General features: G+C 62.9%; 103 protein-coding genes (2 of these 103 cut by a window edge). 71 read left to right on the plus strand and 32 right to left on the minus strand.

Features of this window, described 5'->3' with window-relative positions:
- Together Q8L25_RS01255 and Q8L25_RS01260 are read left to right on the plus strand one after the other, a co-directional pair.
- Positions 1–627, plus strand: partial view of an MFS transporter gene (locus Q8L25_RS01255; RefSeq protein ID WP_308923188.1) — the 3' portion only. The gene continues 597 nt to the left of window position 1, outside the view; the window shows 627 of its 1224 coding nt (coding positions 598–1224); its start codon lies beyond the left edge, outside the window; it ends in the stop codon at positions 625–627.
- 122 nt (positions 628–749) lie between these two features.
- A complete protein-coding gene (locus Q8L25_RS01260) occupies positions 750–1493 on the plus strand; it encodes an SDR family oxidoreductase (protein WP_308923189.1) in 744 nt (247 codons plus the stop codon).
- On the opposite strand, the gene Q8L25_RS01265 is transcribed toward Q8L25_RS01260, so the two are convergent.
- Entirely contained in the window at positions 1490–2392 is a 903-nt protein-coding gene (locus Q8L25_RS01265) for a LysR substrate-binding domain-containing protein (RefSeq protein ID WP_308923190.1), read from the minus strand. The genes Q8L25_RS01260 and Q8L25_RS01265 overlap by 4 nt on opposite strands.
- Positions 2393–2492: 100 nt before the next feature.
- Here Q8L25_RS01265 and Q8L25_RS01270 point away from each other — a divergent pair, with 100 nt between their 5' ends.
- A complete protein-coding gene (locus Q8L25_RS01270) occupies positions 2493–3746 on the plus strand; it encodes an MFS transporter (RefSeq protein WP_308923191.1) in 1254 nt (417 codons plus the stop codon).
- Here the strand turns inward: Q8L25_RS01270 and Q8L25_RS01275 are convergent.
- Positions 3743–4411: a transcriptional regulator gene (locus Q8L25_RS01275; protein ID WP_308923192.1), complete on the minus strand. Its 669-nt coding sequence runs from the start codon at positions 4409–4411 to the stop codon at positions 3743–3745. The two genes, Q8L25_RS01270 and Q8L25_RS01275, sit on opposite strands and share 4 nt — an antisense overlap.
- Before the next feature lie 109 nt (positions 4412–4520).
- On the opposite strand from Q8L25_RS01275, the gene Q8L25_RS01280 reads away from it, so the two are divergent.
- From Q8L25_RS01280 to Q8L25_RS01300, 5 genes are read left to right on the plus strand one after another with little or no spacing between them, the layout of a single operon-like run.
- Positions 4521–5000: a DUF2165 family protein gene (locus tag Q8L25_RS01280; protein WP_308923193.1), complete on the plus strand. Its 480-nt coding sequence runs from the start codon at positions 4521–4523 to the stop codon at positions 4998–5000.
- A gap of 25 nt (positions 5001–5025) precedes the next feature.
- A complete protein-coding gene (locus Q8L25_RS01285) occupies positions 5026–6102 on the plus strand; it encodes an efflux RND transporter periplasmic adaptor subunit (RefSeq protein ID WP_308923194.1) in 1077 nt (358 codons plus the stop codon).
- The gene (locus Q8L25_RS01290) at positions 6099–9182 is read left to right on the plus strand and encodes a MexW/MexI family multidrug efflux RND transporter permease subunit (RefSeq protein WP_308923195.1); all 3084 of its coding nucleotides are present in this window, start codon (positions 6099–6101) and stop codon (positions 9180–9182) included. Before Q8L25_RS01285 ends, Q8L25_RS01290 begins: the two co-directional genes overlap by 4 nt.
- Entirely contained in the window at positions 9179–10579 is a 1401-nt protein-coding gene (locus tag Q8L25_RS01295) for an efflux transporter outer membrane subunit (protein ID WP_308923196.1), read from the plus strand. Before Q8L25_RS01290 ends, Q8L25_RS01295 begins: the two co-directional genes overlap by 4 nt.
- Positions 10580–10596: 17 nt before the next feature.
- On the plus strand, positions 10597–11172 hold the full coding sequence (locus Q8L25_RS01300; protein ID WP_308923197.1) for a DUF1349 domain-containing protein: 576 nt from the start codon (positions 10597–10599) through the stop codon (positions 11170–11172).
- Positions 11173–11253: 81 nt separating this feature from the next.
- Here Q8L25_RS01300 and Q8L25_RS01305 read toward each other — a convergent pair whose 3' ends face one another.
- From Q8L25_RS01305 to Q8L25_RS01315, 3 genes are all read right to left on the minus strand, one after another.
- Positions 11254–11598 carry a hypothetical protein gene (locus Q8L25_RS01305; RefSeq protein WP_308923198.1) on the minus strand — a complete coding sequence of 115 codons (345 nt, stop codon included), beginning with the start codon at positions 11596–11598 and terminating at the stop codon, positions 11254–11256.
- A gap of 113 nt (positions 11599–11711) precedes the next feature.
- Entirely contained in the window at positions 11712–12110 is a 399-nt protein-coding gene (locus Q8L25_RS01310) for a DUF4440 domain-containing protein (RefSeq protein ID WP_308923199.1), read from the minus strand.
- Positions 12107–13342, minus strand: coding sequence for an MFS transporter (locus tag Q8L25_RS01315; protein WP_308923200.1), 1236 nt, complete (start codon positions 13340–13342; stop codon positions 12107–12109). The genes Q8L25_RS01310 and Q8L25_RS01315 overlap by 4 nt, the downstream gene beginning before the upstream one ends.
- Positions 13343–13470: 128 nt before the next feature.
- Here Q8L25_RS01315 and Q8L25_RS01320 point away from each other — a divergent pair, with 128 nt between their 5' ends.
- Together Q8L25_RS01320 and Q8L25_RS01325 are read left to right on the plus strand one after the other, a co-directional pair.
- Complete coding sequence (locus Q8L25_RS01320; protein WP_308923201.1) at positions 13471–14382, plus strand: LysR family transcriptional regulator; 912 nt, start codon at positions 13471–13473, stop codon at positions 14380–14382.
- 149 nt (positions 14383–14531) lie between these two features.
- On the plus strand, positions 14532–15491 hold the full coding sequence (locus tag Q8L25_RS01325) for a hypothetical protein (protein ID WP_308923202.1): 960 nt from the start codon (positions 14532–14534) through the stop codon (positions 15489–15491).
- Between the two features lie 34 nt (positions 15492–15525).
- On the opposite strand, the gene Q8L25_RS01330 is transcribed toward Q8L25_RS01325, so the two are convergent.
- From Q8L25_RS01330 to Q8L25_RS01340, 3 genes are all read right to left on the minus strand, one after another.
- Positions 15526–16587 (minus strand): bifunctional nicotinamide-nucleotide adenylyltransferase/Nudix hydroxylase, encoded by a 1062-nt coding sequence (locus tag Q8L25_RS01330; RefSeq protein ID WP_308923203.1) that lies wholly within the window; start codon positions 16585–16587, stop codon positions 15526–15528.
- Positions 16584–18299, minus strand: coding sequence for an NAD+ synthase (locus tag Q8L25_RS01335; protein WP_308923204.1), 1716 nt, complete (start codon positions 18297–18299; stop codon positions 16584–16586). The genes Q8L25_RS01330 and Q8L25_RS01335 overlap by 4 nt, the downstream gene beginning before the upstream one ends.
- A gap of 138 nt (positions 18300–18437) precedes the next feature.
- Positions 18438–20894 (minus strand): DUF3772 domain-containing protein, encoded by a 2457-nt coding sequence (locus tag Q8L25_RS01340; protein ID WP_308923205.1) that lies wholly within the window; start codon positions 20892–20894, stop codon positions 18438–18440.
- Positions 20895–21154: 260 nt separating this feature from the next.
- Here Q8L25_RS01340 and tssF point away from each other — a divergent pair, with 260 nt between their 5' ends.
- From tssF to Q8L25_RS01375, 7 genes are all read left to right on the plus strand, one after another.
- Positions 21155–22981 (plus strand): type VI secretion system baseplate subunit TssF, encoded by a 1827-nt coding sequence (tssF, locus tag Q8L25_RS01345; protein WP_308923206.1) that lies wholly within the window; start codon positions 21155–21157, stop codon positions 22979–22981.
- Positions 22945–23964, plus strand: a complete 1020-nt coding sequence (tssG, locus tag Q8L25_RS01350) for a type VI secretion system baseplate subunit TssG (RefSeq protein ID WP_308923207.1) — start codon at positions 22945–22947, stop codon at positions 23962–23964. The genes tssF and tssG overlap by 37 nt, the downstream gene beginning before the upstream one ends.
- 78 nt (positions 23965–24042) lie before the next feature.
- Positions 24043–25362, plus strand: a complete 1320-nt coding sequence (locus Q8L25_RS01355; RefSeq protein WP_308923208.1) for a T6SS immunity protein Tli4 family protein — start codon at positions 24043–24045, stop codon at positions 25360–25362.
- Between the two features lie 35 nt (positions 25363–25397).
- The gene (locus Q8L25_RS01360; protein WP_308923209.1) at positions 25398–27050 is read left to right on the plus strand and encodes an alpha/beta fold hydrolase; all 1653 of its coding nucleotides are present in this window, start codon (positions 25398–25400) and stop codon (positions 27048–27050) included.
- A complete protein-coding gene (locus Q8L25_RS01365) occupies positions 27047–28330 on the plus strand; it encodes a T6SS immunity protein Tli4 family protein (protein ID WP_308923210.1) in 1284 nt (427 codons plus the stop codon). Before Q8L25_RS01360 ends, Q8L25_RS01365 begins: the two co-directional genes overlap by 4 nt.
- An 82-nt stretch (positions 28331–28412) precedes the next feature.
- Positions 28413–31214 carry a type VI secretion system Vgr family protein gene (locus Q8L25_RS01370; RefSeq protein ID WP_308923211.1) on the plus strand — a complete coding sequence of 934 codons (2802 nt, stop codon included), beginning with the start codon at positions 28413–28415 and terminating at the stop codon, positions 31212–31214.
- 173 nt (positions 31215–31387) lie between these two features.
- The gene (locus Q8L25_RS01375) at positions 31388–33079 is read left to right on the plus strand and encodes a methyl-accepting chemotaxis protein (protein ID WP_308923212.1); all 1692 of its coding nucleotides are present in this window, start codon (positions 31388–31390) and stop codon (positions 33077–33079) included.
- 6 nt (positions 33080–33085) lie between these two features.
- Here Q8L25_RS01375 and Q8L25_RS01380 read toward each other — a convergent pair whose 3' ends face one another.
- Entirely contained in the window at positions 33086–33907 is an 822-nt protein-coding gene (locus Q8L25_RS01380; RefSeq protein WP_308923213.1) for a helix-turn-helix transcriptional regulator, read from the minus strand.
- 92 nt (positions 33908–33999) lie between these two features.
- Here Q8L25_RS01380 and Q8L25_RS01385 point away from each other — a divergent pair, with 92 nt between their 5' ends.
- The 3 genes from Q8L25_RS01385 to Q8L25_RS01395 are packed head-to-tail and all read left to right on the plus strand — an operon-like array spanning position 34000 to position 36694.
- Entirely contained in the window at positions 34000–34611 is a 612-nt protein-coding gene (locus tag Q8L25_RS01385; RefSeq protein ID WP_308923214.1) for an MSMEG_1061 family FMN-dependent PPOX-type flavoprotein, read from the plus strand.
- 59 nt (positions 34612–34670) lie between these two features.
- A complete protein-coding gene (locus Q8L25_RS01390; protein ID WP_308923215.1) occupies positions 34671–35336 on the plus strand; it encodes a response regulator transcription factor in 666 nt (221 codons plus the stop codon).
- Entirely contained in the window at positions 35333–36694 is a 1362-nt protein-coding gene (locus Q8L25_RS01395; protein ID WP_308923216.1) for an ATP-binding protein, read from the plus strand. Before Q8L25_RS01390 ends, Q8L25_RS01395 begins: the two co-directional genes overlap by 4 nt.
- A 69-nt stretch (positions 36695–36763) precedes the next feature.
- On the opposite strand, the gene Q8L25_RS01400 is transcribed toward Q8L25_RS01395, so the two are convergent.
- The 3 genes from Q8L25_RS01400 to Q8L25_RS01410 form a co-directional block, all read right to left on the minus strand.
- Positions 36764–37552, minus strand: a complete 789-nt coding sequence (locus tag Q8L25_RS01400; protein ID WP_308923217.1) for a MipA/OmpV family protein — start codon at positions 37550–37552, stop codon at positions 36764–36766.
- Between the two features lie 101 nt (positions 37553–37653).
- On the minus strand, positions 37654–37953 hold the full coding sequence (locus tag Q8L25_RS01405) for an AzlD family protein (protein ID WP_308923218.1): 300 nt from the start codon (positions 37951–37953) through the stop codon (positions 37654–37656).
- The gene (locus Q8L25_RS01410; RefSeq protein ID WP_308923219.1) at positions 37946–38686 is read right to left on the minus strand and encodes an AzlC family ABC transporter permease; all 741 of its coding nucleotides are present in this window, start codon (positions 38684–38686) and stop codon (positions 37946–37948) included. Before Q8L25_RS01410 ends, Q8L25_RS01405 begins: the two co-directional genes overlap by 8 nt.
- Before the next feature lie 122 nt (positions 38687–38808).
- On the opposite strand from Q8L25_RS01410, the gene Q8L25_RS01415 reads away from it, so the two are divergent.
- On the plus strand, positions 38809–39267 hold the full coding sequence (locus Q8L25_RS01415) for an Lrp/AsnC family transcriptional regulator (protein ID WP_308923220.1): 459 nt from the start codon (positions 38809–38811) through the stop codon (positions 39265–39267).
- Positions 39268–39270: 3 nt separating this feature from the next.
- On the opposite strand, the gene Q8L25_RS01420 is transcribed toward Q8L25_RS01415, so the two are convergent.
- Positions 39271–40119, minus strand: a complete 849-nt coding sequence (locus Q8L25_RS01420; protein WP_308923221.1) for a helix-turn-helix domain-containing protein — start codon at positions 40117–40119, stop codon at positions 39271–39273.
- 97 nt (positions 40120–40216) lie between these two features.
- Between Q8L25_RS01420 and Q8L25_RS01425 the strand changes: the two genes are divergently transcribed.
- The 4 genes from Q8L25_RS01425 to Q8L25_RS01440 all read left to right on the plus strand — a co-directional run bounded on the left by Q8L25_RS01425 (position 40217) and on the right by Q8L25_RS01440 (position 44952).
- Positions 40217–41614: a cytochrome P450 gene (locus Q8L25_RS01425; protein ID WP_308923222.1), complete on the plus strand. Its 1398-nt coding sequence runs from the start codon at positions 40217–40219 to the stop codon at positions 41612–41614.
- Between the two features lie 118 nt (positions 41615–41732).
- Complete coding sequence (locus tag Q8L25_RS01430; RefSeq protein ID WP_308923223.1) at positions 41733–43613, plus strand: hypothetical protein; 1881 nt, start codon at positions 41733–41735, stop codon at positions 43611–43613.
- Positions 43614–43666: 53 nt separating this feature from the next.
- Positions 43667–43888 carry a hypothetical protein gene (locus Q8L25_RS01435; protein ID WP_308923224.1) on the plus strand — a complete coding sequence of 74 codons (222 nt, stop codon included), beginning with the start codon at positions 43667–43669 and terminating at the stop codon, positions 43886–43888.
- A gap of 125 nt (positions 43889–44013) precedes the next feature.
- On the plus strand, positions 44014–44952 hold the full coding sequence (locus Q8L25_RS01440) for a bifunctional helix-turn-helix transcriptional regulator/GNAT family N-acetyltransferase (RefSeq protein WP_308923225.1): 939 nt from the start codon (positions 44014–44016) through the stop codon (positions 44950–44952).
- A 58-nt stretch (positions 44953–45010) separates the two neighbouring features.
- Here the strand turns inward: Q8L25_RS01440 and Q8L25_RS01445 are convergent, their stop codons facing one another.
- A complete protein-coding gene (locus tag Q8L25_RS01445) occupies positions 45011–45562 on the minus strand; it encodes a hypothetical protein (RefSeq protein WP_308923226.1) in 552 nt (183 codons plus the stop codon).
- Between the two features lie 44 nt (positions 45563–45606).
- Positions 45607–47436, minus strand: a complete 1830-nt coding sequence (glmS, locus tag Q8L25_RS01450; protein WP_308925630.1) for a glutamine--fructose-6-phosphate transaminase (isomerizing) — start codon at positions 47434–47436, stop codon at positions 45607–45609.
- A gap of 160 nt (positions 47437–47596) precedes the next feature.
- On the opposite strand from glmS, the gene Q8L25_RS01455 reads away from it, so the two are divergent.
- Positions 47597–48070, plus strand: a complete 474-nt coding sequence (locus Q8L25_RS01455) for an Lrp/AsnC family transcriptional regulator (protein ID WP_308923227.1) — start codon at positions 47597–47599, stop codon at positions 48068–48070.
- A 328-nt stretch (positions 48071–48398) separates the two neighbouring features.
- On the plus strand, positions 48399–48677 hold the full coding sequence (locus Q8L25_RS01460; protein WP_308923228.1) for a hypothetical protein: 279 nt from the start codon (positions 48399–48401) through the stop codon (positions 48675–48677).
- Positions 48678–48687: 10 nt separating this feature from the next.
- On the opposite strand, the gene glmU is transcribed toward Q8L25_RS01460, so the two are convergent.
- Positions 48688–50064, minus strand: coding sequence for a bifunctional UDP-N-acetylglucosamine diphosphorylase/glucosamine-1-phosphate N-acetyltransferase GlmU (gene glmU / locus Q8L25_RS01465; protein ID WP_308923229.1), 1377 nt, complete (start codon positions 50062–50064; stop codon positions 48688–48690).
- Between the two features lie 29 nt (positions 50065–50093).
- Here glmU and Q8L25_RS01470 point away from each other — a divergent pair, with 29 nt between their 5' ends.
- The 5 genes from Q8L25_RS01470 to Q8L25_RS01490 all read left to right on the plus strand — a co-directional run bounded on the left by Q8L25_RS01470 (position 50094) and on the right by Q8L25_RS01490 (position 53271).
- Positions 50094–50990: a DUF6279 family lipoprotein gene (locus Q8L25_RS01470; RefSeq protein WP_308923230.1), complete on the plus strand. Its 897-nt coding sequence runs from the start codon at positions 50094–50096 to the stop codon at positions 50988–50990.
- A 68-nt stretch (positions 50991–51058) separates the two neighbouring features.
- On the plus strand, positions 51059–51718 hold the full coding sequence (gene rsmD / locus Q8L25_RS01475) for a 16S rRNA (guanine(966)-N(2))-methyltransferase RsmD (protein WP_308923231.1): 660 nt from the start codon (positions 51059–51061) through the stop codon (positions 51716–51718).
- 100 nt (positions 51719–51818) lie between these two features.
- Positions 51819–52316, plus strand: a complete 498-nt coding sequence (gene coaD / locus Q8L25_RS01480) for a pantetheine-phosphate adenylyltransferase (protein WP_308923232.1) — start codon at positions 51819–51821, stop codon at positions 52314–52316.
- Between the two features lie 15 nt (positions 52317–52331).
- Positions 52332–52595, plus strand: a complete 264-nt coding sequence (locus tag Q8L25_RS01485; RefSeq protein WP_308923233.1) for a YfhL family 4Fe-4S dicluster ferredoxin — start codon at positions 52332–52334, stop codon at positions 52593–52595.
- An 82-nt stretch (positions 52596–52677) separates the two neighbouring features.
- The gene (locus tag Q8L25_RS01490; RefSeq protein WP_308923234.1) at positions 52678–53271 is read left to right on the plus strand and encodes a chalcone isomerase family protein; all 594 of its coding nucleotides are present in this window, start codon (positions 52678–52680) and stop codon (positions 53269–53271) included.
- A 55-nt stretch (positions 53272–53326) separates the two neighbouring features.
- On the opposite strand, the gene Q8L25_RS01495 is transcribed toward Q8L25_RS01490, so the two are convergent.
- On the minus strand, positions 53327–53548 hold the full coding sequence (locus tag Q8L25_RS01495) for a hypothetical protein (protein WP_308923235.1): 222 nt from the start codon (positions 53546–53548) through the stop codon (positions 53327–53329).
- 196 nt (positions 53549–53744) lie between these two features.
- Between Q8L25_RS01495 and Q8L25_RS01500 the strand changes: the two genes are divergently transcribed.
- Positions 53745–54725 (plus strand): LysR family transcriptional regulator, encoded by a 981-nt coding sequence (locus Q8L25_RS01500; RefSeq protein WP_308923236.1) that lies wholly within the window; start codon positions 53745–53747, stop codon positions 54723–54725.
- Here the strand turns inward: Q8L25_RS01500 and Q8L25_RS01505 are convergent, their stop codons facing one another.
- Both Q8L25_RS01505 and Q8L25_RS01510 read right to left on the minus strand, forming a co-directional pair.
- Complete coding sequence (locus Q8L25_RS01505) at positions 54726–56285, minus strand: methyl-accepting chemotaxis protein (protein WP_308923237.1); 1560 nt, start codon at positions 56283–56285, stop codon at positions 54726–54728.
- A 203-nt stretch (positions 56286–56488) separates the two neighbouring features.
- Positions 56489–56944, minus strand: a complete 456-nt coding sequence (locus Q8L25_RS01510; RefSeq protein WP_010393827.1) for an Lrp/AsnC ligand binding domain-containing protein — start codon at positions 56942–56944, stop codon at positions 56489–56491.
- A gap of 208 nt (positions 56945–57152) precedes the next feature.
- On the opposite strand from Q8L25_RS01510, the gene putA reads away from it, so the two are divergent.
- Positions 57153–60806: a trifunctional transcriptional regulator/proline dehydrogenase/L-glutamate gamma-semialdehyde dehydrogenase gene (gene putA, locus Q8L25_RS01515; protein WP_308923238.1), complete on the plus strand. Its 3654-nt coding sequence runs from the start codon at positions 57153–57155 to the stop codon at positions 60804–60806.
- 68 nt (positions 60807–60874) lie between these two features.
- On the opposite strand, the gene Q8L25_RS01520 is transcribed toward putA, so the two are convergent.
- Positions 60875–61651 (minus strand): 5'-methylthioadenosine/adenosylhomocysteine nucleosidase, encoded by a 777-nt coding sequence (locus tag Q8L25_RS01520; RefSeq protein ID WP_308923239.1) that lies wholly within the window; start codon positions 61649–61651, stop codon positions 60875–60877.
- Positions 61652–62995: 1344 nt separating this feature from the next.
- Here Q8L25_RS01520 and Q8L25_RS01525 point away from each other — a divergent pair.
- The 7 genes from Q8L25_RS01525 to Q8L25_RS01555 all read left to right on the plus strand — a co-directional run bounded on the left by Q8L25_RS01525 (position 62996) and on the right by Q8L25_RS01555 (position 71716).
- Entirely contained in the window at positions 62996–64633 is a 1638-nt protein-coding gene (locus Q8L25_RS01525) for a GMC family oxidoreductase N-terminal domain-containing protein (RefSeq protein WP_308923240.1), read from the plus strand.
- A gap of 121 nt (positions 64634–64754) precedes the next feature.
- Positions 64755–65525 (plus strand): ABC transporter ATP-binding protein, encoded by a 771-nt coding sequence (locus Q8L25_RS01530; protein ID WP_308923241.1) that lies wholly within the window; start codon positions 64755–64757, stop codon positions 65523–65525.
- Positions 65525–66247, plus strand: coding sequence for an ABC transporter ATP-binding protein (locus tag Q8L25_RS01535; RefSeq protein WP_308923242.1), 723 nt, complete (start codon positions 65525–65527; stop codon positions 66245–66247). Before Q8L25_RS01530 ends, Q8L25_RS01535 begins: the two co-directional genes overlap by 1 nt.
- Before the next feature lie 49 nt (positions 66248–66296).
- Positions 66297–67505: an ABC transporter substrate-binding protein gene (locus tag Q8L25_RS01540; protein WP_308923243.1), complete on the plus strand. Its 1209-nt coding sequence runs from the start codon at positions 66297–66299 to the stop codon at positions 67503–67505.
- Positions 67506–67665: 160 nt separating this feature from the next.
- Entirely contained in the window at positions 67666–68550 is an 885-nt protein-coding gene (locus Q8L25_RS01545) for a branched-chain amino acid ABC transporter permease (RefSeq protein WP_308923244.1), read from the plus strand.
- Between the two features lie 31 nt (positions 68551–68581).
- Positions 68582–69562, plus strand: coding sequence for a branched-chain amino acid ABC transporter permease (locus Q8L25_RS01550; RefSeq protein WP_308923245.1), 981 nt, complete (start codon positions 68582–68584; stop codon positions 69560–69562).
- A 93-nt stretch (positions 69563–69655) separates the two neighbouring features.
- Positions 69656–71716, plus strand: a complete 2061-nt coding sequence (locus Q8L25_RS01555; protein ID WP_308923246.1) for a 3-hydroxybutyrate oligomer hydrolase family protein — start codon at positions 69656–69658, stop codon at positions 71714–71716.
- A 45-nt stretch (positions 71717–71761) separates the two neighbouring features.
- Here Q8L25_RS01555 and Q8L25_RS01560 read toward each other — a convergent pair whose 3' ends face one another.
- Both Q8L25_RS01560 and Q8L25_RS01565 read right to left on the minus strand, forming a co-directional pair.
- Entirely contained in the window at positions 71762–72553 is a 792-nt protein-coding gene (locus Q8L25_RS01560; RefSeq protein WP_308923247.1) for an EAL domain-containing protein, read from the minus strand.
- A gap of 43 nt (positions 72554–72596) precedes the next feature.
- Positions 72597–73754: an iron-containing alcohol dehydrogenase gene (locus Q8L25_RS01565; RefSeq protein ID WP_308923248.1), complete on the minus strand. Its 1158-nt coding sequence runs from the start codon at positions 73752–73754 to the stop codon at positions 72597–72599.
- 227 nt (positions 73755–73981) lie between these two features.
- On the opposite strand from Q8L25_RS01565, the gene mnmG reads away from it, so the two are divergent.
- The 13 genes from mnmG (at position 73982) to Q8L25_RS01630 (ending at position 85821) form a co-directional block, all read left to right on the plus strand.
- Positions 73982–75931 carry a tRNA uridine-5-carboxymethylaminomethyl(34) synthesis enzyme MnmG gene (gene mnmG / locus Q8L25_RS01570; RefSeq protein WP_308923249.1) on the plus strand — a complete coding sequence of 650 codons (1950 nt, stop codon included), beginning with the start codon at positions 73982–73984 and terminating at the stop codon, positions 75929–75931.
- Positions 75928–76572, plus strand: coding sequence for a 16S rRNA (guanine(527)-N(7))-methyltransferase RsmG (gene rsmG, locus Q8L25_RS01575; RefSeq protein ID WP_308923250.1), 645 nt, complete (start codon positions 75928–75930; stop codon positions 76570–76572). Before mnmG ends, rsmG begins: the two co-directional genes overlap by 4 nt.
- 231 nt (positions 76573–76803) lie before the next feature.
- A complete protein-coding gene (locus Q8L25_RS01580) occupies positions 76804–77574 on the plus strand; it encodes a ParA family protein (protein ID WP_308923251.1) in 771 nt (256 codons plus the stop codon).
- A 59-nt stretch (positions 77575–77633) separates the two neighbouring features.
- Positions 77634–78515 carry a ParB/RepB/Spo0J family partition protein gene (locus Q8L25_RS01585; RefSeq protein WP_308923252.1) on the plus strand — a complete coding sequence of 294 codons (882 nt, stop codon included), beginning with the start codon at positions 77634–77636 and terminating at the stop codon, positions 78513–78515.
- A gap of 214 nt (positions 78516–78729) precedes the next feature.
- Positions 78730–79086 (plus strand): ATP synthase subunit I, encoded by a 357-nt coding sequence (locus tag Q8L25_RS01590; protein ID WP_308923253.1) that lies wholly within the window; start codon positions 78730–78732, stop codon positions 79084–79086.
- Between the two features lie 51 nt (positions 79087–79137).
- Positions 79138–79947, plus strand: coding sequence for a F0F1 ATP synthase subunit A (gene atpB, locus Q8L25_RS01595; RefSeq protein ID WP_308923254.1), 810 nt, complete (start codon positions 79138–79140; stop codon positions 79945–79947).
- 62 nt (positions 79948–80009) lie between these two features.
- A complete protein-coding gene (atpE, locus tag Q8L25_RS01600; protein WP_071080009.1) occupies positions 80010–80288 on the plus strand; it encodes a F0F1 ATP synthase subunit C in 279 nt (92 codons plus the stop codon).
- A 43-nt stretch (positions 80289–80331) separates the two neighbouring features.
- Positions 80332–80802 carry a F0F1 ATP synthase subunit B gene (locus Q8L25_RS01605; RefSeq protein WP_094442676.1) on the plus strand — a complete coding sequence of 157 codons (471 nt, stop codon included), beginning with the start codon at positions 80332–80334 and terminating at the stop codon, positions 80800–80802.
- A 2-nt stretch (positions 80803–80804) separates the two neighbouring features.
- On the plus strand, positions 80805–81350 hold the full coding sequence (locus Q8L25_RS01610) for a F0F1 ATP synthase subunit delta (protein ID WP_308923255.1): 546 nt from the start codon (positions 80805–80807) through the stop codon (positions 81348–81350).
- Positions 81351–81428: 78 nt separating this feature from the next.
- Entirely contained in the window at positions 81429–82970 is a 1542-nt protein-coding gene (gene atpA, locus Q8L25_RS01615; protein ID WP_034752701.1) for a F0F1 ATP synthase subunit alpha, read from the plus strand.
- Between the two features lie 62 nt (positions 82971–83032).
- On the plus strand, positions 83033–83908 hold the full coding sequence (gene atpG, locus Q8L25_RS01620; protein WP_308923256.1) for a F0F1 ATP synthase subunit gamma: 876 nt from the start codon (positions 83033–83035) through the stop codon (positions 83906–83908).
- A 30-nt stretch (positions 83909–83938) separates the two neighbouring features.
- Positions 83939–85339, plus strand: a complete 1401-nt coding sequence (gene atpD / locus Q8L25_RS01625; RefSeq protein ID WP_065307861.1) for a F0F1 ATP synthase subunit beta — start codon at positions 83939–83941, stop codon at positions 85337–85339.
- Positions 85340–85401: 62 nt separating this feature from the next.
- Positions 85402–85821 carry a F0F1 ATP synthase subunit epsilon gene (locus Q8L25_RS01630; protein ID WP_065307860.1) on the plus strand — a complete coding sequence of 140 codons (420 nt, stop codon included), beginning with the start codon at positions 85402–85404 and terminating at the stop codon, positions 85819–85821.
- Between the two features lie 175 nt (positions 85822–85996).
- Here the strand turns inward: Q8L25_RS01630 and Q8L25_RS01635 are convergent, their stop codons facing one another.
- From Q8L25_RS01635 to Q8L25_RS01660, 6 genes are read right to left on the minus strand one after another with little or no spacing between them, the layout of a single operon-like run.
- Complete coding sequence (locus Q8L25_RS01635; RefSeq protein ID WP_308923257.1) at positions 85997–86551, minus strand: hypothetical protein; 555 nt, start codon at positions 86549–86551, stop codon at positions 85997–85999.
- 50 nt (positions 86552–86601) lie between these two features.
- A complete protein-coding gene (gene speD, locus Q8L25_RS01640) occupies positions 86602–86982 on the minus strand; it encodes an adenosylmethionine decarboxylase (RefSeq protein WP_308923258.1) in 381 nt (126 codons plus the stop codon).
- Entirely contained in the window at positions 86979–87152 is a 174-nt protein-coding gene (locus Q8L25_RS01645; RefSeq protein WP_170840580.1) for a hypothetical protein, read from the minus strand. Before Q8L25_RS01645 ends, speD begins: the two co-directional genes overlap by 4 nt.
- Complete coding sequence (locus tag Q8L25_RS01650; RefSeq protein ID WP_308923259.1) at positions 87149–88612, minus strand: DUF4178 domain-containing protein; 1464 nt, start codon at positions 88610–88612, stop codon at positions 87149–87151. Before Q8L25_RS01650 ends, Q8L25_RS01645 begins: the two co-directional genes overlap by 4 nt.
- Positions 88613–88622: 10 nt before the next feature.
- Complete coding sequence (locus Q8L25_RS01655) at positions 88623–89672, minus strand: SPFH domain-containing protein (RefSeq protein WP_308923260.1); 1050 nt, start codon at positions 89670–89672, stop codon at positions 88623–88625.
- A 30-nt stretch (positions 89673–89702) separates the two neighbouring features.
- Complete coding sequence (locus tag Q8L25_RS01660) at positions 89703–90089, minus strand: DUF350 domain-containing protein (protein ID WP_308923261.1); 387 nt, start codon at positions 90087–90089, stop codon at positions 89703–89705.
- 58 nt (positions 90090–90147) lie between these two features.
- Between Q8L25_RS01660 and Q8L25_RS01665 the strand changes: the two genes are divergently transcribed.
- The 3 genes from Q8L25_RS01665 to Q8L25_RS01675 are packed head-to-tail and all read left to right on the plus strand — an operon-like array spanning position 90148 to position 93863.
- A complete protein-coding gene (locus Q8L25_RS01665; protein ID WP_308923262.1) occupies positions 90148–91659 on the plus strand; it encodes a polyamine aminopropyltransferase in 1512 nt (503 codons plus the stop codon).
- Positions 91659–93278, plus strand: a complete 1620-nt coding sequence (locus Q8L25_RS01670; RefSeq protein ID WP_308923263.1) for an FAD-dependent oxidoreductase — start codon at positions 91659–91661, stop codon at positions 93276–93278. Before Q8L25_RS01665 ends, Q8L25_RS01670 begins: the two co-directional genes overlap by 1 nt.
- A gap of 54 nt (positions 93279–93332) precedes the next feature.
- Complete coding sequence (locus Q8L25_RS01675) at positions 93333–93863, plus strand: cysteine hydrolase family protein (protein WP_308923264.1); 531 nt, start codon at positions 93333–93335, stop codon at positions 93861–93863.
- A 22-nt stretch (positions 93864–93885) separates the two neighbouring features.
- On the opposite strand, the gene Q8L25_RS01680 is transcribed toward Q8L25_RS01675, so the two are convergent.
- Positions 93886–94821, minus strand: a complete 936-nt coding sequence (locus tag Q8L25_RS01680) for an AraC family transcriptional regulator (protein ID WP_308923265.1) — start codon at positions 94819–94821, stop codon at positions 93886–93888.
- A gap of 97 nt (positions 94822–94918) precedes the next feature.
- On the opposite strand from Q8L25_RS01680, the gene Q8L25_RS01685 reads away from it, so the two are divergent.
- The gene (locus tag Q8L25_RS01685) at positions 94919–95671 is read left to right on the plus strand and encodes an SDR family oxidoreductase (RefSeq protein WP_308923266.1); all 753 of its coding nucleotides are present in this window, start codon (positions 94919–94921) and stop codon (positions 95669–95671) included.
- Positions 95672–95735: 64 nt separating this feature from the next.
- Here Q8L25_RS01685 and mmsB read toward each other — a convergent pair whose 3' ends face one another.
- The 3 genes from mmsB to chvE form a co-directional block, all read right to left on the minus strand.
- Complete coding sequence (gene mmsB, locus Q8L25_RS01690) at positions 95736–96947, minus strand: multiple monosaccharide ABC transporter permease (protein ID WP_308923267.1); 1212 nt, start codon at positions 96945–96947, stop codon at positions 95736–95738.
- Positions 96937–98478: a multiple monosaccharide ABC transporter ATP-binding protein gene (gene mmsA / locus Q8L25_RS01695; protein WP_308923268.1), complete on the minus strand. Its 1542-nt coding sequence runs from the start codon at positions 98476–98478 to the stop codon at positions 96937–96939. The genes mmsB and mmsA overlap by 11 nt, the downstream gene beginning before the upstream one ends.
- 126 nt (positions 98479–98604) lie before the next feature.
- Positions 98605–99663 carry a multiple monosaccharide ABC transporter substrate-binding protein gene (gene chvE / locus Q8L25_RS01700; RefSeq protein WP_374694283.1) on the minus strand — a complete coding sequence of 353 codons (1059 nt, stop codon included), beginning with the start codon at positions 99661–99663 and terminating at the stop codon, positions 98605–98607.
- A 379-nt stretch (positions 99664–100042) separates the two neighbouring features.
- Here chvE and Q8L25_RS01705 point away from each other — a divergent pair, with 379 nt between their 5' ends.
- The 13 genes from Q8L25_RS01705 to Q8L25_RS01765 form a co-directional block, all read left to right on the plus strand.
- Positions 100043–101203 carry a fumarylacetoacetate hydrolase family protein gene (locus Q8L25_RS01705; RefSeq protein ID WP_308923270.1) on the plus strand — a complete coding sequence of 387 codons (1161 nt, stop codon included), beginning with the start codon at positions 100043–100045 and terminating at the stop codon, positions 101201–101203.
- 36 nt (positions 101204–101239) lie between these two features.
- Positions 101240–102007, plus strand: a complete 768-nt coding sequence (locus Q8L25_RS01710) for an SDR family oxidoreductase (protein ID WP_308923271.1) — start codon at positions 101240–101242, stop codon at positions 102005–102007.
- Entirely contained in the window at positions 102004–103800 is a 1797-nt protein-coding gene (locus Q8L25_RS01715) for an IlvD/Edd family dehydratase (protein WP_308923272.1), read from the plus strand. Before Q8L25_RS01710 ends, Q8L25_RS01715 begins: the two co-directional genes overlap by 4 nt.
- A 170-nt stretch (positions 103801–103970) precedes the next feature.
- Positions 103971–104945: a D-xylose ABC transporter substrate-binding protein gene (gene xylF / locus Q8L25_RS01720; protein WP_374694284.1), complete on the plus strand. Its 975-nt coding sequence runs from the start codon at positions 103971–103973 to the stop codon at positions 104943–104945.
- A 131-nt stretch (positions 104946–105076) separates the two neighbouring features.
- Positions 105077–106648 carry a D-xylose ABC transporter ATP-binding protein gene (gene xylG, locus Q8L25_RS01725; RefSeq protein ID WP_308923274.1) on the plus strand — a complete coding sequence of 524 codons (1572 nt, stop codon included), beginning with the start codon at positions 105077–105079 and terminating at the stop codon, positions 106646–106648.
- Complete coding sequence (locus Q8L25_RS01730; RefSeq protein ID WP_308923275.1) at positions 106645–107787, plus strand: sugar ABC transporter permease; 1143 nt, start codon at positions 106645–106647, stop codon at positions 107785–107787. The genes xylG and Q8L25_RS01730 overlap by 4 nt, the downstream gene beginning before the upstream one ends.
- 67 nt (positions 107788–107854) lie before the next feature.
- Positions 107855–109048: a DNA-binding transcriptional regulator gene (locus Q8L25_RS01735; protein ID WP_308923276.1), complete on the plus strand. Its 1194-nt coding sequence runs from the start codon at positions 107855–107857 to the stop codon at positions 109046–109048.
- Positions 109045–109833, plus strand: a complete 789-nt coding sequence (locus Q8L25_RS01740; protein WP_308923277.1) for a hypothetical protein — start codon at positions 109045–109047, stop codon at positions 109831–109833. The genes Q8L25_RS01735 and Q8L25_RS01740 overlap by 4 nt, the downstream gene beginning before the upstream one ends.
- 77 nt (positions 109834–109910) lie before the next feature.
- A complete protein-coding gene (locus tag Q8L25_RS01745; RefSeq protein ID WP_308923278.1) occupies positions 109911–110924 on the plus strand; it encodes a 2-dehydro-3-deoxygalactonokinase in 1014 nt (337 codons plus the stop codon).
- Positions 110921–112651 carry an L-arabinonate dehydratase gene (gene araD, locus Q8L25_RS01750; protein ID WP_308923279.1) on the plus strand — a complete coding sequence of 577 codons (1731 nt, stop codon included), beginning with the start codon at positions 110921–110923 and terminating at the stop codon, positions 112649–112651. Before Q8L25_RS01745 ends, araD begins: the two co-directional genes overlap by 4 nt.
- A 119-nt stretch (positions 112652–112770) precedes the next feature.
- A complete protein-coding gene (locus tag Q8L25_RS01755) occupies positions 112771–113664 on the plus strand; it encodes an SMP-30/gluconolactonase/LRE family protein (RefSeq protein WP_308923280.1) in 894 nt (297 codons plus the stop codon).
- A gap of 22 nt (positions 113665–113686) precedes the next feature.
- A complete protein-coding gene (locus Q8L25_RS01760; RefSeq protein WP_308923281.1) occupies positions 113687–114325 on the plus strand; it encodes a bifunctional 2-keto-4-hydroxyglutarate aldolase/2-keto-3-deoxy-6-phosphogluconate aldolase in 639 nt (212 codons plus the stop codon).
- A gap of 87 nt (positions 114326–114412) precedes the next feature.
- Positions 114413–114607, plus strand: the 5' portion of a protein-coding gene (locus Q8L25_RS01765; protein ID WP_308923282.1) for a CoA-binding protein. 228 nt of this gene lie beyond the right edge of the window; the window shows 195 of its 423 coding nt (coding positions 1–195); it begins with the start codon at positions 114413–114415; its stop codon lies off the right edge, out of view.

Raw genomic sequence — 114607 nt, forward strand, 5'->3', positions numbered from 1 at the left:
GTGGCGCCTGACGCATCCGGCAACTGGCGCGGCTATTTTGCGCAGCGTGCCGCGCCGCGCTGGAACGTCTTGCTGCTGCTGTGCTTTCCATTCATCGGCAGCGCCTGGTTTTATTTGAAACCGCTGCTGCTCGACCATGGTTTTGCGGCCGGGCAAGTAGCGCTGATCGCCGGCGTGGGCGGCGGCGTGGTGGCCGCGCTGGCCAGCCTGGCCACGGTGCGTCTCGTGCGCCGCATCGGCGTGGTCGGCGCGCTGCCCGGCGTAACCATGCTGAGCCTGCTGGCATTGCTGGCCCTGGCGCTGGCCGTGTGGCTGCGCTCGCCCGCCGGCCTGATCGCTGCGGCCCTGCTGGTGGCCCTGGCGATGGGCGCGGCGGCCAGCCTGGCGTTTGGCCTGATGATGTATTTCGCGCGGCCCGGCCACAGCGCCGCCGATTACGGCGTGCAGGCCAGCCTGTTCGCGGCCGGCCGCATGGCCGTGCCGCTGGCGGCCGGCGTGCTGCTCGACCAGGCAGGCTATGGTGGCATGCTGCTGGGGCTGGCCGTGGCGATGGCCGCCGTGACCGTGCTGGCCTATGACAGCCGGGCGCTGATCGCATCACGGACAAGCGATCAGTCCAGGTCATGAGCCAGCGCCGCCGTCATTGTCATTCATGCATTGAAATTGCCAATTTCATAGCACTGCGCTAAGCTTGGCCTGTGTGCCGCATGGTGCGGCGCAACGCCGAACCCACACGAGGAATCATCATCATGAGTCAGAATATCGCGGGAAAAGTCGTCATCATCACCGGCGCCAGCAGCGGCCTGGGCGCCGCCACCGCGCGCCACCTGGCGGCGCTGGGCGCGTCTGTCGTGCTCGGTGCGCGGCGCATGGACCTGCTCAATGCGCTGGCCGAGGACATCACGGCGGCCGGCGGCAAGGCCGCCATCGCCCGTACCGACGTCACGCAGGCGGCCGACCTGACGCGCCTTGTGGAAACGGCCCTGGCCGTGTTCGGCAAGGTCGACGTGCTGATCAACAATGCGGGCCTGATGGCCATCGCCCCTCTCGACGCGCTGAAAGTCGATGAATGGGAGCGCATGATCGACATCAATATCAAGGGCGTACTGTACGGTATCGCGGCGGTCTTGCCCTACTTCAAGGCGCAGGGCAGCGGCCACTTCATCACGATTTCGTCGGTGGCCGGCGCGAAAGTGTTCAGTCCGGGCGGCACTGTCTACAGCGGCACCAAGTTTGCCGTGCGCGCCATCTCGGAAGGCTTGCGCCATGAAGTGGGCGGCGCCATCCGCACCACCACCATCCTGCCGGGCGCGGTCGATACGGAATTGACGAATGGCAGCAGCCACGCCGACAGCGCGACCGCCCTGAAAGAATTCTACAAGCAGGCCATTCCCGCCGATTCGGTGGCGCGCGCCGTGGCCTACGCCATCGAGCAGCCGGACGGCGTGGACATCAACGAAATCGTGCTGCGCCCCACCGTGCAGGAATTTTAATTGTCCGCCGAGTCCTGCAAGGATTCAATGATCAGGGCCGCCAGCCGCTCGACGGGCGGGTGCGGCGTGTGCGCGGCGCGCAGCAGTTCCAGCGACAGCGAGGGCAGCGCGGGCAGGCCTGCCGCCACCGCATCGAGCGCGCAGACCGAGGCCGGCAAGCCATAGCCGGTGCGCACCGTCACGCCCAGGCCGGCAGCGGCCGCCGCCCACAAGCCGGCCAGGCTGGGGCTGGTAAACGCGATGCGCCAGGCGATGCCGGCACGGTCCAGCGCATCGGTGGCGCAGCGCTGGAACAGGCAGGGGCGGTCAAACGCGATCAGCGGCAGCGGCTCGCCCGACTGCGGCTGCCAGGGCAGGGTGGGCGAGGCGATCCAGCGCATGTCGGGCGTGGCGATCAGGGTGCGCCGCTGCGCCGGCCAGGCGGCCAGGTCCTGCAAACCGCTGCAGCCCCACAACAGCGCCAGGTCGAGCTGGTCCAGCTCCAGGCGTTCCATCAGCTCCGTATTGCGCGCCACATGCGCTTCGATGCGCACCTTGGGATGGGCGCGCGCAAACCGCCCCAGCACGGCCGGCAGCAGCGCTTCCCCAAAATCCTCCTGCAGGCCCAGCCGGACCCAGCCTTCCAGTTCCACCCCGCGCAGGGCGACGGCCGCCTCGTCGTTCAGCTCGACCATGCGGCGCGCATAGCCGAGCAGGATTTCGCCGGCATCGGTCAGCGCCAGGCCCCGGCCCGCCTTGCGAAACAGCGGCATGCCGGCCTGCTCTTCCAGTTTCTTCAGCTGCGCACTGACGGCCGACGTGGAGCGGCCCACTTTACCGGCCGCGCGCGCAAAGCTGCCCAGCTCGATGCCGGCCACATAGCTGCGCAAAAAAGCGATATCGAAATTGAGTACGTTCATGACCATCCGGTTTTATCGAACGATCAGATAAAAATTATCTGATATTCAGAATCATCGTACTGCGCAACACTGACATGGTCAATCACAGCCTTTCAACACCATGAACGCTTCCTGCCCTGCCATCGTTTCCGCCGCCCCGACATTCAACGCTGCCCACCGCTGGAAAGTGCTGGGCGTCGGCGTGGCCGCCAACGCCAGTTTTTCCGCCTGCGCCAACGGCATGCCGACCACCGCCATCTGGCTGAGGAGCGGCTATCACCTGAGCAATACCGAACTGGGAGTGGCGCTGGGCGCCATGGGCCTGGGCGTGGCGCTGTCCGAACTGCCGTGGGGCATGGCCACCGACCGCTGGGGCGACCGGCCCGTGCTGCTGACCGGCTTGCTCGGCACCCTGCTGGCCCTGCTCACCTTGATGCTGTGGATCACGCCGCAGGGCGCGGCGGTGCCGTCATTGTTTTCGCTGGCGGCCGGCCTGGCGCTGGTGGGGGTCCTGGGCGGCAGCGTCAACGGCGCCAGCGGCCGCGCGGTGATGCGCTGGTTCGGCGCCGGCGAACGCGGTTTTGCGATGAGCATCCGCCAGACAGCCGTGCCATTGGGCGGCGGCCTGGGTGCGCTGCTGTTGCCGACCCTGGCCGCCCGCTACGGCTTCGTGCCCGTATTTGGCGTACTGGGCCTTTTCTGCGCCGTGACGGCGCTGCTGACGTGGCGCTGGATGCATGAACCCGCTTTCACTGCCGAGGCCGCCAAGGGGCCGCAAAACGCGTCCACGGGCATGTTTGACGGCAAGCCTGCATCGCCGCTGCGCAATCGCCAGGTGTGGCGCATGGTGGCCGGCATCGGCGTGCTGTGCGTGCCGCAGTTTGCGATACTCAGCTATGCCACCGTGTTCCTGCACGACCATGGCCGCCTGGGCCTGGCGCAGATCACCGCCGTGATGGTGATCCTGCAGCTGGGCGCGATGGTGATGCGCATCTGGAGCGGGCGCCATACGGACCGCCATGCGAATCGGCCCGCCTATCTGCGCGGCTCGGTGCTGGTGGCGCTGCTGTCATTCCTGCTGCTGGCCGGCGTAACGGGGCTGTCCGCGCCGGGCTGGCTGCTGATGGCGGCCGTGACCGCGGCCGGTGTCTGCGTATCGGCCTGGCATGGCGTGGCCTATACGGAGCTGGCGACCCTGGCCGGTGCCGCCAGTGCCGGCACCGCCCTCGGCATGGCCAATACGGCCGTCTATGTGGGGCTGTTCGCCACGCCGGTGGTACTGCCGCACTTGCTGGCGGCCAGCAGCTGGGCCTGGGTGTGGCTGGCGGCGGGACTGGTGGCGCTGGCCGCCTGGCCGCTGTTTCCCCGGCCTTAAGGCAACAGGGAAATCCGGTACACGCAGCGCATGGCATCGGCCAGCACATGCTGCTCGCGCACGATGCTGGCGAGTGGGCCCACCACTTCCTGGAACAGCTGCAGTTCGGAGCGGCAAAAGCCCTGGCAGGTGCGCGCGGCGGCGCAGATCGGGCAATGGTCTTCGATCAGCAGCCAGTCATCGCCATCGGGCTCCACCCTGGCCATATACCCCTCTTCATCGCGGATCGCCGCCAGCTGCGCCAGGCGCGTGGGCAGGTCCGGCGCCGAACACGCCAGCGCATAGGCGCCGCGGCTTTCCTCTTCGCGCTGCGTGATCAGCCTGTTCAAGCCTTCCTCGCCAAACAGCTGGCGCACCGAGCCGATCAGCTTGATGGTCAGCTGCGCATGCGTGTCGGGAAAACGCGCATGGCCCGCTGCTGTCAGCACCCAGTTCTGGCGTGGCCGCCCGGCGCCGCTTTGCGCTTCCATCCGCCCTTCGATCAAACCCGCCGTCACCAGTTTTTGCACCTGCTGGCGCGCCGCCTCGCCCGTCATGGCCAGGGTCTTGGCCAGCGAGGCCGTGGAGACGGGACCCTTGGTCTTGATGAAATACAGGATGCGCTCCGTCGTCTGCGGGGCCGCAGCGCTGTCACCATTATCCAAACGTTTACTTGTGTAATTCATTTTACTCAACTATGATGGGGCCAGTTATCCAACCAATTGCTTGCATAATAGGCCGATAGCGCTGGGCTGTCGAGTGTCCCATGCCGGCAAGCTTCTTTACGGGACGACCATGCCGCCACACGATACCATTTTGCTGTTTCAAGCCGTGCTCGCTTCAGGCCTGGCCTGCTGGCTCAGCATTGCCGCCATCAACAACCTGCACGCCTTTCATGGTGCCGTCTGGGCCATCGGCAATACCATGCGCATGGACCCGCTGCGCCAGGACCCGACCATGGACACGCCGCTGCTGCGCCGCGCGCTGGCCTCGCTGACCGTGCACCGGCTGGCGCTGGCCGTGGTGCTGGCGCTGCAGCTGGCTGGCGCGATGGCCGCCTGGAGCGGCGTGGCGCTGTTCCTGGGGGGCGGGCTGGCAGCCGCGCTGCCCTGGCTCAATCTCGCCTTGTGCGCGATGGCGGCCTTCCTGCTGCTGATGCACCTCGGTGGCCTGTGGTTCGGCTACTGGGTCGCCCAGGAAGGCCTGCAGACCACGCACCTGGTGCTGCTGCTGTGGACCCTCGCCCTGTTCTTCCTGTTTAACGCGCGGTTCTGACGCGCCCTTCCCGAAAGACTTCATCATGAAAATCCAACTTGCCGGCGCCGGTGCGCTGGCCATCACGCTCGCGGTGGCGGGCATTATCACGTTCTCACGGCCGGATTCCCACGCCGCCGAAGCGGCGCCCTATCCACCGACCAAGGTGGCGCTGGCGCCCGTGCTGGCCGGCACCCAGCAACGCTTTTTCACCGGCGTCGGCGAGCTGGAAGCGGCGCGCCAGGTGCAGGTGGCGGCCGAGACGGGCGGGCGCATCACGCAGATCCGCTTTGCCTCGGGCCAGCAGGTGAAAGCTGGCGACGTGCTGGTGCAGCTCAATGACGCGCCGGAGCAGGCCACGCTGCTGCGCCTGCGCGCGCAACTCAATCATGCCGAGACCGGCTACCAGCGCACCCTGCGTCTGCTGCGGGACAAGGCATCCACACAGGAACAGCTCGATTCCGCGCTGGCCATGCGCGATGGGGCCCTGGGCGAAGTGCGCCAGACCGAGGCGCTGATCGCGCAAAAGACCATCCGTGCGCCATTTGCGGGCCAGATGGGCATCCGCCGCGTGCATGCGGGCCAGTACCTGAACCCTGCCGATACGGTGGCCAGCCTGGTCGACACCACATCCCTGCTGGTGAATTTTTCTCTCGATGAACAGGGCAGCGCCAGACTGGCGCCAGGCCAGGCGGTGCGGCTGACGGTCGACGCGTATCCCGACCAGGTATTTGCGGCGAAGATCAGCGCCATCGATCCCCTGATTTCACGCGCGCGCATGGTGCAGGTGCAGGCGGCGCTGACCGAGGAAAACAGCGCGCTGAAGGCCGGCATGTACGCCAATGTGAAGGTGGCGCGCGACACCCAGGCACAACTGACGGTGCCGGAAACGGCCGTCACCTACAGCGCGTATGGCGACACGGTGTTTGTCGCGCAGCAGGGCAAAACGCTGACCGTGAAACGGGTGGCGGTCACCCTGGGCGAACGTGCGGAAGGGCGCGTGGAAATCGTCAAGGGTCTTGCGGCCGGCCAGCAGGTGGTCGCCTCGGGCCAGCTGAAACTGGCCGATGGCATGGCGGTGCAGCCGGTCGCCAATACCCTGGAAAAGGACACCGTGCGATGAACTTTACCGACCTGTTCGTGCGCCGCCCCGTGCTGGCGCTGGTGATCAGCAGCCTGATCGTCATGCTCGGCATGCTCGCCATCAAGCAGCTGCCGGTGCGCCAATACCCGATGCTCGAAACATCCACCATCACCATCGCCACCAGCTATCCGGGTGCCTCGGCCGACCTGATGCAGGGCTTTGTCACGCAGCCGATCGCGCAGGCCGTGTCGTCGGTGGAAGGCATCGACTACCTGACGTCGTCGTCGGTGCAGGGCGGCAGCCTGGTCACCGTGCGCATGGAACTGAACCGCGATTCGACCCAGGCGCTGACCGAGGTGATGGCCAAGGTCAACCAGGTACGCTACAAGCTGCCCGCAGGCGCGTTCGACCCCGTGATCGAACGCTCGGCCGGCGACTCCACGGCCGTCGCCTATGTCGGCTTTGCCAGCGATACGGTATCGGCGGCGCAGCTGACCGACTACCTGGCGCGCGTGGTGCAGCCGATGTTTTCCAGCATCGATGGCGTCGCGAAAGTGGAGACCTTCGGCGGCCAGCAACTGGCGATGCGCTTGTGGATCGACCCCGCCAGACTGGCGGCGCGCGGATTGACGGCGTCCGATGTGGCGACCGCCGTGCGGCGCAATAACTACCAGGCCGCGCCCGGCAAAATAAAAGGGCAATTCGTCGTCTCGACTATCAGCGTCAATACGGACTTGACCAGCGTGGCGCAGTTTCGCGAGATGGTGGTTGCCAATGGCAAGGACGATGGCGGCGCGCTGATACGGCTCAAGGATATCGGCACGGTGGAACTGGGCGCGGCCGCCAGCGAAACCAGCGCCAGCATGGACGGCGTGCCGGCCGTGCACCTGGGCCTGTTCCCCACGCCGGGCGGCAATCCTTTGGTGATCGTCGACGGCATCAAGCGACTGCTGCCCGAGATCCAGAAAACCCTGCCGCCCGGCGTCAAGGTGGAACTGGCGTTCGAGACGGCGCGCTTTAACCAGGCCTCGATCGACGAAGTGGCGCACACGCTGCTCGAAGCGCTGGCGATCGTGGTGCTGGTGATCTGGTTGTGCATGGGTTCCCTGCGCTCGGTCCTGATCCCGGTGGTGACGATCCCGCTGTCGATGCTGGGCGCGGCCGCGCTGATGCTGGCCTTTGGTTTCAGCATCAATCTGCTGACCTTGCTGGCGATGGTGCTGGCGGTGGGCCTGGTGGTCGACGACGCCATCGTGGTGGTGGAAAACGTGCACCGCCATATCGAGGAAGGCAAGACGCCGGTGGCGGCGGCCCTGGCGGGCGCGCGCGAAGTGGCCGGCCCCGTGATCGCCATGACGATCACCCTGGCGGCCGTGTATGCGCCGATCGGCCTGATGGGCGGCCTGACGGGCGCGCTGTTCAAGGAGTTCGCGCTGACCCTGGCCGGCGCGGTGGTGGTGTCGGGCGTGGTGGCGCTGACCCTGTCGCCGGTGATGAGTTCCTTCCTGCTGCAGTCAAAAACGTCGGAAGGACGCATGGCGCGCGCCGCCGAACACTTTTTTGGTGGCCTCACCAGCCGCTATGCGCGCCTGCTGGCCTGGTCGCTGGGGCGCCGCTGGCTCAGTGGCGGCTTTGCCCTGGCCGTGATGGCCAGCCTGCCGTTCCTGTACCTGCTGCCGCAGCGCGAACTGGCGCCGTCGGAAGACCAGGCCAGCGTGCTGACGGCCATCAAGGCGCCGCAGCATGCCAACCTCGATTATGTCGAGCGCTTTTCAAGCAAACTCGAAGCGATCTACCGGCGCACGCCGGAGACGGCATCGACCTGGATCATCAACGGCAGCGACGGTACGGCGTCGAGCATCGGCGGCATCAACCTGACGCCGTGGGGCGAGCGCGCGCGCAGTGCGGCCGTGATCCAGGCCCAGCTGCAGCAGGCCGTGGGCGACGTCGAAGGCACCAGCATTTTCGCCTTCCAGATGGCGCCCCTGCCGGGGTCCAGCGGCGGCTTGCCGGTACAATTGGTGCTGCGCAGCGCGCAGGATTACGCCACCGTGTTTCGCACCATGGAAGACATCAAGCAGCGCGCCCGCGACAGCGGCCTGTTCGCCGTGGTCGACAGCGATCTCGATTACAACAACCCGGTGCTGAAAGTGAAGATCGACCGTTCAAAAGCCAATAGCCTGGGCGTGCGGATGCAGGACATCGGCGAGTCGCTGGCGGTGCTGGTGGGCGAGAACTACCTGAACCGTTTCAGCATGGATGGCCGCGCCTATGACGTGATCGCGCAAAGCCCGCGCGCCCGGCGCCTCACCGCGCAGGCGCTGACACAGCAATACGTGCGCGCCGACGACGGCAGCCTGGTGCCGCTGTCCGGCCTGGTAACGCTCACGCAGGAGGTCGAGCCGAACCAGCTGACCCAGTTCAACCAGCAAAATGCCGCCACCTTCCAGGGCGTGCCGGCGCCCGGCGTCACCCTGGGCGACGCGGTGGCCTTCCTCGACGGCGTGGCGAAAAACCTGCCGCCCGGTTTCAGCTACGACTGGCAGTCCGACGCGCGCCAGTTCGCCACCGAAGGCAATGCGCTGCTGCTGGCGTTTCTTGCGGCCGTCATCGTGATCTACCTGGTGCTGGCGGCGCAATATGAAAGCCTGATGGACCCCCTGATCATCCTGATCACGGTGCCGCTGTCGATTTGCGGCGCCCTGATGCCACTGGCCCTGGGCTGGGCCACCATCAATATCTACACGCAGATCGGCCTGGTGACCCTGATCGGCCTGATCAGCAAACACGGCATTTTGATGGTCGAGTTTGCCAACGAATTGCAGGCGCATCAGCGGCTTGACCGTGCCAGCGCGATTGCCCGCGCGGCGCAGATCCGCCTGCGCCCCATTTTGATGACGACGGCCGCCATGGTGGTGGGCCTGGTGCCGCTGCTGTTCGCTTCCGGCGCGGGCGCCAACAGCCGCTTCGGCCTGGGCGTGGTGATCGTCTCGGGCATGCTGGTCGGCACCTTGTTTACCCTGTTCGTGCTGCCGACCATGTATACCTTTTTGGCCCGCAATCACGCCGCCGGCGATGCCAGCGAACGGGCGCAAGCCACCGCACCACAAGGATCATGATGAATCAGAAAACCCTTGCCTTTCCCCTCGTGACGCTGCTGCTGGCCGGCTGCGCCGTCAGCCCGGCCTACGTCACGCCGGAGACGCCAACGATCACGCTGGCAAGCCCGCAACAAGCGCAGTTCAAGCCCGCTGGCGATGTCGCCGGCAGCACGCCATGGTGGACTTTTTTTGATGATGCGCTGCTCACGCAACTGATCGCCGGCGCGCTGGCGCACAACCGCGATATCGCGCAGGCGCAAGCCAGTCTGCTGGCCGCGCGCGCCGTGTTCGACGCGCGGGAACTCGACCGGCTGCCCGCCGTTACCGGCCAGGCCGGCTGGCAGCGCAAGGTGGAACAAACCGCGCCCGGGACACGCAGTGCCATGGCCAGCACGCGGCTCGGTCTCGATGCGCGCTGGGAGCTCGACCTGTTTGGCCGCCTGGGCCATGTCAGCCGCTCGGCGCAGGCGCGCGCCGACGCCGCGCAAGCCGATCTGCGCCAGGCGCAACTGGTGATCGCGGCCGAGGTGACGCGCAATTACTATGAGGCGCTGGGCGACCGGCAAGGCCTGGTGCTGGCACAAGCGCAGGTGGACAGCTGGCGCGAAACGGTGGCCCTGATCGATGCACGCCTGGCGGCCGGCAGCGGCCTGCCGGAAGAGCGGCAAAACGCGCTGGCCAACCTGGCGCGCAGCGAGGCGGCGCTGCCGCCCTTGCAGGCGCATTTACGCCAGGCGGGGTACCGGCTCGATGTGCTTGGCGGCCAGGCGCCGGGAACCACCACGCTGCTCTTGAACGCCCCTGCGGCGGCGCCGCTGGCGGGCCAGCTGCCGCTGGGCGACGTCAACCGGTTGATCAGGCAGCGGCCCGACGTAGTACGCGCAGAGCGTCTGCTGGCCGCCTCCAGCGAGGACGTGGGTGCGGCCACGGCCGACCTGTATCCGAGGCTCAGCCTGGGCGGCTTTCTCGGCTTTTTTGCGCTGCGCGGCAGCAGTGTATTGGACGGCGGCGCGCGCGCATTCGACGTGGCGCCGACCATCAGCCATCCGGCTTTTCAACTGGGTAGCGCCAGGGCCCGCGTGCGCGGCACGCAGGCGGTGGCGCAAGGCGCGCTGGCCGGCTATGAACAGGCGCTGTTGCTGGCCCAGGAAGAGGTGGAAAACGCCGTCACGCAGCTGGCGGAAAATCAAACCCGGCTGGCGTCCTTGCTACAATCGGCACGCCACGCCAGCGCCGCGCTGCGGATCGCCGGCACGCGTTATCAGGCGGGCGCCGGCAGCTACCAGGCGGTGCTGGAAAACCAGCGCGCGCTGTACGAGATCCGGCGCGAGGCGCTGCAGTCGGAAACCGCGTCCTACACCACTGCGGTCGCGTTGTACCAGGCGCTGGGATGGGGGCTATCGCATAATTTCTGAACCACGGAGGAGACACGATGTTTGAACAGGCGAGCTGGTTGAACCAGCCGGAAAAATGGTCGCTTGAAAACGGCACCTTGCGCGTCACCAGCGACGACAAGACCGACTTCTGGCGCAAGACCAGCTATGGTTTTATCCGCGACAGCGGCCACTTTTTCGGCGTGGCCACCGATGGTGATTTCACGGCCCAGGTGCATGTGGCCGGGCACTACGCCACCCTGTACGACCAGGCCGGGCTGATGGCGCGCATCGACGCGGAAAACTGGATCAAGTGCGGCGTCGAATTCTCCGACGATCAGCTGTGGCTCAGCACCGTGCTGACGGTCGATACATCCGACTGGGCCGTGAGCGCCGCGCCGGCCATGCCGGACGGTTTCTGGCTGCGCGTGACCGTCAGCGAGGGCGTGATACGGGTGCAGTATTCGGTCGACGGAAAAGTGTGGCCGCTGCTGCGCCTGGCGCCGTTTCCGGTCGCCGCGCGCTACCTGGTGGGCCCCATGTGCTGCACGCCGGAACGCGGTGGGCTGGCAGTGGAGTTTTCACAGTGGACGGTGGGTCCGGCGGTGGCCAGGGATTTGCATGATCTGAGCTGAATCTGCGCCAACAATATTGTCGGATTACGCGCGGCTGCGCCGCGCTAATCCGACCTACTGATCTGCGCCCTGCGATTGCTTTTATTCGTGCACATTCAACGAGCGGTGGATATCTTTCGACTCGTTGCGCCCTGGCCGGTCGTCCAGCAGCTTGCCCGCTTCGCTTTGCGGCTGCTGGCCCGAGCCCTTGACGTTGGCGTGGCTGTCGGGCTGGCCCAGGGTGGGCATGTTTTCCTGCTCGATCGCGGTCGGTCCGCTCTCGCGCGTGATCACGTCGTTGGCCCAGTGGCCGCTATTGGCGGTGCCGCTGGCGATCTTGCCGCCGCCCTGGTTGGCATACGGGTCGCCGGCGGCCTTGTCGGCGTCGGTCTTGTCCATGCGGCTGTTGCGGGCCTGGTCCGATTCGGGTTTGATGGTCTCGCTCATGGCTGATCTCCTGTCAAGGGACGCTAAAAGAGGTGATCTTAGGCCGAAGAGCGCTCCAGCGTACCCGGCGCACGTCTTGCGCTGCTGTAGGAAAACACCGCGTGTGCAGCGCTTCACACCATCCAGGTTTCGTGCAGATGGCGCCACAACAGCCGTCCATCGGGCATGTTCTCATACACGACTGTCGACCATCGTTCGGTACTGTCCAGGCCCGGCTGCGACTGAATTTCGCGATAACTGACCACGGCGCCAGCGCTGCTTTGCTGCAGCAGCGCCAGCTCGCTGATCTGCATCTGCAATCCCGGCCGGCTGCCTGCGGCAGCGGTAAAAAAAGCCGTCAGGCCGGCGATATCCAGTTGTTTTCCGGACGGCGCGATCATGGAAAAACCGGGCGAAAAACGCGCCAGCAAACCGGCGCATTTTTCTGCTTCCTTTTCTGCGCCGGCGAGCCAGTCGCGTATCAGCATGTGGGTGTATAAAACGTCGTCAAAATAGCGGTTCGATGCAGTCATTTCGTCTTCTCCAGTAAATCTAGAACAGCGCGGTTATCGATGCGCAAACACAGCGCCAGCGGCAGCACCACCGAGGCCGCCGCCAGCGCAAAACACAGCTGAAAAACCGGCATGGCGCGCGCGTCTTCGGCGGTCACGCCATGCGCGGCCAGCAGCATCTCGAGCAGCGCGCTGGCCAGCACGGCGCCGAGGCAAAACCCGAGCTGGCGGTTGATGTTCCAGATGGCGCTGGCCTGGCTCAAATCGCTGTCCGGCGTGCGCAGGAAGGCCGTGCTTTGCGCCGTGCTGCTGCACAAGCCACCGCCAAAACCCATCAGGGCATAGGCTGCCGCCAGCAGGAAAAGCTGGCGGCCGGTATCGACCCACGCCAGCGTCAGGATGCCGGCCGCCTGCAGCAGCGCGCCGGCGAAAAACAGCGGCCGCGGCCCCACGCGGCGGTAGCTTTTTCCCGTCAGGGCAATCGCGCAAAATGACGCCAGCGCCCAAGGCAGCATCAGCGCGCCGGCGCCGGCGGCCGACATGCCCAGGATCCCTTGCAAATACAAGGTGGCCAGCAGGCTGACGCCCATGAACACGCCCGGCACCAGCAGATACACCAGCATCGACACGCGCAACAGCGGTTCGCCGATCAGGCGCAGATTGAGCATCGAGGCGAACGGGCGCAGCGCTGCACGCGGCGAATCAGGCTGCAGCCAGCGGACGGCCAGCAGCAGCGCCAGCGCCGCCAGCGGGGCGTTCAGGTAAAAAATCCAGCGCCACGACAGGCCATCGACGATCATGCCACCGATGGCCGGCGACAGCGCCGGCGCCAGCAAGCCCACCAGCATGATCACGGACGACAGTCCAGGGCGCTCGGCAGGGCGGTACAGCCGGTAGGTCATGCTTTGCCCCAGCGGGATCAACAGGCCGCCCCCCAGGCCCTGCAGCGCGCGCCAGGCGATCAGCGCGCCGATCGAATCGGCCTGTCCGGCAGCAATACTTGCAAAGAAAAAAGTTAGCAAAGACGCTATAAAGACGGTTTTGCTGCCATAATAAGCAGCAAGTCGCGCACTGAAGGGCATCACGACAGTCAGGCCGGCGATATATGCGGTGCTGATCCAGCCCAGCTGCGCCACCGAGGCATGCAGCGCGCGGCCGATGTCGGGATAGGCCACGCTGGTGATGAACATGTTGACCAGGTCGATGAAAAAGCCCAGCAGGTAAATGGCGGCGACCTGTTTGCGGTAGTCCATGGTGCTTCCGAATGGCAAAGCGCAATCTTGCGGCCTGGCCGCGATTTGCATAAGGCCATGCTTGCGATTACACTGTCAAAAATATTTTGACATTCCTTTGAAACCCGCATGTTTCCACACTTTTATCCATGATCAGTCTTGACCGCCTCGGGATTTTTATCGCCATTGTCGATGCCGGATCGCTGACCGCCGCGGCCGCCGTGCTGGGGCAAAGCAAGGCCGTCGTCAGCTTCAACCTGAAGCAGCTGGAGGCGGAACTGGGGGTATCGCTGCTCACGCGCAGCACCCGCAGCCTGGCGCTGACCGATGTGGGCCGGCGTTTTTACGAGGACTGCCAGCGCGTGCTGGGCGAAGCGCATGGCGCGATCGAAACGGCGCGCCAGGGCCACCAGGGACTGCGCGGCACGCTGCGCATCACCACCACGGTCGAATACGGCCAGCGCACCGTCGTGCCCGCGCTGATCGCGTTCGCGGGCGTGCATCCGCAACTGCAGATCCAGCATTCGTCATCGTCCTCGCACGAAGACCTGATCTCGGGCCGCTATGACCTGGCGATCCGCATGGGGCAGCTGAACGATTCGAGCTACCGCGCGGCGCTGGTGGAAAACTACGCGATCTGGCCCGTCGCCTCGCCCGCCTACCTGGCCAGCCTGCCCGCAAAAGGCATCGCCACGCTGCAGGACCTGCAGCGCGCACGCTGGCTGGCGCATGGCAGGCTGGCCACGCCCTTGCGCTGGCAGGTGCGGACGCCGGAGGGAGAGGTCGCGTTTGCAGCCGAACAGGACACCATGATCGAATCGGACTCCGCCTCGGCGCTGCTCGCTTTTGCGCTGGGCGGCTGCGGCGTGGCGCTGCTGCCGCGGTGGCAGGTGGCAGCGGACGTGCGGGCAGGGCGTTTGCGCCACCTGTTGCCCGAGGTGATATTTCCGCAGCAGGGTGTGTATGCCGTGTATCCGGACAGCCGGCATATTGCCGAGAAGGTGCGCGCCTTTATCGACTTCCTGCGCGAGTTCGTGGGGGCTCCCCTCTCTTCCACGTGAAACAATTCCCGCACGGCAAAGGAACGACGTCCCGCTGTTTTTCGTCCTAGACTAGTGCCATGACTGCAGACGCTGCCTTTTACCAAAAGGCAGGCTGCGGCTACGGCGAATGATGCACTTACCTTATCCCTTACCGATCGGAGACCATCATGGCACAGACTTTGGCAGCAGTATTCGACAACCGCGCATCGGCCGAAAGCGCACGGCAAAAATTGATCGCCTCGGGCTTCGGCAGCGAGCGCATCCGTCTCAACGACGCGGCCAGCGACTATAGCGGCGCGCCCTCGGCCACCTCGACCGTCGCCAATACCACCGGACGCGACGACGACGGCTTTGTCGCCAGCATCAAGCATTTCTTTGCGGACCTGTTCGGCAGCCATGAAGACCGCTATGTGTATGCGGAAGCCGTCTCGCGCGGCCACGTGGTGCTGACCCTGGAAAGCGCCAGCGACGCGGAGATCGACCGCGCCAGCGATATCGTGGAAGACTTCGGTCCGCTCAATATCGAAGAGCACAGCGAGCAGTGGCGCGCCGGCGGCTGGAGCCGCGACGACAGCACCACCGGCGCGGGCTATGCCGGCGGCAGCACGGGCAACCTCAGCGGCAGTAGCGCCGCCAACCTGCAATCGCAGTCGCAGGCGGGCAGCCTGTCGCAGCAGGCCACGCCGCTGGGCGCGGGCGCCGAACTGGGCATCAATCCTGCCGTTCCTGTCGGTAACCTCAGCCAGTCATCGGCGGCCTCGCAGCAGTTCGCCCGCGACGACACGCCGGACTTCATTCAACCGGGTGGCGCGACCAGCCTGGGCGGCACGCGCAATGTGCGCAGCTACCCGCGCGTCGATACCCTGTCGAACGATATCGTCGACGACGAGCAGTACTACCGCAGCCACTGGGATTCGACCTACCTGAGCACCGGCGCGCGTTTCGAGGACTACGATCCGGCCTACCGCTATGGCCGCTCGATGGCGGGCAGCGACAGCTATCGCGGCCGTCCATGGGACGAAGTGGAACCCGACCTGCGCAGCAACTGGGAGCATACCTACCCGCAGTCGGCCTGGGAAAACTTCAAGGATGCCGTGCGCCATGGCTGGAACCGGTTGACGTCGTAAGCCGGTTCCCAAAGAGCGCTGACGCTGTGCAGTGTCAGCGCTCTTCGTGCGTCAGCTTCAAGAAGTGATTCAGGATATGAAAATGATCCTCGAAAAACTCTTCCTCCATCGACGGCAGTGAGGCCAGCGGCAGCCACCGGGCCAGCGCCGCGTCGTCGGCTGCGGAAACCTCGGGCAGCTGGCTGGTCTGCAGGTTGAAATGGTGGGCGTGCGTGATGGTGCGCCCGCGCTGGCTGCGGTCGGGGTGGTCGAACACGGCCACGCCGACCAGCGCTTCTTCCAGGGTCGGCGCCAGCACGCCCAGCTGCGTTTCTTCCGCCAACTCCCTGATCGCACCCTGCAGCAGGCGTTCGCGCGGCTCCAGGAAGCCGCCCGGCAGCGCCCACAAATCCTTGCCCGGATAACCGCCGCGTTTCACCAGCAGCACATGGCCGCCGGTCTGCACCAGCGCGTCGACGGTGCTGAAGATCGGCGCATACGGCGCCGTGCGCCAGCGCGTCTTGTAGGCTTCGATGGCGCGGTGCTCCTGCACCAGCGGCGCATACCACGGCAGCATGGTCCAGGCTTTCAGGTACTGGGCGATCGCCTTCGGCAGCAGCTGCGCCAGCGCGCCCAGCGACACGTCGACATCTTCCGCTTCGAACAGCACCTTGCGGATCGCCGTGGCGCCGATCGGGGCGCCGGCGTCGATCTCCTGGTTCAGCATCTGCCACTGCGGAAAATGGTGCAGATAATAGCTGGTGGCGTCCTTGAAGCAGGCCACCAGGGCCACGCGCGAGGCTGGCACGGCAGCGGCCACCTTGCGGCGCACGCTGTCGGCCCACAGGCCATCGTCGTAGTAATCACGCACGGCCACGTAGTGCACGCGCTCGCGCTGCGCCTCGGGCAGGCTGGCGGCGATCATGGCGGCCCGTTCCTGCCACGTAAACGGGTTCTTCGGGCTGCGCGCATGGAAAGCCGAGCCGAGCACGACCACTACCTGCGCGGCGCTGGCCAGCGCCGCCTGCAGCAGGCCAGCGTGGCCGCTGTGGAATGGCTGGAAACGGCCGATCAATACCGCACAGTCAAAGGCAGGGGGGGAATGTACTGGGCTCATGCGGTGTCTCCGGTGGGGTAGTGGGCGGCGATCGGCAACTGGCGGCCGCTGCCAAAGGCGCGCGATCGCACGCGGATGATGGGCGCCGCCTGGCGCCGCTTGTATTCATTGCGCGCCACCATGCCGAGGATGCGCGTGACCAGGCGGCGGCCTTCCTCGCTCTCGCGCAGCTGGCCGACAAAGGCCAGCGCCTGCGCGCTTTCCGGCGCCGGCAGGCGGTTGCCCTCGATATGCCATTTTAAAATTTCATCGAGCACGGGGTAGGGCGGCAGGCTGTCGGTGTCGCGCTGGCCCGGCGCCAGTTCCGCCGACGGCGGCTTGTCGAGCACGGCGACGGGGATCAGCTCGCGCCCCGCGCTGGCGTTCACATGGCGCGACAGGGCAAATACTTCCGTCTTGTACAGGTCGCCGATCAGACCCAGGCCGCCGTTGGTATCGCCATACAGGGTGCAGTAGCCGACCGAGATTTCGCTCTTGTTGCCAGTGGTCAGCAGCAGCGCGCCAAACGCGTTCGAGTATTCCATCAATATCGTGCCGCGCACGCGGGCCTGCAGGTTTTCCAGTGGCAGGCCGGCCAGTTTGCCGTCGAACGCGGCCGCATAACCGCTTTCATAGTGCGCCACGATGTCGCGGATCGGGTGCGTCAGCAGGGTGATGCCCAGGTTGGCGCACAGGGCCACCGAATCGGTGACGGAGCCGGCGCTGGAAAACACCGACGGCATGGTGATGCCAATGACATTCTCGGCCCCCAATGCTTCGACGGCCAGCGCCAGGGTCAGCGCCGAATCGATGCCGCCCGAGCAGCCGACGACGACCTTTGTAAACTTGCAGCGGCGCGCATAGTCGCGCAAACCCAGCACGATCTGGCGGCGCGCGAATTCCACCGCGGGGATGCCGTCCACATCAGGCACGGGAAACGGCTGGCCATCGGGCTGGCGGAACTGGCCGCCCTCGAAGCGCAGCAATTGAAAATCTTCCACGAAGCGGGCCGCCTCGAACTGCACCCCGGCCTGCGGCGAGATGGCGAACGAGGCGCCGTCGAACACCAGCTGGTCGTGGCCGCCGACCTGGTTGACGAACAGCAGCGGCAGCTCCAGGCGGCGGCAGGCGGCGCCGAACACGGCGTGGCGCAGCGCGCGCTTGCCGATATCGGACGGGCTGGCGTTGATGCTGACCACCAAGTCGGGCCGCGCCGCCTGCAGCGAGGCGAACGGATTGACGGCGTAGGCCTTGCCTTCGTCGTTCCAGCCGTCTTCGCAGATCATGAAGCCCACCTTGTGGCCGGCCACCTCCAGGGTGCAGGCCACCGGTGGCCCCGCCTCGAAATGGCGGCCCTCGTCGAAGATGCCGTAGGTGGGCAACAACTGCTTGTAGTATTCGGCGACGATCTGGCCGTTCCGGATCGCCAGCAGCGCGTTGTGCAAGGGCTTGCCAGGGCCGGGGTTGGGCCGCGCCGTCCCGAGCACGGTGACCAGCGCCGGCCAGCGTTTTGATGCCTGCAGCACCGTCTGCAGCGCCGCGTCCATGCTGCGCAAGAAGGCGGCATCCTCGAACAGGTCGCCCGGGTAATAGGCGCTCAAGGTCAGCTCGGAAAATACCACCATCTGCGCGCCACCGTCGCTGGCGCGGCGCATCTGGTCGAGGACGGCGGCGGTGTTGGCGTCGAAATCGCCGATGGTGAAATTGCGCTGGGCGATGGCAATCGTAAGCATGGTGTTCCTTCGGCAGAAATACGTGGAGACGCTATCGTGCCTGAAAACGGACAAATGGTACTGATGCAATCGTGCAAGAGCATGCCGCTCCTGATTGTTTCACGTGAAACGTGATCAGGAGCGGGGCAGGGATGGGCCTCAGGCGCCCAGCGGCGGGGCGGACGGCGATGGCGCCGAAGGGGCGGCGGCCGAAATGGCCGGCGCTTCGAGCTGCGTCGGCAAGGCGCTCAGTATCATGGTGTTCGGCTTGGCGATCGAGATCTCGGCGGCATCGAGGCGCTTGAGCAGTTCGAACAGCAGGGCGCTGCGGATACCCGACGTCAGGCGCGGCGAGGAGGCAAAGCCGGTGGCGTTGAACAGCAGGTTGCCATTGTCGATGCCGTCGAGCTGCACGCTGGGCGCCGGTGTGTCGAGCACATCATGGTTGTCGACAAACACGCCCAGGATCAGCGCGCGCGCCGCTTCCGCATCGGTGCCCAGCGGCAGCGGCAGCTTGACCTGCACCAGGCCCAGCGGGCTGGCGTGGGTGACGTTGCGCACCGTCTTGGTAATGAATTCCGAGTTCGGCACGATCACCGTCGAGCGGTCGCCCATCTGGATTTCGGTGGCGCGCACATTGATGCGGCGGATATCGCCTTCGACGCCACCCAGCGAGACCCAGTCGCCCACTTTGACGGGGCGTTCGGCCAGCAAAATCAAACCCGACACAAAGTTCTGCACCACCGCCTGCAGGCCGAAACCGATACCAACCGACAGGGCCGACGCCACCCATGCGATGCGTTCCAGCCCGATGCCGGCCGACGACAGCGCCAGCGCCACGGCGATGATCGCGCCGACATAGCCGAACAGGGTCAGGAACGAGGTCTGCATGCCCGAATCGAGATTGGTGGTCGGCAAGTAGCTGTTTTGCAGCCAGCGCTTGAAAAAGCCCACGCCGATATAGCCGACCAGCAGCACCAGCAAGGCCTGGATCACGGAGCCGGGGCGGATCGCCACTTCGCCGATGGCCAGGCCATCCTGCAACTTGCCCAGGCGCTGGAACAGTTCGGCCGGCCCTTCACCGAACGGCGCCAGCAGCAGCATCAGCATCAGCAGCACGATCAGGGCGCGGCCCAGGCCCGACAGCAGCACGGCCGCCTGGTCGCGCGCCTTCGGCGTGGCCAGCACCGGGTTGCTCGAGTCCGGCGGCGGCGGGCGCGAAGCGAGCAACATGCACACATCGTCGACCAGCACCGTCAGCAGGTAGGTGGTGCAGACCACCACCATGATCCAGGTGATCTGCTTGGTGACAAAGCTGCCGAAGGCCACATAACCGACCAGCAGGCTGATCAGGCTCACCGCCAGCGCCAGCCACAGCACCACCACCACGCAGCGCAGCCACAGCGGCGTGACGGGCGAATCCGGGTCGGCGGCGCGCACCTGGCGCCAGCAGCGTTCGGCGCGCAGCAAGCCGTAGGCCACCGTAATGCTCAGCACCAGCGCGACGATGCAGTTGACCGCCACCGCCGTCGACAAGCCCGTATTGATGACGATGGAGACGCGCTCGGCAGCCCATACCAGCACCATCACCAGCGCGAACACGGTCGGGTAGCGGCCCATGCGCGCCGCCAGCGCGTCGGACAGCGGCAGCAGGCGCCACGAGGTGCGGTTCGGCGACAGCAGGGCGTGGCCGAGCCCGGCCGTGAAACCGGCAAAGCAGATCACGCCGACCAGGCTGCCAAGGAACACGCTGGTCTTGTCCGACAGGTTGCCGCTCCAGCGCATGCCGAAGGCCAGCAGCTCGGCCACCAGGCCCGGCGTGGCCAGCGCCAGCACCAGCACGGCCAGCGCATGCAGCGAGCGGCGCAGCCGGCCGTGCGGCACGCGGGTCGAGGTCAGCATCAGCAGATGGCGCGAGATCCACACGCTGGCCGCCAGCAGCAGCACGATGCAGACAAAGATGATGGCCCATACCGAGACCGGCGTGGCGCGCGCCGCATCGACCAGCTCCTGTCCCAGGTTTTGCAGGCGCATGCGGGTCTGCGGCCATTCGGCGTGCAGCTGCTTCCAGAAGGCGCCGGCCAGGATCGACGAGGTCCGCTCGCCCAGGCGCGCCTGCAGCTGCGCGCGGCGCACCGTGGTCACTTGCTCCGAAGCTTGCGCCGCTTCCACCGACAACAGCCGCGCCAGCTTCACCTGTGAGTCGAGCTCGCTGCTGCTGTGATCGAGCTGCTTGCGCTGCTCGGCCACGTCGGGCGCGTCCTTGGCGCCGGCGGCAGGCTTGCCCAGCTCGGCCAGGCGTGCCTGCACCCCGGCCAGCTGCGGTTCGATATCGGCCGCCACCTTGTCGGCCTCGGCGCTGGCGGCCAGCGCATCGGCCTTCATTTGCGACAGCGCCGCGTCCGGCACATCGGCCTCGCCGTCCAGGGTCTTCTGGATCGTGGTGATCTGCTTGCGCAAGGTGTCGAGGCGCTGGTCGACCGTGGCGGCGTCGTCATCGGCCTGGGCCCAGGCGGGACTGGCGCCAAATGACAAGGCCAGCAGCAGTGCCAGCAAAAAAGGAAGGAATAGCGTGGAAGGCCGTCGGTAGCGGCGGAAAAGGGAAAAAGAAATCATGCGGGTCCATCGGCTAAGTAAAAACAATCGGGGCAGGCGAAAAGCATCGGCCATGGCGGCAAGCGGTGTCGCGCAAAAAACAACTGTACGGTAAACAGGCACAGCCTAGCGCACTCTTGGGAGCAACAGCAGGATTTTTCAGCGGCATGCAAACAGCCTCGACCGCCAATTTAGTTGTCCTGGATCAATGAAAGGCAACTGCTGACTGTCATCATGGTTTTCCCTCATGGTCTCGTTCTGTACCTGGAGCTGTGGAAACGATGGAACAACTGCTGCCCTATTTCGAACGTGAACTCGGCATCTTGCGACGTGCCTGCCGTCAGTTCGCGGAGCGCTATCCGCAACTGGCCGGCGAGTTACTGCTGATGGGCGAGTCCAGCGCCGATCCCAACATCGAGTTGCTGATACAGGCCAGCGCCTTGCTTACGGCGCGCGTCAGCAAACGCCTCGATGACGACTACACAGACTTCACGGCGGCGCTGCTGGGCATGCTATATCCGCATTACCTGCGCCCGATGCCCTCGTATTCGGTCGCGCGCGTGGATTATGGCGACGCCAGGGCCAACGCCATCAACAGCGTGAGCGTGCTGCCGCGCGGCACTGAACTCAAATCGGGCAACGGCACCACGCCATGCAAGTTCAGGACTGCCTACCCGGTCGTGATCGCTCCCGTGGCCATTACCGAGGTCCGTTGCCAGGCACAGATCGACGCGCCGGCGGTGTGCGCCATACCGCCACAGGCAAGCGCGCATATCAGCATAGGCATCGCCAGCACATCGAATGCCGGCGCGCTGCAACAGCTGGCTTTGCCATCACTGCGCATCTTCATCGATGGCGAGCCGGCATTGCGTGCCACACTGCGCGACGCCTTGTTTCTGCGGACGCTGCGTGCCTGGGTCGAAATCGACGGCGACGGCCGCTGGCTGGCGCTCGATGACATTCCATTGGCCACCACCGGCTTTACGCCCGACGACGCTTTGCTACCGCATGAAACGGTACAGCAGCCGGCCTACAGGCTGCTGACCGAATACTTTGCCTACCCTGAAAAATTCAATTTTCTTGACCTTGACCTGGCCTCGTTACTGGCCCGCAGCACCGCGCCTTGCCATGGCGTGCGCCTGCATCTGATCCTGGCCGGCGTCAACGGCAATGGTTTATTACGAACATTATCAAAAAATAATTTTCTACTTGGCTGCACGCCGGTCATCAACCTGTTCAGCCAGGCTGCCACACCGATCCGGCTCAACCACCGCAGCAGCGAATACCCCTTGCTGCCGGATCAACTGGCCGGCCCGGCTGGCGACATCTACAGCATTGACAGCGTGCACCGCGTGCCTGCGGCGCAACAGCGCGCGGCGCTGACTGAATATCTGCCCTTTTATTCGACACGCCATGGCCGTGCCGACAGCGGCCATTACTGGCTGGCGCGGCGCCATGACACCATGCTGGCGGCCAGTACCGGCCATGAACACAGCATCGCCTTTGTCGACCGTAATTTCGCGCCCGGCAACACTAATAACTGCACCATGTCGATCCGCCTCACGTGCAGCAACCGCGACACGCCAGCCACCTTGCACTATGGCTTGCCAGGCGGCGACCTGCGCGCCGACAGCGGCACCGGAAATTATCCGATCCGCTTTCTGCGCAAGCCGACCGCCACGCAGCGTTTCGCAAGCGGACGCGGCAAGGCGTGGGGTTTGATTGCCCATCTGGCACTGAATCACCGCTCGCTGTGCAACGACGGCCTGGATGCGTTTCTGGCCATGCTGCGTCTGTATGCCCAGCCTGGCAACACGCTGTCGCAGCGCCAGATCAACGGCATTGTCGGCCTCAGTCATTGCGCCGCCAGTGCCTGGCTGCATGACCAGCATGGCGCCGCCTATGTGAGGGGCGTAGAAATCAGCGTGACCCTCGATGAAAGTGCGTATGTCGGGGCCAGCATGCACGCCTTCATCGTGTTGCTCGATCATTTTTTTGGCCAGTATGTCCACCTGAACAGTTACACCCAGGTGGTGGCCCTGTCCCATTCCTCCGGGAAGGAGTTGCTACGATGCCTGCCTCGCAACGGCGCCCTGCCGCTGGTGTAATCGATCAATTGCTGGCCGAACCGCAGCGCTTCGAATTTTTTCAGGCGGTGCACTTGATCGAGCTGTGGCTGCGCCAAAACGGTCTCGATCCGGATGGCGACTATCTGCGCTTTCGCAATCGCATGTCGCTGTCGTTTCCAGCGGCGCAGATCGACAGCCTGCAAACGCCGGCCGGCATGGGCGAAGCCTGCACCTTGCTGGCCGCGCTGCGGTCGTCAGACTTGCATCAGATCGATCTGACTCCAGCCTTTATGGGTTTTCTTGGAGGCAATGGCGTATTGCCCCTGCATTACACGCAGCGCCTGGCAGAGCATGAGGCGGACAGCAAGAGCGATGGCCCGCGTGCCTTTTTCGACCTGTTTTCACACCGCGCGGTGGCCCTTTTTTACCAGGCTTGGCAGCACCATCGCCTCGACGCGCTACAGGACGTACGGGGCGAGGATACCTTGCTGCCGCTGCTGCAGGCGCTGGCCGGCGCGCCGGCGGAAACGCCGGACGCCCGCATCGCCCGGTATGCGGTGCAATGGCGTGCCAGAAGCATGCCGGCCGACATCATGGCCAGCGTGCTGGCCGACTATTTTGGCGTAACCGTCCACGTCCAGCCGCTGGTAGGTCATTGGCAAGACGTCCCGATGCACGACCAGGCGCAACTGGGCGTGGCACACGTATCCCTTGGCGCGGGAGTGCTGCTCGGCAAGCGCCTGTACAGCCGCGACAGCCTGGTGCGCGTGCGCATCGGCCCGCTCGAACACTATATGTTCGAGCAACTCCTGCCCGGCGCCCCGGCGTCGCTGGCACTGAAGGACATGCTGGGCAAATTTTGCGGCGCGGGCCTGACGTTTGAAATCGAGTTGGTGCTGCGCCGGCAGGACGTGCAAGGCATCACCCTGGGCGGCGCTGCTCGCCTGGGCAATCACGCGTTTTTGTGCATTGTGCCGGAAACCCGGGACCGCGACGACCTGTGCTATCTGCTGCAACCGTAGCAATCCCTTGTTCGTGACCTAAGGAGCACACATGGCCAAGCCCCCCAGTACACGATCCCACTTGCCGCAGGAGCGCGCATGAAACGCACTCTGCACAATATCACGCCGCGCCAGCAGGCCCTTATCGTCTGTGTGACCCTGAGCCTGCTCGTTGGCGCGTATTCCATCCGCAGTTTCCACGATCTGATCAAGGTGCAAACGATGACGCAAACCATGAAAACCATGTGCGTGGGCCGCTTCCTGATCGACGTGCCGGTTGACGCGCCCGTCTCGTTCCGGCCCGCCTTTCTGTCGGGCTGGACCATTTCAACCAGGATCGACGAAACCGACCAGCAGTTTGCCGAGCGCCTGGCGGCCAAGGAAGCGGAGTTGAGAGCGGCCAGGAATGAAAAAGGCTGGGAAAGCCTGGAAACAGTGCTGCCCGTCAGGCATGACATGGTGCAAGGCAAGGTATTTGTATTTGACCGCACCTGGTCGCATTTCTTTGAAGACGGAAAACGCATGGAAACGCAAGCCGCCGCCGTCCATGGCTATATCCGCACCGGCCAGACCAGCCTCGATTTTACTGCCAGATACCTCAACACCGAGGACGCCAGGGAACTCGCTCAACTGGTCACCCAGGTGCGCGCCCTGAAGGAGGGAGAAGTTCCCACTGCCCCCGGTTTTTGCTTCGGCCGCGCCATGCTGCTCGACCCGCTGCTGGCCAGCCAGAATGAGCGCGTCACGATGTTTGTCGGCATCAAGGATCATCCGGATATATCGATTGCCGTCTATACCGCTGCTGGGCTAAAACCCGACCGCTCGCTGCTTGGCAGAGCCGCGAGGGGCGCAACTAGGCAAAAGTATGCATCGCGATTTCATACTTTTCGCAGTGGCAGCAAAAAGCTGGCCGGCTTGGCTGGTGAAGAATTACTGGAAAAGGTGAATGAAGAAAATGGCACCACCGGCCATAGTTTTCAATGGGAATCATTTGATAAAAGGGACGATGTATTTACGCCCAAGCTGTCCCTGGAATTAGGCAGCGGCTATGGACGTCCAGGCAAACCGGTCGCTTCCAGCCTGTGGGACGACGCCATTCTCGCGCTGTGGGACAAGCTGGCCGACAGCCTGCGCGTACGCCCCACCATCTTTCCGGTGCCCAAAGTAGCGCCAGGGCCGGCGCTGGCCAGCACCGCGCGCTCGGGCGAACCTTGCCCGTCCACCGGCTGGTGGCGCTGTACTAATGGCGCCGGGTTGCTGATCGCGGGTGGCGAGCGGCAGTTCTTTACGGCCGGCACACGCCTGCCGCAAGCCCGGCTGGCGCCGCCATCAGCGCTATGGCAGCGCCTGCGCAAGAGAGCCGAGCCGATGCCCAGCCGCTGGGTCCTGGCCGACGCCGAGGCGCCGCCACCCAGGTAGCGCTGATTCTTCTTACGCCAACCCAAGGAGCAAGCATGGATGAACCGACCCGCACGATGCCGCACCCGCAATTGCAGCCCGACGGCAGCGTGCGCGGACGGCTGACCTTGACGCCGAAGGAACTCACCACCCGCGCCCTGTTCACCCTGCCGCCATCGCGCGTGATACCGGTGATCGTGCTACCCGGCACCATGGGCAGCAATTTACGCGCCACCACCAATCCGGCGCAGCCGCAGAACCAGGCGCTGGCTCCCGGCGAAGAGGCCTGGCGGCCGCCGAATGGCAGTTACGCTGGCATAAAGGAGGGAAAAAAATGGGACGATAGAGATGCCGCTCTTCGCCAACAAATTCTCGATCACGAAACACTGGAAGTCGATGACCAGGGCGAAATCGACCTGCCCATGCTTGCCGCCGCCGATGGCATCGGCGCGGAGCAGTCGCGCGAACGGGGCTGGGGCCAGGCCCACTGGGACAGCTATGGCGCCTTGCTCTACACACTGGAACGCAATCTCAATGCCACGTTCTACAACTTCAATGGCACACGCACGCTGGAAAGCCATTGGCAGGTCATCAACTCATTCGACCGGGAACGCTGGGGCTGGCCCGGTGCGGTCACCGGCGTGGTCAAACCGCTGCTCGACAGCGAATTTGAACAGTTCGCCAAACATCATTTCCCCGTGTATGCGCATGGCTACAACTGGATGGCCTCCAATGAAGACAGCGCCAGGCTGCTGCAATCGCGCATAGAACGCATCATCGCTTTCTGGGCCGGGCGCAAGCAGGTCTGCACGCAGGTGATCCTGGTGACCCATTCGATGGGCGGCCTGGTGGCCCGCGCCTGCGCCAAAAACATACCGAACAGCATCGCCGGCATTATCCATGGCGTAATGCCGACCCTGGGCGCTCCGGTCTGCTTCAGCCGGATTGCCTGCGGCACCGAGACCACGCGTCCCGGCGCCGGCAAGATCGATACCATCGCGCTGGAGGTGGTGGCGAAAATTGTCGGACCGAGCGCGGCGGACACCACCGCCGTAATGGCCACCGCGCCCGGCGCGCTGGAACTGCTGCCCACCCATCTGTACCAGCGCAAATGGCTGCATATTGCCAGCATCCAGAGGGATGCGCCCGTCAACCAGCATTTCAGTCTGCCGGAAGGAAATCCCTACGATTTTTACCGCGATACCAAGCCCTGGTATCGCCTGATCGATCCGGCATTGGCCGATCCCGCAGACAAATACAAGGCAAACCTGGCACATACCCTGCGCAAAACTGTGGATCAAGCGGAAAGATTTCACCGGCAAATCATTGACACCTACTATCACCCGAATACTTATGCCTTCTATGGCGATGACGCGCTGCCCACCTTTGGCGAGTTTCGCTGGACGGCAATAGCATCGCTGGCGGGAAAATCGGTCACCGCCATCAAGGCGGGCCGTGGCATGGGCAACACCTTTGGTGGCGGACGCAGCGTCATGTTCCCGGACAGCGGCAGCATGTACTTTGAACGCCAGCCGCAGGACGCCAATGGCGACGGCACCGTGCCATCGCATTCGGGCGCCGGCCCGCTCGGCAAGATCAAGCACCTGTTCGCCACGCGCGGCTATGACCATCAGGGCTGCTACAACGACAAGGCCATGATCGCCCTGACGCAGCACCTGATCGTGCGCATCGTGCAGGACCTCGCATGAAACGCACTCTGCACAATATCACGCCGCGCCAGCAGGCCCTTATCGTCTGTGTGACCCTGAGCCTGCTCGTTGGCGCGTATTCCATCCGCAGTTTCCACGATCTGATCAAGGTGCAAACGATGACGCAAACCATGAAAACCATGTGCGTGGGCCGCTTCCTGATCGACGTGCCGGTTGACGCGCCCATCTCGTTCCGGCCCGCCTTTCTGTCGGGCTGGACCATTTCCACCAGGGTCGACGAAACCGACCAGCAGTTTGCCGAGCACCTGGCGGCCAAGGAAGCGGAGTTGAGAGCGGCCAGGAATGAAAAAGGCTGGGAAAGCCTGGAAACAGTGCTGCCCGTCAGGCATGACATGGTGCAAGGCAAGGTATTTGTATTTGACCGCACCTGGTCGCATTTCTTTGAAGACGGAAAACGCATGGAAACGCAAGCCGCCGCCGTCCATGGCTATATCCGCACCGGCCAGACCAGCCTCGATTTTACTGCCAGATACCTCAACACCGAGGACGTCAGGGAACTCGCTCAACTGGTCACCCAGGTGCGCGCCCTGAAGGAGGGAGAAGTTCCCACTGCCCCCGGTTTTTGCTTCGGCCGCGCCATGCTGCTCGACCCGCTGCTGGCCAGCCAGAATGAGCGCGTCACGATGTTTGTCGGCATCAAGGACCATCCGGATATATCGATCGTCCTCGATACCGCTGCCGGGCTGAAGTCGGACCCGTCCTTACTAGCTCGGCACAATAATAGCTACCGGCAGGAGCATGCATCGCACTTTCACATATTACGAAGCGGGCCAAAAAGTCACGCCGGCATGCAAGGCGAAGAATTGCTGGAACGCGTGCGGGAAGACAATGGCAATCTGCGGCACAGTTTTGATTGGGAGGGCCATGACAATCCGAAAGATTTGTTCAAGCCCCAACTTTCATTGAGCTTGGGCAGCGGCTACAGCCGACCGGGAAGACACGTAACGTCCAGCCTGTGGGACGACGCCATCCTGGCGCTGTGGGACAAGCTGGCCGACAGCCTGCGCGTACGCCCCACCATCTTGCCGCTGCCCGAAGTAGCGCCGGGGCCGGCGCCGGCCAGCACCGCGCGCTCGGGCGAGCCTTGCCCGTCTACCGGCTGGTGGCGCAGCACCAATGGCGCCGGGTTGCTGATCGCGGGTGGCGAGCGGCAGTTCTTTACGGCCGGCACACGCCTGCCGCAAGCCCGGCTGGCGCCACCGTCAACGCTATGGCAGCGCCTGCGCAAGAGAGCCGAGCCGATGCCCAGCCGCTGGTAGCTGCCACCGACACCCCGCCGGTCTTGCCGCCAACGTGAACGCGGCCTGGCACATCCGCCCCTTTCATCCGCAGGAGACTCTCATGGCAAGCGACAACAATGAATTTTTACAATTCATGCAGCTGGAAAAACTGCTGCATACGGCGAACCGCCCCTTGCGCCTGCGCCTGTGCCATGCGGAGGGTGTCAGCGAAGACATGCTGTTGCCGCAACAGGTCTTCGGCACTACGGCAGTGTGCGGCGCGCTGGAGTACCGCGTGCTATGCCTGTCGACCAGCGCAGTTTTACCGTTGAAGCAACTGATCGCGCTGCCAGCGGCCATCGACATCGTCACCGACCGGGGCGACTTGTGCAGCGTCTGCGGCATCGTTGCCGAAGCCAGCGCCGGCGACAGCGATGGCGGCGTCGCCACCTATCAGCTGGTGCTGCGCGACGCGCTGTCGATCATGGAAAAACGCATCAACACCAGGGTCTTTCGCCATCTGGCCGAGATCGATATCGTGAAGTTGATCATCGGCGAATGGCGCCAGGCCAGCACCGTGCTGGCTGCCGCCTTCCACTGCGAAGTCGACCCCGTGCTGCAAGAGCGTGCCGGGCTGCCGCGCGAATTCACCATGCAACACAATGAATCGGATGCCGCCTTTATCCGGCGCCTGCTGAAGCGGCGCGGCATCGCCTGGTTCTTCCGCGCCGGCGCCAGTGCCGGAACGGGGCCTGCAGCGGTACCGGTGCACACGATGGTGATGTTCAACGACGCCGACAGCCTGCGCCAGAGCGCGGCAGGCAGCGTGCGCTACCATCGCGACGCGGCCACGGAAGAGCGTGACAGCCTGACCTCATGGAGCGCCGTGCGCACGCTCCAGCCCGCCAGCACCGGCCAGCATAGCTGGGATTACAGCTATCCGCTGAGCCCGCACTTCATGACCAGTCACGCGCGCGGCGCCACCGACCAGGGCCATAGCGGCAACGACCTGGCGGCCCTGCTCGATGACTATCAATTGCTGGCCCCGCATGTGGGCAACGATCATGAAGACTTGTGCTCGCTGGGGCGCTTGCGCATGCAACGCCATGACCTGGAGGCGAAATGCTTCCATGCGGAAGGCAGCGTGCGCGACCTGTGCGTCGGCGAATATTTCAACCTGTCGGGCCACCCTGAAGTCGATACGCATGCGTTGCAGGAGCGCGAGTTCGTTGTCACGGCGCTGCGTGTCAATGTCCGCAATAATCTTCCTGCGGCGCTGCTGGCCAAGGCCGAACGCCTGTTTGCGCGCCACCGCTGGATGCAGGCAAGCGGCGCCGGCACGGAAGACTATTTCACCGTGCTGGAAGGCAGCGCGGTACGCATGCAGATGCAATTGACCGCCATACGGCGTGGCATTCCCATCGTACCGGCGTTTGATGCGGCAACGGATATGCCGCATCCGCACCTGCAAAGCGCGCTGGTGGTCGGTCCGGCGGCAGAGGAAGTCCATTGCGACCAGTTGGGGCGGGTAAAAATCCGCTTTCCGGCCACCCGCGCGCAAGACCATGAGCATGCGCATGGCGCTGGCGCGGCCGACAACGAGGCCGATTCGGCCTGGGTGCGCGTGGCGTCGAACTGGGCCGGCAATGGGGCGGGTAGTCTGCACCAGTGCGGCACCTTGGGCCTGCCGCGTATCGGCGCGGAAGTCCTGGTGGCCTTCATGGGTGGCGATCCCGACAAGCCCATCATCGTCGGCCAGTTGTACAACCAGAACGGACAGCCGCCTGCGCTCAGCAGTGCAGGCGAGTTGCCCGGCAACCGCTATTTGTCCGGCATCAAAAGTCGCGAGATAAAAGGCCAGCGTGGCAACCAGTTGCGCTTCGACGATGGCACCGGGCAGATCAGTGTGCAACTGGCCAGCGATCATGGCGCATCGCAACTGAACCTGGGCTGGCTGACCCGGCCCAAGACCGACGGCCATGGCGCGCCGCGCGGCGAGGGTGCGGAGTTGCGCAGCGATCAGGCGGTGGCGGTACGTGGCGGCAAGGGCGTGCTGATCAGCGCTCACGGCGCCGCCAATGGCGAAAATGTACAGCTGGAACGCGCCGCACTGATCGGCGTGGCCGACCTCTTGCAGGGCGTGGCGAACCAGCTGGGCAAGCTGGCGGGCATCCATGCGAAAGACCAGACCGATGACGCAGAGCTGAGCCGCCTGCTGGGCATCCTGAAACACTGGCATCAGGGCAGCAATGTGGCCAGGGGCGGCGGTACGCCGGACGCCATCGTGGCGGCCACCGCACCCGATGGCATGATACTGAGCAGCCAGGCCAGCATGCTGGTGGGAGCGGAAAACACCCTGCAGATGGTATCGGCCAGCCATGCGCATCTGGCCAGCGGACAAGGTTTGTTCCTGCGCGCGGCGCGCGGCATCAGTGTGTTCGCGCATCAACTGGGACTCAAATTGATTGCCGCCAGCGGCAATGTGCTGGTGCAGGCGCATCAAGGTGATATTGAGCTGAGCGCCACAGGCAAGATTCGATTGACGGCCGGCGAGGGCATCGAGATCCAGGCGCCAGCCGTCAAGATCGTGGCGCAGGGCGCACAGGCCGACTATGGCGGCGGCGCGATCACACAGCAAAGCAGCGGTCCCCACGCAATCAAATCTTCGCTGTTTGCGCACAGCCAGCCCGGTGGCGGCAGTGTTCCTGAAGTCAGCTTTCCCACCACCAGCTTGAAAGCCGATGAACGCGTGGTCCTGCGCGACCGCCAGACCATGCTGCCGATCAAGAACCGCCGCTTCTGCGCCACCCTCGACGATGGCCGCAGCATCAGCGGCAGCACCGATGCCGATGGCTGCTCGGAACTACTCGAGAGCGCGGCGATGCAGAACGCCAGTATCGACTTCTTTCCGGAAGAATCGTAATAAAAGCCATGAATATGAGCTGCGCGCAATGACGCCGCAGCCGCATGTGGTGACAATGCGGTCTACGTCTATTGCACTATAGATATGTGATATGAAAAAGACTAGTATCGTGTGCCCAGGACAACGTGCTTCGCAGGCGCGGCCGGTCCTCCCACTTCCTTATCGAGCCCATCATGAAGTTCATCTCCAACATCAACATCGGCAAACGCCTTGCGCTGGGCTTTGGCGCCATCAGCGCCATGCTGATCGTCATTTCCTTCCTGGGCCTGGCCATGCTGGGCAAAATCAACCAGGGCACCGACCATATCGTGAAGGACAGCATGCCGAAGATCGCGATTGCCAATGCGCTGGCGGACCACGTCAACGATATCGCCATCGCCCTGCGCAACAATATGCTGACCACCGATCCGGCCGACCGGCAAAAACAAGTGGGCGCCGTGCTGGCCGCGCGCGAAGCGGCGGTGGCCGACATGGCCAGGCTCGAGCGCATCGCCAACCTGCCGCGCGAACGCGAGCTGCTGGCGCAGCTGCGCGCCGCCCACGTGCGCTATGCCGAAGGCCAGGACCATCTGCTCGACCTGGTGAAAACCAGCACCCTGGAAGAAGCGCGTACGTATATGTACGACCAGGTGCGCGCCATGCTCGACGCCTACAAGCGGCTGATCGCGCAAGAGATCGCCTTGCAAAGCGAGCAGGCCACGATGAACGCCGCCAGCGCGCACGACACCTATCTCACCACGCGGCTGCTGCTGATCGCGCTGTCGGGCGTCGCCCTGCTGTGCGCCGCGCTGCTGTCGTACCTCATCACCCATTCCGTCACCAAGCCGGTGGCGCAGGCCTTGAAGGTGGCCCATACGGTGGCCGCTGGCGATCTCAGCAGCACCATCATCATCGAATCGCGCGATGAAATGGGCCAGCTGCTGCAAGCGCTCAAGAGCATGAACGACAGCCTGGCGCGCACGGTGGGCACGGTGCGCGCCGGCACCGACGCCATCGCGGCCGCCTCGGCCCAGGTGGCGGCCGGCAGCCAGGACCTGTCGTCGCGCACCGAGCATGAAGCCAGTTCGCTGGAAGAGACGGCCTCGTCGATGGAAGAGCTGACCGCGACCGTCAAGCAGAACGCCGACAACGCGCGCCAGGCCCATGTGCTGGCCGATACCGCCTCGGGCGCGGCCCAGCGCGGCGGCGCCATGATCACGCAGGTGGTCGCCACGATGGACCAGATCAGCCAGTCGTCGAGCAAGATCACCGACATCATCGGCGTGATCGACGGCATCGCGTTCCAGACCAATATCCTGGCCCTGAACGCGGCGGTGGAAGCGGCGCGCGCCGGCGAACAGGGGCGCGGCTTCGCCGTGGTCGCCACCGAGGTGCGCAACCTGGCGCAACGGTCCAGCCAGGCGGCCAGGGAAATCAAGAATTTGATCGATGATTCGACCAGTTCGGTGGCCAGCGGCAGCGCGCTGGTGCACCAGGCCGGCGCGTCCATGACCGACCTGGTCGACAGCGTGCGCCGCGTGACCGACATCATGGGCGAAATCACCTCGGCCAGCGCCGAACAGACGGCCGGCATCGAACTGATCAACCGCGCCATCAGCGACATGGACATCGACACCCAGGAAAACGCCGCCCTGGTCGAGGAATCGGCCGCCGCCGCCGCCGCCCTGCGCGAACAGGCCGCCACCCTGGCGCAGGTGGTCAGCGTATTCAAGCTGGGCGACCAGCCGGCCGTCGCCAAACCAGCAGACGCCGTAATCGTTACCGTGCCGCTGGCCAGGCCGGCGCCAGCGCCGGTGCCTGTAGCGGCTCCCGCCAAGAAGCAGCAGCAGGCGGAACCGGCACTGTCGGAGTGGGAAGAGTTTTAACGACGTCTAACCCTCGTCCGTTGGTGTCAATCCCACCGCAAAATACCGCCCCGGCGTAGTACCGAAGGTACGCCGGAACAGGGCGATAAAGGCGCTGACATTGTCGTAGCCCAGATCAAACGCCACCGCCGTCACGGGCAAGCCGCCGGCCAGCAGTTCCAGCGATCGCAGCAGGCGCACGCGCTGGCGCCAGGCGGTCAGGCTCATGCCGGTTTCCACCGCAAAGCGGCGGCTCAGGGTGCGCGGCGCCAGGTTGGCCCAGACGGCCCATTGCTCCAGCGTGCGCGGATCGGCCGGGTCGGCGATCAGGGCGTTGGCGATGCGCAGCAAACGCGCTTCGCGCGGCAGGCTCAGGCCCAGCGCGTCGACCGGCGCGGCGGCGATCTCATCCAATAACACTTGCGCCACTTGCGCGCGGGCGCGATCCAGTGGCGCCACCTCCCACTGCGCCGCGCGCAGCACCGCTTCGCGCAACAGCCCCGACACTTTGATCGCGCACGGCAGCTGCGGCAACTGCGCGCAACGCTCGGGCGCCACATACACGGCCCAGCCCGAAAACGGACCATGCGACCGGGCCGCATGCGTGCACGAGGACGGTATCCAGACGGCATGCGTGGTGGGAATGGTCCAGGCGCCGGCGTCGGTACGCACCGTCAGCAAGCCCGAAAACAGGCCCAGCAGCTGCCCCGGCGGATGGCTGTGCGGCATCGACTCGCGCGGCGCGCTTTCCTTGCCCGTGACGGCGATCAGGGGCGGCTCGCCATCGGCCATGGTCACGGCGTGATGCAGCTTGATTTCCAGCGGGGCGAGTGGGGTGGCAGTGGACATGGCGCGATCGGGCTATTGATTGGCATCCATAGCTTAGCAGCGCCATGGTTTGGGCGCTATGGTGGTGATCATCACCGCTTCCAGGATAAACCATGACCAACGTGAATTTAAGTGAGCTGTACGCGCCGCCGTCCGACATGATCGTCAAGGCCGTGCTCGACCATCTGCTGCCGTTTCACCTGAGCTATCTGAAAGCGGCGACCTTCTTTTGCCTGGCCAGCGGCAGCGCCGACGGCCTCGACGCCTCGCCGCGCGGCGGCGCAGCGGGCTTCGTGCATGCGCTGGACAACAAGACGGTCGCCTTTGCGGACTGGCCCGGCAATAACCGCATCGCCTCGCTGACCAACCTGCAGAGCGACGACCGCATCGGCATGCTGTTCCTGTTCCCCGGCCTGGAAATCTTCATGCGCATCAACGGCCATGCGGCGATGTCGATGCATCCCGAACTGCTGCGGGCGCTGGCCGAAGGCGCACGCCTGCCGAAGACCGCCATCGTGGTAAAGATCGATGAAGTACTGTTTCACTGTGGCAAAGCCATCAACCGGGCGAAACTATGGCACCCCGATTCGATGCTCGACCGCAAGAGCCTGCCGTCACCGGGCGAGATCGTGGCCGCCATCACGGGCGCGGACAGCGCCACGGCGCAGGCCATGAATGAGGGTTATTACACGGCAATCCGCGGCAAGCTGTACGAAGAACATTAACAAGCGATTAATCAACGCGCGGTACCATGGCAGCTTCCAGCCGATTTCGAAAGCCTGCCTTGCATATACTACTGGTTGAAGACGACAGCATGCTGGCCGACGCGGTCTGCGATGGCGCGCGGCAAAATGGCTGGACCATCGACCATGCCTCCGACGCGGCAGCGGCACGGCTGCGCTTGCTGGACGGCGCGTATTCGGTGATGTTGCTCGACCTGGGCCTGCCGCGCGAATCAGGCCTGAGCCTGCTCAAGACCATGCGCGCCCGCTACGACGTGACGCCGGTGCTGATCCTGACGGCGCGCGGCCAGCTCAGCGAGCGTATCGCGGGGCTCGACGCCGGCGCCGACGACTACCTGGTCAAGCCCTTCCAGTTCGATGAACTGTGGGCCCGCGTGCGGGCGGTGATACGGCGCAGCCAGGGGCGGGTGATACCGCTGCTGACCTGCGGCGAGGTCCAGCTCGACCTCGGCAAGCGGGTCGTCACCCGTGCCGGCGTGCGGGTCGCGCTCAGTGCCCATGAGTACCGTACCCTGCTGGCGTTGCTGGAGCGGCCCGGCCATATCGTCACGCGCGATTACCTGCACGAAATGGTGTATGGCGGCGCCAGCGCGATCGAGAGCAATACCATCGCGGTGTTCATCCACCAGCTGCGGCGCAAGCTGGGCGACAACATCATCACCACCGTCCACGGCCAGGGCTACATGATAGACGGCGGCGACGCATGAAGTCGCTGCGCGGACGCATGCTGCTGGTGATCGGCAGTTGTATCGCCTTCTGTTGGGTGCTGGTGCTGGTGCTGGCTGTCAGCTATACCGCGCGCGGTGAAGGCTTTGCCTGGGACAATGATCTGCGCAATATCGGCAACCGGATATTGAACTCCATGCCACCCGGCCTCAGCACGCTCGACGCCGCAAAGCCGGTCGTGTTCCCGCCCGACGACAAGCCATCGTACGACAGCGATACCAGCTTCCAGGTGTGGAGCAACCGCACGCGCCAGGTGGTGCGCGCGCCGGACGCGCCGCTGACGCCATTGCGGCCGGACTTCATCGACGGCTTCAGCACCACGCTGATCGATGGCAAGCAGTGGCGCGTGTATTCGGTGGCCGACAGCAGCGGCACCATCCATGCGCAGGTGGGCAATCTGCGAAGCAGCATCGACGCCGAAATCAGGCTCAAGGTGCTGACCGTGCTCGGCGTCAGCACCCTGTTATTGCTGATGGGCGGCGCGCTGATGGCCTGGGCCGTGCGGCGTGCGCTGAACCCGGTCATCGGCATCGGCGCGGCCTTGCGCAGCAGGGAAAAATTCGACCTCACGCCGCTGCCGCTGGCCCAACTGCCGACGGAACTGCATCCGCTGGTGGTCTCGTTCAACCATCTGCTGGACCAGGTGGGGCAGGCGGTGCAAAGCGAGCGGCGCTTCATCGACGACGCCGCCCACGAATTGCGCACGCCGCTGTCGGCGCTGCAGGCCCAGGCGCAAGTCGCATTGAAAGCCGCCACGCTGGCCGAGAAAGACGCGGCGCTGGCCAAGCTGCTGGCGGTGGCCCAGCGCAGCACCCGGCTGTCCGAGCAGCTGCTCGACCTGGCGCGGCTCGACGCCGGTACCCACCTGGCGCACGCGGCGCTGGCCGACCTCAGTGAACTGGCGGTGCACGTGGTGCGCGAATTCGACGTGGTTGCCGAGCAGCGGCGGCGCACCCTGGTCATCGCCGCCACGCCATGCCAGATCGCCTGCGATATCGACGAGATCGGCATCCTGCTGCGCAACCTGATCGACAATGCGCTGCGTTTCGCGCCGCCCGGCGGCCGCGTGCGCATCGCCTGCGGCCATGCCGAAAACCAGGTCTACCTGGAAGTGGCCGACGACGGCCCCGGCGTGCCGGAAGCCGAACGCGAACGTATCTTCCAGCGCTTTCACCGCCTTGCCGAAGGCAACAACGGGCGTGGCAGCGACATCGGCCTGTCGCTGGTGGCCGCCATCGCGCGGCTGCACCGGGCCGGCATCGTTACCGGTACCGGCCTCGATGGCCGCGGCTTTTGCGTGCGCATCCTGTTTCCGGCACCTTGGAGCCTATCCCGGTAGATGAATACGCCCCCTGCTGGCGCCCTTGATGAGCTGCAAGCAGCAGACGCTCACTACTGGGATAGGCTCTTAGAAGCTGTACAGGTAACCGGCCTTGACGCTGCCTTGGTTCGACCGGTCGACCAGCGGGCTGTCCTTGATGGCGCCGCCCAGCTTGGTGGCGCTGAGGTCGACAAACACATTGTGGCGCGGCGCCACGGCGTAGCCCATGCGCAAGCCCAGTTCGACATTGCTGGCGGCGTCGCCCGTGTAGGCGGCACGGCCGGCGCGTACTTCGGCGGCGCGCACGCCATAGTAGTAATCGACAAATTTCTTGTCCTGCCAGTTGGCCGCCACCCGCGGCGTGAGGGTCAGGGCGCCCACCTGAAAATCGCGGTTCAGTTCCAGCTTGACGCGCTTGCCTTCGGCGTCGCCGGTGGCGGCCAGCGCTTCGGCAGAGGCATTGACCACGCCGCCGCGCCACAGCACGGCGCCGCCCAGCCACACGCCGCCCTTGCGCTCGGCCATGCCTGCCAGGTAAGGCGAATCCTTGGCTTCATGGCCATCGTTGGCATAGCGCGCGCGCAGGCGGAACGACAGCGGCCCGCTTGACGGCAGCTTGGCGTCGAGGGTGGTACCGAAAAAGCTGATGTAGCGATTTTCGAACAGCAACAGCGGCAGGGCCTGGACGTCGTTGTCGTAGTCGCGGTAGGCCTTGCGGTCCAGTCCCACGGCCAGGCCCAGGCCCCATTGCGATGGCGCCGGCGAGGCTTCCTTGGCGGCCAGTTCCGGCGCCAGCACCTGCGCTTGCGCGGCCGGCAACGCCACCGCCAGGATGGCGGCGAACAACAGGGAAAATACGGTGTGTGGATGCGTCATGCGGTGGATCTCTTTCAGGCGGTTGAAACAGAGGCACAGCATGCCTGCGGGCGATTAATAATTTATTAGGGTCCGCCATGACCGCGACGGCGATGACGGCATCACCCCAGCCAGTGGCGCAGCAGGCCCGTCGCCGCCACCCCGATCATCACGGTGGGCAGCAGCGAAAAACGCATGGCCGCCAGCACCGTGACGGCCAGCGCCAGCAGGTTGGCCGGCTGTTCCGACACAAACGCCGGCGCGATCACCGAGATCAGCACGCAGCCGGGCACATTGTCCATCACGGCCAGGGTGCGGGCACTGAGCTGGCGGTTGCGCAGCAGCAGATAGCCGAGGATGCGCGTCAGATAAGTGGTCGAGGCCATCAGCACGATCACCAGCAGGGTCGGCAGGTCAATCATGGCGGCCTGCCCAGTACACGGCGGCGACCAGGCCCGCCAGCGCGCCGATCGCCACATGCCAGGCGCCCGGCAGCAGCAGATAGGCCGACGCCACCAGGCTGACCAGCCACGGCCGGCTGGCGCGCACACCCTTCCACATGCCCTTCAGCAGCACCAGGAAGACGGCCGTAAACGCCATGTCGAAGCCGAACCGCTCCATGTCGCCGATGGCCGGCCCCAGTGCCGCGCCGGTGGCCGTAAACACCACCCAGCTGGCATACAGGCCGGCCGCTACGCCCAGGTAGTAGGGCATGCTGATGCGTCCGCGTGCGCGCGCGTCCGCCAGCGCCAGGGCCCAGGTTTCGTCGCACATCAGGAACAGGGCCGGCAAGGCTTGCCGGCGCCGCAGATGCCGCAGGTAGGGCACCAGCGCGGCGCCCATCAGGATGTGGCGGCAGTTGATCAACAACGACATGCCGACGATCAGCAGCAGATGCGGCGGCGAGGTCCACAGGCGCACCGCCGCGAACTCCGAACCGCCGGCAAAGTTCAGCCCCGTCATCAGGGCCAGCTCCGCCACGCTCAAGCCTTTTTGCGCGGCCTGCGCCCCGAGCACCAGCGCAAACGGCACAAAGCCCAGCATCACGGGCAGCGAGGCGCGCAAGCCGCGCAGCGCTTCGCGCCATTTTCCGGACGGCAGGACGACCGGATGCGTAGAAGAAGAAGAAGAAGGGGTGGAGGGCAGGCTGTGCATGGGTTTCCTTTCCCCATTATTTTCTGCCAAAGCGCGTGAAATCGGATTGCGTTGTTGCCATGCATACATAAGAAATTGGCTTTAGAATCGACGTTTCGACCAATTGCTGGAATTGAACACCAATGAAGCTGGACGCCATCGACCGCCGCATCCTGAACGCCCTGCAACGCGACGGCCGCATGCAGAATATCGACCTGGCGAAAGAAGTGGGGCTGTCGCCCTCGCCCTGCTTGCGCCGCGTGCGCCTGCTGGAAGAGGCCGGCGTCATCGAACGCTATGTGGCGGTGGTCAATCCGGCCAAGGTGGGCCGCGGCTTCACGGTCTTCGCCCGCATCTGGCTGACCGGCCAGGATACGGAAACCGTGCGCCATTTCAACGCCGCCATACGCCAGTTGCCGGAAGTGGTGGAATGCCACCTGATGGCCGGCGACTGCGATTTCCTGCTGCGCGTGGTGGCCGCCGACCTGGACGGCTATTACCAGTTCCAGATCAAGCACCTGACCAGCATCAAGGGCGTGCAAAGCGTCAAGACGGAGATTCCGATGCAGAACATCAAGCTGACGTCGGAAATTCCCGTGTAGATGTCAGAGCCAGATGCGGTAGATCCAGTAGCTTTCATCGTCCGATGCCAGCAGCCGCAGGAATCTGCCGGGGCTGTGGCCGGTGATGGCGCGCACGTCGCGGCTCAGGTGGGCCTGGTCCGCATAGCCGCCCTGCGCGGCCACGTCCGCCAGGTTCGCCGGGCCGGCCCGGGCGTTGTCGCGCGCCTCGAAAAATGACTGCTCGGCACGCCGCAGCCGCAGCAGGCTGCGCAGCGATTGCCCCGCGCGCGCCTTGATGCGGCGTTCGAGATTGCGCACGCCGCGGCCGAATACCGTATCGGCCGCCTGCCACGCCAGGTGGCGCACCCAGTCGCCCGCCAGCGCGGACGGCCCCTTGGGCCGCGCCGCCTGCCATAACGGCGTCAGGAACTGTTCCAGCAACGCCAGCCGCGCGGCGTCGTCAGGCGCAGCCAGGATCGCCTCGGACAGGGCCTGCCATTCGGCGCCCAGCACCTCGTCCAGCGCCGCCCAGCGGTCCACGCAGGACGCCATGTCGATGCCGCTGATCGCCTGCAGCGCCTGCGGATAGAACATCACCATGAACAAGCGCACGGGACCGGGATTCCAGCTGGTGGTGGGCCCCGTCTGCGGGCCGGCAAACACGGCGCGCACCGGCGTGGGAGGTGCCGGCAAACCGGCCGGCACCACCAGTTCCCCCTCGCCCTCGATGAACCAGGCGATGGTGCACAGCGGCGTGGCCGGCGAGTGGTTGAAACGATCGCGCGGATCCGTCAGTGGCGCCTCGACCGTGCTGCGCGTGAGCAGCGCCCGCACGCAGGAAGCCAGTGCCTGGGGCGGGGCGATCAGACGCGTGGCGGCGGGATTGGGCATGGCGAAATTCTAACCCGGCGGCCGCTTGTCGCAAACGTTCAAGACGATGATGTCTCGCGGCGGCAGAGTAACGCCATGTCCATTACCGGAGCACACCATGCATTCCCCCTTGCGCCACCTTTCCGATCTGCCCGGGCCACGCCCGTGGCCACTGCTGGGCAACCTGCCGCAACTGTCGCCCACGCGCATGCACCGCCAGGTGGAGGCGTGGGCCAGGCAATACGGCCCGCTGTTCACGATGCGTTTTGCCACCACGCCGGTGCTGGTGGTGGCCGACCCGATACTGGTCGGCGGCGTGCTGCGCGACCGGCCGGAGGGCTTTCGCCGCCCGTCCGCCACGGCGCAAGTGGCGATGGAAATGGATGGCCGCCCCGGCCTGATCGTGGCCGAAGGCGCCCCCTGGCGCGCGCAGCGCCGCATGGTCATGGCCGCGCTGGCGCCACACGCGGTCAAGGCCTATTTTCCGGCGCTGGCGGTGACCTGCCTGCGCCTGCGGGAACGCTGGCGCCAGGCCGCGCAGGCTGGCACCAGCATCGCACTGGCGGTCGACCTGAAGTGCTACAGCATCGACATCATCGCCGGCCTGGCCTTCGGCATCGAGGTCAACACCCTCGAGCACGGCGAGCATGTTCTGCAGCGCCACATGGAAATCATCCTCGCCGGCGTGGCGCGCCGCTCGATGGCGCCATTTCCGTACTGGCGCTATCTGAGACTGGCGCGCGAGCGTGAGCTGGACGCCAGCGTCGCCGCGCTGCGCACCGCCGTCGACCAGCTGATCGCCGGCGCGCGCACGCAACTGGAGGCCGAACCGGCACGCCGCCAGCAGCCGGCCAACCTGCTGCAGGCGATGCTGTGCGCGGCGCAGGAGGAGGGCAGCGGCATCGACGACAATATTGTTGCCGGCAACGTCGCCACCATGCTGCTGGCCGGAGAGGAAACCACCAGCAGCACGCTGGCCTGGCTGCTGTATCTGCTGCACAGCAATCCGGCCGCGCTGCGGCAGGCGCGCGAGGAGGTGCTGCGCATGGCACCGGAGCCGGATAGTTTCACCATCGAACAGATGGACGCGCTGGTCTATCTCAACGCCTGCGCCCAGGAAGCGCTGCGCCTGAAACCGGCCACGCCCTTTATCCCGCTCGAAGCCCTGCGCGACAGCGTGGTGGGCGACGTGGCGCTGCCGAAAGGCGGCCTGGTCTGGTGCGTGATGCGCCACGACAAGACCATGCCGCCTGGCAGCGACTTCGATCCCGGCCGCTGGCTGCGCCAGGACGGCGATGCCATCGGCAAGCAGGCCGCGATGCCCTTCGGCGCCGGCCCGCGCACTTGTCCGGGGCGCTATCTGGCGCTGCTGGAAATCAAGGTGGCCTGTGCCATGCTGCTGGCGACGTTTGACATCGCCGCCATCGCGACGACAGGCGGCAAGGAGCCCGAAGAGGTGATGGGTTTCACGATGTCGCCACAGGCTTTGCACATGCGGCTGCGCGCACGAACATAAGCCGACACGACGCCGCCACACGGCACGTTTGAGCCACATCAACCATCACCTGCCGTCCAGTCCTAGACTGAATGTCAACTGTCACGCAGCCTGGGGTGACCATACCTGACAAGGAAAAATGATGGTAGTCATGGACGTCATCAAGACGCTGCTGCAAAGCGGTACCGAAGGTGAAATTTACCTTACCGAACTGCGCTCGAAAAGCCATGTCAGCAGAGGGCAACCGGGCTTGAGCTGGGCGCGTTGTCCGGCATGGCCGCCGGATGTGTTTGCGGTCGCCGCCACCCTGGTCGAAAAAGCCAGTTGCTGCATGCTGGCCGGCCCCGATGCGGCGGCGCTGGAACAACACCGCGACTATTTCAGGCGCATCTATGCCGCGGCCAGGGTCTGGACCACCGGCTATGCCGCGCCAGCCGACGTGCAACAGTTATGGACTACCTTGCTCACGTTTGGCGATGTCAAGCTGGGTGACGTCAAATGCCGCAAGGAGGTGCGCGACGTGCTGTTCCTGCTGCTGGCGATTGCCGACGAATCGTGTAACGGCATGGGCTGGGCGCCGCTGGAGACCTCCAGCACGGACGCGCCCGGCACAGCCAATCTGCTGGTCAACATGGTCATGACCAGTTTGCTGGACCAGCACGAGTTGCTGAAGCAGGACGGGCCGGTGTATGTGCTGCCGTTCGCACCGACCTCCCTGTGTTCGCTGATCATGACCGATGCCGCCGTGGTGTTGCCGAAGTCGATGACCGCCAGCGTGGGCTGCACCATCCGCTCCATGAGCCATCATCTGGCGCTGTTGCCCAGCAGCCTGGAAGTCAAGCCAAGCTGGCAGCTGGTGGACAAATCGTTTGGCCTCGCGCGCGATAGAATCGATCACAATGACGCTGGCGGCAATGGCGCGGCCAGCCACAAGCCGGCCGAGCGCGATTCCAAGCTGCGCCTGCTGCTGGTACCGTATCCGTTTCATCTTCCCGAAACCAGTTTTCACTTGCGCGAAGACAGGGTGGTGCTGAACAGGCATACCTCGACCGGCGCATTTTTCGAACTGCGCCAGCTATGGCTCAAGAAAGGCCAGCGTAAATTGACCGGCCCGAGCGTGGTGGCGGAGCTGTTCCAGCCCTTGCTGGAACAGGCGCGGACGGAATGTGGCAGCGACGAGATCCATGGCATCGTCATGCCCGAGTGCGCCTTGTCGCGCGAACTGGCCAATGCGGTGGCGGCACACTTGCGCGAAGAGAATATCGACTTTTTCATCAGCGGCGTGCTAGATCACGGCGCACCCAACGGCCATGGCGGCGCCCGCCTGCCGCACAACCAGGCCAGTACCTATCTGTTCCCAAAAGTGGCTAACGGCAACATGCTTGGCGACGGACCGCTGGTGATGAGCAGCCAGTCGAAACATCACCGCTGGTCGCTCGACCCGATGCAGGTACAACGCTATGCGCTCAACTTTCCCGACCGCTCGTTAACCAGCAAAGCGCTGCCTGCGCAGCAATGGTGGGAAGGAATCGATATTGCGGACCGGGACTTGCCGTTTTATGCGATACGCCGCGGCGTCTCGCTGGCCGTGCTGATCTGTGAAGATCTTGCGCGCACCGATCCGGCCATGTCCGTCATCCGCGCCGTCGGCCCCAACCTCGTCATCGCCCTGCTGATGGACGGTCCCCAGCTGGCCACGCGCTGGCCGGCACGCTATGCCACGGTACTGGCCGACGACCCGGGCTCATCCGTGCTGACCCTGACCTGTGCGGCGCTGGTGGACCGGTCCAACTGGCTGGAAAGCCGTCCGGTACGCTCGATCGCGCTGTGGCGCGATGCCGGCGGACGCACGCAAGAACTGAATTTGCCGGCCGGACACCACGGCATGTGCCTGACCCTGACCGCGAAAAACGAGTCCCAGTACACGATGGATAGCCGCTGTGACATTTCCAGCACCCAGAAACTGACGCTGACGTCGGCGATTCCGCTGGCAATTGCGTCGCCGCCCAATTGGTTATAAAGTACACGTCGCGGAGCATCGAAATGGTGCTTCCGTCAAGAAAGGATTTCACCATGTCGAACAATGAAAACATGCCGCAATATCGCACCTCGCGGTTCTTGCGGCCCGGCGAAGACCGGATGGTGCAACTGGTGCAGGACACCTTGCGCAGCGGCGGGCTCCACCCCGTCGACTCGGCCGTCGCCGAGCAAATTTCCTCCGCCAATCGCGACAGCGGCGGCGCACGCCAGAGTGCCGCCCCCCACAGCACGCGCGAACCACGCCAGGAGCGCTGAACACCACATCGCGCGCCACATGGCCAGGGGCCGGACAGCGGCACGGTGCGACTGCACCATGCCACAATGTTGACTCAGTCAACAAACTATCGCACAATTGCCTTCTTGCGATTGTGGAGATGGTCATGCCTGTCCTGGTTTCCCATGAGCGTGTCGCCGCCGTGCGCGCGTTCAACCGTTTTTTTACACGCCACATCGGCGTCTTGCGCGAAGGCTTGCTGCACAGCCAATTCACGCTGACCGAGCTGCGCGTGCTGTACGAGCTGGCCCACCATGGCGACCGGCCATCGGCCGCGCTGTGCCGCGACCTGGGCCTGGACCGTGGCTACCTGAGCCGCATCGCCGCCAAGTTTGAAAACGACGGACTGATCAGCAAAGTGGCGTCCGCCACCGATGGCCGCAGCAAACTGCTGCACCTGACACCGCACGGCCGCGCCGTCTACGAACCGCTGGACCAGTGTTCGCGCGACGAGGTCAGCGAGATGCTGTCGCGCTTCGACGATGCGCAGCAACTGCGCTTGCTGGGCGCCATGCACACCATCGCCGAATTGCTGGACGATCAGTCAGGCATGAAATACGCCCAGCCTTTCGTGCTGCGTGCGCACCGCCCCGGCGACATGGCCTGGATCACGCGCCGCCACGGCGAATTGTATGGCGCGCAGCATGGCTGGGATGCCAGCTTTGAACAGCTGGTCGGCCAGATCTGCACCGACTTCGAACGCCATTTCGATCCCGCCCTGGAACACTGCTGGATCGCCGAGATGGCAGGCCAGCCGGTCGGCTCGGTTGCGGTCGCGCGCAGCGGTGAAGCGGGCGTGGCCAAGCTGCGCCTGCTGCTGGTGGAAGAAGCGGCGCGCGGCCATGGCCTGGGCGCGCGCCTGGTCGACGAATGCCACCGCTTCGCGCGCGCCGCCGGCTACCGCAAGATGCGCTTGTGGACCACCGACCAGCAAAAGAGTGCGCGCCAGATTTACCAGGGCAAGGGCTATGTGCTGGTGGCACAAACGCCGGTGCTGGCGTTTGGCCAGCAGATGGTCGATGAGACGTGGGAGCTCGATCTCTGAGTGCATGTGCTGACGCCGGGGTAGGCGCGCCACGCAGGGAAGCCCTGCCGACAACCGTTCAGGCCAGGGCCTTGCTGATGATATCGCTCAGATACTTGCGGTCCCCTTGCGCCATCGATTTACCCGATGCGATGTTGAGTACCATCACAAGAAACAGCGCCACAGCACCCAGCGGAAAATACCACAGGTCATCCGGATAATCGGCCAGCATGGAAAAACTACGGATGAAAAAATACGCCAGGAAGACAAAGATCATGGTCATGAAAAACTTGGTCTGCCAGGACAAGGTAAACCTGCCTTCGAGAACGACTTCTTCCCCTTCTATCCTGAAACGGCCGACAAAACACGGTTTGAAATCATTGCGTACAAACGGCGTCTCTTTCTTGAGCTCCACCATGTGCTTGTTGACCACACCGGTTGCCGCCGAACCGCCGCCCACACGAAAACCGGGGCGGCGTGTCGCCGCACTCAGCGATGCGATCGCCTGCTCGCTGGACAGCGCGCTGCGAAAGGCCACAGGCTCGCCACCGTACAGCAGTTTGAAAAATCGGCCAATCATGCTCGTCATTTCATCAGGAATCAGAGTGACGTGAAGTACATCGGGCGGCAAGCGGCCGGGACGCGCAGTCTTCTTGCGTCCCGGCCACTGAAACCTTATTCCACCGTCACCGACTTCGCCAGATTGCGTGGCTTGTCCACATCGGTGCCACGCGCCAGCGCCGTGTGGTAGGCCAGCAATTGCAGCGCCACCACGTGCAGGATTGGTGACAGCACGCCGTAGTGTTCCGGCAGGCGGATCACGTGCAGGCCTTCGCCCGAGCTGATGTGCGAATCGACGTCGGCGAAGACGTACAGCTGGCCGCCGCGGGCGCGTACTTCCTGCATGTTCGACTTCAGCTTTTCGATCAGGGCATCGTTCGGGGCGATGGTGACGATCGGCATTTCATTGGTTACCAGGGCCAGCGGGCCGTGTTTCAGTTCGCCGGCCGGATACGCTTCGGCGTGGATATAGGAAATTTCCTTCAGCTTCAGCGCGCCTTCCAGGGCGATCGGGTAATGCATGCCACGACCGAGGAAGAGGGCGTTTTCCTTGCGGGCGAACTCTTCGGACCAGGCGATGATCTGCGGTTCGAGCGCCAGCACGGAAGCGATTGCCACCGGCAGGTGACGCATGGCTTTCAGGTGGGCCGCTTCTTCTTCCTCGGTCAGGTGGCCGTTCACTTGCGCCAGGCACAGGGTCAGCAGGAACAGGCCGGCCAGCTGGGTGGTGAAGGCCTTGGTCGAGGCGACGCCCACTTCGACGCCGGCGCGCGTGATGTAGGCCAGCGCGCATTCGCGCACCATGGCGCTGGTGGCCACGTTGCAAATCGTCAGCGTATGGTGCATGCCCAGGCTGCGCGCGTGTTTCAGGGCGGCCAGCGTGTCGGCCGTTTCGCCGCTTTGCGAAATGGTGACGATCAGGGTGTTCGGATGCGGCACGCTGTCGCGGTAGCGGTATTCGCTGGCCACTTCCACGCTGACAGGCACCTTGGCGATCGATTCGATCCAGTACTTGGCGGTCATGCCGGCGTAGGAGCTGGTGCCGCAGGCCAGGATCAGCACGCGGTCGACCTGCTTGAAGATGTTATAGGCGTCGTCGCCGAACAGCTCCGGCATGATGCCCGTCACGCCTTCGAGCGTGTCGCCGATGGCGCGCGGCTGCTCGAAGATTTCTTTCTGCATATAGTGGCGGTACGGGCCCAGTTCGGCGGCACCGGTGTGCGCATGCACGGTTTTCACTTCACGCTCGACCGGCTTGCCGTCGACATCGACGATCCACACGCGCGACAGTTGCAGGTCGACCACGTCGCCTTCTTCCAGGTAGATAATCTGGTTGGTGGTGCCGGCCAGCGCCATGGCGTCGGAAGCGACAAAGTTTTCACCCTCGCCCAGGCCGACGATCAGCGGCGAACCCTGGCGGGCGGCGACCACGCGGTGCGGTTCGTCGCGGCAGAAAACGGCGATCGCATAGGCGCCATCGAGGCGCTTGACGGCTTGTTGCACCGTCTCGAACAGGTCGCCGTTATACAGGTGCTCGACCAGGTGGGCGATGACTTCGGTATCGGTCTGGCTCTGGAACACATAACCGAGGGCGGTCAGTTCGGCGCGCAGTTCGTCGTGGTTTTCGATGATGCCGTTATGCACCAGTGCCACGCGCGGATTTTCCTCGTTCGGCGAAAAGTGCGGGTGGGCATTGAACGACACCGGGGCGCCATGCGTGGCCCAGCGCGTGTGGGCGATGCCCGTGAAGCCGCTCACGCCTTCTTCGGCGATCTGCTTTTCCAGCTCGGCCACGCGCGCGGTCGAGCGCGAACGTTGCAAACGGCCATCGGTATGCAGCGCGATGCCGCAGGAATCGTAGCCGCGGTATTCCAGGCGCTTCAGGCCTTCGACCAGGATAGGGGTGATATTACGTTGCGCTACTGCGCCGACAATGCCGCACATGGAAACCTCGAATTGAAAATTAATTAATGCACGCATGCTAATGCAGAGAGCATGAAATATGCTTTCTAAATTCATGTATTTTTGATTGAATATTTCATGTATATTTTGCGATGAAATATTCTTTCATTTAATTTAAATTTTTTTGTTAATTCATTAAATCATGAACGAAACCACTATTCTTCTTGACGACATCGACCGGCGGATTCTGAATGCCTTGCAAGTTGATGCATCACAAACCAACAGCGAACTGGCGCGGCTGGTCCATGTCTCGGCACCCACTTGCCTGCGCAGGGTCAAGCACCTGACCGAGAGCGGGGTGATCGAGCGGCAGGTGGCGATCGTCGCGCCGCAACTGGTAGGGCCCAGCCTGACGGCGGTGGTCGAGATCACGCTCGATGTACAGGCGGCCGAACGCATGACCGAGTTCGAACAACTGGTGGCCGGCGAGGCGGCAGTGCTGCAATGCTACCGCGTCTCGCCCGGCCCCGATTTCGTGCTGATCGTGCAGGTGGCCGACATGCCGGCCTACCATGCGCTGGCGCACAGCTTGTTTACGGCGCACGCCAACGTGCGCAATGTGAAAAGCTATTTTTCCACCTTCCGCAGCAAGTTCGAGACACGCATCGCCGTCTGAAGGACGCTGGCGAGTTATCCCGACTTGTTATGCCCCTTGTGCACATTGTTATCCACAGCACGGCAAGCGCCTTGCGGGCCGCCTGATGCATTTACCCTCATCATGCTGCGCGACAGTTTCCGTGAAAAACAAGTTATCCCGACTTGTCCGCTGCTTGCCCACCAGTTGACAACAGGCTTGTGCACAGATTTACCCACAGGCGGCAATCTGATTCAAGCATAAAATCCTGATTGAATTCAATAGCTTGAAAGTTATTCCGAGCTTATCCAGCATTTGCGCACAGCATTATCCACAGCCGGGAAATTCGAAACCAGCATGTTGAAATATCATGGCTGCTTACCGGACAACGATGCATGAAACAAGACAAGACGCCAAACTTATCCCGTCTTTTTCACCGCTTTTACATGGCTTATACCAGGCTTATCCCTGCATGATTCCCATGCTTGTACACATGTTTATCCACACTGCAAAAATGGCACTTTCAATAGCCGGTGACTTATCCCCTTTCTGCCCACCGCCTGTCCACAAGCTTGTCCACAACACCGATGCTGATAAAAAATGCCGCCAGCCTGTGAAGGCTGGCGGCATCATCTGCCGTCAAGCGTAGAGGACGAAACTTATTTCGGCTTCTTGATCGGGCGGTGCCAGCCTTCGACGGTGGTCTGCTTGGCGCGCGAGATGGTCAGCTTGCCGGCCGGCGCATCTTTCGACAGGGTGGTGCCGGCGCCCAGGGTGGCGCCCTTGCCGACCGTCACCGGTGCGATCAGATGGCTGTCGCTGCCGATAAAGGCGTCGTCTTCGATCACCGTGCGCGATTTGTTGACGCCGTCGTAGTTGCAAGTGATGGTGCCGGCGCCGATGTTGACGCGCGAGCCGATGGTGGCGTCGCCGATATACGCCAGGTGATTGGCCTTGCTGTTGGCGGCCACCTGGCTGTTTTTGACTTCGACGAAGTTACCGATATGCACTTCTTCCGCCAGCATGGTGCCGGGGCGCAGGCGCGCGTACGGGCCGATCAGCGAACCGGCGCCAACGATGGCTTCTTCGATATGGCAGAACGGCTTGATGTGCGCGCCAGCCGCGATCCTGGCATTGACCAGCACGTTATTGGCGCCCACGCGCACGCCGTCGCCCAGTTCCACCCTGCCTTCGAACACGCAGCCGACGTCGATGGTGACGTCGCGTCCGCAGATCAGTTCGCCACGCACATCGATGCGGGCCGGGTCCATCAGGGTGACGCCGCGCTCGAGCAGGGCCAGCGCGATATTGTTCTGGTGAATCCGTTCCAGCTGGGCCAGTTGCACCTTGCTGTTGACGCCAGCGACTTCCCACACGGCGCCGGGCTGGGCCGAGGTGACAGGCACGCCATCGGCAACGGCCTGGGCAACGATGTCGGTCAGATAGTATTCACCTTGCGCATTGTTGTTCGACAGCGCAGACAGCCATTTCTTCAGTTGCACGGTCGGCGCGACCATGATGCCGCTGTTGATTTCCTTGATGGCGCGCTCGTCCGCGGTAGCGTCCTTTTCCTCGACGATGCGCACGATGGCGCCATTTTCGCGCACGATGCGGCCCAGGCCGAACGGATCGTCCTGCACCACCGTCAGGATCGCCAGCTGGCCGTTGCCGGCCGCCTGCACCAGCTTTTGCAGCGAGCCGCCGCTGGTCAGCGGCACGTCGCCGTACAGGATCAGGGTAGGAACGTTATCGTCCAGCAAAGGCAGCGCTTGCTGCACGGCGTGGCCGGTGCCCAGCTGCTGCGCCTGCTCGGCGGCGGCGATGTCCACCGACTGCCCGGACTTGTACTGGTCGAGCAGTTTCAGCACCGCTGCGCCCCCATGTCCGTAAATCACGCATAATTTGGACGGCGCCAAGGTGCGCGCCGTATCGATCACATGCGACAGCAGCGGCTTGCCAGCCAGTGGGTGCAGTACTTTTGGCAGTGCCGACTGCATGCGTTTCCCCATACCGGCGGCGAGAATGACAACGTTCATAGTCCGTATTTATTTTATAAGTTAAGAATATGAAAAAGTTTAACACGCGGGCCCCTCTCCACCAGCGCTTTACTTGTGCATTGCTGGTCCTGATGCTGGTCGTCGTGGCCGGCTGCAGCAGCTTGCGCCTGGCCTACAACAATGGCGACACCGTGCTGTACTGGTGGCTCAACGCCTATGTCGACCTGGACCGCGACCAGAAAGGCTGGGTACGCGAAGATATCGACAAGCTGTTCGACTGGCACCGCAAGACCCAGCTCAAGGACTATGTGGAAATCCTGCGCAAGGGCCAGAAGCAGGTGCAGGGCAACCCCACCCAGGCGGACTTGCTGGCCGATTACAGCGAAATCAAGAGCCGCACCCAGTCGCTGCTGCTGAAAGCGGCCCCCGACCTGGCCGACCTGGCCCGCTCGCTGAAGCCGGAACAGATCGCGCAGATGGAAAAGAAGTTCAAGTCGAACAATGACGACTATCGCAAGAAGTTTCTCACGGGCGACCAGGAGAAACGCCAGCAGCTGCGCTACAAGAAATCGATGGAACAGTTCGAACTGTGGTTCGGCAGTTTCAGCGGCGAACAGGAAACCCTGATCCGCAAGGCGTCCGACGCGCGGCCGCTGGACAATGAAATCTGGCTCGACGAGCGCATGCGCCGCCAGCGCAATGTACTGACCCTGGTACAAAAGGTACAGAACGAAAAGCTGGGCAAGGAAGCCACCGTGGCCCTGATCAATACCCTGATCAAGGACAGCTTCGAGCGCCTGGAACACTCTGATCGCAAGGCCTTTTTTGATGCATTTGAAAACAGCACGGCGCAAATGATACTGACCGTGATCAAGATCGCCACGCCGGCGCAAAAAGCCCATGCCGTCAAGCGCATGCAGGGCTGGATCGACGACTTCAATTCGCTGGCGGCGCAGCCGAAATAAGCCGCGCCAGCACAGGGGCGGCGGGGGCCATATGCTATAGTGGCCGCCACCGAATTGAAGACATCCCCATGCAAAAGAAAGTTAAAAAACCCACCAAAGTCCCGGTCCACCATGCACCGCCACCGAACCAGGTGCGCATTATCGGCGGACAATGGAAGCGCTCCGTATTGCCCGTGCTGCAGGCGCTGGGCTTGCGCCCGACACCTGACCGCGTGCGCGAAACCGTATTCAACTGGATCAATCACCTGCGCGACGGCGACTGGGCCAATGCCCACGTACTCGACCTGTTCGCCGGCAGCGGCGCGCTCGGCTTCGAAGCGGCCAGCCGCGGCGCGGCGTCCGTCACCATGGTCGACACGCATACGCCCGTGATCCGCCAGCTGGAAGACAACAAGACCAAGCTGCGCGCTGACAACGTGCAGCTGCTGCGCGGCGACGCCTTGCTGACGGCGCAAGGACTGGCGGCGCGCGGCCAGCGTTTCGACCTGATCTTCCTCGATCCGCCTTACCAGCAAGATTTCCTGGCCAAGGTATTGCCGTTGTGCGCCCATCTGTTGAAAGAGGGCGGCATCGTCTACGCGGAATCGGGGCTGTCGATGGTGTTCGATGAAAACAGCGAACTGGACAAGCCGGACTGGATGGCGCCGTGGGAAGTCATCCGCGCCGATAAAGCAGGGACGGTTTATTATCATTTGCTAACTTACAACAAAGTGGCGGCAACGGCGTGAATCTGCTTATAAATTGAGCAGAAATAGCCCCCGGCCCAAGGCAAATCACCAAATTCAGGCATAATGCGCGTCTATATTGGTGCATCGTCAGGGAGCCGCAATGGTTGTAGCCGTTTATCCGGGAACGTTCGATCCGCTCACGCGCGGTCATGAAGATCTGGTGCGCCGCGCATCGGGTCTGTTTGACAAGCTGATCGTGGGTGTGGCCGACAGCAAGAACAAAAATCCGTTTTTCTCGCTCGACGAACGCCTGGAAATTGCCAACGAAGTGCTCGGTCATTATCCAAATGTGCAGGTGGAAAGCTTTTCCGGCCTGCTCAAGGATTTCGTGCGCAAGCACGAAGCGCGCGTGATCGTGCGCGGCCTGCGCGCCGTCTCCGACTTCGAATACGAATTCCAGATGGCCGGCATGAACCGCTATCTGCTGCCTGAAGTTGAAACCATGTTCCTGACGCCGTCCGACCAGTACCAGTTTATTTCGGGCACCATCGTGCGCGAAATCGCGGCGCTGGGCGGCGACGTCTCCAAGTTTGTCTTCCCCTCGGTCAACCGCTGGCTGCAAAACAAGATTGCCGCCAACGCTGCATTGCCGGAATAAGCAAGAGTAAAAATCATGGCACTACTGATCACCGACGAATGCATCAATTGCGATATCTGCGAGCCCGAGTGCCCGAATGACGCGATCTACATGGGCGCCGAAATCTACGAAATCGACCCGAACAAGTGCACCGAATGCGTGGGCCACTTCGACGAGCCGCAATGCCAGCAAGTGTGTCCGGTCAGCTGCATCCCGCTCAATCCGGCCTGGATCGAAACCCGGGAACAGCTGACGGCCAAGTACGAACGCCTGCAAGCCGAACTGCCGCTGAAAGCGTAAACATTCCGGCCGCCAAGCTGCGCGGCCCTCTTCCGGCAACTGCTCTACACTGTCCCTTCGCTTATTCCACGGAAGGCAGCAGATGCTCAGCATATCCCGACTCGGCCGCTCGCTGGCCACCGCCTGTCTCTGCGCCACCTTGGCGCAGCCGGCGCTGGCCGTCGATGTCGGCGGTATCAAGCTCGACGACACGGTGCAACTGGCGAACCAGGCCTTGAAACTGAATGGCGCCGGCGTGCGCTACAAGCTGATCTTCAAGGTCTACACCATCGCGCTGTATTTACCGGAAAAGAAGAGCCAGCTGGCCGACATCATGGCGCTGCCGGGGCCGCGCCGGCTGGAAATCGTCATGCTGCGCGATATCAGCTCCGACGACCTGGGCAAGTCCTTCATGGAAGGCCTGAACCGCAGTTCCGACCAGGCCGACCGCACGCGCCTGCTGAGCCAGACGATGCAGCTGGGCGCCATGTTCGAAATGGTGCCGGGCCTGAAAAAAGGCGACATGCTGACGGTCGACTGGCTGCCCGAGGAGGGGACTTTGTGCCGGCTGAACGGCAAGCAACTGGGCGAGAAGGTGCCCGACCTGGCTTTCTATAATGCGCTGCTGAAGATCTGGATCGGCGCCCATCCGGCCGATCTGCAATTGCGTGCGCATTTGCTGGGCGAGGTGGGCTGAACCACGGACGTAAAAAAAGCCGGTGTAACCGGCTTGTTGCATCTGCGGGAACAACTTACGCGCGTGAGGCCAACTCGCGCGCCAGGCGCTGCTCGCGGCTCAGCTTGGGACGCACCACCAGTACCAAGGCGCGGGCGATACCGACCAGCAAGGGCTTGAACACCAGCGCAAACACGCCGATGGCCAGCAGCGCCAGCGCTACTTGCAGGACAGTGCTGAAGGGGAGGTCCAGTACGGGTGCGGATACTGCGTACAGGGCGGTAGCGAAGGTAGACATGATTTCCAGTGCATTATAGAATTTGGCAGTACTATAGTGCAGTGCAACATATAAATCTAATTCCATTTCCTGATACCAATTATATGAATCATGAATGGAAAATTGTAATATTTTTTTACGAGTGAAATCAATCCGCCCCGGCGCGGTTTACACTGGTAAATAATTTATCTGAATTCAACTTTACCTTGGACTTTCCATGAGTTTTCTGACGCTGGATCTAAACTTGCTGCGTGTTTTCGACGCCGTCATGACGGAACAAAACCTGACGCGCGCGGCCGGCCATCTGGCAATGACACAGCCGGCGGTATCGAACGCCATCAAGCGCCTGCGCGAAAGCCTGGGCGATGAGTTGCTGATCCGCACGGCGTATGGCGTGAAACCGACGCCGCGCGCCGAAGCGCTGTGGCCGTCCGTGCGCTCGGCGCTGGCCAGCCTGGAAGCGGCGGTGACGCCGGAAACCTTCGATGTCTCGAAAACCCATGCCACCTTCCGCATGGCGATGGCCGACGCCACGGCCGCCTTCTGGCTGCCGTCCCTGATGCGCTCGATCGAGCGCGAGGCGCCGGGCGTGAATGTGCGCATGATGCCGCTCACCACGCGCGAACCGCGGCCGATGTTGCTGCGTGGCGACATCGACCTGGCGGTCGGCTTCTTTCCCGGCGTGGCGGCGCAACTGTCCAGCGAAACGGGTTCGCCGATCCGCCACGAGCGCCTGTATTCCGGCAAATATGTGTGCGTGATGCGGCGCGGCCATCCGCTGGCCAACCAGGAACTGACCCTGGACAACTATTGCGCGGCGAACCATTTGCTGGTGAGTTTTTCCGGCCGCGCTCACGGCCTGATCGACGAAGCGCTGTCGCAGATCCACCGTGAACGGCGCATTTTATTGACCGTGAACCAGTTCTTCACGGCCGGCCGCGTGGTGGCCAACTCCGACCTGATCACGGTCCTGCCGCGCCACCTGATCGCCTCGACCGGCATGACGGAATCCCTGCTGTACAAGGATTTGCCGCTGACCTTGCCTGCGGTCCACCTGGACATGCTGTGGCACGAACGCGACGCGCGCAGCCCGGCCCACAAATGGCTGCGCAATCACCTGGAGGGCATGAATACGCCGGTGTTGCGCTCGGCCACGGCCGCCGGCGGTGGCGTCGCACCCAAGCCTCACGTCGACTAATTACTCACGAGCACTGGAACGGTAGCCCACGCGGAAACCGCCCCAGTGCTTGCCGTCCACATAGATGGGCGCCGACAGGTCATGCATGACCTCGCCCGTATCCCTTTTATACGTTTGCAACAAAAACGGCCGCGTATTGCTGCCGCAGCGCGCGCCCGTGCGGTCGCTGAAGATGCGCTTGGTACGGTTGTGCACGATGTCGTGCTCGTAGTCGCCCGTCAGTGGTTGTGAAAATTTCTTGTTGTGGGTCGGAAAGTAGCCATTCGTATCGACCGCGCCTGCGTACGCCAGCTGGGGCAGGGCGGCCAATAACGCTTCCTGCAGGTCCGGCAGGACCTTGTCGGTAAACGCGTCGAACTGGGTCGTGTGCTTGGGCGGATTGGTATGCGGTATCGGCCGGTAATGGCGGTCGAACAGCGCGTCGCGGGTGATGCGCCCGGCGGCAATCGCCTGCTCGAACAGTTTGCCCACATCGCGCGCGGCCTGCTGGGCGGCGACGCGGATCTCGTCGTGCGGCGTGGACACGGTGGATTCGCCCAGCGCGCTGGCGATCACTTCGGCCCGTTCGGCCAGAGCCATCGCCGATTGCGTGGCGCGCGGCAATTCGGTATTGGTCGAGAGCATGCTGTCGCGGATCTGCACGATGGCGTCGGCAATCACTTGCGTGGTGTCCACATGTTCGCGCGAGGCACGGGCGATCTGGCCGATCTCGTCTTCCGACACGCCCGACGATTCCTCGATATGGCTCAGTGAGCCATGCACGCTTTCCACATTGCGCGCCGCTTCCGTCACGCCGGCCGCCAAGGATTGCATGCCGCGCGCGGCGCGTTCGGCCTGTTCATTGATTTCGCGCACCATCACGCTGATCTCGTCGCTCGCCTCCTTGGTGCGCTGCGCCAATTGCCGCACTTCGCCGGCCACCACCGCAAAGCCGCGCCCATGTTCGCCGGCCCGCGCCGCCTCGATGGCGGCGTTCAGCGCCAGCAGGTTGGTGCGCGCGGAAATATCGGAAATCGCTTCCGTAAAGCCGGTGATGCGTTTCGATTTGTCCTGCAGGCTCAGCATGGCGGTGGATGCCGCTTGCGCATCTTCGCGGGCGCGGTTGACGCGCTGCAAGCCCTGGTCCAGTTCGGCGCGCGCCGCCACGCTTTCCCCCCGTACGCCGGCGGCCACTTTGGCGGCCCGCTCGGCATTGGCGGCGATTTTTTCGGTGGTGCGCGCATTCTGTTCGGAACTGTCGGCGATATCGCTGGCCGTCTGCACGTCCAGGTCGACCTTCTTTTTCACCGAATCGACGAAATACGAGGTTTCCGCCGCGCCGATCATGATGGCGTCGATCGCGCGCCCGACCGTGTCGGCAAACAGGTGCAGCCCCTGGTCGCCCTGGCTGCGGCCGGCCAGCGCCAGCAGCGCGGCGCCGACCACGGCGGCCAGCACGGCGCTCAGGTAAGGCGAGGTGGCGCCCGCCAGCTGCAGCAGGAACACCAGGCAACAGGCCAGCACGATGGCCAGGACAGTCAATAGAAAGAAACGTACCAGCTGGTGCGGCAACTGCTTCATTGGTCCCCCGCTGCGAGAATCCGTGCCGGCCCCAGGCGGGGCAGGCTGTAGCCGGATACGGGCGTGCACGATTGCACGCACCGCACCTTGATCCCGACGTCTGCGCGTCGTGTCAGGCGGCTACCGGATGGCAGAATAGTAGTTCCACCCTACAACATTTATCCGCTTAGCTCAATCGGAAAAATGGCAAGGGGCTACCGAGGTCATTTGATCGGCAATTTGGTGGTATTTTTGACTTCTTCCATCACCGCATAGGTGTGGGTTTCACGCACGCCTTTTTGCAGCAGGGTCTTGCCGAGGAATTCGCGGTAGGCCGCCATGTCCTTCACGCGCGCCTTGACCAGGTAATCGAAACCGCCGGCCACCATATGACATTCCAGTACCTCCGGGATGATTTGTACGCTATGCTTGAAGGCGTCGAACACTTCCGGCGTGGTGCGGTCGAGCACGACTTCGATAAACACCAGCAGCGACACGTCGAGCAGTTGCGGATTCAACTGGGCCGTATAGCCCATGATGTAGCCCGATTCATGCAGCTTGCGCACGCGCTCGAGACAGGCGGCCGGCGACAGGTTCACGCGCGCGGCCAGCTCCACATTGCTGATGCGTCCATCGCTCTGCAATTCCATCAAGATTTTCTTGCTTATCTTGTCCAGCATCCGAAGCACTCCCCAAATAAATATTATTTGGTTAAATTGTCGCATCAAAAACTATCTATTGCTAGCCCTCTGTATTACCAGAATTAATCCATAAGAATCCCCTTTACAATCGAATCATCTTAACATCCGACTTTCTGTATTCTTTTGCACTAAAAAAGGGCAAAAAATACCGCCGGTTCCGTCATCTTTTTCCTTGTAAAGAGTCCCTATGCACCCTGCTGGCCACCCGGCTTTTACCCCGCATCCATTCGCCGCGCTCCAGGCGGAAATCCTGCCCGAAGCGACGGCGCCACGCGCCGCCATCACTGCCGCCTACAGGCGCGACGAGGTTTCCGCAGTGCAGTGGCTGTTGCAGCAGGTACGCCCTTCCAGCACCGAAACCACCGCCGAAGGCCAGGCGCTGGCGCACCGTCTTGTGTCAAACGTGCGCCAAAAACGCACACGCGCGTCCGGCGTCGATGCACTGATGCATGAGTTCTCTTTATCGTCGGAAGAGGGTGTGGCCCTGATGTGCCTGGCGGAAGCGCTGTTGCGTATACCTGACACTCAGACGGCCGACCGCTTGATTGCCGACAAAATCAGCAAGGGGGACTGGAAAAAGCATCTGGGCGAATCGCCGTCGATGTTCGTCAATGCGGCCACCTGGGGCCTGCTGATTACCGGCAAGCTGGTCGGCACCAGCAGCGAATCGGGCCTCGGTTCGGCCATGACCCGCCTGATCGCCAGGGGCGGCGAACCGCTGATCCGCAAAGGCGTGGACCTGGCCATGCGCATGCTGGGCAACCAGTTCGTCACGGGCCAGACCATCGAAGAAGCACTGAAAAACAGCCACGACAATGAAACCCGCGGCTACCGCTACTCCTACGACATGCTGGGCGAGGCCGCCCTGACCGAACAGGATGCGGCCAACTACTACGCCTCGTATGAAACGGCGATCCACGCCATCGGCAAGGCGTCCAATGGCCGCGGCATCAGGAACGGCCCCGGCATTTCCGTCAAATTGTCGGCCTTGCATGCGCGCTACAGCCGCGCCCAGCGCGCCCGCGTGCTGGCCGAGTTGCTGCCGCGCGTGAAAGCGCTGCTGCTGCTGGCCAAGCAGTACAACATCGGCTTCAATATCGATGCGGAAGAGACCGACCGCCTGGAATTGTCGCTCGACCTGATGGAAGCACTGGCGTTTGACGCCGATCTGGCCGGTTTCGACGGCATCGGCTATGTGGTGCAGGCGTATCAGAAACGCTGCCCGTTTGCCATCGATTACCTGATCGACCTGGCCAGGCGCAGCGGCCGCAAATTCATGGTGCGCCTGGTCAAGGGCGCGTATTGGGATGCGGAAATCAAGCGCGCCCAGGTCGATGGCCAGGACGGCTATCCGGTCTACACGCGCAAGGTCTACACGGATGTCTCGTACCTGGTGTGTGCGCAAAAACTGCTGGCCGCCAGCAGCCTGATCTACCCGCAGTTCGCCACGCATAACGCGCAGACGCTGGCAACGATCTACACCTGGGCCAGGCGCGACGGCATTACCGATTATGAATTCCAGTGCCTGCACGGCATGGGCGAAACCCTGTACGACCAGGTGGTGGGACCGGCCAACCTCGACAAGCCATGCCGCATCTATGCGCCGGTCGGTTCGCACGAAACCCTGCTGGCCTACCTGGTGCGCCGCCTGCTGGAAAACGGCGCCAACTCGTCTTTCGTCAACCAGATCGTCGACGAAAACGTGGCCATCGACAGCCTGATCCGCGATCCTCTGGAGCAAGCGCGGCTGCAGGGCGGCTTGCCGCATCCGGCGATCCCTTTGCCGCTGGCCATGTTCGGTGGCGAGCGCAAGAATTCCGCCGGCATCGACCTGTCGAACGACGAGACCTTGCGCGCGCTGGCCGATGGCCTGGCGCAGCCGCATGCCTGGCAGGCCTCGCCGCTGATCGACGGCGCCGTCAGCCTGAATGCGCCAACCTTGAATATCTGCAATCCGGCGCGCCACGACGACCAGGTCGGCAAGGTCGCTGAAGCGTGCCCGGCCGACGTGGAAACGGCCTTGGCGGCCGCCAGCGCCTTCGCTCCCGCATGGCAGGGTACGGAAGCCTCCTTGCGCGCCCATGCGCTGCGCCGCGCGGCCGACCTGTTCGAAGAGCATCACGTCGAGCTGATGGCGCTGGCCGTGCGCGAAGCGGGCAAGTCGCTGCCGAACGCGATCGCGGAAATTCGCGAAGCGGTCGATTTCTTGCGCTATTACGCGGCCGAGGTCGACCATGCGCCGGCCACCGTGGCGCTGGGTCCGGTCACCTGCATCAGCCCGTGGAATTTCCCGTTGGCCATTTTCACGGGCCAGGTCGCCGCCGCGCTGGCGGCCGGCAACGTGGTGCTGGCCAAGCCGGCCGAGCAGACGCCGCTGATCGCCTGGCGCGCCGTGCAGCTGCTGCACGAAGCGGGCGTGCCGCGCGGCGCGCTGCAGTTCCTGCCCGGCAGCGGCGAAGTGGTGGGCGCCGCCCTGTGCCAGGACGCGCGTGTCAAGGGCGTGATCTTTACCGGCTCGACCCAGGTGGCGCAGCTGATCAACCGCACCCTGGCCGCGCGCGGCGTGGCGGAAAACCTCGATATTCCGCTGATCGCCGAGACCGGCGGCCAGAATGCGCTGATCGTCGACTCCTCGGCCTTGCCGGAACAGGTGGTGCAAGATGTGATGTCGTCGGCGTTCGATAGCGCCGGCCAGCGCTGCTCGGCCCTGCGCGTGTTATTCCTGCAGGAAGAAATCGCGGATAAAACCATCAGGATGCTCAAGGGCGCGATGCAGGAACTGCGCGTCGGCAATCCTGATCGCCTGGCCACCGATATTGGCCCCGTCATCGATGCCGAAGCGCAAGGCAATCTGCTGGCCCATATCAACCGCATGAAAACCGTGGCGATCGACCATTTCTCGCTCGACCTGCCGCCCGTGGAAGGCACGTTTGTCGCGCCGACCGTGCTGGAAATCAAGTCGCTGGACCAGCTGACGCAGGAAGTGTTCGGCCCCGTGCTGCACGTGATCCGCTACCAGCGCGCCCATTTGCCGCAGCTGGTGCAGTCGATCAACGACAGCGGCTATGGCCTGACCCTGGGCATCCATACCCGCATCGATGAAACCATCGACTTCATCACCCAGCGTGCGCATGTGGGCAATATCTATGTGAACCGCAATATCGTCGGCGCCGTGGTCGGCGTGCAGCCGTTCGGCGGCGAAGGCAAGTCGGGCACCGGCCCGAAGGCGGGCGGTCCGCTGTATTTGAAACGCCTGCAGCGCAATGCGCCGGCGGGGGCGCAGCATCAGCGCCAGGCGGCGCCGGCGCTCGACGCGCTGATCGTCTGGGCCAAGATGCACGGCCACGACCAGGTGATGCAGCTGGCCCAGGAATACACGCGCACCACCTTGCTGGGCAGCACCATCGTCTTGCCGGGCCCGACGGGCGAACGCAATACCTTGAGCTTTGCCGCGCGCGGCACGATCCTGTGCGCGGCCGCCACCTCCGGTGTGCTGATCAACCAACTGGCGGCGGTCCTGGCGACCGGTAACCAGGCGCTGGTGCTGGCGCAATCCGTCAGCCTGATCCCGGCCGACTTGCCGGCGGCCCTGAAAGACCGCATCCAGGTCATTACGGATATTTCGTCGGGCGAACACGATTTCCAGATCGCCATGATCGAAGCGGCACTGGCCGGCGAGCTCAAACCGCTGCTGGCGGCCCGTGAAGGGGCCGTGGTGGGCACCATAGCGACGACGGCTGACTCCGCCATCCCGCTGTGGCGCCTGGTCGCCGAGCGGGCGCTGTGCGTGAATACGACGGCGGCCGGCGGCAATGCCAGCCTGATGATGCTGAGCGTGTAAGCTCAGTGTTCAATTGATGGCGCTTTAAAAAGGCAGAACCTGCGGGTTCTGCCTTTTTTTTGAGCCAATCATTCTGCCAGGCGCTGGCACAGCCGTTTGATCGTGCCAAACGCATAACGCGAGGCCACGCTGTGCACGAAGCGCATGAAGTCGACGGCCGCCTCTTCATTGGCGTTGTCCGACACCGTGCGCATGATGGTAAACGGCACGCCCAGTTCGAAACACACTTGCGCCACGGCCGCGCCTTCCATTTCGACGGCCAGCAGGTCAGGCAGATCCGCTTTCAACTGGTTCACATGGGCGGCGCTGCCGATGAACTGGTCGCCGCTGGCGATCAGGCCACGGTGCACCTGCGGTTGCTGCAAATTGAATTGTGCAATTTCCAGCGGATCGAGCACTGCTTGCGCATCCTCGCGCAAAAAATCCTGGGCGGCGCCGGCCAGTTGTTCGCTCAACGCCAGGTCGGTGGCAAAGCGCTGCAAGCCTGTCAGCGGCACTTCGAAGCGGGGAAACAGGGGGCGCGCATCCATATCGTGCTGCAGCAGGGCTTCGGCGACCACGATATCGCCTACTTTCACCAATTTATCCCCACTGCCGGCCACGCCGGTGAAGACGATGTGGGTAACTCCGAACTTTTCCACAAGCAAAGAAGCCGTCATGGCGGCGGCAACCTTGCCCAGACGCGACAGGACGCACACAGCGTCGATATTCCACAGCTGTCCAAGGGTGTAGACCCGCATGCCGTGCGAACGCGTGACGGCCCCTTGCATGGCTTCTACCAGCCCCTGCTGTTCTTCATGCAAGGCGCTGATGATCCCCAAACGCATTTTTTTGTCTGTATTCATGTGTTTTTCACTGGTTTTGCGGGATTGAAAACGTTAACCGAAGCCGTTGACGGCGCTTTTCCACCGTTCGCGTTTGTTTCTGTGTTTTAAATAAAGAGGTATACATAAAAATAGTAGTGATAGTAAACGCGTGTTTTTCTGTGGATAAGTCGGTATACCGTCGCGTTAACAAGCACTTAGGCCCTAAAAAAGGCGCTGCATAAGCATTGTATCGAGGCCGGACTTGTTTGGGATAAAAGTTCGCCTGTGGACAAAGAACGACTTTTCCCACATCTCATCCTGTGGATATACAGGCAGTTATCCACACCAGGCAGCAAAAACCACGGTTTTCACGGTTGCCGCCGTGCTGTTGGCGCACCTGGATGGCTGGCCAGCATGTTGGCCAAGGTCGACTACGGATTCCTGCAGACGGTTTGGCAGTGACTGTCAGCGTCGCCGTTAACGTTTTTTTTTTGCGCTATTTGCCGGTTTTTGGAAAAAACGGCGAGGTTTGCGTTTTTTTGTCGGTTTACAATAGATTCATATATAAAAATAGTAGTAATAGTAAACGTCGATCTTTCTGTGGATAAGTCGTTTTTTTTCAACAGGATCAATCGTTTACGCGAAAAAAAAAGCCTGCATAAAGCCTGTATCGCCGAAGGAGCAAAATTGTATAAAATATCGGCGCTGCGCTAACTTCATGTTTACGCACAAGTCATCCTGTGGATATCGACTGACTTATCCACAACCGTTCTGAAACTTCCCTTTTTTGCACTGTGCAGACCTTGCCTGATCCGTCGGCAGGTGTTCGTTCGCGCGTCGTTTCCCGCAAGACGGTTTGGCAGTCTCGACGTTGTCGTGCTGGCTTGCCGTTTTTTGCTGGCTCAGTGTTGGCGCGATTTTTTTTTAGCTGGGCCAGAGCTGCATCAAACGGATTAGCCATGGCGAGGCCAACTGCGCGTGACCAGGTTTACCCTAACAAGATCGTATACAAGAATAGTAATAGTAGTTAACGCAGGACTTTCCTGTGGATAAGTACAGATTTATCCTTGTAAACAAAAACTTGGCGCGCGTATAAACGCTGGGCAAGGGTTGTATGACAGCTGAACAGTTTTGGGACAAAAAAATCGTCCCTGAAAAATTTTTCGTTTACGCACATAGTGTACCTGTGGATATCCATACACTTATCCACAGCTGGAAAGGGTGTTTTTGAGCACGGATTGCGCAGGCTGAGCAATTAATGTCGCCGAGCAAGGACACTGGTGGTAATCTGCTTTGCGACTCATGCACGAACAGACTCTGGTAATGGCAAGCGGCGAGGAGACACGCCGCCCACCCTCGAAAGTATTACCGAAAGGAGCTTCATTGGAATCGGCAGGCGAATTCGACTACATCATCATCGGTGGCGGTACGGCAGGGTGCGTGCTGGCCAACCGGCTCACGCGCGACCAGAACGCCAACGTCTTGCTGGTGGAAGCGGGCGGCAAGGACGACTATGTGTGGATACACATTCCTGTCGGCTACCTGCATTGCATCGGCAATCCGCGCACCGACTGGCTGTATTCCACCCAGGCCGATGCGGGCCTGGGCGGGCGCAGCCTGATTTATCCACGTGGAAAAGTGCTGGGCGGCAGCTCGTCCATCAACGGCATGATTTATATGCGCGGCCAGGCACAGGACTATGACCGCTGGGCCGAGCTCGCCGGCGACGCGTCCTGGGGCTGGGACCAGGTGCTGCCGCTGTTCCGGCAAAGCGAGGATTATCATGGCGGCGCATCGAGCCACCACGGCGCCGGCGGCGAATGGCGGGTGGAAAAACAGCGCTTGTCATGGGATATCCTGAACGCTTTCCGTGATGCGGCGGAACAGGTCGGCATCCCGAAAACGCCGGATTTTAATCGCGGCGACAACAGCGGCAGCAGCTATTTCGACGTCAACCAGCGCCGCGGCATCCGCTGGAATACCTCGAAAGCGTTCTTGAAGCCGGCCTCGCGCCGGCCCAATCTGACCATCATGACGGGCTGCCACGTGGAACGGCTGCAGATCAGCGCCTCGGATAACGGTCCGCGCTGCACCGGCATCACGTTTACGGGCGGCGGCACGCAGTGGCAGGCGACGGCGCGGCGCGAAACGCTGCTGACGGCTGGCGCCATCGGTTCACCGCATCTGCTGCAATTGTCCGGCATCGGTCCGGCCGCCTTGCTGCGGCAACATGGCATCGCGCCCATGGTCGACGCCCCTGGCGTGGGCGGCAATCTGCAGGATCATTTGCAGCTGCGCATGGTGTTCAAGGTGCAGGGTGTGAAAACCTTGAACATGATGGCTGGCAATTTGCTGGGCAGGATGCAGATCGGCTTGCAATATGCGCTGTTCCAGAGCGGGCCGATGTCGATGGCGCCGTCGCAGCTGGGCGCGTTTGCCCGCTCCGACCCGGGCCAGGCCACGCCGAATCTGCAATATCACGTACAGCCCTTGTCGCTCGACAAATTCGGCACGCCCTTGCATGCGTTTCCCGCATTTACGGCCAGCGTCTGCAATCTGCGCCCGACCTCGCGCGGACAAGTACAACTGGCGTCGAACGACAGTTATGCGCCACCAAGCATTGCCCTCAATTACCTGAGTACGCCGGAAGACCGCCAGGTGGCGGCGGACGCCTTGCGCCTGACGCGCAGCATCGTCGCCGCGCCGGCCTTGCAGCGGTTTGCGCCGCAGGAATACAAGCCGGGTCCGCAATACCAGACGCAAGCCGAGCTGGTGCAGGCGGCCAGCGAGATCGGCACGACGATTTTCCATCCTGTCGGTACTTGCCGCATGGGCTTGGCCAGCGATCCTTTATCGGTGGTCGACAGCCAGTTGCGGGTGATCGGCGTGGCGGGCTTGCGCGTGGTCGATGCCTCCATCATGCCGTATATCACTTCGGGCAATACCAACTCGCCGACCGTGATGATCGCGGAAAAGGCGGCGCACATGATACAAAAATGCTGGAAACCCGAGACGGTTTGAACTTGCTTGCAGCAGGATAGCGAGGCGAAAATCCCCGTAGTTATACTGTATTGTGCGGCAAATTCAAGTTGTGTATTATAAAAAAGACTAAGTAGTACAAAAAGTACAACTAGGAGACACGATGTCAAACATCATCTTGGAAACAAGAAATTTGACCAAGGAATTCAAGGGCTTCACCGCTGTGAGCGATGTGAACCTGCAAGTGGAACGCGGCCATATCCACGCCTTGATCGGCCCTAACGGCGCCGGCAAGACCACGTGTTTTAACCTGCTCACGAAATTCCTGGTTCCCACTTCCGGACAGATCCTGTTCAATGGAAAAGATATCACGGCCGCGAAACCGGCCCAGATCGCCCGCATGGGGGTGATCCGTTCTTTCCAGATTTCCGCCGTTTTCCCGCATCTGTCGGTGCTGCAGAATGTGCGCATCGGCTTGCAGCGCCAGCTCGGTACCTCGTTTTATTTCTGGCAAAGCGAACGCGCCTTGAACCAGCTCAACGACCGCGCCATGGCTTTGCTCGCTGAAGTGGACCTTACCGAGTTTGCCGATACCATCACGGTCGACATGCCATACGGCCGCAAGCGCGCGCTCGAGATCGCCACCACCCTGGCGATGGAGCCGGAAATGATGCTGCTCGATGAACCGACGCAGGGCATGGGCCACGAAGACGTGCACCGCGTCACCGAGCTGATCAAGAAGGTCTCGGCCGGCCGCACCATCCTGATGGTGGAACACAATATGAGCGTGGTCTCCGGTATCTGCGACAAGATTTCCGTGCTGCAGCGCGGCGCCATGCTGGCCGAGGGCAGTTATGCGGAAGTGTCGCGCAATCCGCAGGTGATGGAAGCGTATATGGGCACCACCCACGCCGAACTGGAAGGAGCGCATTGATGACGTCTGCAAACAAAGCGCCGGCGCTGGAAATTTCGCAGCTGCAAACCTGGTATGGCGAGTCGCACATCTTGCATGATGTGAACCTGAAAGTGCAGCAGGGCGAGGTGGTCACTTTGCTGGGCCGCAATGGCGCCGGCCGCACCACCACCTTGCGCGCCATCATGGGCCTGACGGGCGCGCGCACCGGCTCGATCAAGGTCAACGGCGTCGAAGCGATCGGTTTGGCCACGCACAAGATCGCCCACCTGGGCATCGGCTATTGTCCCGAGGAGCGCGGCATTTTTTCTTCGCTGTCGACGGAAGAAAACCTGATGCTGCCGCCCAACCTGGCCAGCGGCGAGAAGGGCATGTCGGTGGCGGAAATCTACGCCATGTTCCCCAACCTGCAGGAGCGCCGCCACAGCCAGGGCACGCGCCTGTCCGGCGGCGAACAGCAGATGCTGGCCGTGGCGCGCATCTTGCGCACGGGCGCGCGCCTGCTGCTGCTCGATGAAATTTCGGAAGGCCTGGCGCCCGTCATCGTGCAGGGCCTGGCGCGCATGATCACCACCCTGAAAGCGAAGGGATACACCATCGTTATGGTGGAGCAGAATTTCCGGTTTGCCGCACCGCTGGCGGACCGGTTTTATGTGATGGAGCATGGTCAGATCGTCGAGACTTTTGCTGCATCCGAACTGGAGGCCAAGATGCCGGTACTGACCGAGCTGCTTGGCGTGTAGTGCGAGCGATCGAATTCAATAGCAAACAATAATTTCCAACGGAGACACCATGAAACGTAACGCTATCGCCATTGCCACCGCTGCCATTTGCGCAGTGGGCTTTTCCTCCTTCGCTCACGCCCAGGTCTCGGGCGACACCATCAAGATCGGTTTTATTTCGGACATGTCGGGCGTCTATTCCGACGTCGATGGCTTGGGTGGCGCCGAAGCCATCAAGATGGCGATCGCCGACGCCGGCGTGGTCCTGGCTGGCAAGAAAGTGGAATTCATTTCCGCCGACCACCAGAACAAGGCCGATATCGCCGCCTCCAAGGCACGCGAGTGGTTCGACCAGCAGGGCGTGGACATGCTGATCGGCGGCACCAATTCCGGCGCCAGCCTGGCGATGGCCAAGGTCGCGGCCGAAAAGAAAAAAATCTTCGTTGCCATCGGCGCCGGCTCCTCGCGCCTGACCAATGAAGAATGCTCGCCGTACACCGTGCACTACGCCTACGACACCGTGGCGCTGGCGCGCGGCACCGGCGGCACCATCGTCAAGCAGGGCGGCAAGAACTGGTATTTCATGACGGCCGACTATGCGTTTGGCCACTCGCTGGAAAAAGACACGGCCGAGGTCGTCAAGGCGGCCGGCGGCAAGGTGCTGGGCAGCGTCAAGCATCCGCTGGGCGCCTCCGACTTCTCGTCCTTTCTGCTGCAGGCGCAAGCGGCCAAGCCACAGATCCTGGGCCTGGCCAATGCCGGTGGCGACGCCATCAACAGCATCAAGGCCGCCAATGAATTCGGCGTGTCGAAAAATGTCAGGCTGGCGGGCTTGCTGATCTTTATCAACGACATCCATTCGCTGGGCCTGAACCTGACGCAGGGCATGTACCTGACCGATGGCTGGTACTGGGATTTGAATCCGGAAACGCGGGCCTGGTCGAAACGCTATTTCGACAAGATGAAGAAAGAGCCGTCGATGCTGCAGGCCGCCGACTACTCGGCAGCAAGCAACTACCTGAAAGCCGTCAAGGCGCTCGGTACCGACGATTCCGACAAGGTCATGGCCTACCTGAAAAAGACCAAGATCAACGACATGTTCACCAAGAACGGCGAAGTGCGTCCCGACGGCCGCATGGTGCACGACATGTATCTGATGGAAGTGAAAAAGCCGGCCGAGTCGAAATACCCATGGGATTACTACAAGGTGGTGGCCACCGTGCCGGGCGCGCAGGCGTACCTGACCAAGGCCGAATCGAAGTGTTCGCTCTGGAAATAAACTAACGGCACTGCCCGCCTGGCGCCATGCCACGCGGGCAGTGCTGTCGTGGCCGTTCGCACTGGCCATGTTTCACCTTGCGCCGCCGCGCCCAGGCGTGGCCGTGCGTCTCCCTTGACACCACACCGTCGTCCGGCGGTGCTTTTTATACTGTGATGCCATGGAAATTTTCGGCGTTCCATTACAAGCGATGATGAGCCAGCTGCTGCTGGGTCTCGTCAACGGCTCGTTCTATGCCATGTTGTCCCTCGGTCTGGCCGTCATCTTTGGCCTGCTCAACGTCATTAATTTTTCGCACGGCGCCATGTACATGATGGGCGCTTTCCTGGCCTGGATGGGCCTGAGCTATTTCGATATCAGCTACTGGGCCATGCTGGTGATCGCCCCGGTCATCGTCGGCGCCTTCGGCATCCTGATCGAAAAAACCATGCTGCGCTGGCTCTATAAGCTCGACCATTTGTATGGCTTGCTGCTGACCTTCGGCATCACGCTGATCGTCGAAGGCGTGTTCCGTTCCTTCTATGGCGTGTCGGGCCAGCCCTACGCCGTGCCGGAATTGCTGGCCGGCGCCACCGATCTGGGCTTCATGATCCTGCCGAACTACCGCGCCTGGGTGGTCGTCGCTTCGCTGGTCGTGTGTCTGGCGACCTGGTTCGTGATCGAAAAAACCAAACTGGGCGCCTACCTGCGGGCCGGCACGGAAAACCCGAAACTGGTGGAAGCGTTCGGCATCAACGTGCCGCTGATGGTGACTCTGACCTTCGGCTTCGGCGTGGCGCTGGCCGGCTTTGCCGGCGTGCTGGCGGCGCCCATCATCCAGGTCTCGCCGCTGATGGGCTCGAACCTGATCATCGTCGTGTTCGCCGTGGTGGTGATCGGCGGCATGGGTTCCATCATGGGTTCGATCCTGACGGGCCTGGGCTTGGGCGTGATCGAGGGCCTGACCCGCGTGTTCTACCCGGAAGGTTCGGCCACCGTGGTGTTCGTGGTGATGGTCATCGTGCTGCTGCTGCGTCCGGCCGGCCTGTTCGGCAAAGAAAAGTAATCCTCATCAGTCATGTATTGGAGCAATCACGATGAATAAGAATGTAGGCTACGCAGTCGCTTTGGCGCTGGCGCTGGCCGCACCGTTTTACGGCTACCCGGTCTTCCTGATGAAGTTGCTGTGCTTTGCCCTGTTTGCCTGCGCCTTCAACTTGCTGATCGGCTATACCGGTTTGCTGTCGTTCGGCCATGCGGCGTTTTTCGGCGGCGCCGGCTATGTCACCGGCTACGCCTTGCGCACCTGGGGCTGGCCGACGGAACTCGGTTTGCTGGCCGGTGTCGCCACCGGCGCCTTTTTGGGGCTGGTGATGGGTGGCCTGGCGATCCGCCGCCAGGGCATCTACTTCACCATGATCACGCTCGCCCTGGCGCAGATGGTGTACTTCCTGGCGCTGCGCCTGCCGTTCACGGGTGGCGAAGATGGTCTGCAAGGTGTTCCACGTGGAACACTGCTCGGCACCATCGACCTCGGCAATGACACCGTGCTGTACTACGTGGTGCTGGCCATCTTTATCGCCGGCTTCGCCCTGATCGTACGCACCATCCATTCGCCGTTCGGGCAAGTGCTCAAGGCGATCAAGGAAAACGAGCCGCGTGCAATCTCCCTGGGCTACGACGTCAACAAGTACAAGCTGACGGCCATCGTCTTGTCCGCTTCGCTGGCGGCCCTGGCCGGCGCCACCAAGACCCTGGTGCTGGGCTTTGAAACCCTGACCGATGTCTACTGGGGCATGTCGGGCCTGGTCGTGCTGATGACCTTGGTCGGCGGCATGGGCACCCTGGCCGGCCCGATCATCGGCGCGGTGCTGATCATTGCCCTGGAAAACAAGCTGGGCGACCTCGGCACCTACCTGGCCACGCACACGGGCGTGGAATGGTTCGGTACCCTGGGTGAGTCGGTGGGCATCGTGACCGGCATCATCTTCGTGATCTGCGTGCTGATGTTCCGGCGCGGTATCGTGGGCGAGGCGATCGCCCGTTTCGGCGGCAGGGCAGCCAAGCCAGCAGCCTGAGTTGCAAGCAGCAAGCAAGGCCGGACGCAAGTCCGGCTTTTTTTATCTGGAGACCGTTTTTAGCGTTACCTCATCAATGAATGGAGAACAGCTATGACCACCACCATCCTGCGCACCGGCGGCAGCTTGTGCACACTATTGATCCTGACGGCCTGCGGCAGCAGCCACACGGCCGAAGACCTGAACCAGTTGCCGGCCTACCTGGGCACCATCACCCGACTGGATGTCGACGGCAGGACCAATGATTTGTTGACGGCCGGCCTGGGCAAGACGGGACTGGCCGCGGCGGCCCCCGCGTATGCCGATCCCGAGCATCCGACCGCGCTGGAATTGCGCCGCAACGCCATCCACGCCAATTACCGCGCCGTGCTCGATATTGGCGCCAGCAGCGGCTACGGCAGCCTGTACGGCCCGAATGTCGATGCCAATGGCGTGGTGGGCGGCGGCGAAGGCCTGATCGCCGGCAGCGAATACGTAGCGTATGCCGACGATGGCAGCGGCAAGAAAAACGTCACGCTGATGGTGCAGGTACCGGCCAGTTTCGATCCCGAGCGCGCCTGCATCGTCACGGGTACGTCGAGCGGCTCGCGCGGCATCTATGGCGCCATCGGCAGCTCCGGCGAATGGGGGCTGAAAAAAGGCTGCGCCGTGGCCTATGCCGACAAGGGTTCCGGCACCGGCCTGTATGTGTTCGACGACGACAGCGTCAACCTGCAGAACGGTGTGCGCGCCACGCGCACGAGCGCCGGCAAGAACGCCATCTTCGCACCCGACCTGGCCGACGCTGATCGCACCGCCTTTGCCAGCGCAAATCCGAACCGCATCGCCTTCAAGCATGCACACTCGCAACAGAACCCGGAGAAAGACTGGGGCAGGGCCACCTTGCAGGCGGTGGAGTTTGCCTACTATGTGCTCAACGAGCGCCATGGCGCCACCGCGCGCGACGGGGTTGCCCATCTGGCGCGCCTGAAGCCCGCCAACACCATCACCATCGCGTCGAGCATTTCCAATGGCGCCGGCGCCGCGCTGCTGGCCGCCGAGCAGGATACGAAGGGGCTGATCAGCGGCGTGGCCGCCAGCGAGCCGCAGATCCAGCCGCAGCCATCGACCGCGTACAGCGTGCGCCAGGGGGCGGTGACGGTGGCCGGCCCCGGCCGCGCGCTGTTCGATTATTCCACTTATGCGGCGCTGTACCAGCCCTGCATCGCCTCGGTGGCCGGCAATGCCGGACGCTGCACCGCGCTGGTGGCCAAAGGGTTATTGACTGGCGGCGACCTGGCCTCGCAGCAGCAGGACGCGAAACGGCGCTTGCAGGCCTACGGCTGGCTGGCGGACTCCGACCCCCTGCATGCCTCGCATGCGGGCACGAATATCCTGGTGGCCGTGACGTATGCCTATGCCTACGGAAAATTTTCGGTGACGGATAAAGTGTGCGGCTTCAGCTTTGCGCAGACCGATGCGCTGGGCAATCCCGCCGCTTACACCAATGCGCAGAAGGCGGCCAGCTTCGCCACGCAAAACGGCATCCTCGGCAATGTCATCTATGAAAATGCAGTGGGCGGCGCCAGGGTCTACACGGCGGCCGTCTCGCCGTCGAGCAATCTGGCCGACCAGGCGCTCGATGGTTTTCTTTGCCTGCGCAGCCTGGCGACGGGAAATGACGCCGTCAGCGGTACAGCCCTGACCGGGACACTGGCCGCGCACAGCACGCGCGTGCGCGTCGGCGTGGCGGAGGTGCGGGCCACAGGCAAGCTCAACGGCAAACCGGCGATCATCGTCCAGGGCCGCAGCGATACCCTGATTCCCGTCAACCACGCCTCGCGTGCCTACCTCGGTTTGAACGCGGCGGTGGAGGGCGCCAACAGCAAGCTGCGCTATATCGAGGTCACCAACGCCAACCACTTCGATTCCTTCAGCAGCGCCTTGCCGACGCTGGTGGTGCCGCTGCATGTGTACCTGAATCGCGCGCTCGACGCCATGTATGCGCACCTGCGGTCGAACCAGGCCCTGCCGCCGTCGCAAGTGGTGCGCACGGTGACGCGGCCAGACGCCGGCACGCCGATCACCAACCTGAATGTACCGTCAATTGCCGCCGCGCCCACGGCAGCCAACAGCATCACTTTGACGGGTGCGGTGGTGAACATTCCTGATTAAGGCGGCAGGTCCACAAGGAAAGGGCCACGTTTCACGTGGCCCTTTTCAATTCCAGGCGCTGTCGGATATCTGCGCCAGTCCCTGGAACACGGGTTTTGAAAACCAGTAACCCTGCATCAGCGCAATGCCGCAGCTGGCCAGGAAGTCGCGTTCGGCACGCGTCTCGATGCCTTCGGCCAGCACCTTGATGCCCAGCTCGCGGCACAGGCTGGCGATCGAGCGCACGATGGCCTGGCGCGGCGCATGACGATCGATGTCGCGCACCAGGTCCATGTCGATCTTGATGATATCGGGCTGGTATTCGGCCAGCAGGTTCAGGCCGGCATAACCGGCGCCGAAATCGTCGATGGCGGTCTGGAAACCGAAGCGCCGGTATTCTTGGAAAATATTGACCAGGTGAGGGCGGTCCTGCACCCGTTCGCCTTCCGTCACTTCAAAGATGATCTTGTCGGTGGGAAAGTCATGCGCGCGCGCCGCTTCCAGTGTGCTGCGGATGCAGACCTCGGGACGGTACACGGCATTCGGCAGGAAATTGATCGACAGGAACTCCTGCATGCCCAGGCGCGCGGCGCCCGCCACGGCTTTCACGCGGCAAGCCTGGTCGAAGCGGTAGCGGTTTTCGTCCGTCACCTGTGCCAGCACGCTGGCGGCGCTTTCGCCATTCGGGCCGCGCACCAGCGCCTCGTAGGCATAGATGCTGCGCGTGGCCACGTCGACGATGGGCTGATAGGCGTACTCGAACGCGAACGACAGCGGCGCGCTGTCATGGCAACCGGCGCAGCCCGCGTAGGGAAACACGGTGGCGTCGGGATGGATGGGGATATCTGCAGGCTTCATGGCGTCAGTGTACCAGCGTGATGTGGTATGTCGGTATGCTGGCTCACCATGCGGCCGCATAGATGGCCCGTGCGTCGGCCAAGGTGACGGTGCGCGGATTATTGCCCAGCAAGCGCGTCTGCTGCATGGCGGCCTCGGCCAACCCATCGAGGTCCGCTTTGGCAATCCCCACGTCGCGCAAGGTACGCACGATGCCGGTCTCCACCGCCAGCGCCTGCAGTGCGGCGATCAGCGCTTGCGCGCGCGCCTCTTCGCTGCCCGTTGCCTGTGGCGCCACGATGGCCGCCAGTTCCGCATACAACGGTATGGCGTGGCCAAGATTGAAGCGCAGCACGTGTGGCAGCACCAGCGCGTTCGACAAGCCATGTGGCACGTGAAACATGCCGCCGATCGGATAGGCGAGGGCGTGCACGGCCGCCACCGGCGCATTCGAAAACGCCTGGCCGGCCAGCATGGCGCCCAGCAGCATGGCTTGCCGCGCCGCCAAGTCCTGGCCGTGGCGGCACACGCGCACCAGGTTACTTGATAACAGCGACAGGGCTTGCCGCGCCAGCATGTCGGACAGCGGGTTTTTTAGATGCGCCGTGGTGTAGGCCTCGATCGCATGCACCATCGCATCGAGGCCGGTGGCGGCCGTCACGGCTGGCGGCAGGCCCAGGGTCAGGCGGGCGTCGAGGATGGCCAGGTCCGCATACAGCTGTGGCGCCACCACGCCCATCTTGCTGGTGGCGCCCGTGGTGACGATGGAAATATTCGTCACTTCCGATCCTGTGCCGGCGGTGGTGGGTACTTGCACCAATGGCAGACGCGAGCCTTGTACCTTGCCGATGCCATACAGCTCGCTCAGTGCCTGCCCACCAGGCGCCAACACGGCGATCAGCTTGGCCACGTCCATCGAACTGCCGCCACCGAGGCCGATCACCAGTTCCACGTGAAACAATCGTGCCTGCTCCACGGCCGCCAGCACCACGGCTTCCGGCGGATCGGCTTGCACATCGGAAAAGACATGCACCTCGATGCCCGCTTCCTGCAAGCTGCGCAGTGGCGTATCGACCAGCCCCGTGGACAGGAAGCCGGGATCGGTCACCAGCAGTACCCGCCGCACGGTGGGAAAGTGCAGGCCTATATGTGTGCCAAGCTGGCTGCTGGCGCCTGGTTCGCTGATCAAATGGGGGATGGTGCGAAACTGAAAGGCGGCCATGCGAACTCCCAGGAGAGAAGGTTCAACGAGCTTACTCCGCTTTTTGCGCCTGCGCATGTTCCACGTGAAACCATCGTTGATGATTATCAGCATTGTTCCACGTGGAACAGAAAACCGCGCATCGCTTGCTTGCTGAGTAAAAAATAGGCAAAAAATAGCCCGTAAAAAGTTATGGCCGCGAAAAGACTCTATAATCGGAGCTCACTCCTCGCATTTATCTATTACTCATGTTATTTCCTACAGAATTCGACGTCATCGTCGTCGGTGGTGGTCACGCCGGTACCGAGGCGGCACTCGCTTCCGCCCGCATGGGGCAGAAGACGCTTTTGCTTACCCATAATATCGAGACCCTGGGCCAGATGTCGTGCAACCCGTCCATCGGCGGTATCGGCAAGGGCCATCTGGTCAAGGAAGTCGACGCCATGGGCGGCGCGATGGCGATTGCCACCGACGAGTCCGGCATCCAGTTCCGCATTCTCAATTCCTCGAAAGGCCCGGCAGTTCGCGCCACGCGCGCCCAGGCTGATCGTATCCTCTATAAAGCCGCGATCCGTGCGCGCCTGGAAAACCAGCCGAATCTGTGGCTGTTCCAGCAGGCGGTCGATGACCTGATGGTCGAAGGCGACCGCGTGGTCGGCGCCGTGACGCAGATCGGCCTGAAGTTCCTGGCCCGTGCCGTGGTGCTGACGGCCGGTACTTTCCTTGACGGCAAGATCCACATTGGCCTGAATAACTACTCGGCGGGCCGCGCCGGCGACCCGCCGGCGATCTCGCTGTCCGCCCGCCTGAAGGAACTGAAGCTGCCGCAAGGGCGCTTGAAAACCGGCACGCCGCCGCGCATCGACGGCCGCAGCATCGATTTTTCCGTGATGCAGGAACAGCCGGGCGACCTCGATCCGGTACCCGTGTTTTCGGTGATGGGCAACACGTCCATGCATCCGAAACAGGTGCCATGCTGGATCACGCACACCAATAGCCAGACGCATGACATTATCCGCGCCGGCCTCGACCGCAGCCCCATGTATACGGGCGTGATCGAAGGCGTCGGCCCCCGTTATTGCCCGTCGATCGAAGACAAGATCCACCGCTTCGCCGGCAAGGAATCGCACCAGATTTTCCTCGAGCCGGAAGGCTTGACGACGCACGAATTCTATCCGAACGGCATCTCCACCAGCCTGCCGTTCGACGTGCAGATCGCCCTGGTGCGCTCGATGAAGGGCATGGAAAACGCGCATATCCTGAGACCCGGCTATGCCATCGAATACGATTATTTCGACCCGCGCGGCTTGAAAGCATCGCTGGAAACCAAGGTGGTGGCGGGCCTGTTCTTTGCCGGCCAGATCAATGGCACCACCGGCTACGAAGAGGCGGCCGCGCAAGGCATGCTGGCGGGACTGAATGCGGCGCTGCTGACGCAAGGCAAGGAATCGTGGACCCCGGGCCGCTCGGAAGCGTATCTGGGCGTGCTGGTCGACGACCTGATCACCCAAGGCGTGCAAGAGCCTTACCGCATGTTTACCAGCCGCGCCGAGTACCGTCTGAGCCTGCGTGAAGACAATGCCGACATGCGCCTGACGGAAATCGGCCGCGCCCTGGGCTGTGTCGGTGACGCGCAGTGGGAAGCGTTCGAGCGCAAGCGCGAAGCCGTCGCCCTGGAACTGGAACGCCTGCGTTCCACGTGGGTCAACCCGCGCATCCTGGCAGCCGCCGAATCGGAGCGCATCGTTGGCCAGGCCATCGAACGCGAATACTCGCTGGCGGACCTGCTGCGCCGCCCGAACGTGGCCTACGACACCCTGATGAGCATGACCGGCGTGGAAGGCCAGGCCCTGGCAGGCCCCGGCGTGGAAGACCCGGCGGTGCGCGAACAGGTCGAAATCCAGCTCAAGTACGCCGGCTATATCGAGCGCCAGAGCAAGGAAATCGAGCGTCACGAACACTATGAAAACCTGGCTTTGCCCGAAGGGTTCAATTACCTGGATATCGCCGCGTTGTCGGTCGAAGTGCGCCAGAAACTCGACAAGCAGCGTCCGGAAACCCTGGGCCAGGCATCGCGTATTTCCGGCGTCACGCCGGCGGCCATTTCGCTGCTGCTGGTACACCTGAAAAAGCGCGGTTTTGGCGCAGGCCAGGCCGCAATACAGACCACCATTTTAAAGGACGAGGTTGTTGAATGAAGCAGTTTGACCGGGCCGTACTGGCCCAGACTTTGAATGAAGGCATCGCCGCGCTGAAGCTCGACCTGAGCGCGGCGCAAGCGGAACAACTGCTCGATTACCTGGCCCTGTTGGCCAAGTGGAACAGCGTCTACAACCTGACCTCGGTGCGCGATCCGTTGCAGATGCTGACCCTGCACGTGCTCGATTCCCTGGCCGCCGTGCCTGCTTTCGCGCAGGCGAAAAACGTGCTCGACGTGGGCGCCGGCGGCGGCCTGCCGGGCATGGTGCTGGCCATCGCACGGCCCGATATCAAGGTGTCGATGATCGATACGGTGCACAAGAAGACCGCGTTTTTGACGCAGGTGAAAGCCGAACTGGGCCTGGCCAACGTTACGGTGTACACCAAGCGCGTGGAGCAGCTGGAAGTACCGCAGAAATTCGACGTGATCACCTCGCGCGCCTTTGCCGACCTGTCCGACTTCGTCAACTGGTCGCACCACGTATTGGAGGAGGGTGGTCAATTCATCGCCTTGAAGGGGGTGGCTCCGCCAGACGAGCGCGAGCGACTGCCGGCAGACTGGAAAGTGACGAAATTGACCCCTATTCAGGTGCCAGGGCTAAATGCAGAGCGTCATCTGGTGTTTATAACAAGATTTTAAAGGCCGGAAAATAAACGATATAAATCATTTATACGGTATAAATTATATAAAACGTATAAATCATATAAATCATATAAATCATATAAATCATATAAATCATTTAAATCGTATAAATTATATATACGATTTATATCGTATAAACGGTATAAATCAAATAAACAGTATAAATCGTTTCGGTCATGCGCCGGGGCGCGACAATGAAGTTTGCATCCATTTACAACTAGAAGATACATGGCCAAAATTTTTTGCGTAGCAAATCAAAAGGGTGGTGTTGGTAAAACCACCACGAGTGTCAACCTGTCCGCCGGCCTGGCCAAGCTGGACCAGCGCGTGCTGCTGGTCGACCTCGATCCGCAAGGCAATGCCACCATGGGCGCCGGCATCAACAAGGCCGGCTTGAAAGCGTCGACCTATGAAGTGATGCTGGGCGAGTCCGATGTCAGGACGGCACGCCAGCGTTCGGAAGCGGGGCGTTTCGACGTGCTGCCGTCGAACCGCGAGCTGGCCGGCGCCGAAGTCGAGATGGTGGAACTGGACCGCCGCGAAAGCCGCCTGAAGGATGCGCTGGCCGAAGTCGACGGCGAGTATGACTTCATCCTGGTCGATTGCCCGCCGGCCCTGTCGATGCTGACCCTGAACGGCCTGTGCGCCGCGCATGGCGTGATCATCCCGATGCAGTGCGAGTACTACGCGCTGGAAGGCTTGTCCGACCTGGTCAACACCATCAAGAAGGTGCATGCCAACCTGAACCCGGAGCTGAAGATCATCGGCCTGTTGCGCGTGATGTTCGATCCGCGCATGACATTATCGCAACAAGTCTCGGCCCAGCTGGAACAGCACTTTGGCGACAAGGTCTTCAAGACCATTATCCCGCGCAACGTGCGCCTGGCCGAAGCGCCCTCGTATGGATTGCCTGGCGTCAACTTCGACCCCAGCTCGAAAGGCGCGCAAGCGTATATCGCCTTCGGCGCCGAGATGGTCGAGCGCATCAAGCATATGTAAGAAGCAAGCGATCACGGTCATAATGTGAGCGCTTACTTAAAAAAATTCATTAGGACAGCATGGCTACCAAAAAATTAAAAGGACTGGGGCGCGGCCTCGACGCCCTGTTAGGCGGCGGCGACTTCGCCAGTCCGGAACAGGCGGCACCGACCACACTGGCGGTGACACAAATGCAAGCCGGCAAATATCAACCGCGCACCCGCATGGACGAGGGCGCCCTGAATGAACTGGCCGCCTCGATCAAGGCGCAGGGCTTGATGCAGCCGATCCTGGTGCGCCCGATCGGCCAGGACACCCTGAGTGGACTTATCAAATATGAAATCATCGCCGGCGAACGGCGTTTTCGCGCCTCGCAGCTGGCCGGGCTGACGGAAGTGCCGGTGCTGGTGCGCGACGTCGACGACCTGGCGGCTGCGGCCATGGCGTTGATCGAGAACATCCAGCGCGAAGACCTCAATCCATTGGAAGAGGCGCAGGGCATCCACCGCCTGATCACCGACTTCAGTTTTACCCATGAGCAAGCGGCCACTGCGGTCGGACGCTCGCGCAGCGCGGTGTCGAACCTGTTGCGGCTGATGAACCTGGCCGCCCCGGTGCAGACCATGCTGATGGCCGGCGATATCGACATGGGCCATGCGCGCGCGCTGTTGGCGGTCGACGCGGCCAGCCAGATCACCCTCGCGAACCAGGTGGTGGCAAAACGGCTGTCGGTGCGCGAAACGGAAAAACTGGTCACGCGCACGGTCGAGGAAGCGGCCAACCCCGTGGAACCGCGTGTCAAGGAGAAGTCGGGCGATATCGCGCGCCTGGAAGAGGAGCTGTCCGATGCCCTCGCCACGCCGGTGGTGTTCAAGATGGGCAACAAGGGCCGTGGCCAGTTGGTGATTGATTTTGCCGATCTTGACGTACTGGATGGTTTGCTGAGCCGTTTGCGTGGTTAAATGACGGGCTGCTAACACAAGCGCAAGCGGCGCGGCAAGCCGCTTTGCCATATGTTGGTGCAAATCGCCGCGAAGTGTCGGTAAAGCGTCTGTTTCATGCTGCAATTGCCCTGCAGCGGTGCGCCAACGTTTGACTCTGTAGAACAAAGCCAACTATAATCCCGTGTCTTTGCGTGTGTAGATTTTTCCGGGAACTTGGTAATTGAGTGATTCGATGCAAAACATTGCCAAGCCGGTCTACAAAGTAGTTGCCTTGCAGCTAGCAATCGTGATCAGCTTCGCTACTGTGACCCTGTTTTTTGGTGGCAGTAACAGGGGCTGGTCCGCCGCAGTTGGCGGTGCAATCGCCGTCATTGGCAGCATGGCGTATGCCATGCTGGTCGTTCGCGGCTCCAGCGACGCCAAAAAGGCTTTTCGTGCGCACGTGCGCGCGGAAGCGGTGAAAATATTTATCACAGCGGTGCTGTTTATATTGGCACTGGTGTTGTTTCAGTCGGCCGCCTGGTTATGGCTGATCTTGGGTTTCGCGGTGGCAACCTTAGCATACTGGTTTTCATTGCTCGCTGTTTAATCATTGGTTTTAGGGCCTGTTGTGCTCTGAAACGACAAATCTAAATTCATTATGACCACAGAACACGCTATTGAAGCGGGCCATGCTGCCCCGGCCAACGCCACAGAATACATCAGCCACCACTTGGCCCACTTGAAAAGCGCCGATGGCGCCTTCAATCTGGACACCTTCTGGGTGTCTGCCATCCTGGGCTTTGTTTTCCTTGCCGTTTTCTACATGGCTTCGCGCCGCGCGACGGCCGGTGTTCCTGGCAAACTGCAAAACTTCGTCGAAATGATCATGGAAATGGTCAATGAAACCATTAATGGGGCCTTTCACGCCAAAAGCAAGATCATCGCGCCACTGGCCATCACGATTTTTGTCTGGGTCTGGCTGTTGAACGCAATGGACTTCCTGCCGGTTGACCTGCTGCCGAAAGTATTGAGCTGGTTCGGCGTGCACAAGCTGCGCGTGGTACCGACCGCCGACGTGAACCATACTTTTGCGATGTCGTTCTCGGTGGTTCTGTGCATTATCGCGTTTTCCGTCAAGGCCAAGGGCCTGGGCGGCTGGATCAAGGAATTGTTTACCGCGCCGTTCCATGCGAGCGGCATCGTCGGCACAATCTTGTTGGCACCAGTAAATTTCCTGCTGCAAATGGTTGAGTTGGTTGCAAAACTGATCTCCCTGTCGCTGCGACTGTTCGGCAATATGTATGCCGGCGAACTGATTTTCATCTTGATCGCGTTGTTGCCTTGGTGGGCACAGTGGGCGTTGGGTGGTCCATGGGCAATTTTCCATATCTTGATTGTAACTTTGCAAGCTTTTGTGTTTATGGCGTTGACGGTTGTGTATCTGAGCCTTGCGGTTGAGAAGCATTAATCAGCAACTTTATATTTTGTTTTTTTGTTAGTACCTTTCGTTTTTAAATTTAGGAGAATTTTATGCAAGCTCTGATCGCACAAGTACAAAGCATGACCGTTCTGGCAGCAGCAATCATCATCGGCCTGGCCGCAATCGGTACCGCTTTGGGCTTCGCTATCTTGGGTGGTAAATTCCTGGAAGCTTCGGCACGTCAACCAGAACTGATGCCACAACTGCAAACCAAACTGTTCGTTATCGCTGGTCTGCTGGATGCCATCTCGATGATCGGCGTTGGTATCGCTCTGCTGTACACGTTCGCTAACCCGTTCCTGTCGGCTCTGACCGCTGTTGCTCAGTAATTCGCTCCAACCCTAGGAGAAACTTTTAGTTAGGAGCAAAGGTATGGACATCAATATGTCGCTCATCGGCCAGATGATCACCTTCGCGGTGTTGGTCTGGTTCTCGATGAAGTTCGTATTTCCAGCGCTGAACACAGCGCTGGATGAGCGTGCCAAACGAATCGCGGATGGATTGGCTGCGGCCGATCAAGGTCAGGCTTCGATGGCTGTCGCTGAAAAGCGTGCGCAAGAAGCATTGAATGGTGCACGTGAAGAAGCGTCGCAACGCGTTGCGGACGCTGAAAAGCGTGCCCAGCTGGTTGCTGAAGAGATCAAGCAAAATGCCCAGGCTGAAGCGGCGCGTATCATCGCGCAAGCCCAGTCCGACGCCGAGCAGCAACTGTCGAAAGCACGCGAACAATTGCGCGCTCAGGTGGCTGACCTGGCGATCAAAGGTGCCGAGCAGATCCTGAAGCGTGAAGTCAACGCTACGGCTCACGCCGAAATGTTGCAGCGTCTTGCTGTCGAGCTGTAATCATGGCAGAACTCGCAACCGTCGCCCGTCCCTACGCGGAAGCTTTGTTCCGCGTAGCCCAAGCAGGTAAGGAGTCAAGCAACCTCGCGGCGTGGTCCGAACTGGTGTCCGAATTGGCCCAGGTCGGTAGCCACCCCGAGGTACAGGCGTACGCGCGCAATCCGAAAGTTTCGGAGAGCGACGTCGCCGCCACCATCCTGTCGTTGTTGAAATCGCCGCTCAACGAAGAAGTCAAAAACTTCGTTACCCTGTTGATCGAAAATGGCCGCATCAGCCTGCTGCCGGAAATCGGCGCGCAATTCCATGCCTTGAAAAATGGCCTGGAAGGTGCGGCTGACGCCGAGATCACGAGCGCTTTCGATCTGAGCGAAGGCCAAACGGCCGAGCTGGTCGCAACGCTGGAAAAGAAATTCAGTCGTAAGCTCAACCCTGCCGTCACAGTGGATCCATCGCTGCTCGGCGGCGTGCGCGTGGTTGTTGGCGACCAGGTGCTCGACACCTCGGTGCGCGCCAAACTGCAGCAATTGCACGCCGCACTGGTGTCGTAAGACACGCGCTTCGGCAGGCCAGCTTAGACAGACCCTTACCCCTCGCGCAAGCTGAGAGAAACACTTTTAGGAGTTAGTATGCAACTCAACCCATCTGAAATCAGCGAGTTGATCAAGAGCCGGATCCAAGGTCTTGATGGCGGCGCTGAAGTGCGTAACCAAGGCACGGTTATTTCCGTTGCCGACGGTATCTGCCGCATCCACGGCCTGTCGGACGTGATGCAAGGCGAGATGCTGGAATTCCCGGGCAACACCTTCGGCCTGGCGATGAACCTGGAGCGCGACTCCGTCGGTTCCGTGATTCTGGGTGCTTACGAGCACATCTCCGAAGGCGACACGGTGAAATGCACCGGCCGCATTCTGGAAGTGCCGGTCGGTCCTGAACTGCTGGGCCGCGTGGTCAACGCGCTGGGCCAGCCGATCGACGGCAAAGGCGCCATCGAGACCAAGCTGACGGCCGCGATTGAAAAAATCGCCCCGGGCGTGATCGCCCGTGAATCCGTTTCGCAACCGATGCAAACCGGCCTGAAGTCGATCGATGCGATGGTTCCAGTTGGCCGCGGCCAGCGCGAACTGATCATCGGCGACCGTCAGACCGGTAAGTCCGCCGTGGCGATTGATGCGATCATCAATCAAAAAGGCCAGGGCATGAAATGTATCTACGTCGCGATTGGCCAGAAGGCCTCGTCGATCAAGAACATCGTGCGCTCGCTGGAACAGCACGGCGCGATGGAATACACCATCGTGGTCGCCGCTTCCGCTTCGGAATCGGCCGCCATGCAATACATCTCGCCGTACTCCGGTTGCGCCATGGGCGAATACTTCCGTGACCGCGGTGAAGATGCACTGATCGTCTACGATGATCTGTCGAAACAAGCTGTTGCTTACCGTCAGATCTCGCTGCTGCTGCGCCGTCCACCAGGTCGCGAAGCGTACCCAGGCGACGTGTTCTACCTGCACAGCCGCCTGCTGGAACGCGCAGCCCGCGTGAACGCCGACTACGTCGAGAAGTTCACCGACGGTGCCGTCAAAGGCAAGACCGGTTCGCTGACGGCACTGCCGATCATCGAAACCCAGGCGGGTGACGTGTCGGCCTTCGTGCCAACCAACGTGATTTCGATTACCGACGGCCAGATCTTCCTGGAAACGTCGTTGTTCAACGCAGGTATCCGTCCTGCGATTAACGCCGGTATTTCCGTATCGCGCGTCGGTGGCGCCGCCCAGACCAAGGTCATCAAAAACCTGTCCGGCGGTATCCGTACCGACCTGGCGCAGTACCGTGAGCTGGCCGCGTTTGCGCAGTTCGCCTCGGACCTGGACGAATCGACCCGCAAGCAGCTGGACCGTGGTGCGCGCGTGACGGAATTGCTCAAGCAAGCCCAGTACTCGCCACTGTCGATCTCGCTGATGGCCGTCTCGCTGTTCTCGGTGAACAAGGGCTTCATGGACGACGTGCCAGTCAAGCAAGTGCTGTCGTTCGAAGCAGGCGTCCACGCTTACATGAAAACCAAGCAAGCTGCTCTGCTGGCCAAGATCGAAGAAACCAAGCAACTCGACAAAGACAGCGAAGCAACTCTGTCGGCGGCCATTGCTGATTTCAAGAAATCCGGCGCATATTAAGCGGCCAGGCGGCGCCCACCTCGAGTGAGGCGCCGCCCTACGCGCAGAAGGAGTAAGGACTCATGGCATCAAGCAAAGAGATACGTGGCAAGATCAAAAGCGTAGAGAATACGAAGAAGATCACCAAGGCGATGGAAATGGTCGCCGCGTCCAAAATGCGCAAGGCGCAAGACCGGATGCGGGCCGCTCGTCCCTACAGTGACAAGATTCGTAATATCGCCGCCAATCTGGCGAATGCCAATCCGGAATACACGCACCCGTTCCTGGCGGCAGCGCAAGGCACGGAAGCCAAGGCAGTGGGTTTCATCGTCGTCACGACCGACAAGGGTCTGTGCGGCGGCATGAACACCAATATCTTGCGCCAGGTGACGAGCAAGTCGCGCGAGCTGGAAACAGCCGGCAACAAGATTGAAGCAGTCGCTATCGGTAACAAGGGGTTGGGTTTTTTGAATCGCATCGGCGTCAAGATCGTCGCCTCTGCCATTCAGACTGGTGATACGCCACATCTGGATAAATTGATCGGACCTGTCAAGGTCATGCTCGAAGAGTTCCAGGCTGGCAAGCTCGACGCAGTGTACCTGTGCTACACCAAATTCATCAACACGATGAAGCAGGAACCAGTGGTCGAACAGCTGCTGCCATTGACGGCCGACAAAATGGTCGCCGACAAGAGCGCACACTCGTGGGATTACATCTACGAGCCGGATGCACAAAGCATCATCGACGAATTGCTGGAGCGCTATGTAGAAGCGCTGGTGTACCAGGCAGTCGCGGAGAATCTGGCGTCCGAGCAATCGGCACGGATGGTCGCGATGAAAGCTGCAAGCGACAACGCAGGTAGTGTGATCGGCGAACTGAAGCTCGTCTACAACAAGACCCGCCAAGCTGCGATTACCAAAGAACTCTCCGAAATCGTCGCCGGTGCGGCAGCGGTTTAAACGAATTTAACTATATTTGAAGGAACGAACATGGCTGATGGCAAAATCGTTCAGTGTATCGGCGCTGTGGTGGACGTTGAGTTTCCCCGCAACGCGATGCCTAAGGTATTTGATGCCTTGAAGATGGCGGGCTCGGAACTGACCCTGGAAGTACAACAGCAGTTGGGCGACGGCATTGTCCGTACCATTGCACTCGGCTCGTCCGATGGCCTGCGTCGCGGCATGATGATCCAGAACACCGGCAAACCTATCATGGTGCCAGTCGGTAAAGCAACCCTGGGCCGCATCATGGACGTGCTGGGTAACCCGATCGACGAATGCGGTCCGGTATCGCACGAACAGATCGCCTCGATCCACCGCACCGCTCCTGCGTACGACGAACTGTCGCCATCGCAAGAACTGCTGGAAACCGGCATCAAGGTGATCGACCTGGTGTGCCCGTTTGCAAAAGGCGGTAAAGTCGGCCTGTTCGGCGGCGCCGGCGTGGGCAAGACCGTGAACATGATGGAACTGATCAACAACATCGCCAAGGCACACAGCGGCGTGTCCGTGTTTGCCGGCGTTGGTGAGCGTACTCGCGAGGGTAACGACTTCTACCACGAGATGGCTGATGCGAAAGTGGTCGATCTGGAAAATCCGGAAAACTCCAAAGTCGCAATGGTCTACGGCCAGATGAATGAACCACCAGGCAACCGTCTGCGCGTGGCGCTGACCGGCCTGACGATCGCTGAATCGTTCCGTGATGAAGGCAAGGACGTGTTGTTCTTCGTCGACAACATCTACCGCTTCACGCTGGCCGGTACCGAAGTATCGGCACTGCTGGGCCGTATGCCGTCGGCCGTGGGTTACCAACCGACCCTGGCTGAAGAAATGGGCCGTCTGCAAGAGCGTATCACGTCGACCAAGACCGGCTCGATCACCTCGATCCAGGCCGTCTACGTTCCTGCCGATGATTACACCGATCCGTCGCCAGCAACCACCTTTGCTCACCTGGATTCGACCGTTGCCCTGTCGCGTGACATCGCCTCGCTGGGTATCTACCCGGCCGTCGATCCACTGGACTCGACCTCGCGTCAGCTGGATCCGCTGATCGTTGGTCAAGAGCACTACGACACCGCGCGTGCCGTGCAAACGACTCTGCAGCGCTACAAGGAACTGCGTGACATTATCGCGATTCTGGGCATGGACGAGCTGGCACCGGAAGACAAACTGCTGGTGGCCCGCGCACGCAAGATGCAGCGTTTCCTGTCGCAGCCTTTCCACGTCGCTGAAGTGTTTACCGGTTCGCCAGGTAAATACGTTTCGCTGAAAGACACGATCAAGGGCTTCAAGATGATCGCGTCGGGCGAACTCGATCACCTGCCGGAACAAGCGTTCTACATGGTCGGCACGATCGACGAAGCAATCGAAAAAGCCAAGAAACTTAACTAAGTTAAGTCTGGGCCTAACCCCGCCCCTCACGAGGCGGGGTTCTTCAACCCGATAGGACACACATGGCACACACAATTCACGTTGACGTGGTTTCCGCTGAAGAATTGATTTTTTCAGGTGAAGCAGAATTCGTCGCGTTGCCGGGTGAACAAGGCGAGCTGGGCATCTACCCACGCCACACGCCCTTGATTACCCGCATCCGTCCGGGCGCGGTCCGCATCAAGGTAGTCGGCCAGGCTGAAGAAGAGTTCGTCTTCGTCGCCGGCGGCTTGCTGGAAGTGCAGCCTGACACCGTGACCGTCCTGGCCGATACCGCGATCCGCGGTCACGACCTCGACGAAGCGAAAGCGCTGGAAGCGAAGAAGCTGGCGGAAGAAAACATCCACAACAAGGATTCGGGCATCGACTACGCGCAAGCGCAAGCCGAGCTGGCCAGCGCGATTGCGCAACTGGCCGCGATCCAGAAGCTGCGCAAGCATTAATTGCCGCGCATGCAAAAAAAGCAGCCTTCGGGCTGCTTTTTTTTTGCTGGCGGAGGTGGTGGTGTCGGGTTACGCGCTGCGCGCTAACCCGACCTACGATATCCGCCGGCACGCCGGGTAGGCCGGATTAGGCCGAAGGCCGTAATCCGACAACATGGTTGACGCGGCTGGTAACTTAACTGCACATGCCATACGCCTTGCGCTCATCAAAATAGCGATAGGTAAACGTGCGCACCGGATAGCGCTTGCCGGCCACCAGCATGTCCGGCATGTTCAAGTCAAACCGCTGCGGCAGCTGGCGCGGCAGCTGCAGGCGCAAGCGCCATTGGGTGGCCTTGCTGTTGCCCACCGCCGAGAACATGATGGGCAGCTGCTCGATCACGTCGACGATTTCCGCCTTCTGGTCCAGGCCGCGCTGGTAGATGGTGGTCACCCTGGCATTTGCAAACGGCGGCTTTTTCGGTTCTTCCAGCAAGAACGACAGCCGCGTAAAACTGGCCTGCGTGCCGACCGGCAAAGTAAAAATCAGCGCCAGTTCCGTGCCGCCATCCTTGAGCGTGGTGGGGGGCGTGGCATACACGGTGATACCGCGCGGCAGCTCGAAGCGCGAGCCTTCGGTCCACGTCTTGCAATCGGGCGTGGTGGCCTGGTACAGGCTGGGCGCCGTATAGTCGTCGCACGCGGACAGCAGCAGCAGGAGTGGCAGGGCAAGCAGGGCGGAACGGCGCATGGGCGTGATCGGTAAGAAGTGAGCCGACAGTGTAAGCGATCGCCAGGCAATCAGCCAGCGATGGCCTGGCCGGGCGGGGCGCGGCGCGCCGTGTGCAGCGCGCAGTGCCGTGCCGCCAGTGCGGTGCTGATGATATCGAGCGCGACCTGCGGCCGGGCCGCGCCGCACATGAAGATATCGACGGCGGCAAAGCCGGCTTCGGGCCAGGTGTGGATCGAGATATGCGACTCGGCCAGCAGCAGCACGCCGGTCACGCCCGCCTCCGCGCCGAAGCTGTGGAAGTGGCCGTGCAATACCTGCGCACCGGCTTCGATGGCGGCCTGGCGCAACAGGTTTTCCAGCGCCGCGCAGTCGCGCAAGGGTGCCGCATCGACGCCGGACAGGTCGGCCAGCAGATGGGTACCGAGCGGCAGGTGCGCGCTGGCCGTCACTTGTGGCTGCCGCCGCTGGAGCCGCCGCCATAACTGCCGCCACCGCTGCCGGTGCGCGAACTCCAGCTGCTGCCGCCGCTGCCACTGCCGGCCACCTTGAACATGCGCACCCAGTTGGCGGCCGTGACGGAAAAGGTCACCATCAGCGCGTAGATCACGTATTTGCTCATTGCGGGGTCTTTGTATTCTTGTCGAGGAAAAGGGCGGGCACGAACAGCGCCAGGCAACCCAGCACACTCCACATCAGGGTGCTGGAAAACGAGACGAACATCGGGATCGCATTCAACACCAGGGTGATGATGATAAAGACCTTGGCCACGCCGCGATGACTCATCTTGATGTTCGAGGACGGCGCAATACCGTGAAAAGCGGCGCCGAACCAGGCGCTCATCTGATCGTAGGCGACTGGTACCGAGCGTGACCAGGTCATCTCTTCGCCGGTCAGTTCCGCCGCCAGTTTGGTCTGCCCCTGTTCGAATTCATAGACATGGGTAGTGTCGCCGACGGCCACCTTCCAGTTGAAGGCGCCGGCCGCATACGTCACTTGCGAGCCATAGTCATACAGCTTGGTGTAGGTGGCGCCGTCGAGCGTGCATTTGTCCGCATCGAGGGAGGCCCAGGTGGGCCAGTTCGGCAGCACGCTGGCACGCGACCAGCCTTCGTCGGTTTCCACCAGCCAGAAAAAGCCCGCGTGCGCGTTGTACAGCAGGTATTCGTTCCACTCCGTGCCCTCGTCGTCGGCGCGGCGCATCATGCCGATCACGGTAAAGTCGACATTGTTGATCTTGGCGCTGGCGCCCAGTTCCAGGGTGATGTCCGCCTCCTCTTCCACTTGCTGGCCCTTGGCCAGCACCTGCGCCTCGGGGCCGGTGGCGTCGAGCTGCGCATGGCAGGCCGGGCAGACCAGCTGCGCGGCGGCGCCCGGCACATATTTGATGCCGCTGCCGCAGGAAGGGCAGTCGAGCGCATCGAGCTTGCCGCGGTATTTGCCGGCGGTGCGCGCGATCGCATCGGTGTCGCGCAGCAGCTGGCACTGCATGCCCTCCAGGGTGACGGCCACGCCCTGGTACAGCACCGGCTGCGGACCATCGGTATAGTCGAGCGTGGCGAAGCTGGCGTAGTTGCGCAGGTCGGCCACCTGGATGCGCCAGCCGCTGCCGACCTTGAACGGCAGTTCGCCCTGGCCGGCGATGCACTCGCCGCTGCGCACTTCGGCCGCCGTGTACGGTTCGTTATTGATGGTGTACTGCTGGCCCGGGCGCAGTTCGGCAAAGGCGGGCAGCGCGCCTGCCGCCTTGCGCTCGCGCGTCATGGTGTACAGGCCGGACGAGTCGCCCAGCCACGCCGTGCTGGCGTCGTCGAACAGCAGATACCATTCGTTCCAGGTGCCGGCCGCATAGCGCTGCTGGATGCGTCCGACCACCGTGAAATGGACGCCTTCGTGCACGCCGGCCGTGCCGATTTGAATCGCCGAATAGTCCTCCAGCACGGCCGACATCTTGCCGATATCGCGCACCGAGTCGGCGTCCTTGAGGATGGTGCCGTGGCAGTAATCGCACACGGCCAGCACGGAAGCGTGCGAGCGGAAATGGACTTCCGCGCCGCAGCTGGGACAGGAAACAGTTTGCATGCGGTCGCGCTTAACCGATCAGTTTTTTCAGCAGTTCCGCTTTCGCGCCGTCGTAGTCGGCCGGCGAAATCAGACCCTTGTCGAGCAGGCCCTTGAGTTTTTCCAGCCGCGCTTCGATCGGTTCTTCGGCGGGTGCCGGTGGGACAGCCGCCGGTGCAGGTGCCTGTGGCTGCAACGCGCTTCCTGTCCCCTGCGCCATGCCCTGCGCCATCACCTGGCCGATCGACAGTCCGGCGCCCAGGCCCGCGCCGATGCCGGCCAGGCCGCCTTCGTTCTGCGCCGCCAGCGGAATCGCGTTCGCCACCTGGAACTTGGTAAAGCCGCTCATCTTGTCGGCGCCCAGGCCGCCCTTCATGCCGGCCGAGATGCGCTCGTCCAGCGCCGCCTGCAGTTCCTCGGGCAGGCTGATGCTGGCCACGTTGAACTCGTCGAGGCCCACGCCATAGCGGGCAAACGCCTGCGCCAGGCCGTCCTTGACCTGCTGCGCCATCAGCGCCTGGTTGGCCGCCATGTCGAGGAAGGGCACGTTGGCGCCGCCCAGCGAGCTGGCCATGCTGGCCATCAGGATGCCGCGCAACTGGTCTTCCACTTCGTCGCGCGTGTAGACGTCGCGCGTGCCACTGATTTCCGTAAAAAAGGTGCGGGCGTCGGCGATGCGGTACGAGTACATGCCAAAGGCGCGCACGCGTATCATGTCGAAGTCCTTGTCGCGGATCGTGATCGGCTGCGGCGTGCCCCATTTGCGGCCCGTCTGCACGCGGGTGCTGAAGTAATACACGTCGGACTTGAAGGGCGAATCGAACAGCTTGTCCCAGTTCTTCAGGTTGGTCAGCAGGGGCAGGGTTTGCGTGGTCAGCTTGTGCGTGCCGGGGCCGAACACGTCGGCGATCTTGCCCTCATTGACGAAGACGGCCACCTGCGACTCGCGCACGTTCAAAATGGCGCCGTTCTGGATCTCGAAATCCTGCATCGGAAAGCGCCAGGCCAGCACGCCTTCCTTCTCTTCGTTCCATTGCAGTACATCGATAAACTGCTTCTTGATAAAGCTGCCGAGGCTCATGATGGTGTCCTTGCGAAGATGATGACGGGGTCAGGAAATGCAGGCGGCGTTGATGGCGCCGATCGCCAGCGCGATGGCGCCCAGCAGGCCGCCAAAGGCGCTGTTGTTCGATTCGATCTGGTCTTTCGACATGCGCAGCAGCCGCGTGGTGACCAGGTAGGCCAGCAGCTGCACCACCATCGCGCCAAACGCCCAGGCGAAGAACTGCTGGTAATTCGCCGTGTGCATCAGCGACGAAGCGATGGTGGCCGAAAAGCCGAGGATGGCGCCGCCCAGCGACAGCGCCGCCGCCTGGTTCCCCTGGCGTATCAAGAGCACCTCTTCATACGGCGTCACGCGCGTGTAGATGACAAAAAAGACAATCAGCAGCACGGCGGCCAGTAAAAGGTGGATCAGATAGTTTAGGATGTCGGGCACGGCATTCCTCGATTGAGCATTTGATAACGTCCAAGCATATTAGAACAAAACCAGCCCAATGAACAAAAAGATTCTGATTTTATCCGTGTTCGTGGTCGCTTCCTGCGGCCTCGCGTATGAGCTGATCGCCGGTGCCATGTCCAGCTATCTGCTGGGCGACTCCATCCTGCAGTTTTCCACGATTATCGGCTGCTACCTGTTTGCCATGGGGGTAGGCGCTCACTTTTCAAAATACGTGAAGGACGACGACGTGCTGTCGCGCTTTGTCGATATCGAACTGGCCGTCGGCCTGATCGGCGGGCTGTCGGCGGCGATCCTGTTCATGACATTTTCGTGGATGGCCGCGCCGTTTCGCACCTTATTGTATGTGATGGTCTTCCTGATCGGCGCACTGGTGGGCATGGAGGTGCCGCTGGTGATGCGCGCGCTGAACACGCGCCAGACCGAATTTTCCGAACTGGTCAGCCGCGTGCTGACCTTCGACTATCTGGGCGCGCTGGCCGTCTCGCTGCTGTTCCCGCTGGTGCTGTCGCCCTATCTGGGGCTGGTGCGCACGGGCTTTTTGTTCGGCATGCTCAATGTGGCCGTCGGCCTGTGGAGCATCTGGGTGTTCCGCGCCGAACTGCACAATATGACCGGGCAATTCCTGCGCGCCTGCGCCGTGATGCTGCTCTTGGTGACCGGCTTTGCCATGTCGGACCGCATGGTGGAGTGGGGCGAGCATGGCCTGTTCGGCGACCAGATCGTCTACTCCACCACCACGCCTTATCAGCGCCTGGTGATCACGCGCTGGAAGGACGACACGCGGCTGTACATCAACGGCAACCTGCAGTTCTCCTCGCGCGACGAATACCGCTACCATGAAGCGCTGGTGCATCCGGTCATGGAAGCGCTGCCATGGGCGCGCCGCGTGCTGGTGCTCGGTGGCGGCGACGGCCTGGCGCTGCGCGAGATCCTGCGCTATCCGCATATCGAACACGTCACCGTGGTCGACCTGGACCCGGCCATGACGGGCGCGTTCACCACGCGGCCGGAGCTGGCCGAGCTCAATAAAAAATCGTTCTCGGACCAGCGCGTCACCGTCGTCAATGCCGACGCCGCCGTCTGGCTGCGCAACAACCAGGACATGTTCGACGCGGCCATCGTCGACTTCCCCGATCCGTCCAGCTTCGCGCTGGGCAAGCTGTATTCGGTGCCGTTCTACGACCTGGTGAAAAAGCATCTGGCGGCCAAGGGCCTGATGGTGGTGCAGTCGACGTCGCCGTTCTTTGCGCCGCACGCCTACTGGACCATCGACGCCACCCTGCGCGAAGTGGGCATGCGCACCTGGCCGTATCACGCCTATGTGCCGTCGTTCGGCGAGTGGGGTTTTATCCTCGCTTCGCCCCAGCTCGACTACCGGCCGCCCACCAGTTACCGCCTGCCGATGCGCTACCTGAATGCCGACACCACGCGCGAAATGTTCATCTTCCCGCCCGATATGCGGAAGCTGCCGATGGCGCCAAACCGCCTGAATACCCAATCGCTGGTGCACGAGTTCGAGCAGGACTGGAACCGGGTGATACGCTGATGCGGCGCCGCTCTTTTTTGCTGTGGACGGCCGGTGGCACGGCGGCGGTGGCGGCGGGCGCCGGCAGCATTGCGGCGTATTTGCGCTGGCAGGAGATCACACCCAGGGTGCTGTATCCGGGCCGCGCCGAGGGGCACTTCCTTCGCGACCGCAAGGCGCTGCCGCCACCGTCGCGCACCCTCAGCACCGATGTGGCCATCTTCGGTTCTGGCATCGCCGGCCTGACGGCTGCTTGGCGCCTGAAAAAACTCGGTCACAGGGACTTCCTGATGGTCGATGGCCCACAACCGTATGGCAATGCGGCCGGCGGCCATTTCGGCGAGCTGGCCTATCCCACCGGCGGCCACTATCTGCCGTTGCCGTCGCCGGAATCCACGCACGTGCGCGAGATCCTGTTCGACCTGGGCATTATCCAGCGCGATCCGATGGCGGAAAAGCCGTATTACGACGAGCGTTATATCCTGCACGCGCCGGAGGAACGGCTGCTGTTCAACGGCCACTGGCAGGACGGCTTTATTCCTACCGAAGGGGTATCCGTCGAGGAACTGGCGCAGCACCAGCGTTTCTTTGCGCAGGTGGCGCAGCTGCGCCAGGCGCGCGGCAATGATGGCAAGCGCGTGTTCGTGTTCCCCACCATAGCATCGTCGCAGGACCCGGCCTGGCAGGCGCTCGATACCATCACCCTCAAAACCTGGATGGAGCAGCACGGCTATACCTCGCCCACCCTGCACTGGTACCTGAATTACTGCTGCCGCGACGACTACGGCACGCGCTACGACCAGGTCTCGGCCTGGGCCGGCCTGCATTACTATTGCAGCCGCTGGGGCCAGGCGGCCAATGCGGGTAACGGCGCCTGGCTGACCTGGCCGGGCGGCATGCAGCCGGTCGCCACGGCGCTGGAGCAGGCCTCTGGCGTCAAACGCCATGCGGGCACGGTGGTGTCCTTGTCCACCACGGCCGATGGGGTCGAAGCGCTGTGCATGGAACTGGTCGACGGCCAGCCGCGCACGTATCTGGTCAAGGCCCGCAAGGCCATTTGCGCCATGCCGCTGTATGTGGCCGCGCGCGTGGTACCGGAGATGGCCAGCTATGGCTTTGACGCCAAGCGCGATACGCCGGCGTATGCGCCGTGGATGGTGGCGAATTTTCTGCTGAAACGCTTCCCCGACGAACTGCCGCATGCGCCGCTATGCTGGGACAACGTGGTGTACCAGGAGCCTGGCCTCGGCTACGTCGTCTCGACCCACCAGGACATTCGCGTGCGCCCGCCCGAGCAAACCGTCTTCAGTGCCTATGTCGCGCTGTCGGACCGCACGCCGCAGGACGCCCGCAAGTGGCTCGACACGGCTACACCGGAAGAACTGCTGGCGCTGGCCAGCGTCGATCTGAAAACCGCCTATGGCCGCGACTTTGCCCGCTGCGTCGAGCGCGTCGACATCACCGTGCGCGGCCACGCCATGGCCGCCCCCTTGCCCGGCTTTCGCAGCAATGCGGGCCTGAAAGCGCTGCGTGAACACGACGGCGCGATTTTGTTCGCGCATGCCGATTTGTCGGGCTTTTCCGTGTTCGAGGAAGCGGCGTGGTGGGGCGACAGGGCGGCGCGGCTGGCGGCAGCTTGACCCGCTTTTGATTATTGAAAAAACTGGCTGTGCAGCCTAATCCAAGGAGTAACCATGAGCAGTGCATTGATTGTGATCGATTTCCAGAACGCCGTCTTGAGCGAGCCGCCCGCCTGGCAGGCCGATACTGTGCTGGAACGTATCGCCGGCCTGATCGCCAGGGCGCGCGCCGCCGGCGTGCCGGTGATCTATGTGCAGCACGATACGGCCGACTCAAGCTGGGAAGCCGGCACGCACGGCTGGCAATTTCCGGCCTTGATCGCGCCGCAGCCGCAAGACCATGTCAGCGCAAAAAACTCCTGCGATGCGTTTCGCCAGACGGGGCTGCGGCAGCACCTGGCGCAGGCCGGCATCACGACGATTTATGTGTGCGGCTATGCGACCGAATTTTGCATCGACACCAGCGTGCGCCGCGCCGCCAGCCTGGAACTGGCAACGGTGGTGATCAGCGATGCGCACACCACGCGCGACCGCCCGCACCTGGCCGCACCGGCCATCGTCGAACACCATAACTGGGTGTGGCGCCAGCTGCTCAATCCGGGCAATCCCGTCACCTTGCTCACGGCCGACGCCGTGCCATTTTGAGAACAGACGCGGCCGCTCCCTGCTAACTTGACGCTTCCACCTGCTCGCGCGCATAGCGTGCCGGCGGCATGCCGACATGGCGGGCAAAGGCGACGCTGAAGGCGCTGGCCGAGCCGTAGCCGACCCGTCCGGCCACTGCGGCGATGCCGCCCTCCCTGCGCCGCAGCAGATCCTTGGCGCACGCCATGCGCCAGGCCAGCAGATATTCCATCGGCGCGACGCCGACCGCGCGGCTGAAGCGCTCGAAGAAGGCCGAGCGCGACAGGGCCGATTGCTGCGCCAGTTCGGCCACCGTCCAGGCGCGCGCCATGTCGTCATGCATGCAGCGCAGCGCGGCGGCAAGCCTGTCGTCGGCCAGGCCGCGCAGCAGGCCCGGCGCCGCCAGGTTTTCAGCGCCGTTGTCTGCATCCTTTTCCGCCGTCGAACGCAGCGCCTCGATCAGCAGCACTTCCAGCAGATGCGCCAGGATCACTTCGCGCCCGGGCCGCCGTGCGCGCGATTCTTCCGTGACCAGCTGCACCAGGGTGGCCAGCCGGTGCTCGCCGCGCACATGGATCAGCTGCGGCAGCAGCGACACCAGCAAGGCCGCGTCGGGCGAACCGAAAGCGCAGTGGCCGACCAGCAGCAGCACCTGCCGTGGCCCATCCGGATCGCCGAGCCGGAACTGGCCCTGCGGCAGTTCTACCGGCACGCTGTCGGCCGCCTGTGGCGCTGCCGGTGCCAGGCTCGACATGGTGTAGCCCTGGGCGGCGGGGATCAGCACGAAGTCGCCCTGCCGCAGTTCCAGCGGCGCCTGTCCGTCCAGCGTCAGGCGGCAGCCGCCATCGAGGATCACGCAGTAGAACGGCTGGCCCGACTCCGCGCGGCGGATGCGCCAGCTGCCCGCGCCGCCAACGACTTTCGAGTACCTGGCCTGCGGCTGGAGCAGGGTGACGACTTCGGCAAGCGGATCGACCATTGTGGACTATTGCGAATGAAAGATGGACTATTGATTATAGCAAGTCCGGCACGGGCATTCTATAGTCAGGGCACCGCCAACCACACCAGGAGTTTTCATGAAAACCGTTCTGATCACCGGATGCTCGTCCGGCTTCGGCCTTGCCACTGCCCGCCATTTCCTCGAACGGGGCTGGCACGTGGTCGCCACGATGCGCACGCCCGATCCGGATCTGCTGCCGCGATCCGCGCAGCTGCGCGTGCTGGCACTTGACGTTACCGATGCCGCCAGTATCGCCCGGGCCATCGGGGATGCGGGGCCGGTCGACGTGCTGGTCAATAATGCCGGCATCGGCGTGCTGGGCGCGCTCGAAGGCACGGCGATGGCCACCGCGCGCCAGGTGTTCGAGACCAATACGCTGGGCACCATCGCGCTGACGCAGGCCGTGCTGCCCCAGTTCCGGCAGCGCAGGGCCGGCGTGATCGTCAACGTCACGTCCAGCGTGACACTGGCGCCGCTGCCGCTGCTGTCGGTGTACACGGCAAGCAAGGCGGCCGTCAACGCCTTTACCGAGTCGCTGGCGCTGGAACTGGCGCAATTCAATGTGCGGGTCAGGCTGGTGCTGCCGGGCCGGGCACCGGCAACGCGTTTCGGCGAAAACGCCCGCGAGCGCATGCAGGGCAGCATCCCCGACGCCTACGCGGCGCTGGCGCAGGACGTCTTTGCGCAATGGAGCCAGTCGTCCGAGGTGACGCTGGCGGCGGACGTGGCCGAGGCGGTCTGGCGCGCCGCCACCGATGCCGAAGGCCCGCTGCGCATTGCCGCCGGCGCCGACGCGGTGGCGCTGGCCGCCGTGTTGGCCGCGCCATAAAAAAAGCCGGCGCATGCGCCGGCTTGAACCCCCTAAGGCTCGAACTTGTACGTCCTTGTTCTTCTCATTTATTTTTATTAATCACGTCGATAAAGACGGCGGCCAGCAGCACCAGGCCCTTGATCACCTGCTGGTAATCGATGCCGATGCCCATGATGGACATGCCGTTGTTCATCACGCCCATGATGAAGGCGCCGATCACCGCGCCCATCACCTTGCCGACGCCGCCCGAGGCCGAGGCGCCGCCGATAAAGCAGGCTGCGATCACGTCCAGCTCGAAGCCGGTACCGGCTTTTGGCGTGGCGGTGTTCAGGCGTGCCGCGAAGATCAGGCCGGCGAGGGCGGCCAGCATGCCCATGTTGACGAAGGTGTAGAAGCTGACGCGTTCGGTCTTGATGCCCGACAGGCGCGCCGCTTTTTCATTGCCGCCGACGGCGTAGACGCGGCGGCCCAGCACGGTGCGGTTGGTGATGAAGGTGTAGGCGACGATCAGCACCGACATCACGGCCAGCACGTTCGGAAAACCGCGGTACGACGACAGCAGGTAGCTGAAGTACACCATCACGGCGGCGAAGACGCCGTTTTTCAGCAGGAAGAAGGCGCGTGGCTCGTTTTCCATGCCGTGTTTCATCTGCTTGGCGCGGCTGCGCAGCGAAGTGAAGATCAGCGCCGCGGCGGCGATCACGCCCAGCAGCAGCGAGAAGCCGCGCAGGTTTTCACCGCCGAACGGGTCGGGCAGGAACCCCGAGCTCAGCATCTGGAAGCCTTCCGGGAAAGGACCGACCGACTGGCCTGCCAGCAGCGCCAGGGTCAGGCCCTTGAACACCAGCATGCCGGCCAGGGTGACGATAAACGACGGGATCTTGAAGAAGGCCACGAAATAGCCTTGCGCGCCGCCGATGACGGCGCCGGCGATCAGGCAGATGATGCTGGCCGCGACAAAGTTCATTTCGTAGTTGACGATCAAGACGGCCGCCAGCGCGCCGACAAAGCCCACCACCGAGCCGACCGACAGGTCGATATGGCCGGCCACGATGACCATCAGCATGCCCAGCGCCATGATGACGATATAGCTGTTCTGCAGCACCAGGTTGGTCAGGTTCAGCGGCTCCATCAGGGTGCCGTTCGTCATGTACTGGAAAAAGCCCATGATGACGATCAGCGACAGCAGCATGCCGTAGTCGCGCATATTGTTTTTCAAAAAGCCGGCGTAGCTTTTCGCTTCCGGCGCGGCCGCTGGCGTTGCTGGCGCGCCGGCTGTGAGTTTATTGTCCATTGTTCTCTCCGTGTGTGACGATCGCGCGCATGATTCTCTCTTGCGACGCTTCTGCTGCGCTTAGTTCTGCCGCAAAGCGGCCTTCGTTCATGACATAGATCCGGTCGCACATGCCCAGCAATTCCGGCATTTCCGAGGAAATCATGATGATGCATTTGCCTTCGGCGGCCAGGTCGCTGATGATGCTGTAGATCTCGTACTTGGCGCCGACGTCGATGCCGCGGCTCGGTTCATCGAGGATCAGCACGTCGGGGCGCGAAAACAGCCACTTCGCCAGCACCACTTTCTGCTGGTTGCCGCCGGACAGGTTGACCACCTTCTGCGCCACGCTCGAGCATCGGGTCTTGAGCTTGCGGCGGAATTCTTCGGCCACGCTGAACTCGCGCTGCTCGTCGATCACCATGTGCTTCGAAATCGCGTCCAGGTTGGCCAGGCTGGTGTTCTTCTTGATGTCTTCTTCCAGGATCAGGCCCAGGCCCTTGCGGTCCTCCGTCACATACGCCAGGCCGTGGGCGATCGCCTTGCCGATGGTGCTGACGTCGATTTCCTGGCCGTTCTTCAGCACCGTGCCGCTGATGCGCTGTCCGTAGGCGCGGCCGAAAATGCTCATCGCCAGTTCCGTGCGTCCGGAGCCCATCAGGCCGGCGATACCGATGATCTCGCCCTTTTTGGCATGCAGGTTGATGCCCTTGATGACGGCGCGGTCGGCGTGCTCGGGGTGGTACACCTTCCAGTCGCGCACTTCGAAAATGGTCTCGCCGATGGTGGGCGTGCGCGGCGGATAGCGGTCGGCCATCTCGCGTCCGACCATTTTTTCAATGATGCGGTCTTCGCTGACGGGTTCCACGCGGCAGTCGAAACTGTCGACGGTATTGCCGTCGCGCAGGACCGTGATCGCATCGGCGACGCGCGAAATTTCGTTCAATTTATGCGAAATCAGGATCGACGAAATGCCCTGGGCTTTCAGGCCCAGCAGCAGGTCGAGCAGGGCCGCGCTGTCGCTTTCGTTCAGGCTGGCGGTCGGCTCGTCGAGGATCAACAGCTTGACGTCCTTGCACAGCGCCTTGGCGATCTCGATCAGCTGCTGCTTGCCCACGCCCAGATTCGTGATCAGGGTGTCGGGGGATTCTTTCAGGCCGACTTTGTTCAGCAGTTCGCGCGTCTTGCGTTGCGTGTGTTCCCAGTCGATGACGCCCATCGTGGCCGGTTCGTTACCGAGGAAAATATTTTCGGCGATCGACAGCTGGGGCACGAGCGCCAGTTCCTGGTGAATGATGATGATGCCGATTTCTTCGCTGTCCTTGATGCCGCGGAACTGGCGGACCTGGCCCTGATATTCGATGTCGCCCGAGTAGCTGCCGTGGCCATACACGCCACTGAGCACTTTCATCAGGGTCGATTTGCCGGCGCCGTTTTCACCCACGATGGCGTGGATCTCGCCGCTGCGCACCCGCAGGTTGACATTGTCGAGCGCAACCACGCCCGGGAACGTCTTGCGTATCCCGCGCATTTCCAGGATAGTGTTCGTCATATAACCTCTCTGGCACGGCCGCGCGCCATGGCGACACCATGGGCGCTGGCCGTGCGGCAGTTTGTTCTAGAATTCTGTGAAGCGAAAGGCCCGGCGTCGCCGGGCCCTCAGTACCCGTCTGTCAAATTACTTTACTTGCGCTTCGGTGTAGTAGCCGCTGCCGGTGACCAGCACTTGCTTCCAGTTCGCCTTGTCGACGGTGACCGGTTTGAGCAGGAACGATGGCACGACTTTCACGCCATTGTTGTAGGTCTTGGTGTCGTTGACGGTCGGCGTTTTGCCGTTCATCATCGCATCGACCATATTGGCCGTCACTTTGGCCAGTTCGCGCGTGTCCTTGAACACGGTCGATGCCTGTTCGCCGCGGATGATCGATTTCACCGATGGGATCTCGGCATCCTGGCCGGTCACGACCGGGAACGGCTGCTTCGGCGTACCGTAGCCGACGCCTTTCAGCGACGACAGGATACCGATGCTCAGGCCGTCATATGGCGACAGCACCGCGTCGACGCGGGCATTGCCGTAGTAGGCGCTCAGCAGGTTGTCCATGCGGGCTTGCGCCACGGCGCCGTCCCAGCGCAGGGTGGCCACTTTTTCCATGCCCATCTGCTTCGAACGCACCACCAGCTTGCCGCTGTCGATGTACGGTTTCAGCACCGACATGGCGCCGTTGTAGAAGAAGTGCGCGTTGTTGTCGTCAGCCGAACCGCCGAACAGTTCGATATTGAATGGGCCCTTGCCTTCTTTCAGCTTCAGCGCCGATTCGATGTAGCCGGCTTGCAGCACGCCGACCTGGAAGTTGTCGAAGGTGGCGTAGTAATCGATGTTTTTCGTGCCGCGGATCAAACGGTCATAGGAAATGACCTTGATGCCCTTGTCGGCCGCTTTTTGCAGCACGTTCGACAAGGTGGTGCCGTCGATGGCGGCGATCACCAGCACCTTGGCGCCCTTGGTGATCATGTTTTCCACTTGTGCCAGCTGGTTCGGGATATCGTCGTCGGCGAACTGCAGGTCGGTCTTGTAGCCGCGTTCCTTGAATACCTTGACCATGTTGTCGCCGTCGGCGATCCAGCGCATCGACGATTTGGTCGGCATCGAAATGCCGACCGCGCCCTTGTCTGCGGCGCTGGCCATCGGTACCACGGTCATGCCGGACATGGCCAGCACCAGGCTGGCGCTGAGCATTTTCATTGTTGTTTTCATATTAGGTCTCCACCGTCTTCGAATAGTTGAATGGTCCAGCGTCTCGGTCTGTTGGCCGGCTTGGCGCTGGTGGCCAATCCAGGCCACGGCTGATACTAGTTTGTCCAGTGAGACCTCACCAATCAATTTTTTCACATATGCGATATCCAAAAAGATATCAGCCCCCGTATTGATGCACTGCCGCAGACATTTTCATGGGCTGCACCGAGGCGCGGGCGGCGCCCATGCGGCACGGTTTTTTGGTGCGTCGCAATACCAATAATCATCATGCAATTTGGTGATTTTCGTAATTGCGGTGCGGTGGGACGGCGCGCAGAATCGGCCTCACCTGAACTTTGCACCCTTTTTCCTGAAAGCCGCCATGTTGCCGATTTCCCCTGTTTCCCTGCTGCCTCTTGATCTCGCCGACGCCACCCTGATCGGCCGCATCTGGCGCGACGGTCCCTGCGTGGTGGCCGTGCGCGGCGGTGAAGTATTTGATATCACGGCGTCGGTGTCCACCGTGTCGGAGTTGTTGGAGCGCGACAATCCGCTCGCCTTTGTGCGCCAGGCGCAGGGCGAGTCGCTGGGCCAAGTCGCCGAATTGCTGGCGCAGGCCTTGGCCGCGCCGGCCGGCCAGCCGCTGCTATTGGCGCCGTGCGACCTGCAGGCGGTCAAGGCCTGCGGCGTGACGTTTGCCGTCAGCCTGCTGGAACGCGTGATCGAGGAACAGGCCGGCGGCAATGCCGACAAGGCCAATACCTTGCGCGCCGCCCTGCAAGCGACCCTGGGTAGCGATCTGTCGGCCTTAAAACCGGGTTCGGACGCGGCGCAGCGCCTGAAAGAGCAATTGCAGCAGCGCGGCGCCTGGTCGCAATACATGGAAGTGGGCATCGGCCCCGACGCGGAAGTGTTTACCAAGGCGCAGCCGATGTCGTCGGTTGGCTGCGGCGCGCAAGTGGGCCTGCTGCCGGCGTCGGCCTGGAACAACCCGGAGCCGGAAATCGTGCTGGCCGTCAACAGCCGCGGCGAAGTGCTGGGGGCGACCCTGGGCAATGACGTCAACCTGCGCGATATCGAAGGGCGCAGCGCGCTGCTATTGGGCAAGGCCAAGGACAACAACGGTTCCTGCGCCATCGGCCCCTTTATCCGCCTGTTCGACGACAGTTTTACCATCGACACCGTGCGCGACGCCGAAGTATCGCTGCTGATCGAGGGCGCCAATGACGGTTTCGTGCTGGAAGGCGCCAGCTTCATGCGCGAGATCAGCCGCGACCCGCTCGACCTGGTGCGCCAGACGGCCGGCCAGTACCACCAGTATCCGGACGGCTTCATGCTGTTCCTGGGCACCATGTTCTCGCCCGTCAAGGATCGTGGCGCGCCGGGCGGCGGCTTTACCCACCACCTGGGCGACCGCGTGACGATCGCCAGCCCGGCCCTGGGCGCGCTGGTCAATGAAGTCCAGCATTGCGACGCCATCGCGCCGTGGCAGTTCGGCGTGCGCGCACTGTACGCCAGCCTGGCCCAGCGCGGCCTGCTCTGATCATTCAACTTACCTAATATAAAACGAGAGACATCAATGCTGCATGCAACTTATCCCAGCCTGGCAGGAAAAAACGTCATCATTACCGGTGGCGGCACCGGCATCGGCGTGGCGATTGTCGAAGCGTTTGCGCGCCAGGGCGCCCGGGTCACCTTTCTCGATATCGCCACGGAACCGTCGCGCGAACTGGAAGCCAAACTGTCCTCTTTGGCGCAGCCGCCCGTGTTCCGCCATTGCGACCTGACCGACCTGGCCGGCCTGGCCACCACCTTTGCCGATATCGAAGCCTCGGTCGGCGCCACCGATATCCTGATCAACAACGCCGCCAACGACGACCGCCACCAGATCGAAAACGTCACGCCCGCCTACTGGGACGAGCGCATCGCCGTCAATCTGCGCCACCAGTATTTCTGCGCCCAGGCCGTGGCGCCGGCCATGCGCGCCCGCAAGAGCGGCGTGATCCTGAACCTGGGCTCCATTTCCTGGCACCTGGCGCAGGCCAACCTGTCGATCTACATGACGGCCAAGGCCGGCATCGAAGGCCTGACACGGGGCCTGGCGCGCGACCTGGGCGTCGACGGCATCCGCGTCAATTGCATCATCCCCGGCGCCGTGCGTACGCCGCGCCAGGAACGCCTGTGGCATACGCCGGAAGCGGAAGCCGTGATCCTGCAGGGCCAGTGCCTGCAGCTGCGCGTGGAACCGGAAGACGTGGCGGCGCTGGCGCTGTTCCTGGCGTCGGACAACGCCGCCAAGTGCGCCGGGCGTGAATACTATGTCGACGCGGGCTGGTACGGCGCATGAGCGACTTGAACATTCCACCATCGACTGCGCCGCGCCGTTTCCGCTCGCAGGACTGGTTCGACAATCCCGACCATATCGACATGACGGCGCTGTATCTCGAGCGCTTCATGAACTACGGGATTACCGCCGAAGAACTGCGCTCGGGCCGGCCGATTATCGGCATCGCCCAGAGCGGCAGCGACATCAGCCCGTGCAACCGCATCCACCTGGACCTGGCCAAGCGGGTGCGCGACGGCATCCGCGACGCGGGCGGCATTCCGATGGAATTCCCGCTGCACCCGATCTTTGAAAACTGCCGCAGGCCTACCGCCGCGCTGGACCGCAACCTGGCCTACCTGGGCCTGGTGGAGATTTTGCACGGCTATCCGATCGACGCCGTGGTGCTGACCACCGGCTGCGACAAGACCACGCCGGCCCAGCTGATGGCCGCCGCCACGGTCGACATTCCCGCCATCGTGCTGTCGGGTGGCCCGATGCTGGACGGCTGGATGGACGGCGAACTGGTGGGCTCGGGCGCGGCCATCTGGAAGGGCCGCCGCCAGCTGTCCGCCGGCCTGATCGACAACGACAAATTCCTGCAGATCGCGGCCGCCTCGGCGCCGTCGGCCGGCCACTGCAACACCATGGGCACGGCGTCGACCATGAACGCGCTGGCCGAAGCGCTGGGCATGTCGCTGACGGGCTGCTCGGCGATCCCCGCGCCGTACCGCGAACGGGGCCAGATCGCCTATGAAACGGGGCGCCGCATAGTCGCCCTGGCCCATGATGACGTGCGCCCCTCGGCCATCCTCACGCGTGAAGCCTTCCTGGACGCCATTATCGTCAACGCGGCCATCGGCGGCTCGACCAACGCCCAGCCGCATTTGATGGCGATGGCGCGCCACGCCGGCGTCGAGCTCCATTCGAGCGACTGGATGGCGCACGGCTACGACGTGCCGCTGCTCTTGAACATGCAGCCAGCCGGGAAATACCTGGGCGAGCGCTTCCACCGCGCCGGCGGCGTGCCGGCCATCATGTGGGAATTGCAGCAGGCTGGCCTGCTGCACGCGAACCGCCTGACGGTGACCGGCAAGACCATGGCGGAAAACCTGGCGGGACAGGAAAGCGGCGACCGCGAAATGATCCGCCCGTTTGCCGAGCCGCTCAAGGAAAAAGCGGGCTTTTTGGCCTTGAAAGGCAATCTGTTCGATTTCGCCATCATGAAGACCAGCGTGATTTCGCCCGCCTTCCGCGAGCGCTATCTGTCGCGCCCCGGCTGCGAAGGCATTTTTGAGGCGCGCGCCATCGTGTTCGACGGCTCCGCCGATTATCACGCCCGCATCAACGATCCGGCCCTCGCGATTGACGACAGCTGCATGCTGGTGATGCGCGGTGCGGGCCCGGTCGGCTGGCCCGGTTCGGCCGAAGTGGTCAATATGCAGCCGCCCGACGCCTTGCTCAAGGCCGGCATATTGAACCTGCCGACCCTGGGCGACGGCCGCCAGTCTGGTACCTCGGACAGCCCGTCGATCCTGAACGCGTCGCCGGAAAGCGCGGTTGGCGGCGGCCTGGCCTTGCTGCGCACGGGAGATTTGATCCGTGTCAACTTGCAGGAGGGCCGCTGCGACATGCTGGTCGACGAGGCCGAGCTGGCGCGCCGCGCACAGGAACTGCCGCCACCGATCAACGAGAGTTCCACCCCATGGCAGGAAATCTACCGCGCCAGCGTAGGCCAGCTGGAAACGGGCGCCTGCATGGAGCTGGCGCTGAAATACCGCGCCGTGGGCCAGACCCTGCCACGGCATAACCATTAGCAGCACATAGGTCGGGGTAGGTCGGGTTAGCGCTCCGCGCGTAACCCGACACCACCACCACAACGATCAACACCAGCAACAACTTTTTCAGCACCACCCGTAGTTCAAAACGTAGTTAATAAAATCCAACTAGGAGACACACAATGAACAAGATCATCAGCGCCGCCATCATGACCGCCATGCTGGCAATGACCAGCGGCGCCGCCCTGGCCGACGCAAAAAATCCGAAAATCGGCTTTTCCATCGACGACCTGCGCGTGGAACGCTGGACGCGCGACCGCGACTTCTTTATCGCCGCCGCCGAAAAGCAGGGCGCCAAGGTCTTCGTGCAATCGGCCGACGCCAGCGAGCAGCGCCAGATTTCGCAGATCGAAAACCTGATCTCGCGCGGCGTCGACGTGCTGGTGATCGTGCCCTTCAATGCGACGGTGCTCAACAACACCGTCAAGGAAGCGAAAAAGGCCGGCATCAAGGTGCTGTCGTATGACCGCCTGATCCTGGGCGCAGATATCGATGCCTACATCTCGTTCGACAATGAAAAAGTCGGCGAAATGCAGGCCGAAGGCGTGACCAAGCTGCAACCGAAAGGCAATTACTACCTGCTGGGCGGCGCGCCGACCGACAACAACGCCAAGATGCTGCGCGAAGGCCAGATGAAAGTGTTGAAACCGTTTATCGACAAGGGCGACATCAAGATCGTCGGCCAGCAATGGGTCAAGGACTGGAGCGCCACCGAAGCGCTGTCCATCGTGGAAAACGCGCTGACGGCCAACAACAACAAGATCGACGCCATCGTCGCCTCGAACGACGGCACGGCCGGCGGCGCGATCCAGGCGCTGGCCGCGCAAAAACTGGCCGGCAAGGTGCCGGTCTCGGGCCAGGATGCCGACCTGGCCGCCGTCAAGCGCGTGATCGCCGGCACCCAGGCGATGACCGTCTACAAGCCGCTGAAAACCATCGCCTCGGAAGCTGCCAAACTGGCCGTGCAACTGGCGCGCAACGAAAAGCCGGCCTACAACTCCAGCTATGACAACGGCCTGAAAAAAGTCAGCACCGTGCTGCTGAAACCGACGCCGCTGACCAAGGCGAATGTGAATATTCTGGTTGACGATGGCTTCTACACCAAGGCGCAATTGGGCAATTGATAACATTGCCTTAGTCGCAGCGTAAATCAGGGGTCAGACCCGCCGGGGGAATGCGCTCCAATGGAGCGCATTCCGATCCCCCCAGGGACTGACCCCAGCTCTTGCTTCTTGGTAAATGAATGTGAGATCAGATGTCTGAATATCTGCTTGAAATGAAAGGCATCGTCAAACAGTTTGGCGGTGTCCGCGCGCTCGATGGCATCGACCTGCAGGTGCGGGCCGGCGAGTGCATAGGCCTGTGCGGCGAGAATGGCGCCGGCAAGTCGACCCTGATGAAGGTCTTGTCGGGCGTGTACCCGCACGGTACCTGGGATGGCGAGATCCTGTGGGATGGCCAGCCCCTGCGTGCCGAATCGATCCGCGATACCGAGGCGGCCGGCATCATCATCATCCACCAGGAACTGATGCTGGTGCCGCAGCTGTCGGTGGCGGAAAACATCTTCATGGGCCGCGAGCTGACGCTGGCGGGCGGGCGCATGAACTATGGCGCCATGTACAAGCGCGCCGACGAACTGCTGCGCGAACTGAAGATCCCCGAACTGAACGTGGCGCTGCCGGTGATGAATTACGGCGGCGGCCACCAGCAGCTCGTCGAAATCGCCAAGGCGCTCAACAAGAATGCGCGCCTCCTGATCCTCGACGAGCCGTCGTCGTCGCTGACGGCGTCCGAAATCGCGGTGCTGCTCGACATCATCCGCGCACTGAAGGCCAAGGGCGTCACCTGCATCTATATCTCGCACAAGCTCGATGAAGTGGCGGCCATCTGCGACACCATCGTCGTGATCCGCGACGGCAAGCATATCGCCACCACGCCGATGGCGCAGATGAACGTCGAACGCATCATCGCGCAGATGGTGGGCCGCGAAATGAACCAGTTGTACCCGCACCGCAGCAAGAAAGACGCGATCGGCGAGGTGCTGTTCGAGGCGCGCCACGTCACCTGCATCGACGCCGACAATCCGCAGAGAAAACGCGTCGACGATGTGTCGTTCAGCCTGCGCAAGGGAGAGATTCTCGGCATCGCCGGGCTGGTGGGGGCAGGGCGCACGGAACTCGTTTCCGCCCTGTTCGGCGCCTACCAGGGGCCGTGCGAGGCCGAAGTCTGGCTCGATGGCCGCCAGATCGACACGACATCGCCGCAAAAGGCGATCGCCATGGGCCTGGCGATGGTGCCGGAAGACCGCAAGCACCACGGCATCGTGCCCGACCTCGACGTCGGCCAGAACATCACCTTGTCGGTGCTGGGCCAGTTCGCGCGCGCCACGCGCATCGACGGCGACGCCGAACTGACGGCGGTGCGTGGCGAGATCGCCCAGCTGGAACTGAAGACGGCCAGCCCGTCTCTGCCGATCACCAGTCTGTCGGGCGGCAACCAGCAGAAGGCCGTGCTGGCCAAGATGCTGCTGACGCGCCCGAGGGTACTGATCCTGGACGAGCCGACGCGCGGTGTCGACGTGGGCGCCAAATATGAAATCTACAAGCTGATGCTGGCGCTGGCCGATGAAGGCGTGGCCATCATCATGGTCTCGTCCGAACTGGCCGAAGTGCTGGGCGTGTCGGACCGCGTGCTGGTGATGGGCGAAGGCCGCTTGCGCGGCGACTTTATCAACGATGGCCTGAGCCAGGAAACCGTGCTGGCGGCGGCGCTCGACCAGCGCCCGGCGCCAGGCACCCATACTGCAAACAAGGAACCTGCCGCATGAATACGCATAGCGTGAAACAGCTTTTCACCCAATACAAGATGCTGGCCCTGCTGATCGCGGTGGCCCTGATCTGGGCCTTTTTTTCGTGGAAGACCGAAGGCAGCTTCGTCACGCCGCGCAACCTGTCCAATCTGCTGCGCCAGATGTCGGTCACCGGCATCCTGGCCTGCGGCATGGTGCTGGTGATTATCGCCGGCGAGATCGACCTGTCGATCGGCTCATTATTGGGCCTGCTGGGCGGCATTGCCGCCGTGCTCGACGTGACGCAGCACTGGCCGCTGGCGCTGAATCTGATGGCGGTGCTGGGCTGCGGCCTGGTGATCGGCCTGTTGAACGGCTACCTGACGGCGTACCGTGGCATCCCGTCGTTTATCGTCGGCCTGGGCGGCATGCTGGCGTATCGCGGCATTTTGCTGGGCATCACCGGCGGCATCACCGTCGCGCCCGTCTCCGAGCCGATGGTCTACCTGGGCCAGGGCTATCTGCCGGCCACGCCCGGCATGATCCTGGGCGTGTTCCTGTTCGTGCTGGCGGCATTCCTGACCTGGCGCGGCCGCGCCAGCCGCGCCCAGCATGGCCTGCCGCAAACGGCGGTCTGGGTCGACACCCTGCGCGTGGCGGTGATCGGCGCCGTGCTGTACGCATTTGTGCGCACCCTGAACGGCTATGAAGGCATCCCGCTGCCGGTGCTGTTGCTGCTGGCGCTGCTGGGTCTGTTCAGCTATATCACCAGCCAGACCGTGTTCGGCCGCCGCATCTACGCGGTGGGCAGCAATATGGAAGCGACGCGCCTGTCGGGCATCAACGTGAAAGCCGTCAAGCTGTGGATCTTCGGCATCATGGGCCTGATGTGCGCGCTGGCAGGCCTGATCAACACGGGCCGCCTGGCGGCAGGCTCGCCGTCGGCCGGCACCTTCAGCGAACTCGATGCCATCGCCGCCTGCTTTATCGGCGGCACCTCGATGCGCGGCGGCTCGGGCACCGTCTACGGCGCCCTGATCGGCGCGCTGGTGATGGCCAGTCTCGATAACGGCATGTCGATGCTGGACGTGGACACGTATTGGCAGATGATCGTGAAAGGCAGTATTCTCACCCTCGCAGTCTGGGTCGATGTCAGTACCCGGGCGGGACGCCGGTAACACCGACGCGTGACCTGTGGCCAGGGGCGAAGATACGTCCCGGCCGCGCCCATGGAGGAGACAAAGAATGAAGATGCCGACCGCGCACCGGATCGCGCTGCTTTTCAATGGCAACAAGATTTATGACCGCGACATTATCGCCGGCATCGCGGCGTATCTGAACACCACCCGCGTGTCGTGGGATCTGTTCCTGGAAGAAGACTTCCGCTGCCGCCTGCCTGGCATCGAGCGCTGGCAGGGCGACGGCATCATCGCCGACTTCGACGACCCGGCCGTCTGCGCGGCGCTGGCCAACAGCCATCTGCCGGTGGTGGCCGTGGGCGGCTCCTACGCGCAGGACGACGGCTACCCGGCCGGCATTCCCTATGTCGCCACCGACAATTTCAAGATCGTCAAGCTGGCCTACGACCACCTGGTCGAAGCGGGCCTCACGCGCTTTGCCTGTTTCAGCCTGCCCGAGGCGGACGTCAACCGCTGGGCGCAGGAGCGCGAAACGGCGTTTTGTGCGCTGATGGAGCGCGACCACATGCGCGCCGACGTGTACCGTGGCGTGGCCACCAGCGCGCCGTCGTGGGACGAGGCGGTCGAGCAGCAGATCGCCTGGCTCAACAGCCTGGAAAAACCGGTTGGCATTATCGCCGTCAGCGATGCGCGCGCGCGCCAGCTGCTGCAGGCCTGCATGCATGCGGGGATCGCCGTGCCCGAACAGGTGGCGCTGATCGGCATCGACAACGACCCGCTGGCGCGCATGCTCACGCGTATTCCCTTGAGTTCCGTGATCCAGGGCGCCGAGGAGATGGGCCGCACGGCCGCGCACCTGCTGCACCAGATGTTGAATGGCGCGCGCCTGGCCGGCACGCGCATCCTGGTGCCGCCGGCCGGCCTCAATGTGCTGGCCTCGACGCGCCACCAGCCGTTCCAGCATCCGCAGGTGATGCAGGCGCGCCATTTCATCCGCCAGTACGCCTGCCAGGGTATCAAGACGGAACAGGTGGCCGACTATGTGGGCGTGTCGCGCTCGACCCTGGAAGCGCATTTCCGCCATGAGCTGGGGCGCAGCGTGCACGACGAGATCCTGCACTTCAAGCTCGATGCGGCCAAGACCCTGCTGACGCGCGAGCCGGGGCAAGTGGCCGACGTGGCCGTGCGCTGCGGTTTTACCACGGTGCAGTACATGCACGCCGTCTTCAAGCGCGAACTGGGCTGCACGCCGCGCGAATTCCAGCTGCGCAGCCGGTCGCCACAGGCGGCCTCCCCATGACCATGAGCGCCGCCGCCGGCAGCCATACCCTCTGCAACAGCCGCGGCATGCGGGTGCAGGTCAACCCGCACGACGCCAGCCTGCAGGCGTGGTGGGCGCCCGACCGCTACGGCCGCATGGCCGATGTGCTCGAACATGCGATGGCGGCGCCCGCAGCCGGCACACCCGGCGCGCGCTGGCACTGCGACGCCGCCAGCGACGCCGGCCTGGAGCTGCGCCTGGCCCAGGACGGCCTGTGCGTGCGCCTGCGCTACCGGCTGGAAGACAATGGCGGCTTGCATATCGATTGCGAGGCAGTGGCGATCGCGCCGGCCCGCATCGGCCTGGCCGCGCCCGCGTTCAACCTGCATGGCGGCGGCATGGTGTTCGATCATGTGCTGCGCCTGGCGGCCGATCATTACCTGCGGGCGGCCGCCGTGACCGAGGTGGCCGGCAGCGCGTTCGATTTTCGCCAGCCGGCGCCCCTGGGCGCGCGCCTGGCCTGGCCCGGCGCCCAGCCGGCCGGCACGATGGGCTTCGACCATGGCTTCTGCCTGGCCGGCGACGGCCTGCTGCGCGAAGCGGCGCGCGTGGCCGACCCGGCCTCGGGCCGCGAGCTGCGCTTCTTCACCACCCAGCCGCGGCTGCACCTGCAGTCGGACCAGCACCGCTTTTGCCTGGCCACCGAGATACTCGACGTCCCCTGTGGCGCAGCGGCACGGCACACTTTCGTGTATCGTCTGGGAGTGCAGGATATCGATGCGTTTGACATATCAGAATCGGTATCGTTGTCGTTAAATAAGTGATTGGTCAGATATGCCGCGCGGTTCTACCATAGGGCAGTTTTTAGCCCCTCTTTTTACCGACGCTGCGAAACTTGCCCATGAATATAATCACCATCGATGCCGGCACCACCAATACGCGTACCCTGTTATGGCGGGACGGCACCGTCATCGCCCAGGCGTCACAGGAAATCGGTGTGCGCAATACGGCCATCGATGGCCATAACGGCGCACTGAAGCAGGCGCTGCGCGACAGCATCGCCGCCGTGCAATCGCAGGCGGCGATCACCAGCGCCGAGGTGGGCCTGGTGCTGGCCTCGGGCATGATCACCTCGCCGATGGGCGTCAAGGAAATCCCGCATCTGCCGGCGCCGGCCGGCCTGGCGCAGCTGGCGCAGGGCATGCAGGCGGTCGAGCTGCCCGACGTGCTGGCCCAGCCCCTGTGGCTGGTGCCGGGCGTGCGCAACCAGCATGGCGCCATCGGCCTGCACAATGCCGAAGCGATGGACATGATGCGCGGCGAAGAGACGGAAGTGATTGGCCTCCTGGACCGCCTGCAGTTGCAGGATCCGGCCACCCTGATCATGCCCGGTTCGCATACCAAGCTGGTCAGCGTTGACGAGCGGGGACGCATCATGGGCTGCGCCACCACCATCGCCGGCGAACTGCTGCAGGCGATTACCCAACATACCCTGATACGCCAGTCGGTCGACGGCGACTTCGCCGAATCGCTGGTGCCGAAGATGCTGCTGGCCGGCGCCGCCGCCGCGCAGAAGACGGGCCTGGCGCGCGCCTGCTTCAGCGTGCGCACCCTGGGCCAGTTCGGCGCCGTCGAGCGCAATGAACGCGCCAATTTCCTGATGGGCGCGGTGCTCAGCGGCGACTTGCTGGCGCTGCGCAACAGCAGCGCCATCCAGATGCGGCCCGAGACGACCCTGGTCATCACGGGCAAGGCCATGCTGCGCCAGGCGCTGGCATTATTGATCGAAGAACACGGATTTTTTTACGGCAAGCGCATCGTCGTCGACGATGGACAGCAAGCCAATTTGGCGGGCCATGGAGCCCTTTTAATTGCCGCCGCGCGCGGCTTGATTTCACAGCAGGAGGCCGCGTGAGCGAGCAAAAGAACAAACGAGTATTACGCTCGCAATCGTGGTTTGGTGGCGACGACAAGGACAGCTTCATTCACCGCAGCTGGATGAAAAACCAGGGTTTCCCCAGCGACGCCTTCGATGGCCGTCCGGTGATTGGCATCTGCAATACCTGGTCCGAACTGACGCCATGTAACGCCCATTTCCGCGACCTGGCCGAAATGGTCAAGCGCGGCGTGCTCGAAGCGGGCGGCTTTCCCGTTGAATTCCCCGTGATGTCGCTGGGCGAGACCAATTTGCGCCCGACCGCCATGTTGTTCCGCAACCTGGCCAGCATGGATGTGGAAGAATCGATCCGCGCCAACCCGATCGACGGCGTGGTGCTGCTGACCGGCTGCGACAAGACCACCCCGGCCCTGCTGATGGGCGCGGCCAGCGTCGACCTGCCGACCATCGTGCTGTCGGGCGGCCCGATGTTGAACGGGAATTACCGGGGCAAGCCGATCGGCTCGGGCACCGATGTGTGGAAATTCTCCGAAGACGTACGCGCCGGCCGCATGACGTCGGCCGAATTCAAGCAGGCCGAATCGTGCATGTCGCGCTCCGCCGGCCACTGCATGACGATGGGCACGGCTTCCACCATGGCCAGCATGGTCGAGGCGCTGGGCGTGACCTTGCCGGGCAATGCCGCCATTCCCGCCGTCGATTCGCGCCGCAAGCTGCAGGCGCAGCTGACGGGCCGCCGCATCGTCGACATGGTGCATGAAGACCTGAAGCTGTCGAAAGTGCTGACCCGCGACGCGTTCGAAAACGCCATCATGGTCAACGGCGCCATCGGCGGCTCGACCAATGCCGTGATCCACCTGCTGGCGATTGCCGGGCGCATCGGCGTCGACATGCGCCTGGCCGACTGGGACCGCCTGGGCCGCGACATTCCATGCCTGCTGAACCTGATGCCGTCGGGCCAGTACCTGATGGAAGATTTTTACTATGCGGGCGGCCTGCCCGTCATCATCCGCGACCTGCTGGGCAAGCTGCATGGCGAAGCGCTGACGGTGACCGGCGCCACCATGGCCATCAACGTGGCCGAAGCGGAAAACTTCAACCCCGAAGTCATCACGCCGCTGGAGCAACCCTTCAAGGACGAAGGCGGCATCGCTGTCTTGCACGGCAACCTGTCGCCACGCGGCGCCGTCATCAAGCCATCGGCCGCCTCGCCCGAACTGATGCAGCACCGCGGCCGCGCCGTGGTCTTCAACAGCATCGAGCATTACAAGGAACGGGTCGACGATCCGGACTTGGACATCGACGCCAGCTGCATCATGGTGCTGCAGAACTGCGGCCCGCAGGGTTATCCCGGCATGGCCGAAGTGGGCAACATGGGCCTGCCGAAGAAACTGCTGGAACTGGGCGTGCGCGACATGGTCCGCATCTCGGATGCGCGCATGAGCGGCACGGCCTACGGCACCGTGGTGCTGCACGTGGCGCCGGAAGCGGCCGCCGGCGGCCCGCTGGCGCTGGTGCGCGATGGCGACATGATCGAACTCGACGTGCATGGCCGCCGCCTGCATCTGGAAGTATCGGACGAAGAACTGGCGCGCCGCCGCGCCGAATGGAAGCCGATTGCACCAACCATGCGCGGCGGCTACCAGTCGATGTATATCAAGCACGTGATGCAGGCCGATGAAGGCGCCGACCTGGACTTCCTGGTCGGTTGCCGTGGTTCTGCCGTGCCGCGCGAGTCGCATTAAGACCGTAGGTCGGCTTGGCGCAGACGGTAGGTCGGCTTAGAAGCATGCGGGTTACGCCGTGCCGGCTAACCCGACCTACCCCGACCTACGTGCCGCTGAAATGAAAAAAGGAAAAAACAATGGAGACAACAGCACAATTATTGGTCGACTCCCAGGATTTCCTGGGCGAGGGCGTGCGCTGGTGCGAACGCAGCGGGCGCGTGTTCTGGACCAATATCGAAGGCTGCAAGCTGCATGCCCTGACCCTGGCCACGGGCGTACGTGAAACCTGGGTCATGCCCGAGCGCCTGGCCTGTTTTGCGCTGACGGACGACGAGCACGTGCTGCTGCTGGGCCTGGCCTCGCGCCTGGCCTGGCATGACCTGCGCAGCGGCGCCGTCACCACCTTGCACGTGGTGGAAGCGGACCTGCCGATGACGCGCCTGAACGATGGCCGCTGCGACCGCCAGGGCCGCTTCGTGTTCGGCACCCTGGACGAGCGCCCGTGCCGCGATGCCATCGGCAGCTTCTACCGCCTCAATCTCGATTTGACGCTGGAGCGTCTGCCGCTGCCGAACGTGGCGATCTCGAACAGCATCTGTTTCAGCGTCGATGGCGCCGCCATGTATTTCTGCGATTCGATCCAGGGCGTGATCTGGCGCTGGGACGATTATCTCGGCGGCGATGTCAGCCGGGTCAAGGTGTTTGCGCATCTGGCCGGTGAGCCTGGCGCACCGGATGGCGCCACCATCGACGCCGATGATTATCTGTGGAGCGCGCAGTGGGGCGCTTCGCGCGTGCTGCGCTTTGCGCCCGACGGCAGCATAGCCCGGCAGGTCACCTTGCCCGTTTCGCAGCCCAGCTGCGTGAGCGTCGGCGGCCCCGATTACAACGACGTATTCATTACCACGGCGCAGGAAAACCTGACGCCGGAACAACTGGCGGCGCAGCCGCAGGCCGGTGGCCTGTTCCATGCGCGCATCGACGGCGTGCGCGGCTTGCCCGAAGTGCGTTTCAATGCACGGCCAGTCTGACCAACCAATCAGGAGTATCAGCATGTTGAAGCAAACAGTTTTTCAAGGCATCCTTGAGCGCGGCATGGTGGGCATCGTGCGCGCCGACTCGCCCGAAGCGGCGGTACAGATCGCCGAGGCGTGCATCGCCGGCGGCGTGACGGCGCTGGAAGTGGCGTTCACCACGCCCGACACCCTGGGCGTGCTGCGCACCCTGCGCGAGCGCCATGGCAAGGACGTGCTGCTGGGTGCGGGCACGGTGCTCGATCCTGAAACGGCGCGCGCGGCGATTCTGGCCGGCGCCCAGTTCATCATTTCGCCCGGCGTCAATGTCGACACCATCGCCGTCTGCCAGCGCTACCAGGTGCTGGCCATGCCGGGCGCCATGACGCCGACCGAAATCGTCACGGCCCTGCAGGCCGGCGCCGATATCGTCAAGGTGTTTCCGGCCGAGATGTTCGGCCCCGCCTATATCAAGGCCCTGCGCGCGCCGTTGCCGCACGCGCCCTTGATGCCGACCGGCGGCGTCACGGTAGAGAACCTCGGCGACTGGTTTGCCAACGGCGCCATCGCGGTCGGCATCGGCGGCAGCTTGAGCGGCCCGGGCGCCAAGGGCGATTACGCCGCCGTCACCAGCCGCGCGCGCGAGTTCGTGGCGCAGATGGCGGCCGTGCGCAAATAGGCGTCCACCTCTTCAGGCTGGCTCCCATGCCGGCCTGAATCTGCTACGCTAGGCGGGCAATGTCGCACGCCTGCCGAAGCCCAGACCATGTCCCATATTCCCCGCATCCTCCAGGATGCCCGCATTATCGCCATCGTCGGCCTGTCCGACAAACCCGAACGCGCCAGCCACCAGGTGGCCGAATACCTGATCGGGCACGGCTACCGGGTCGTGCCCGTCAACCCGGCGCTGGCCGGCCAGGACGTGCTGGGCCAGCGTGCGTTTGCCACCCTGACCGAAGCG

It is taken from the genome of Janthinobacterium sp. J1-1, from assembly GCF_030944405.1.
In the GTDB taxonomy this organism is placed as follows: Bacteria; Pseudomonadota; Gammaproteobacteria; order Burkholderiales; family Burkholderiaceae_D; genus Janthinobacterium.

Bases quoted from the DNA above. Each gene is read 5' to 3' on its own strand.
- Q8L25_RS01260 (WP_308923189.1), top strand. From the start codon at position 750: ATGAGTCAGAATATCGCGGGAAAAGTCGTCATCATCACCGGCGCCAGC.
- Q8L25_RS01265 (WP_308923190.1), bottom strand. From the start codon at position 2,392: ATGAACGTACTCAATTTCGATATCGCTTTTTTGCGCAGCTATGTGGCC.
- Q8L25_RS01270 (WP_308923191.1), top strand. From the start codon at position 2,493: ATGAACGCTTCCTGCCCTGCCATCGTTTCCGCCGCCCCGACATTCAAC.
- Q8L25_RS01275 (WP_308923192.1), bottom strand. From the start codon at position 4,411: ATGAATTACACAAGTAAACGTTTGGATAATGGTGACAGCGCTGCGGCC.
- Q8L25_RS01280 (WP_308923193.1), top strand. From the start codon at position 4,521: ATGCCGCCACACGATACCATTTTGCTGTTTCAAGCCGTGCTCGCTTCA.
- Q8L25_RS01285 (WP_308923194.1), top strand. From the start codon at position 5,026: ATGAAAATCCAACTTGCCGGCGCCGGTGCGCTGGCCATCACGCTCGCG.
- Q8L25_RS01290 (WP_308923195.1), top strand. From the start codon at position 6,099: ATGAACTTTACCGACCTGTTCGTGCGCCGCCCCGTGCTGGCGCTGGTG.
- Q8L25_RS01295 (WP_308923196.1), top strand. From the start codon at position 9,179: ATGATGAATCAGAAAACCCTTGCCTTTCCCCTCGTGACGCTGCTGCTG.
- Q8L25_RS01300 (WP_308923197.1), top strand. From the start codon at position 10,597: ATGTTTGAACAGGCGAGCTGGTTGAACCAGCCGGAAAAATGGTCGCTT.
- Q8L25_RS01305 (WP_308923198.1), bottom strand. From the start codon at position 11,598: ATGAGCGAGACCATCAAACCCGAATCGGACCAGGCCCGCAACAGCCGC.
- Q8L25_RS01310 (WP_308923199.1), bottom strand. From the start codon at position 12,110: ATGACTGCATCGAACCGCTATTTTGACGACGTTTTATACACCCACATG.
- Q8L25_RS01315 (WP_308923200.1), bottom strand. From the start codon at position 13,342: ATGGACTACCGCAAACAGGTCGCCGCCATTTACCTGCTGGGCTTTTTC.
- Q8L25_RS01320 (WP_308923201.1), top strand. From the start codon at position 13,471: ATGATCAGTCTTGACCGCCTCGGGATTTTTATCGCCATTGTCGATGCC.
- Q8L25_RS01325 (WP_308923202.1), top strand. From the start codon at position 14,532: ATGGCACAGACTTTGGCAGCAGTATTCGACAACCGCGCATCGGCCGAA.
- Q8L25_RS01330 (WP_308923203.1), bottom strand. From the start codon at position 16,587: ATGAGCCCAGTACATTCCCCCCCTGCCTTTGACTGTGCGGTATTGATC.
- Q8L25_RS01335 (WP_308923204.1), bottom strand. From the start codon at position 18,299: ATGCTTACGATTGCCATCGCCCAGCGCAATTTCACCATCGGCGATTTC.
- Q8L25_RS01340 (WP_308923205.1), bottom strand. From the start codon at position 20,894: ATGATTTCTTTTTCCCTTTTCCGCCGCTACCGACGGCCTTCCACGCTA.
- tssF (WP_308923206.1), top strand. From the start codon at position 21,155: ATGGAACAACTGCTGCCCTATTTCGAACGTGAACTCGGCATCTTGCGA.
- tssG (WP_308923207.1), top strand. From the start codon at position 22,945: ATGCCTGCCTCGCAACGGCGCCCTGCCGCTGGTGTAATCGATCAATTG.
- Q8L25_RS01355 (WP_308923208.1), top strand. From the start codon at position 24,043: ATGAAACGCACTCTGCACAATATCACGCCGCGCCAGCAGGCCCTTATC.
- Q8L25_RS01360 (WP_308923209.1), top strand. From the start codon at position 25,398: ATGGATGAACCGACCCGCACGATGCCGCACCCGCAATTGCAGCCCGAC.
- Q8L25_RS01365 (WP_308923210.1), top strand. From the start codon at position 27,047: ATGAAACGCACTCTGCACAATATCACGCCGCGCCAGCAGGCCCTTATC.
- Q8L25_RS01370 (WP_308923211.1), top strand. From the start codon at position 28,413: ATGGCAAGCGACAACAATGAATTTTTACAATTCATGCAGCTGGAAAAA.
- Q8L25_RS01375 (WP_308923212.1), top strand. From the start codon at position 31,388: ATGAAGTTCATCTCCAACATCAACATCGGCAAACGCCTTGCGCTGGGC.
- Q8L25_RS01380 (WP_308923213.1), bottom strand. From the start codon at position 33,907: ATGTCCACTGCCACCCCACTCGCCCCGCTGGAAATCAAGCTGCATCAC.
- Q8L25_RS01385 (WP_308923214.1), top strand. From the start codon at position 34,000: ATGACCAACGTGAATTTAAGTGAGCTGTACGCGCCGCCGTCCGACATG.
- Q8L25_RS01395 (WP_308923216.1), top strand. From the start codon at position 35,333: ATGAAGTCGCTGCGCGGACGCATGCTGCTGGTGATCGGCAGTTGTATC.
- Q8L25_RS01400 (WP_308923217.1), bottom strand. From the start codon at position 37,552: ATGACGCATCCACACACCGTATTTTCCCTGTTGTTCGCCGCCATCCTG.
- Q8L25_RS01405 (WP_308923218.1), bottom strand. From the start codon at position 37,953: ATGATTGACCTGCCGACCCTGCTGGTGATCGTGCTGATGGCCTCGACC.
- Q8L25_RS01410 (WP_308923219.1), bottom strand. From the start codon at position 38,686: ATGCACAGCCTGCCCTCCACCCCTTCTTCTTCTTCTTCTACGCATCCG.
- Q8L25_RS01415 (WP_308923220.1), top strand. From the start codon at position 38,809: ATGAAGCTGGACGCCATCGACCGCCGCATCCTGAACGCCCTGCAACGC.
- Q8L25_RS01420 (WP_308923221.1), bottom strand. From the start codon at position 40,119: ATGCCCAATCCCGCCGCCACGCGTCTGATCGCCCCGCCCCAGGCACTG.
- Q8L25_RS01425 (WP_308923222.1), top strand. From the start codon at position 40,217: ATGCATTCCCCCTTGCGCCACCTTTCCGATCTGCCCGGGCCACGCCCG.
- Q8L25_RS01430 (WP_308923223.1), top strand. From the start codon at position 41,733: ATGATGGTAGTCATGGACGTCATCAAGACGCTGCTGCAAAGCGGTACC.
- Q8L25_RS01435 (WP_308923224.1), top strand. From the start codon at position 43,667: ATGTCGAACAATGAAAACATGCCGCAATATCGCACCTCGCGGTTCTTG.
- Q8L25_RS01440 (WP_308923225.1), top strand. From the start codon at position 44,014: ATGCCTGTCCTGGTTTCCCATGAGCGTGTCGCCGCCGTGCGCGCGTTC.
- glmS (WP_308925630.1), bottom strand. From the start codon at position 47,436: ATGTGCGGCATTGTCGGCGCAGTAGCGCAACGTAATATCACCCCTATC.
- Q8L25_RS01455 (WP_308923227.1), top strand. From the start codon at position 47,597: ATGAACGAAACCACTATTCTTCTTGACGACATCGACCGGCGGATTCTG.
- Q8L25_RS01460 (WP_308923228.1), top strand. From the start codon at position 48,399: ATGGCTGCTTACCGGACAACGATGCATGAAACAAGACAAGACGCCAAA.
- glmU (WP_308923229.1), bottom strand. From the start codon at position 50,064: ATGAACGTTGTCATTCTCGCCGCCGGTATGGGGAAACGCATGCAGTCG.
- Q8L25_RS01470 (WP_308923230.1), top strand. From the start codon at position 50,094: ATGAAAAAGTTTAACACGCGGGCCCCTCTCCACCAGCGCTTTACTTGT.
- rsmD (WP_308923231.1), top strand. From the start codon at position 51,059: ATGCAAAAGAAAGTTAAAAAACCCACCAAAGTCCCGGTCCACCATGCA.
- coaD (WP_308923232.1), top strand. From the start codon at position 51,819: ATGGTTGTAGCCGTTTATCCGGGAACGTTCGATCCGCTCACGCGCGGT.
- Q8L25_RS01485 (WP_308923233.1), top strand. From the start codon at position 52,332: ATGGCACTACTGATCACCGACGAATGCATCAATTGCGATATCTGCGAG.
- Q8L25_RS01490 (WP_308923234.1), top strand. From the start codon at position 52,678: ATGCTCAGCATATCCCGACTCGGCCGCTCGCTGGCCACCGCCTGTCTC.
- Q8L25_RS01495 (WP_308923235.1), bottom strand. From the start codon at position 53,548: ATGTCTACCTTCGCTACCGCCCTGTACGCAGTATCCGCACCCGTACTG.
- Q8L25_RS01500 (WP_308923236.1), top strand. From the start codon at position 53,745: ATGAGTTTTCTGACGCTGGATCTAAACTTGCTGCGTGTTTTCGACGCC.
- Q8L25_RS01505 (WP_308923237.1), bottom strand. From the start codon at position 56,285: ATGAAGCAGTTGCCGCACCAGCTGGTACGTTTCTTTCTATTGACTGTC.
- Q8L25_RS01510 (WP_010393827.1), bottom strand. From the start codon at position 56,944: ATGCTGGACAAGATAAGCAAGAAAATCTTGATGGAATTGCAGAGCGAT.
- putA (WP_308923238.1), top strand. From the start codon at position 57,153: ATGCACCCTGCTGGCCACCCGGCTTTTACCCCGCATCCATTCGCCGCG.
- Q8L25_RS01520 (WP_308923239.1), bottom strand. From the start codon at position 61,651: ATGAATACAGACAAAAAAATGCGTTTGGGGATCATCAGCGCCTTGCAT.
- Q8L25_RS01530 (WP_308923241.1), top strand. From the start codon at position 64,755: ATGTCAAACATCATCTTGGAAACAAGAAATTTGACCAAGGAATTCAAG.
- Q8L25_RS01535 (WP_308923242.1), top strand. From the start codon at position 65,525: ATGACGTCTGCAAACAAAGCGCCGGCGCTGGAAATTTCGCAGCTGCAA.
- Q8L25_RS01540 (WP_308923243.1), top strand. From the start codon at position 66,297: ATGAAACGTAACGCTATCGCCATTGCCACCGCTGCCATTTGCGCAGTG.
- Q8L25_RS01545 (WP_308923244.1), top strand. From the start codon at position 67,666: ATGGAAATTTTCGGCGTTCCATTACAAGCGATGATGAGCCAGCTGCTG.
- Q8L25_RS01550 (WP_308923245.1), top strand. From the start codon at position 68,582: ATGAATAAGAATGTAGGCTACGCAGTCGCTTTGGCGCTGGCGCTGGCC.
- Q8L25_RS01555 (WP_308923246.1), top strand. From the start codon at position 69,656: ATGACCACCACCATCCTGCGCACCGGCGGCAGCTTGTGCACACTATTG.
- Q8L25_RS01560 (WP_308923247.1), bottom strand. From the start codon at position 72,553: ATGAAGCCTGCAGATATCCCCATCCATCCCGACGCCACCGTGTTTCCC.
- Q8L25_RS01565 (WP_308923248.1), bottom strand. From the start codon at position 73,754: ATGGCCGCCTTTCAGTTTCGCACCATCCCCCATTTGATCAGCGAACCA.
- mnmG (WP_308923249.1), top strand. From the start codon at position 73,982: ATGTTATTTCCTACAGAATTCGACGTCATCGTCGTCGGTGGTGGTCAC.
- rsmG (WP_308923250.1), top strand. From the start codon at position 75,928: ATGAAGCAGTTTGACCGGGCCGTACTGGCCCAGACTTTGAATGAAGGC.
- Q8L25_RS01580 (WP_308923251.1), top strand. From the start codon at position 76,804: ATGGCCAAAATTTTTTGCGTAGCAAATCAAAAGGGTGGTGTTGGTAAA.
- Q8L25_RS01585 (WP_308923252.1), top strand. From the start codon at position 77,634: ATGGCTACCAAAAAATTAAAAGGACTGGGGCGCGGCCTCGACGCCCTG.
- Q8L25_RS01590 (WP_308923253.1), top strand. From the start codon at position 78,730: ATGCAAAACATTGCCAAGCCGGTCTACAAAGTAGTTGCCTTGCAGCTA.
- atpB (WP_308923254.1), top strand. From the start codon at position 79,138: ATGACCACAGAACACGCTATTGAAGCGGGCCATGCTGCCCCGGCCAAC.
- atpE (WP_071080009.1), top strand. From the start codon at position 80,010: ATGCAAGCTCTGATCGCACAAGTACAAAGCATGACCGTTCTGGCAGCA.
- Q8L25_RS01605 (WP_094442676.1), top strand. From the start codon at position 80,332: ATGGACATCAATATGTCGCTCATCGGCCAGATGATCACCTTCGCGGTG.
- Q8L25_RS01610 (WP_308923255.1), top strand. From the start codon at position 80,805: ATGGCAGAACTCGCAACCGTCGCCCGTCCCTACGCGGAAGCTTTGTTC.
- atpA (WP_034752701.1), top strand. From the start codon at position 81,429: ATGCAACTCAACCCATCTGAAATCAGCGAGTTGATCAAGAGCCGGATC.
- atpG (WP_308923256.1), top strand. From the start codon at position 83,033: ATGGCATCAAGCAAAGAGATACGTGGCAAGATCAAAAGCGTAGAGAAT.
- atpD (WP_065307861.1), top strand. From the start codon at position 83,939: ATGGCTGATGGCAAAATCGTTCAGTGTATCGGCGCTGTGGTGGACGTT.
- Q8L25_RS01630 (WP_065307860.1), top strand. From the start codon at position 85,402: ATGGCACACACAATTCACGTTGACGTGGTTTCCGCTGAAGAATTGATT.
- Q8L25_RS01635 (WP_308923257.1), bottom strand. From the start codon at position 86,551: ATGCGCCGTTCCGCCCTGCTTGCCCTGCCACTCCTGCTGCTGCTGTCC.
- Q8L25_RS01645 (WP_170840580.1), bottom strand. From the start codon at position 87,152: ATGAGCAAATACGTGATCTACGCGCTGATGGTGACCTTTTCCGTCACG.
- Q8L25_RS01650 (WP_308923259.1), bottom strand. From the start codon at position 88,612: ATGCAAACTGTTTCCTGTCCCAGCTGCGGCGCGGAAGTCCATTTCCGC.
- Q8L25_RS01655 (WP_308923260.1), bottom strand. From the start codon at position 89,672: ATGAGCCTCGGCAGCTTTATCAAGAAGCAGTTTATCGATGTACTGCAA.
- Q8L25_RS01665 (WP_308923262.1), top strand. From the start codon at position 90,148: ATGAACAAAAAGATTCTGATTTTATCCGTGTTCGTGGTCGCTTCCTGC.
- Q8L25_RS01670 (WP_308923263.1), top strand. From the start codon at position 91,659: ATGCGGCGCCGCTCTTTTTTGCTGTGGACGGCCGGTGGCACGGCGGCG.
- Q8L25_RS01675 (WP_308923264.1), top strand. From the start codon at position 93,333: ATGAGCAGTGCATTGATTGTGATCGATTTCCAGAACGCCGTCTTGAGC.
- Q8L25_RS01680 (WP_308923265.1), bottom strand. From the start codon at position 94,821: ATGGTCGATCCGCTTGCCGAAGTCGTCACCCTGCTCCAGCCGCAGGCC.
- Q8L25_RS01685 (WP_308923266.1), top strand. From the start codon at position 94,919: ATGAAAACCGTTCTGATCACCGGATGCTCGTCCGGCTTCGGCCTTGCC.
- mmsB (WP_308923267.1), bottom strand. From the start codon at position 96,947: ATGGACAATAAACTCACAGCCGGCGCGCCAGCAACGCCAGCGGCCGCG.
- mmsA (WP_308923268.1), bottom strand. From the start codon at position 98,478: ATGACGAACACTATCCTGGAAATGCGCGGGATACGCAAGACGTTCCCG.
- chvE (WP_374694283.1), bottom strand. From the start codon at position 99,663: ATGCTCAGCGCCAGCCTGGTGCTGGCCATGTCCGGCATGACCGTGGTA.
- Q8L25_RS01705 (WP_308923270.1), top strand. From the start codon at position 100,043: ATGTTGCCGATTTCCCCTGTTTCCCTGCTGCCTCTTGATCTCGCCGAC.
- Q8L25_RS01710 (WP_308923271.1), top strand. From the start codon at position 101,240: ATGCTGCATGCAACTTATCCCAGCCTGGCAGGAAAAAACGTCATCATT.
- Q8L25_RS01715 (WP_308923272.1), top strand. From the start codon at position 102,004: ATGAGCGACTTGAACATTCCACCATCGACTGCGCCGCGCCGTTTCCGC.
- xylF (WP_374694284.1), top strand. From the start codon at position 103,971: ATGACCGCCATGCTGGCAATGACCAGCGGCGCCGCCCTGGCCGACGCA.
- xylG (WP_308923274.1), top strand. From the start codon at position 105,077: ATGTCTGAATATCTGCTTGAAATGAAAGGCATCGTCAAACAGTTTGGC.
- Q8L25_RS01730 (WP_308923275.1), top strand. From the start codon at position 106,645: ATGAATACGCATAGCGTGAAACAGCTTTTCACCCAATACAAGATGCTG.
- Q8L25_RS01735 (WP_308923276.1), top strand. From the start codon at position 107,855: ATGAAGATGCCGACCGCGCACCGGATCGCGCTGCTTTTCAATGGCAAC.
- Q8L25_RS01740 (WP_308923277.1), top strand. From the start codon at position 109,045: ATGACCATGAGCGCCGCCGCCGGCAGCCATACCCTCTGCAACAGCCGC.
- Q8L25_RS01745 (WP_308923278.1), top strand. From the start codon at position 109,911: ATGAATATAATCACCATCGATGCCGGCACCACCAATACGCGTACCCTG.
- Q8L25_RS01755 (WP_308923280.1), top strand. From the start codon at position 112,771: ATGGAGACAACAGCACAATTATTGGTCGACTCCCAGGATTTCCTGGGC.
- Q8L25_RS01760 (WP_308923281.1), top strand. From the start codon at position 113,687: ATGTTGAAGCAAACAGTTTTTCAAGGCATCCTTGAGCGCGGCATGGTG.